This is a genomic window from Pseudomonas sp. SDO5522_S412, from assembly GCF_054071215.1.
Map to the genome: position 1 here is coordinate 1 of NZ_JBSVWQ010000003.1, position 108,297 is coordinate 108,297.

Here is a 108,297-nt window from a genome sequence, read left to right on the forward strand (position 1 = left end):
TCAGTCGACGCATCTATTGACTGATACATCGCCTTCGCGAGCAAGCCCGCTCCCACACTGTGTTGCGGCGATTGTGGCTTTACCCACAATCCCTGTTAACCCACCTGTGGATAACCTGTTCGCGGCTGTCCACACCCCATGCAAATCAAGCCCTCCAGCTCGCTGTACGAAAAATAACCAACCTAACTGACGGTTTTTCCTTGGGTTTTTCTGTGGATAAGGAAAATACCCGGGACAGACTTGCCCCCAAAGTCTGTTGGTGCTTCTGTGGATAAGATGTTCGCTATCCGCTGTAGGCCATATAACGCGTGGCTTACAGTGCGTTGATTAAAATGTAACCAATATCGCTATTCCGGCTGGTTTTTGCTTTCAAAGCCGCGATTTTCCTCGGTTTAAGCCGGTTTTCCACAGATGGCCCAAAGTTGCCCCCAAAGTCTGTTGGCGCTTCTGTGGATAAGGTGTTTGCGTTCCTCTGTAGCCCATGCAGGACGTGGCTTTCAGGCTTTAGGTCAAAAAATGATCAATGTGGGATAAAACCGGTACCTTTGAATAAGTCACGGATTTTATTGGTTTTATTTCGACGGGAAAGCGCAGTTGCCCACAATTGCTGTGGGTGGCTTTGTGGATAAGTTGTTGGGCAATGGCTGGAAGGCAGGAAAGCAGGGGTCTGTCAGAGACCTGGCTGTTTTTTGTACAGTTCAGGTCCCTGTCACTGTATGGCTTACTCGTGGACCGCGACGCCTTTCAGATACGGCGCTGGCGCCGCCCCCAGGTTGCTCAGCATCCGCTCGCTGTACCAGTCCACAAAGTTGACCACACCAAACTCATAAGTCTTGGAGTACGGCCCTGGCTGGTACGCGGTGGAGTTGATGCCACGCTGGTTCTCTTCGGCCAGGCGACGGTCCTGGTCATTGGTGGCGTCCCACACTTTGCGCATGCGCTCGACGTCGTAGTCCACACCCTCCACGGCGTCCTTGTGCACGATCCACTTGGTGGTGACCATGGTTTCCTGGGCACTGATCGGCCACACGGTGAACACAATGATGTGGTCGCCCATGCAGTGGTTCCACGAGTGAGGCAGGTGCAGGATGCGCATCGAGCCCAGGTCCGGGTTCTTGATGCGGCCCATCAGCTTGTTGCAGCCTTGCTTGCCGTCGAGGGTCATCGACACGGTGCCCTTGAGCAGCGGCATGCGCACGATGCGGTTACGCAGGCCGAAGCTGGCGTGGGCGTAAGGGATCTTTTCGGCATCCCAGGCGGCGGCGGAGGCGGCCACGTGGTCCTTGAAGGCCTGGTCGGCCCGCGGGTCGGTAACGTCGTCCCATTCCAGCAGGGTTTTCAACAGTTCCGGGTGCGACGCGTTGCAGTGGTAGCACTCGCGGTTGTTTTCCAGCACCAGCTTCCAGTTGGCTTTTTCAAACAAGGTGGTCTGGATCGCCACCTTGGTGTTCTCCATGTCGTAGGGTTCCATGTAGTGGCTCAAGGTCGACAGGAAGTCGTCGATGGCCGGCGGGTTCTCCGACAGGCTGATAAAGATGTAGCCACCGGCGGTCTTCACATTCACCGGCTTGAGGCCGTATTGCTTCATGTCGAAGTCGGCGCCCATTTCGGTACCGGCGAACAGCAGGCGGCCGTCCAGTTCATAGGTCCACTGGTGGTAATGGCACACCAGCTTGGCGACCTTGCCCTTGTCGCTGGTGCACAGGCGCGAACCGCGGTGGCGGCACACGTTATGGAATGCGTGCACCACACCATCGGCGCCACGGATCACGATGATCGGGTTCTTGCCCACTTGCAGGGTGATGTAGTTGCCCTTGGCGGGGATCTCGCAGGTCATGCCGGCGATCAACCACTCTTTCTGGAAAATTTCCTGCATGTCGATATCGAACAGCCGTTCATCAGAGTAAAACGGCTGCGGCAGCGAAAAGGTCCGCTCGCGTTCTTGCAGCATTTGCGCAGTGGCCTTGCGTGCGGGTTCCAGCGGATCGCCCAAGCTTAAGGTTGCGGTGACGTCCATCGTGTGTGTCCTCATGGCCATTCTGTGTGGCCGGCGAATAGTGGCTAGGTTTTGCAGCAAGGCGTAAAGAAAGCGTCTTTGTTGGGAGCGAGTGTGGGCCCCACAACGGCCAGAACCTTATCCATGAACGACATGGCCCACTCTGTTCCCGACGCGCAACCCCCGTGGTATGGGGGCTGGTCGCGATAAGTATGTGAATGTCGCAGATAGGTAAATGGGTGGTTCTCGTGTTACGCAGAATCGCCACCATAAGGCCGATCACACGGCTATGGAGAACAGCATGTCCAACAGCTTCCTGAACCCGGTAACAACCCAGACCTGGGCCAATGGTCGGCACATCGTCCGTTGCGTCAAAGTCATCCAGGAAACCTGGGACGTGCGCACCTTCTGCTTTATGGCCGACCAGCCGATCCTGTTCTTTTTCAAGCCCGGGCAGTTCGTCACCCTGGAGTTGGAAATCGACGGCCAGCCGATCATGCGTTCGTACACTATTTCCAGTTCGCCGTCGGTGCCTTACAGCTTTTCGGTGACCATCAAGCGCGTGCCGGGCGGCAAGGTATCCAACTGGTTGCATGACACGCTGCACGAAGGCCAGGAGCTGGCGGTGCACGGGCCGGTGGGGCTGTTCAATGCCATCGACTTCCCGAGCCCGAAAGTGCTGTACCTCAGTGGTGGTGTCGGTATTACCCCGGTGATGTCCATGGCGCGCTGGTTCTACGACACCAACGCCAACGTCGACATGACGTTTATCCACAGCGCCCGCTCGCCAAAGGACATCATTTACCACCGCGAGCTGGAGCATATGGCGTCGCGGATTGATAACTTCAGCCTGCACCTGATTTGCGAAAAACACGGCCTGGGTGAGCCCTGGGCCGGTTATCGCGGTTACCTCAACCACAAGATGCTCGAACTGATGGTGCCGGACTTCCTGGAGCGGGAAGTCTTCTGTTGCGGCCCGACGCCTTACATGAACGCGGTAAAGCGCCTGCTGGAAGCCGCCGGCTTCGACATGAGCCACTACCACGAGGAATCCTTTGGCGCGACGCCACCGGAAGCCCGGGCCGACGCGGTGGAGCAAGCCGAACAAGCGGCGGATGCGCCGGAAATCGACCTGGCGGACCTGCATCAGGTGGAATTCATTGCCTCTGGCAAGAGCATCCGCGTGGCACCGGGCGAGACCGTGCACGCAGCGGCGGCCAAGCTTGGCCTGCTGATTCCGAAAGCTTGCGGCATGGGGATCTGTGGGACGTGCAAGGTGCTGAAGCTGGGCGGGGAGGTCGAGATGGACCACAACGGCGGGATCACCGAGGAAGACGAAGCCGAGGGTTACATCCTGTCGTGCTGCAGCGTGCCGAAGGGTGATGTGCGCATCGAGTTCTAATGATCGTTCCCACGCTCCGCGTGGGAATGCCTCCTTGGACGCTCCGCGTCCCGTCCCGCTGTGTGACGCGGAGCGTCACGGGCTGCATTCCCACGCAGAGCGTGGGAACGATCAGTTAGAGGTTATTGGGCATAGATATGCACGACGAAGTGCTGGCCGGATGCTGTCAGTTCATAGACCTTGTCAGTGATCCGCAGTGTCCTCGTCGGTTCGCTGATGGTGTCACCGATTTTCGCGGATTTTCTGAATTCGTCCCAGTCGATGACGGTGGTGCTGATAGTGCCTTCGCCTAGCAAGTTGTTTCCGTAGCGTTGCGCTTCCATGGTGTTGCCCTCTGCTGGATTTCCGTTTCCGGCCGATTATTCGGCTGGCGGTTAGTCCCGAAAGGCGGCCTTTTCCTTCCGGGTTCCAAGAGGCTAGTCAATGAAAACGAAGTTGGTTGCTGTCAGAAATATCAAAAAACAGTCTCGGCCTTTCGCCATTATCTGAGGGGCTGATGCCTACTTCAGGCGCTCATCACTTCCCGAATATCGGCGGCTAATTCTCTTACGCGTTCTTCCTCGGTATCCCACGCGCACATGAACCGCGCGCCGCCTTTACCGATGAAGGTGTAGAAGCGCCAGCCCTTGGCCGTCAGCGCGGCAATTGCCGGTTCCGACAGTTGCAGGAATACGCCGTTGGCCTGGACCGGGAACATCAACTCCACACCCGGGATATCCGCCACCAGGCTGCTGAGCAATTGTGCACAGTGGTTGGCGTGGCGGGCGTGTTTGAGCCAGGCGTCGTTTTCCAGCAGGCCCACCCACGGGGCGGAGAGGAAGCGCATCTTTGAGGCAAGCTGCCCGGCCTGCTTGCAGCGGTAGTCGAAGTCTTCGGCCAGCTTGTGGTTGAAGAACAGGATCGCTTCACCCACGGCCATGCCGTTCTTGGTGCCACCAAAGCACAGCACGTCGACCCCGGCTTTCCAGGTCAGGTCGGCCGGCGAGCAGCCGAGGAATGCGCAGGCGTTGGAGAAGCGTGCGCCGTCCATGTGCAGGTTCAGCCCCAGTTCCTTGCAGGTGACGCTGATGGCGCGGATTTCTTCCGGGGTGTAGACGCTGCCGACTTCGGTGGCCTGGGTCAGGGTCACGACGCGGGGTTTCGGGTAGTGAATGTCCTGGCGCTTGAGGGCGATCTCGCGGATCGACTCCGGGGTCAGCTTGCCGTTTTCGGTGCGGGCAGTGAGCAGCTTGGAGCCGTTGGAGAAAAACTCCGGCGCGCCGCATTCGTCGGTTTCGACGTGGGCGGTTTCCGAGCAGATCACGCTATGGTAGCTCTGGCACAAGGAGGACAGCGCCAGGGAGTTGGCTGCGGTACCGTTGAAGGCGAAGAACACTTCGCAGTCGGTTTCGAACAGTTTGCGGAAACCGTCGGCGGCGCGGTGGGTCCATTCATCATCGCCATAGGCGCGTTGATGGCCCTGGTTGGCGAGTTCCATGGCGGCCCAGGCTTCCGGGCAGATGCCGGAATAGTTGTCGCTGGCGAATTGTTGGCTCTTGTCGGTCATGGCCCAGTCCTGTGGTCGATGTTGGTGCGCACTTTACCCAAGATTGTCGGGCGGGCGCACGCACTGTTAATGCAAAGTCATTGGGGAATTATGCACGGTTCTGAAAGCGTTCCTGTAAGCCGCGTCCGCGATGGCGCCCTGGACCTGCTCAAGTGGCTGGCGCTGCTGAGTATGGTGCTGGACCACCTGCGGTATGTCGGTTTGAGCCTGGACGGGCTGTATGTGCCGGGGCGCCTGGCGTTCCCGTGGTTTTGCCTGGCGATCGCGGCGAATTTGCATCGGGTCAAGGACGCGCCGGTGACGGGGCAGTGGCGCTATCTGGGCTGGTTGCTGCTGTTCAGTGTGATCAGTGAGGTGCCGTACCGGATGTTCATCGACGACGCCGACACGCTGAACGTACTGCCGACCCTGGCGCTGGGTTTGCTGGTTGCCCGGGGATGGCAGCAGAAGACGGTTATTGATCGAGGATTGGCGTTGATCGCGCTGGTTTTGGCGGGGTTGTTTTCGGCGCAGTTGATGTTCGGTTTTTTTGGTGTGCTGCTGCCGTTGGCGATGTTGCTGGTGTTTCGCCGGCCGTGGTATTTCAGCGTGCTGCCGGGTGTGGTGTGCCTGGCTGCCAACCAATGGCAGGTCCTGCTCGACAGCGGCACGCTGGTGGCGATGCTGGGATTGGCGACATGCCTGATTGCGCCGCTGGCCGGATTGGTCTTGTTGCGACATGCCGGGCAGGTATCGCCACCGGCCATGCGGCGCTGGGCGTATGCGCTTTATCCTGCGCATTTCCTGCTGCTGCTACTCCTTCGAAAGATCATCGCCTAACCCCTTGTAGGAGCGAGCTTGCTCGCGAAAAACGTCAACGATTACGAGGGCTGTCTGGATGCGCGCGGCGCCCTCAGGTTTTTCGCGAGCAAGCTCGCTCCTACAAATGCCGGGGGCCATGTCGTAAACGCACCTTTGCGTGGCGTCCATAGGCATTTGACCTCTCTGCGCCAGCCCTACCATCGCATCAAAGGGCCCCTCCGTCGTGCGGCGGCCCCAACAATACGATTGGCGCACCGCCGCCGCTGGGAGAGACGCGATGTTCAGCAAGCAAGACCAGATCCAGGGTTATGACGATGCACTGCTGGCGGCCATGAATGCCGAGGAGCAGCGCCAGGAAGATCATATCGAGCTGATCGCGTCAGAGAACTACACCAGCAAGCGTGTCATGGAAGCCCAGGGCAGCGGCCTCACCAACAAGTACGCCGAAGGTTACCCGGGCAAGCGCTACTACGGCGGCTGCGAACATGTGGACAAGGTTGAAGTGCTGGCCATCGAGCGCGCCAAGCAACTGTTCGGCGCCGACTATGCCAACGTGCAGCCGCACTCCGGTTCGTCCGCCAACAGTGCGGTGTACCTGGCGCTGTTGAACGCCGGCGACACCATCCTCGGCATGAGCCTGGCCCACGGCGGCCACCTGACCCACGGCGCCAAAGTGTCGTCCTCGGGCAAGCTGTACAACGCGGTGCAATACGGCATCGACACCAACACCGGGCTGATCGACTACGACGAAGTCGAGCGCCTGGCCGTGGAGCACAAGCCGAAGATGATCGTGGCGGGTTTTTCCGCCTACTCCAAGACCCTGGATTTCCCGCGCTTTCGCCAGATCGCCGACAAGGTCGGTGCGCTGCTGTTCGTCGACATGGCCCACGTCGCCGGCCTGGTAGCCGCTGGTCTGTACCCGAACCCGCTGCCCTACGCCGATGTGGTCACCACCACCACCCACAAGACCCTGCGCGGTCCACGTGGCGGGTTGATACTGGCCAAGTCCAACGAAGAAATTGAAAAGAAACTCAACTCTGCGGTATTCCCGGGCGCCCAGGGCGGCCCGCTGATGCACGTGATCGCCGGCAAGGCGGTGTGCTTCAAGGAAGCCCAGGAACCAGGTTTCAAGGCCTATCAACAGCAAGTGATCGACAACGCCCAGGCCATGGCCGGCGTGTTTATCAAACGCGGCTACGATGTAGTGTCCGGCGGCACCGATAACCACCTGTTCCTGGTCAGCCTGATCCGTCAGGGCCTCACCGGCAAAGATGCGGACGCCGCCCTCGGTCGCGCTCACATCACCGTCAACAAGAACGCCGTGCCCAACGACCCGCAGTCGCCGTTCGTGACCTCGGGCCTGCGTATCGGCACGCCGGCGGTGACCACACGCGGCTTCAAAGTGACCCAATGCCTGGAGTTGGCCGGCTGGATCTGCGACATCCTCGACAACCTCGGCGACGCCGATGTGGAGGCCAACGTCGCCAAGCATGTGGCCGCCCTGTGCGCTGATTTCCCGGTTTATCGCTGAGCGCGGTTTTGGAGTAATGACTATGCAACGCTACTCGGGCTTCGGCCTCTTCAAGCACTCACTCAGCCACCACGAAAACTGGCAGAAGATGTGGCGCACGCCCACCCCGAAAAAGGTCTACGACGTGGTCATCGTCGGCGGCGGCGGGCATGGTCTGGCGACGGCTTACTACCTGGCCAAGGAGCACGGCATCACCAACGTGGCAGTGGTCGAGAAAGGCTGGCTGGGCGGCGGTAACACCGCGCGCAACACCACCATCGTGCGGTCCAACTACCTGTGGGACGAGTCGGCGCACCTGTACGAACACGCGATGAAACTCTGGGAAGGTTTGTCCCAGGATTTGAACTACAACGTGATGTTCTCCCAGCGTGGCGTCTACAACCTGTGCCACACCCTGCAGGATATCCGTGACTCCGAGCGTCGCGTCAGCGCCAACCGCCTGAACGGTGTGGACGGCGAACTGCTCAACGCCAAACAAGTGGCCGATGAGATTCCGTACCTCGACTGCTCCAAGAACACTCGCTACCCGGTAATGGGCGCCACCGTGCAACGGCGCGGCGGCGTGGCCCGTCACGATGCCGTGGCCTGGGGCTTTGCCCGCGCCGCTGACGCACTGGGCGTGGACCTGATCCAGCAGACCGAAGTGATCGGTTTCCGCAAGGAAAACGGTGTGTGCATCGGCGTGGAAACCAACAAAGGCTTCATCGGCGCCAAGCGCGTCGGCGTGGTGACGGCGGGTAACTCCGGCCACATGGCTTCGCTCGCGGGCTTCCGCCTGCCGATCGAATCCCACCCGCTGCAAGCACTGGTGTCGGAGCCGATCAAACCGATTATCGACAGCGTGATCATGTCCAACGCCGTGCACGGTTACATCAGCCAGTCCGACAAGGGCGACCTGGTGATCGGCGCCGGTATCGACGGCTACAACGGCTATGGCCAGCGCGGCTCGTACCCGGTGATCGAGCACACCATCCAGGCCATCGTCGAGATGTTCCCGGTGCTGTCCCGCGTGCGCATGAACCGCCAGTGGGGCGGCATCGTCGACACCACGCCGGATGCCTGCCCGATCATCTCCAAGACCCCGGTCCCGAACATGTTCTTCAACTGCGGTTGGGGCACCGGTGGTTTTAAAGCGACTCCAGGCTCAGGCAACGTATTTGCCGCCAGCCTGGCCAAGGGTGAAATGCACCCATTGGCAGCTCCATTCTCCATCGACCGTTTCCACAACGGCGCGCTGATCGACGAACACGGCGCTGCGGCCGTCGCCCACTAACAGGAGAAATTCCCTATGTTGCATATCTTCTGTCCTCACTGTGGCGAACTGCGCTCCGAAGAGGAATTCCACGCCTCCGGCCAAGCGCACATCCCGCGCCCACTGGACCCGAACACCTGCACCGACGAGGAGTGGGGCGACTACATGTTCTTCCGCGACAACCCGCGCGGCCTGCACCACGAACTGTGGATTCACGCTGCCGGTTGCCGCCAGTATTTCAACGCGACCCGCGACACCGTGACCTACGAAATTCTTGAAACCTACAAGATAGGCACCAAGCCGCAATTCACCGCCAAGGCTTCTGGAGAGAAGGTATGAGCCAGATCAATCGCCTGTCCAACGGTGGCCGGATCGACCGCAACAAAGCCCTGAGCTTCACCTTCAACGGCCAGAGCTACAAAGGCTTTGAAGGCGACACATTGGCCGCTGCGCTGCTGGCAAACGGCGTCGACATCATCGGTCGCAGCTTCAAGTATTCCCGCCCGCGCGGCATCTTCGCCGCCGGTGCCGAAGAGCCGAACGCGGTGCTGCAGATCGGCGCCACCGAAGCCACGCAAATCCCCAACGTGCGCGCCACGCAACAGGCGCTGTACCAGGGTTTGGTCGCCACCAGCACCAACGGCTGGCCGAGCGTGAACAACGACATGATGGGCATTCTCGGCAAGGTCGGCGGCAAGCTGATGCCGCCGGGTTTCTACTACAAAACCTTCATGTACCCGCAATCGTTCTGGATGACTTACGAGAAGTACATTCGTAAGGCAGCCGGTCTTGGCCGCTCGCCGACCGAGAACGATCCGGACACCTACGACTACATGAACCGTCATTGCGACGTGCTGATTGTGGGCGCGGGCCCTGCCGGCCTGGCGGCTGCGTTGGCGGCTGCCCGCAGTGGCGCCCGGGTGATCATCGCGGACGAACAGGAAGAGTTCGGCGGCTCCTTGCTGGATTCCCGCGAAAGCCTCGATGGCAAGCCGGCGGCTGAATGGGTCGCCAGTGTTATTGCGGAACTGAAATCCCTGCCGGACGTGGTGCTGCTGCCTCGCGCCACCGTCAACGGTTACCACGACCATAACTTCCTGACCATTCACGAGCGCCTCACCGACCACCTCGGTGACCGTGCGCCGATCGGCCAGGTGCGTCAGCGTATCCACCGGGTTCGCGCCAAGCGCGTGGTGTTGGCCACTGGTGCGTGCGAGCGTCCGCTGGTGTACGGCAACAACGACGTACCGGGCAACATGCTGGCGGGAGCGGTCTCCACTTACGTGCGTCGCTACGGCGTGGCACCGGGCAAGAATCTGGTGCTGTCGACCAACAACGATCACGCCTACCGCGTGGCGCTGGACTGGTTCGACGCCGGCCTCAGCGTTGTCGCCGTAGCCGATGCCCGCCACAATCCACGGGGCGCGCTGGTTGAAGAGGCGCGTGCCAAAGGCATTCGCATCCTCACCGGCAGCGCCGTGATCGAGGCCCGTGGCAGCAAGCACGTCACTGGCGCCCGTGTTGCGGCCATCGATGTCAAAGCTCATAAAGTCACCAGCCCCGGCGAGTGGCTGGAGTGCGACCTGGTCGCCAGCTCCGGCGGCTACAGCCCGGTGGTCCACCTGGCCTCGCACCTGGGCGGCAAGCCGACCTGGCGTGAAGACATCCTCGGTTTTGTACCGGGCGAAGCACCGCAGAAACGCGTGTGCGTCGGTGGCATCAATGGCGTCTACGGCCTCGGCGATTCCCTGGCCGACGGTTTTGAAGGTGGCGTGCGCGCTGCCAGCGAAGCCGGGTTTGCGCCGGTGGAAGGTACGCTGCCCAAAGCCTTGAGCCGTCTGGAAGAACCGACCCTGGCGCTGTTCCAGGTACCTCACGAGAAAGCTACCGCACGGGCGCCGAAGCAATTTGTCGACCTGCAGAATGACGTCACCGCGGCCGCCATCGAACTCGCCACCCGCGAGGGTTTCGAGTCGGTGGAGCACGTCAAGCGCTACACCGCACTGGGCTTCGGCACTGACCAGGGCAAGCTCGGCAACGTCAACGGCCTGGCCATCGCGGCCCGTTCGCTGAACGTGACCATCCCGCAGATGGGCACCACCATGTTCCGTCCCAACTACACGCCGGTAACCTTCGGCGCGGTAGCAGGCCGGCACTGTGGGCACATCTTCGAGCCGGTGCGCTACACCGCACTGCAAGCCTGGCACGTGAAAAACGGCGCCGAGTTTGAGGACGTCGGCCAGTGGAAACGCCCATGGTATTTCCCGCGCAACGGTGAAGACCTGCACGCCGCAGTGAAGCGCGAATGCCTGGCCGTGCGTGACAGCGTCGGCCTGCTGGACGCGTCCACCCTCGGCAAGATCGACATCCAGGGCCCGGATGCCCGCGAGTTCCTCAACCGCATCTACAGCAACGCCTGGACCAAGCTCGACGTGGGCAAGGCCCGCTACGGCCTGATGTGCAAGGAAGACGGCATGGTCTTCGACGACGGCGTCACCGCTTGTCTGGCCGACAACCACTTCCTGATGACCACCACCACCGGCGGCGCAGCGCGCGTACTGCAGTGGCTGGAAATCTACCAGCAGACCGAATGGCCAGACCTCAAGGTGTACTTCACCTCCGTCACCGATCACTGGGCAACCATGACCTTGTCCGGCCCCAACAGCCGCAAGCTGTTGAGCGAAGTCACCGACATCGACCTGGACAAGGACGGTTTCCCGTTCATGACCTGGAAAGAAGGCCTGGTAGGCGGCGTGCCGGCACGGGTGTTCCGGATTTCGTTTACCGGTGAGCTGTCGTACGAAGTCAACGTGCAGGCCGACTACGCCATGGGCGTGCTCGAGAAAATCGTCGAGGCCGGCAAGCAGTACAACCTGACGCCTTACGGCACCGAGACCATGCACGTGCTGCGGGCCGAGAAGGGTTTCATCATCGTTGGCCAGGATACCGACGGCTCGATGACCCCGGACGACCTGAACATGGGCTGGTGTGTAGGCCGCACCAAACCGTTCTCGTGGCTCGGCTGGCGCGGGATGAATCGCGAGGATTGCGTGCGTGAAGACCGCAAGCAGCTTGTCGGACTCAAGCCGATCGACCCGAACGTGTGGCTGCCGGAAGGCGCGCAGTTGGTGTTCGACGCCAAGCAGACGATCCCGATGAAGATGGTCGGCCACGTCACCTCCAGTTATGCCCATAACTCCCTCGGTTATTCGTTTGCCATGGGCGTGGTGAAGGGCGGCTTGAAGCGCATCGGCGAGCGGGTGTTTGCACCGCTGGCGGATGGCAGCGTGATCGAGGCGGAGATTGTTTCTTCGGTGTTCTTTGATCCTAAAGGCGATCGTCAGAACATCTGACAGACCGAGTCGCCTGCATCGCAGGCAAGCCAGCTCCCACAGTTGGAATGCATTCCCCTGTGGGAGCCGGGCTTGCCCGCGATGAGGCCAGAACAGTCACCGCAAGACCTACAGAATTCAAACAGGTGCTTTATGACAGCAGCCAATGTTTACCAACAACGCCCCACCTCCGGAGCCAAGGCCGAGTCGTCGCTGCACCATGCCGACCTCGCCAGCCTGGTAGGCAAGGGCCGCAAGAATGCCGGCGTGACCGTGCGTGAAAAGAAACTGCTGGGCCACCTGACCATTCGTGGCGATGGCCATGACGCAGCCTTCGCCGCCGGTGTGCACAAAGCCTTGGGTATCGAATTGCCCGGTGCCCTGCAAGTCATCGTCAAGGGCGAGACCAGCCTGCAATGGCTCGGTCCGGATGAGTGGTTGCTGGTAGTGCCAGGCGGTGAGGAATTCGCCGCCGAGCAAAGTTTGCGTGAGGCGCTGGGTGATTTGCATATCCAGGTCGTCAACGTCAGCGGCGGCCAGCAGATTCTCGAACTCAGCGGCCCGAACGTGCGCGATGTACTGATGAAATCCACCAGCTACGACGTGCACCCCAACAGCTTCCCGGTGGGCAAGGCGGTGGGCACGGTGTTTGCCAAGTCGCAATTGGTGATTCGCCATACTGCTGAAGACACCTGGGAGCTGGTGATTCGTCGCAGCTTCTCGGATTACTGGTGGCTGTGGTTGCAGGATGCGGCGGCTGAGTATGGTTTAAGCGTCCAGGCCTGATCGTTCCCACGCTCCGCGTGGGAATGCATCCCGGGACGCTCCGCGTCCCAAGAGCGGACGCAGAGCGTCCATTGCGGCGTTCCCACGCAGAGCGTGGGAACGATCAAGGAGTCACGAATAATGAGCCGCGTACCCGATACATGGATTTTGACCGCCGACTGCCCCAGCGTGCTCGGCACGGTGGACGCGGTCACTCGCTACCTGTTCGAGCAGGGCTGCTACGTCACTGAGCACCACTCCTTCGATGACCGGCTCTCGGGCCGGTTCTTCATCCGCGTGGAGTTCCGCCAGCCCGATGGTTTCGACGAACAAGCCTTCCGCGATGGCCTGGCCACCCGTGGCGAAGCCTTCGGCATGATCTTCGAACTGACCGCGCCGAACTACCGGCCGAAAGTGGTGATCATGGTCTCCAAGGCCGATCACTGCCTCAACGATTTGCTCTACCGCCAGCGCATCGGCCAACTGTCCATGGACGTGGTCGCCGTGGTCTCCAACCACCCCGACCTCAAGCCCCTGGCCGACTGGCACCAGATTCCCTATTACCACTTTCCCCTGGACCCCAACGACAAGCCGTCGCAGGAGCGCCAGGTGTGGCAGGTGATCGAAGAGTCCGGCGCCGAGCTGGTGATCCTTGCGCGCTACATGCAAGTGCTGTCGCCGGAGCTGTGCCGCAAGCTTGACGGTAAAGCCATCAACATCCACCACTCCCTGCTGCCCGGTTTCAAGGGTGCCAAGCCGTATCACCAGGCTTACAACAAGGGGGTGAAACTGGTGGGCGCTACTGCGCATTACATCAATAACGATTTGGACGAAGGCCCGATCATCGCCCAGGGCGTGGAGGTGGTGGACCACAGTCACTATCCGGAAGATTTGATTGCCAAGGGACGGGATATCGAAGGCCTGACCCTGGCCCGGGCCGTGGGGTATCACATTGAGCGGCGGGTGTTCTTGAACGCCAATCGGACAGTGGTGCTCTGATGGACGCCTTCGCGAGCAAGCCCGCTCCCACATTCGACCGCATTTCAAAGGTAGGACTCGGTCAACTGTGGGAGCGGGCTTGCTCGCGAAGAGGCCCTTACTAACAACGCAAAAACAGCATCTGTACCCGAGCACTTAAACGCGCTGCCTGCCTGGGCAACGCGGTTCCATAAAAACAACAGCGAGGTGAAAGCATGTCTGGTAATCGTGGTGTCGTGTATCTCGGCAACGGCAAGGTCGAAGTACAGAAAATCGACTATCCCAAAATGCAGGACCCCCGTGGCAGGAAGATTGAGCACGGCGTCATCCTGCGCGTGGTCTCCACCAACATCTGCGGCTCCGACCAACACATGGTGCGCGGCCGCACCACTGCCCAGACCGGCCTGGTCTTGGGCCACGAAATCACCGGCGAAGTGATCGAGAAGGGCAGCGACGTCGAGAACCTGAAGATCGGCGACCTGGTGTCGGTGCCGTTCAACGTCGCATGCGGCCGTTGCCGTTCCTGCAAAGAGCAGCACACCGGCGTGTGCCTGACCGTCAACCCGGCCCGTGCCGGTGGCGCCTACGGCTATGTCGACATGGGCGACTGGACTGGCGGCCAGGCCGAATACGTGCTGGTGCCTTACGCCGACTTCAACCTGTTGAAACTGCCGGACCGCGACAAGGCCATGGAGAAAATCCGCGACCTGACTTGCCTCTCCGACATCCTGCCCACTGGCTACCACGGCGCAGTCACCGCAGGCGTTGGCCCGGGCAGCACGGTCTACATCGCCGGTGCCGGTCCGGTAGGCCTGGCGGCTGCCGCTTCCGCTCGCCTGCTGGGCGCTGCGGTGGTGATCATCGGTGACGTCAACCCGATCCGCCTGGCCCACGCCAAGGCCCAGGGTTTTGAAATTGCCGACCTGTCGAAAGACACCCCGCTGCACGAACAGATCGCTGCGTTGCTGGGCGAGCCGGAAGTGGATTGCGCCGTCGATGCCGTGGGTTTCGAAGCGCGTGGCCATGGTCATGAAGGGGCCAAGGCAGAGGCTCCGGCCACCGTGCTCAACTCGTTGATGGGCGTGGTGCGGGTGGCTGGCAAAATCGGTATTCCGGGCCTGTACGTCACCGAAGACCCGGGTGCCGTGGATGCCGCTGCAAAAATGGGCAGCCTGAGCATTCGTTTCGGCCTGGGCTGGGCCAAGTCCCACAGCTTCCACACCGGGCAAACCCCAGTGATGAAGTACAACCGCCAGTTGATGCAGGCGATCATGTGGGACCGTATCAACATTGCCGACATCGTCGGTGTGGAAGTCATCAGCCTGGATGACGCGCCACGCGGGTACGGCGAGTTCGATGCGGGCGTGCCGAAGAAGTTTGTGATTGATCCGCACAAGTTGTTCAGCGCGGCTTAAATCGCGGGCAAATAAAAAGGCGACCTCAGGGTCGCCTTTTTTGCATCTGCGGTTGGGTGGGAGAATCAGCGAATCGCCAAAGCCCCCTGATACACCGTTGGCCCCGTCGGCTGCTTGCTCACCGAGCCGCCCTTGGTTTCCGAGCTGACCATCAATGTCACCGGCTTGCTGATCGACTCCTGCTGGCGAGGGTTGATGCCGATAATGCCTTTGCCGTCTTCCGGCAACAGGCCCAGTGACACCGGCGTACCGTCAGCCGGGACAGCCCACAGTTCCAGGCTTTGGTCCGGGGCCGGTGCCGTGGCGGCAATCGGCTGCACTTCGAGGTAATCCTTGTGGGCCACGATCTGCGTGGCCGGTTGCTGGGTGGTGTTCACCAGCAGCGCGGCAGCCTTGACGCTGTCCTGGGTGTAGAGGGCGCCGCCGACGCCTGCCACTATCACCAAACAGGCGCCGACGAACAGGCGTGGGCGGTTCCAGAATGAAGGCTTGTGCTCAATCACTTGGGGGTTGATCGCAGTCATTAGGCTCTTCCTGACATGTTTTGTAGTCTTTAATGGACCCGGTTAACGGCGATCGGTTCCTCATCCGTCGTATTGAGCCTCGGATCAGAGTGATGCCAATTGGCCCTGATACAGCACCGGCCCGGTGGGTTGTCCGGTCGGCGAGCCCCCCTGAGGCTCAAGGCTCACTGCCAGGGTCAGCGGCGCCGTCAGCAGCGCCTGGTGTTCTTTGCTCAACTGGATTCGGCCGTTACCCGACACCGGCAACAACCCCAGGGAGATGGGTTTGCCGCCTGCCGGGATTGCCCACAGTTCCAACGCGCGGGCCGGCTCCACGGCCGCCAGGGTCAGCGGTTCCACTTGCAGGTGATCCGCGTAGGCCTGGATCTTCAGCGCCGGCTGCTGATCAGCCGCCACCAGCGTGGCGTTGTACTCCACCCCAAGATCGCGCTGGTACAACACACCCACCAATACCGCGATCACCACCCCGCACGCCGCTACCAGCAAGCGCAGGTTCATCCAGAACGGTTTCTTCGCCGGCATATGCAGCACTTCCGGCTCAATGCGCGCCTTGATCCCTTCCCATACGTGGTCCGGCACCGGCCGTTCAGGCAGCGGCCCGGTGAGGCTGGCGAGGGCATCCTGCCAGTGCCCGAGTTCGACGCGCAGCGCCGCGTCATCCCGCAGCAGCGCTTCAAAGCGCCGGCGGGCGGTGGCAGGCATCAGCCCGATGGCGTAGTCAGCCGCCAGGGCGCGGCGCAGGGCGGTGGTCTGGTAGTTCATGATTCAAGGCACCTGCGCAAGCGCTCCATGCCGCGGCGAATCCAGGATTTGACCGAGCCCAGGGGCGCGGCCAGATGTTCGGCCAATTCCGAGCACGACAAGCCCTGGAAGTAAGCCACGGTGATCGATTGACGCTGCATGCCTTCGAGGCTGTCGAGGCAGCGGTTCAGGGCGAGGGCTTCACGCTCGCTGTCGAGCTGTTCATGGGCGCTGGGGCTTTCGTCGGCCGTGGCGTCCTCCTGGCCTTCGTTCAAGGGTTGTTCGCGGTGTTTGCGCAACTGGTCGATCGCCAGGTTGCGGGTGATATTGACCATCCAGGTCATGGGCGCCGACAGATGGGCCTCATAGCGTGAGGCGTTGTACCAGATGCGCACGAAGCTTTCCTGCAACACCTCCTCGGCCAGATCCTTGCGACCCATGAAACGCAAGGCAACACCATGCAAACGCGGGGAAACGCTGCGATAGAGCGTTTCGAACGCCTGGCGATTACCCAGTGAACACTGGGCCAGCAATTGCCGTAGCTGATCTGCATCGTGGGTCGAAATAGGGCTTCTCCAGGCGCTTGCAACAGGGCGATGGGACGGCGCACGGTAAAGAGGGCAGGCTGAGGTTAGTCCAGCTTGGGCATTCATTCCATCTACCTCCGTGCGGCTCGTGGTGGATATACGCAGCGCAAGGCGCATCGGATGCAGTGGTTTTCTGAACTAATCTGCAGGGAGGGAACAATCCTTCGGCGTACCCAGTCAAACTCCTGCTTTTTGCGCTTACTTTCAGAGGTTGTCTTGATGAAGATTTCACGCGGTTTTGCCCTGTCCTGCCTGTTGACCGTGGCGGCCAGCCCGGTATTTGCGGCAGGTTTCAGCCTCGGCGACGTGGCCAATGCCGTGTCCGGTGCACAAGGTGGCGACAAGGCAGCAGCGGCTGCACCCACTTCACAGACCGCTGGTCTGCTGCAGGCACTGACCTCGCAATTGAACGTGACCCCTGAGCAGGCCGTTGGTGGTACCGGCGCAATGCTGGGCCTGGCCAAGAATAAATTGGGCGGCGGTGATTACTCGCAACTGACCAAAAGCGTACCGGGCCTGGACAAGCTCTCCGGCAGCAACTCCCTGGGCAGCCTCGGCGCCCTGAGCGGCATGCTCGGCCAGAGCGGCGGCAGCAAGACCTCGGGCCTGGACGGCGTGTTGGGTAACGTGAAGAACACCAACGACCTGAACACCGCGTTCAGCGCGCTGGGCATGGACAGTGGAATGGTTGGCCAGTTTGCGCCGGTTATCCTGAAATACCTGGGCGGCCAGGGCGCCAGCGAATCGGTGCTGGGCAAACTGGCTTCGGCCTGGGGCACTGGCGGCTAAGGCCGCTCCGCGCGCAGTTGGGCGATGCGCGCATCCTTCTCCATCCAGAGCTGGTTGACCCAGTTCTGGACGGTCTGGCGAAACGCCGGATCGTTCTCGTAATCCCCCTGCCACAACGCCGGATCCAGCTCTCGGGTACGGATATCCACGATCACCTTCGGCACTGCGCCACTGATCAAGTCCCAGAAGCCGGGAATGTTTTCCTGTGGATAAACCACGGTGACGTCGAGCACCGCATCCAGCTGTTCACCCAACGCAGCGAGCACGAACGCCACGCCACCCGCCTTGGGCTTGAGCAGGCGCTCGAAGGGTGAAGCCTGCTGTTTGCGCTTGGCCGGGGTGAACCGCGTGCCTTCCAGGTAATTCACCACGGTGACCGGCTGGCGCTTGAACAACTCGCAGGCCTCTTTGGTGATCTTCAGGTCCTGGCCTGCCAGTTCCGGGTGTTTGGCCAGGAATGCCTTGCTGTAGCGCTTCATGAACGGGTAATCCAGCGCCCACCAGGCCAGGCCCAGGAAGGGTACCCAGATCAGTTCCTTTTTCAGGAAGAACTTGAAGAACGGCGTGCGCCGGTTGAGGGCCTGGATCAGTGCGGGGATGTCGACCCAGGATTGATGGTTGCTGATCACCAGGTAAGAAGTGTCACCCCGCAGGTCGCCGCCGCCGCGAATGTCCCATTGGGTAGGGATGCACAGGGCGAAGATCAGCTTGTCGATCTCGGCCCAGGTTTCGGCGATCCACATGACGGCCCAGGAGGCATAGTCACGAAAGCGACCGGGGGCCACCAGCTTGAGCAGGGCAAACACCATCAGCGGCCCGAACAGCACCAGGGTGTTGAGCAACAGCAGCAATGTGACGAAACAGCCGGTGAGCAGGCGGCGCATAAGTAACTCTTGGAATCATTTTTGGCCCGCCATGATAAGCAGCTTGGGCCTGGAGACCAAATCGCAAATAAGCTTACGAATGTTTCACAGCGGGCTGGGTATGCTCTGTGATCTAACTAAGCAGCGAATTTGCAGTCTAGAATTGGCCCACTTATTTCAAGGAAACCTCCTACGTGAAATCCATCCTTGCCCTGCTAACGCTGGTGGCCTTGCCTGTCATGGCCGCCGAGCCGACCCTTTATGGTCGCTACGAATACATCCAACTGCCGGAAATCGGTGAGACCTTCAAGGCCAAGATGGACACCGGCGCGCTGACCGCCTCGCTGTCGGCCCGGGACATCGAGACCTTCACCCGTGATGGCGACGACTGGGTACGCTTCCGCCTCGGCGGCAAGGACGCCACCAACAAGGTGTACGAGCACAAGGTTTCGCGCATCAGCAAAATCAAGAGCCGCGCCGACGAAGATGACGACAAGGACGAAGCCACCGTGGCCAAGCGCCCGGTGATCGACCTGGAAATGTGCCTGGGCAACGTCAAGCGCACCGTCGAGGTCAACCTCACCGACCGCAGCAGCTTCAACTACCCGCTGCTGATCGGCGCCAAGGCCCTGCGTGAATTCGGCGCTGCGGTAAACCCGGCCCGCCGTTACACTGCGGACAAACCGGACTGCTGACGGAACACCATGGCGCATATCCTGATTGTCGAAGACGAAGCGGCTATCGCCGACACGCTGATTTTCGCCCTGCAAGGCGAGGGCTTCACCACCACCTGGTTGAGCCTCGGCCAGGCGGCGCTGGCCCATCAGCGGCAAACCCCGGCGGACCTGGTCATCCTCGACATCGGCCTGCCGGACATCACCGGCTTCGAAACCTGCAAGCAACTGCGGCGTTTCAGCGAAGTACCGGTGATGTTCCTCAGCGCCCGGGACGGTGAGATCGACCGCGTGGTGGGTCTTGAGATCGGCGCTGACGACTATGTAGTCAAGCCGTTCAGCCCGCGGGAAGTGGCAGCGCGGGTACGGGCCATTCTCAAGCGCGTGGGCCCCGGTGCTGCTCCGGCGGTGTTCCAGGTGGACCTGGAGCGCATGCAGATCAGTTATCGCGGCCAGCCCCTGAGCCTCACTCGCCATGAATTTCGTCTGCTGCACAGCCTTTTGGAGCAACCCGAGCGGGTGTTCAGCCGCGAGCAACTGCTGGATGCGGTGGGCGTGGCGGCGGACGCAGGCTACGAGCGCAATATCGACAGCCATATCAAAAGCGTGCGCAGCAAATTGCGCGCGGTGGCGCCCGAGGCTGAGCCCATCCAGACCCATCGCGGCCTTGGCTACAGCTACAGCCCGGGCAACAGCTGATGCGCCTGGGGATCCGGTTCTTCCTGGTGTACGCATTGTTTATCGGCCTGACAGGCTACTTCGTACTCAGCACCGTGATGAAGGAAATCCGCCCCGGCGTGCGCCAGTCCACCGAAGAAACCCTGGTGGACACCGCCAACCTGCTGGCGGAAATCCTGCGCGACGATGTGAAGAACGGCACCCTCGGCCAGAGCCACTGGCCCGAACTGCTCAAGGCCTACGGTGAGCGTCAGCCCGGCGCGAATATCTGGGGCCTGCCGAAAAACCAGGTCAATCACCGCATCTACGTCACCGACGCCAAGGGCATTGTGCTGCTGGACTCCAGCGGCGAGGCCGTAGGCGAGGATTACTCGAAGTGGAATGACGTGTACCTGACCCTGCGCGGCGAATACGGTGCGCGCTCGACCCGCAGCGAACTGAACGACCCTGCCTCATCGGTGATGCACGTCGGCGCGCCGATCCGCGATAGCGGGCAGATCATCGGCGTGGTCACTGTGGCCAAGCCCAACAGTTCACTGCAACCCTATGTGGACCGCACCGAAGACCGGCTGCTGTGGTACGGCGCCGGGCTGGTCGCCCTGGGCTTGCTGTTTGGTGCGCTGTTGTCGTGGTGGTTGAGTGTCGCACTGCGCCGGCTGACGGCGTACGCCCAGGCGGTGAGTGAAGGCCGGCGTGCCGAGTTGCCGCACTATCGCGGTGGTGAACTGGAGCAGTTGTCCACCGCCGTGGAACACATGCGCACCCAGCTGGAAGGCAAGGCGTACGTGGAACGTTATGTGCACACCCTGACCCACGAATTGAAAAGCCCGCTGGCGGCGATTCGTGGTGCGGCGGAACTGTTGCAGGGTGACATGTCCCGTGACCAGCAGCAGCGTTTCGTGAGTAATATCGACAGCGAAAGTGCGCGCTTGCAGCAGTTGATCGAGCGCCTGCTGAACCTGGCGCAGGTGGAGCAGCGCCAGGGCCTTGAGGACCAGGCCAGCCTGTCGTTGGCGGCGCTGGTGGACGAAGTGCTCAGGGCTCAATGTGCGCGCATTGAAGGCGCCGGGTTGCAGGTCGAGCAGGCGATTGACGCGGATCTGCAGGTGTACGGCGAGCCGTTCCTGCTGCGCCAGGCACTGGGTAACCTGCTGGAAAACGCGCTGGATTTCACACCGCCCGGTGGCACATTGCGGTTCAGCGCCAAGGCCTTGGATGACGGGATCGAATTCACCCTGTTCAACCAGGCCGACGCCATTCCCGAGTACGCGTTGCCGCGCCTGAGCGAGCGCTTCTATTCCCTGCCGCGCCCGGCCAGTGGGCGCAAGAGCACCGGCCTTGGGCTGAATTTTGTCGAAGAGGTGATGAAGCTGCACGGCGGCTCACTGCAGATCGGCAACGTGCCCGGCGGCGTGCAGGTAAAACTGCATCTCCACACAGTCTCCACATTCCCTTCATAAATCCCCCTTAAGCGCCCGCCAGACTCTCCCCCATCAAAACAGGGAGAGCTTCATGAACCGCAATCTGCTTTTCAAATTGGGCGCCATCGCGCTGCTGATCGTGCTGTTGTTGATTCCGTTGCTGATGATCCACGGGGTGATTACCGACCGTCAGCAACTGCGCGACGACGTCTTGCAGGATATCGCCCGCAGTTCCAGCTACAGCCAGCGCCTCAATGGCCCGGTGCTGGTGGTGCCTTATCGCAAGACCGTCCGGGAGTGGAAGCTCAATGAAAAGCTCAACGAACGCTACGAAGAAACCCGCGAGGTGCGTGGTCATCTGTATTTCCTGCCGGAGCAATTTGCCCTCGACGGGCAGGTGCAAACCGAAGTGCGCGCACGGGGCATCTACCAGGCGCGGTTGTTCCACGCCGACAGCCGTATCAGTGGGCGGTTTGTGTTGCCGGAGCAGTGGGGCATCACGGAAAACTTTGCCGATTACCGCTTTGAGCCGGCGTATCTGGCAGTGGGTATCAGCGACATTCGCGGCATCGAAAATGCGTTGAAGCTGGAGCTGGGCGGCCAGCAACTGGCGTTTTCCCCGGGCACTCAAGTGGCTTGGCTGGGGGAGGGTGTGCACGTGATGCTGCCCGAGCAGGACAGCCACAATCCGTCACCTTTTGACTTCGCCTTTGACCTGCGCCTGCAAGGCACCGAGCATTTGCAAGTGGTGCCGGCGGGCAAGACCAGCCAGGTCAAGCTCGCGTCCAACTGGCCGCACCCGAGCTTTATCGGCAACTTCCTGCCGACCCAGCGCGAGGTTACCGCCCAAGGCTTCAGCGCCAATTGGCAGACCACATTCTTTTCCACCAACCTGGAAGAAGCACTGCGCGGTTGCCTGGCCGAGCGCGGCTGTGACGACTTCAACAGCCGCAGCTTCGGCGTAAGCTTTATCGACCCGGTGGACCAGTACCTCAAGAGCGATCGGGCGATCAAATATGCGCTGCTGTTCATTGCCCTGACGTTTGCCGGTTTCTTCCTGTTCGAGGTGCTCAAGAGCCTGGCGGTGCACCCGATCCAGTACGCGTTGGTGGGGGTTGCCCTGGCGTTTTTCTATTTGCTGTTGTTGTCATTGTCCGAGCACATCGGGTTTGGCCCGGCGTACCTGATATCGGCGGCGGCCTGTGTGTTTCTGATCGGGTTTTACGTCTGCCATGTGCTGCGCAGTGTCGCCCATGGCCTGGGGTTTTCAGCAGGGTTGGCGGCGTTGTATGGCTTGCTGTACGGGTTGCTGAGTGCCGAGGATTACGCGTTGTTGATGGGCTCGTTGCTGCTGTTCGGGTTGCTGGGCACGGTGATGGTGCTGACCCGCAAGCTGGATTGGTATGGGGTGGGCAAACGCAAGGAGGTGGGTGATGAGTAGGTCGTTGGGGTTGCGGGAAGATCAGCAAGAGGGCGCGCAGTTAGTGGTGAGGATTAACGCGCTATTCCCTTTGGCCCGGGAGCTTTTTGTGGCGAGGGAGCTTGCTCCCGCTGGGCTGCGCAGCGGCCCCAAAAATCTTGGGAGCGCTTCGCACTCCAGCGGGAGCAAGCTCCCTCACCACAAAAGAACCCTTGCAGCAGGTTAGGCCGGTGGCTGGGTCTGGAGCATCGACGGCCGCTGACTCACCTCGGCATACCACGCCGCCAGCTTCGGATGGCTCGACCGCCACTGCATGTCCGGGTGGCGGAAGTCCAGGTAAGCCAGTGCACACGCCACGCTGATCGCGGCCACGTCAAACGGCCCGGCCAGTTCGGCGATGGCGTCCTGTTCGAGCATGTCGAGGGCGCGGCGGATCTTGTCGCGCTGGCCTTCCAGCCACAGGTCCCAATGTTTTTCCTCGGGGCGCATGGCGGTTTCATAACGCACCAGTACGGCGGCATCCATGATGCCGTCGGCGGTCGAGGCCAGGGTCAGGCGCCGCCAGCGGGCCGGGCCGTTCCGGGGGATCAGTGGAGTCCCGGTGTGTTGGTAGTCGAGGTAATCGAGGATCACCCGGCTGTCGTGCAGCGCATTGCCGTCGGCCAGGCGCAGGGCGGGGATCTTGCCCAGCGCGTTGTCCTGGATCACGTCGGCGTCAGGCTTGACAGGCGTCGGCACGCAGGCGTGCAAGGTCACGCGGTCCAGTTGACCGGTCTCGTGCAACAACACCCGTACTTTGCGCACAAACGGCGAGGCAGAGTTGTGGAACAACGTCATGTTGGGGGTGGACATGGGCATTCCTCGGAAAAGGGCAGCGCTAATCTATCTCAACGCTTGAGCAACGCCCAGCTACCTATGGCGGCAGGAATGCCCAGCCCCACCCAGCTCAGCGAATCCCACAAGCCGTCCCCCAGCAATGCCGCAAACAATCCGGCAGCACTCAACAACCCGATGGCCAGCGGAATGCCGAATACCTTCCAGAAACTCGATTGCCTCGGCTTCATGACTTGGCCGCCTTGCGCCGCACCAGCCACAGGTACACGCCACTGCCCAGGACGATGATGGTCAGCACATCCAGCACCGCCCACAGGATCTTCATCGGCATGCCGCCGTAGTCACCGAAGTGCAGCGGCTGGGACATGCCCATGGCGTCCATGTACCACGGCCGTTCGGCGATGGCGGTGACGTGCAGGTTGCTGGCGTCGATCAATACCGGCGTCAGCAGGTGTGAAGTCAGGTGGGTGCAGCCTTTCATGAACACCGCGTAGTGATGCTCGCTGGAGAAACGCGTGCCGGGGAACGCGATAAAGTCCGGCTCCATCCCGGGCGCGGCCTTGGCGGCAATCGTCAGCAGGTCGGTGGCGGGGGCGCGCAGGGTCAGCGGCGGGGCGTTTTTGTAAGGCTCGATCATTGCGCTGAGGCTGTCGGTGCGCCACGCGGCGATGATCAGGTCGGCGCAGGCGCTGATCACGCCGGTCACGCCCACTACCAGCGCCCAGGTCAGGGTGACCACGCCGATCAGGTTGTGCAGGTCGAGCCAGCGCAGGCGCGTGGATTTGTCCTGGCGCACGGTGGCGAATTTCAGCCGGCGCATGAACGGCAGGTACAACACCGTGCCGGAGATGATCGCCAGCACAAACAGAATGCCCATGAACGCCAGCAGCAACTTGCCCGGCAGCCCGGCGAACATATCGACGTGCAGGCGCAGCAGGAACATCGTCAGCCCGCCGTTGGCCGAAGGCGTTTCCACGGCCTCGCCGGTGCGGGCGTCGAGCATGAAGGTGTGGGAGGAATTGGGTTCGGTGCCGGCGGTGGCGGCCATGATCGCGATCACGCCGTTCTTGTCGTCTTCGTCCCAGGCCAGGTATTGCATGGCTTCGCCGGGGCGATGGGCCTGGGCTTTGGCAACAAGCTGTTCGAGGTTCAGCTGTGGGGTATCGGCGGGCATCTGTGCCAGCTCGGGTTCGTTGCCCAGCAGGTGGTCGATCTCGTGGTGAAAGATCAACGGCAGGCCGGTGAGGGCGAGCAGCAGCAGGAATACGGTGCAGACGAGGCTGGTCCAGGTGTGGATGAAGGACCAGCGGCGGATGGTTTTGCTTTTCATTTTCTAGCCTTCAGACACACCGAAGCCGCCCACGGGGGCGGCCCGGTTGTTAACTCAGCCGATTACCACTGGTAGGTGGCACTGGCGACGACGCTGCGTTGGTCGCCGTAGTAGCAGTAGGAAGCATCGCAGGTGGAAATGTAGTCCTTGTCGAACAGGTTGGTGGCATTCAGTTTCACCGAAGCCCCCTTGAGGCTGTTGTCCAGGCGGCCGAGGTCGTAATGCACGGAGGCATCGAACACGGTGTAGGCATTGGCCTTGCCCAGCCAGGTGTTGCCCTGGTCGCCATAGGTATTGCCGGTGTAGCGGGCACCCGCGCCAATGCCGAAACCGTCGAGCACACCGGCGTGCCAGGTGTAGTCGGTCCACAGTGAGGCTTGCTGGTTTGGCATCAGTTGCAGGCGGTTGCCTTTGTATTGGCCTTTTTGCACTTCGGATTTGGCCAGGGTGTATGCAGCGATGACCTTAAGGTTCTCGGTCACGTCAGAGACGGCTTCCAATTCCAGGCCCTTGACCTTCACTTCGCCGGTCTGGTTGGTGATCGACTGGCCACCGGCGCCGAAGCTGGTAACCAGCACGTTCTTTTGGGTCAGGTCGTACACCGCGGCGCTCAGCAGGGTATTTGAGCCGGGTGGCTGGTACTTGACCCCCAGCTCCCATTGCTTGCCCTCGGTGGGTTTGTACGACTCGGTTGGCGAGACGCTGGCGTTACTCGCTGGCTGGAACGATTCGGCGTAGGAGAGGTACGGAACGAAGCCCGAATCGAACACATAGCTCAGCGCGGCGTTGCCACTGAAGTTCTTGCTGCGGTCGGTATTGGTTGCATCGTTTTTGTTGAAGTAGGTGGTGCCTTGGTGCACCCAGTCTTCACGCCCGCCGAGGGTCAGGCGCCACTTGTCCAGGGCCATCTGGTCCTGGGCGTAAAGGCCAGTCTGGATGGTTTTCTGGTTGTAGTCGTAATAAGCGGTGGAGCGCGCCGGACGCACCACCGGCTTGGTGTTGACGGGGTTGTAGAGGTTGACTGTGCCGCCGTCACCGAAGATCGACAGGTACGAGGTGTCGGTGCGCTGGTGATCCAGGCCGAGCAACAGCGTGTGGGTGATATCACCGGTGGCGAAGTCAGCCTGGAAATTGTTGTCGACGGCGAACTGGCCGATGTTTTCGTCGACGTTGGTCGACCCGCGGCTGGTATTGCCCTCGGCATCAATGGTCGAGTAACCGTAGGAACCCACGGTCAGTTGCTGGAAAGCCAGCTCCGACTTGGTGTAACGCAGGTTCTGCTTGAACTGCCAGGTATCGTTGAAGCGATGCTCGAAGGCGTAGCCCAGCGCGTAGTAGGTGCGGTCGTAGTACTCGTAGTCCGGGTCGCCGAGGTTCTTGTGATGAGAGATGTCCCCCAGCGGCGATTTGATCTTGGTGCCGACAATGGGCAGGAACTGACTGGTGGCGCCGGTATCGTCGCGGGTGAACTGCGACAGGAACGTCAGCTTGGTGTCGGTATCAATATTCCAGGTCAGGCTGGGCGCGATGTTGTAGCGCTTGTTGTCGATGTGATCGACCTGGGTGCCGGCGTCGCGCACCACACCGCTGAGGCCGTAGAGAAACTGGCCTTCATCATCGATCTTGCCGGTGCTGGCGAAGTTGATCTGGCGGTAGTTGTCGCTGCCGTACTGCACCTGGATGGCATTGCTCGATTCAGCGCTGGGGCGGCGGCTGACCATATCCAGCAGGCCACCCGGTGGCGTCTGGCCGTAGACCGACGAGGCCGGCCCACGCAGCAGCGCAAGGCGGTCGAGGTTCCAGGTTTCGGCTTTCGGGTTGGCATACACGCCGCGTGGCAGCGGCAATCCGTCGAGGAACTGGGTGGGTTCGAAGCCGCGTACACGCATCCAGTCGTAGCGGGTGTCACTGCCGTAGCTGGCGGACACGATACCGGGCATGTATTTGACGGCGTCATCCAGGTTCTGGACGTTGCGGTCCTGCATTTGCTGGCGAGTGGCGACGGAGATCGAACGCGGGGCTTCGACCAGTGCGGTATCGGTCTTGGTGCCGGCAGCGGTGCGGGTCGCCAGGTAACCATCAACCGGCCCCCATGCGCTTTCCGCGTCGGCCTGGCCGGTAATGCTGGTCTCCGGCAATGCCACGACCCCATCCGGGATCGCTACCAGGCTGAACGTGCCTGCACTGCTTTGCTCCAGTTGCAGCCCGGTCCCGCGCAACGCTTCACGCAATGCGCCTTGTGCATCGAATTGCCCTTTTACCGGCGCGGAAGTCTTGCCCGCTGCCAACCCCGGGTTCAGCGTCAGCGCCAAACCGGCCTGGCTGGCGATCTGGTTCAGGGTGGTGGCCAGCGACGCTGCCGGCAGATTGTAGGCGCGCACACTGGACGCTTGTTCGGCGGCGAGCAACTGGGTGCTGGCCAGCGGGGCGCTGAGGGCAATGGCCACGGCCAACAGGCTGGGGCGCAACAAGGTGTCTAGCGTGCGGGACATAGGGCGGCTCCTGAATGGAAATATTTCTCAATTGCCTATGTGCCGAGCGAGATGCAAAAAGTGATAGGGCTCGATGAAAATAATTTCGATTAGTGGGTGAGTGCTGTTTTTGAGGGCCTCATCGCAGGCAAGTCAGCTCCCACAGGGGAACGCATTCCACCTGTGGGAGCTGGCTTGCCTGCGATGACAATGGCCTATGCACCACAGGAGCCTACGGCTTGGGCGCCACCGTCACCCACCACGGCGTGTGTTGTTGAATCTGCACCGGCAAGGTCGGCAGCAGCGCGTTCAGTGCCAGGTTGGTGTCGTGCAGCGGGAAGCTGCCGGTGATCCGCAAGTCTGCCACTTGTTTATCCACACCCAGGTAGCCGGTGCGGTAGCGGCTCAGTTCCTCAACCACGTCGCCAAGGCGCGCGTTGTCCACCACCAGCATGCCGCGCGTCCAGGCGTCGGTGCCGGGGCTGACGGCAAGCATCGGGCCGAGGCTGTCGCGGCGCATCAGCACTTGCTGGCCTTCCTTGAAGATCTGCTCTTGATGCAGCGCTTCAGGCTGTGCGCCGACGGCAGACTGCAACACGCTGAGGCGGGTGCCATCTTCCTCGCGCTTGACGATAAACCGCGTGCCCAGGGCGCGCAGGCTGCCTTCGCGGGTTTCAACAAAAAACGGACGGGCGTCGTTGTGGCCGGTTTCGACAAGGATCTCGCCTTCCTGCAATACGATCAGCCGACGTTTCTCGTCAAAGCGCACGTCAATGGCGCTGTGGGTGTTGAGGTTGATCACGGTGCCATCCGCCAGCTTCAGGGTGCGCTGTTCACCGGTGGCGGTGCGCTGGTCTGCCAGCCAATAGTTGAGCGGCACGTAGCGCTGGCCGACGAACAATGCCAGGCCGCACACCAGCACCACACTGGCCAGGCCGCTGCCGAGCTTGCGCACGCGGCGGCGAATGCCTTCGCGCGACTGCAGCAATGCCGCACGGGCCGGGCCCGAGGCCACACTGAAACGCTGATCGAGCATGCCCAACTGGCGCCAGGCGCGGGCGTGTTCTTCGTTGCTGGCCAGCCATTTGGCGAATTCTTCCTGCTCCACGGCACTGCCGTCGCCCGAACCGAGGGACAGTTGCCAGGCAATGGCCGCGTCGAGCACCCGCGCCGACACCGGCTTGGAACTGACCGGGCTCACAGCGGCTCGCCATACAGGGCGATGTAGCACTGGCGGATACCCTGGGCCAGGTATTGCCGCACCCGCGGCACGGAAACCCCCAGGCGCTGGGCGATTTCGGCGTGGCCCATGCCGTCGAGGCGGTTGTAGAGGAAGGCCGCGCGGGCCTTGCTCGAGAGTTTGCCCAGCAGGCGGTCGATGGCCTTGAGGTCTTCGAGGATCAGTTGCTGTTCTTCCGGGGACGGGTGCTCGCTTTCCGGGATCAGCATCAGTTCGGTGAGGTAAGCCTGTTCCAGCGCGGCGCGGCGGAAATAATCGAACAGCAGGCCCTTGGCGATGGCCACCAGAAACGCCCGCGGCTCGCGGGGTTCACGCAGTTCTTCACGGCCCAGCAGGCGCATGAAGGTGTCCTGGCTGAGGTCTTCGGCGCGGCTGGGGCAGGCCACGTTGCGTCGCAGCCACGCCAACAGCCAGCTGCGATGGTCGCGGTACAACGCGCCAACAAGCTCACTGTGGGGACTTTGGATTGACGACAAGGCGACACCGATCGGAAAGTTTAAACTAACGAGAATTATTCGCGATTGTGGCAGAGGTGTAAGGCGGGTGCAATTGGCGTTGGTCGGGCGGCGGCGTAATGCTATCTATCATGGTGATGCCGCTTACTGTGGCGAGGGACCTTGCTCCCGCTCGGCTGCGCAGCAGTCGTAATCCAGGCAGTGCATTTATTCAGTTGGAAATGGGTTGGCTGATTTGGGGGCGCTTCGCACCCCAGCGAGAGCGAGCTCCCTCGCCACCATTAGAATGAGGGCGCTTGCTTGCGGCGTTTCCATTGGCCCAGGCGCTGTTGTAACGCGTGCGGGCTGTCGATCTGCTGCTGCCGTGCGCGGCTGAACAAAATCAGCATCAGTTCCGCCGTTGCCAGCGCATCCGCACTGGCATGGTGACGCTCGCCCACTTGCAGCTTGAAATGCGTGATCCAGTCATCCAGCCCGGCTTCGCGGATGTTGGCGTCGGGGCACAGCAGCGGGGCGATGTCAGCCACGTCCAGGAACGGGTGGTTCAAGCGATAGCCCAGGCTGTCCTTGAGTGCCCGGCACAGCATGTGTTGATCGAAGGGCGCATGAAACGCCAGCAGCGGGCTGTCGCCGACAAACTCCATGAAGTCCATCAGCGCTTCTGCCGGGTCACTGCCCGCTGCAATGGCGCTGGGCCCCAGGCCATGGATCAGCACGCTGGGGTTGAGCTTGGTCTCGGCCCGGTGCAGGGTGCGTTCGAACAATTGCGAGAAGTCCACTGCGCCGTCCTCGATCACCACGGCGCCAATGGAAAGCACCTGGTCACGATTGAGGTTCAGGCCGCTGGTTTCCAGGTCCACCACCACCCAGCGCTGGGCCCGCAGCGATCCGTCCCCCAGCTCCCCAGGTGTGGGCAATTGTTCGACGCGCCGTTGTTGCGCCGCATCCAGGCCAGGTTTGGGTTTGCGCAACCAGCCAAACCAGCTCACAGCTGATACCGCAACGTCAGGCTGCCTTGCAGGCGTTGGGCCTGGCGCAGGGATTCGCGCAGGATGCGCCGGTCGAGGTGGTTGAGACTGTCGGGATCGACGCGGTTGGAGTAGGGCAGGTTCTCGCGGGTTTGCAGTTGGTGTTGTTGCATGCGGGTTTGCTGGATGAAGTGATAGGCCTCTTCATAGGCGGCGCCATCAAGGCGTTCGATGACTTCCCTGGCCACCAGTTGGCGCAAGCGCTCCAGGGTGTTGATGGCGCTGATGCCGTTGGCCAATGCCAGCAGACGGGCACCGTCGACAAATGGCGTGAGGCCTTGCACCTTGAGGTCGAGGGTTGCCTTGTCGGCGCCTTTGCGCGTCAACACAAAATCCCGGAAGCGCCCCACCGGCGGGCGCTGGCGCAACGCGTTCTCGGCCAGCATGCGCTGGAACAAACGGTTGTCTGCCACCTGGTCGAGAATGCCCTGGCGCAATTGCTCGCACCCTTGCTCATCGCCCCACACCACCCGCAAATCAAAATAGATGCTCGAACCCAGCAGACTCTCCGGCGTCGCCTCACGGATAAACCCGGCAAAGCGCCGCGCCCATTCCGCCCGGGACAGGCACAGCTCCGGGTTACCGGCCATGATATTGCCCTTGCACAGGCTGAAGCCGCACAGCGCCAGGCTCTGGTTGATCTGTTGTGCCAGCGGCAGCAGGCGCCCGCGAATCTCGGCGGCTTCGGCGGCGTCCCGGGCTTCGAACAGGATGCCGTTGTCCTGGTCGGTATACAGCGTCTGCTCGCGGCGGCCCTCGCTGCCGAAACACAGCCAGCTGAATGGCACGCCCGGGTCGCCCTTGTCGGCCAGGGTCAACTCGATGACACGGCACACCGTGTGATCGTTGAGCAAGGTGATGATGTGGGTGATCTGCGTAGACGACGCGCCGTGGGCGAGCATGCGCTCCACCAACTGGCCTATTTCGCCACGAATCGCCACCAGGTTTTCGACCCTGGGTGCATTGCGGATGGTGCGCGCCAGGTGCACCAGGTCAACCCGCTGCAGGGAAAACAGGTCACGCTCGGACACCACGCCACACAGGCGCTGATCCTTGACCAGGCACACGTGGGCGATATGCCGCTCGGTCATCGCAATCGCCGCGTCGAAGGCGCTGTGGTCCGGCGTGAGGAAAAACGGCGCCTGGGTCATATGGCGCTCGATGCCCTGGTTGAAATCACTGGTGCCGTCGGCCACCACCTGGCGCAGGTCCCGCAGGGTGAAAATCCCCAGGGGCGCCTTGTGTTCATCGACGATCACAATGCTGCCCACTTGCTGCTCGTGCATTTGCGTGACCGCTTCACGCAGCGGCGTCAGCGGGCTGCAGGTGACCGGGTGGCGCATGGCCAATTCACCCAGGCGGGTGTTCAGCGAATATTGGGTGCCGAGGGTTTCCACGGCCTTTTGCTGGACTTGCTGGTTGACCTGGTCCAGCAAGCTGCTCACGCCGCGCAAGGCAAAGTCGCGAAACGCGCTGGAAAGGGCGAACAGCTTGATAAAGGCCGGCTTGTTCAGTTGCAGGCAGAAGGTGTCTTCGGCGGCTTTGTGCTCGGTACGGGTGGCCCGCTCCCCCAGCAGCGCCGCCAGCGGAAAACATTCACCGGTGGTGATTTCAAAGGTGGTTTCTGTCGAGTCCGGCCGCTCGCCGACTACGCGCCCCTGCTTGACGATATAGAAGTGTTCCACCGGCCCGCCCGAGGGCTTGAGGATGCTCTCGCCGGGGCCGTAGAAGCGCAATTGACACTGCTCTACCAGAAATCCCAGGTGGGCGTTTTCCATTTGGTTGAACGGCGGGAAGCGTTGCAGGAATTGCAGGGTGCCGTGGATGTTCTGCAACACAGCGGTTTTCCCCGCTTGTGTGAAAGCATCAGCTTTACTCATACCTATGACCGCAGTTTTTTTGTCGTTATCGTGCCCCATGGTCGACTCCTGCGCTGCGGGTGCCCATTGGACGTAAGTCTAGGTAGCGTTATGCCTTCCACGACTAGGGAAAAACCTTACATGAATATCGTCCAAACCCCGTAGAACGCCCACTAGGCAAACTTTCCGACGAAGTGCACATTGTTCGCCCTTCCGGCGATGTCTGACTTCTGTGCTGGGAGATTGAATAGAACTGCCGAGAAACGTATGTCCGACCACGATATTTTGAGTGATGCCGAGCGCGAGGCCCTGAGTGCTGTTATGCAGGAGCCGGATTTGCCGCCACAACGGGTTTTGATCGTGGATGACGACAAGGACGCGCGCGAACTGTTGGCAGAAATTCTTGGCCTGGACGGCATTCGTTGCATGACTGCCGACAGCGGCGAGGCTGCATGGGACTTGTTGAGTTCCAGCAGCTCCATCGGCTTGCTGATCACCGACCTGCGCATGACGCCGAGCAACGGGCTGCAATTGATTCGCCAGGTGCGCGAATCCACCCGGGCGGCGCTGCCGATCATCATCATGTCGGGTGACGCCGAAGCGCCGGATGTGATTGATGCGATGCACTTGAGCGTGGTGGACTTTTTGCTCAAGCCGATTGATAGCGTGAAGCTGGCGAAGATGGTGAAGCGGGAGTTGGGGATGGCGTCCTAGACGGTGCCATTGGTCTGATTTCGCGAAGAACTGTCAATTCTGACAGTAGGAATAGCTTGAGAGCGTCTGTTTACTGGTTTGGGGTGTGCTGATCGTCGATTAGCGCCTCACAAAGCCATGAACAGGAGTTCGCTATGAGCACCAAACTTTTTCGAGTTGAAGATAAGGCCTTGCAGGACGCAAGGGTGAGGGCACAATCCGGGGATGCTTTTGTTCTTGTGCTTGCTCCCGGCAAGTTTCGGTTTTTCAGCACCAAGGAAGTCCTCGGGTTCCTGTCATGGACAGCGGTGCTTGGGGCAGGTAAAGAGCGTATTGACCTGGATTATGGGCACGATGTGCCGAACGGCCTTCATGAATTCGAGGCAAGGGGCAGGCGCGTGACTTACCGGGCGCCGGACGGTAAGGATTATTTCGGACCCACTGAAGGGACGATCTTTCTTGAAGTTGAACGCCCCCCGACCGGTACCGCTTTCACGCACAAGGGTAACTTTAGAAATGTGCGGTTCGAGTCGGATGGTAATACGGTCGTTCTCAATGGCGGTTATAAACTCAGTTCTTCTTAAACTGCTGCAAAAAAGCCCTGATCTCTCGACCAGGGCTTATTTATTTACAGGCCGTTTTTAGCCTTGAACTCCCGACGCCGACGGTGCAACACCGGCTCGGTGTAACCGTTCGGCTGCTTGGTCCCTTCAATCACCAACTCCACCGCTGCCTGGAACGCGATGTTGCTGTCGAAATCCGGAGCCAGCGGACGGTACAGCGCATCCCCGGCGTTCTGACGGTCCACCACCGGCGCCATGCGCTTGAGGCTTTCCATCACCTGGGCTTCATTGACGATGCCGTGGCGCAACCAGTTGGCAATGTGCTGGCTGGAGATACGCAGGGTGGCGCGGTCTTCCATCAGGCCGACGTCGTTGATGTCCGGGACTTTCGAGCAACCCACGCCCTGGTCGATCCAGCGCACCACGTAACCGAGGATGCCCTGGGCGTTGTTGTCCAGCTCGTTGCGGATTTCTTCCTCGGACCAATCGGTATTCTGGGCCAGGGGAATGGTCAGGATATCGTCTACCGAAGCACGTTCGCGCTTGGCCAGTTCGGCCTGGCGGGCGAACACGTCAACCTTGTGGTAGTGCAGCGCATGCAGCGCAGCCGCCGTCGGCGAAGGAACCCACGCCGTGTTGGCGCCGGCCAGCGGGTGAGCAATCTTCTGCTCCAGCATGGCGGCCATCAGGTCGGGCATCGCCCACATGCCTTTACCGATTTGTGCGCGGCCTTGCAGGCCGGTGCTCAAGCCGATGTCCACGTTCCAGTTTTCGTAGGCGCCGATCCACTTCTCGGCCTTCATGGCGGCCTTGCGCACCATCGCGCCGGCTTCCATGGAGGTGTGGATCTCGTCGCCGGTACGGTCGAGGAAGCCGGTGTTGATAAACACCACGCGCTCGCTGGCGGCCTTGATGCAGGCCTTGAGGTTGACCGTGGTACGGCGCTCCTCGTCCATGATCCCGACTTTGAGGGTGTTGCGCGGCAGCTTCAGCACGTCTTCGATGCGACCGAACAGCTCGTTGGTGAACGCAGCTTCTTCGGGGCCGTGCATTTTCGGTTTAACGATGTACACCGAACCGGTGCGGCTGTTCTTGCGGCGGGTGTTGCCGTTAAGGCTGTGGATCGCCGACAGGCTGGTGAGCAGGCCGTCGAGAATGCCTTCCGGCACTTCGTTGCCATCCTTGTCGAGGATCGCGTCGATGGTCATCAAGTGGCCAACGTTACGCACGAACAGCAGCGAACGACCGTGCAGGGTCACTTCCTTGCCGTCGGCACCGGTGTAGACGCGGTCGGCGTTCATGGTGCGGGTAAAGGTCTTGCCACCCTTGGCGACTTCTTCCGACAGGTCGCCCTTCATCAGGCCGAGCCAGTTGCGGTAGATCACCACCTTGTCATCGGCATCGACGGCGGCGACGGAGTCTTCGCAGTCCATGATGGTGGTCAGGGCGGCTTCCATCAGCACGTCTTTCACGCCGGCGGCGTCGGTCTGGCCGACCGGGGTGCTGGCGTCGACCTGGATTTCGAAGTGCAGGCCGTTGTGCTTCAGCAGGATGGCGGTCGGCTTGGCTGCGTCGCCCTGGTAGCCGATCAACTGGGCATCGCTGCGCAGGCCGCTGTTGCTGCCGCCCTTGAGGCTGACCACGAGCTTGCCGTCGACGATCTTGTAGCCGGTGGAATCCACGTGGCTGCCGGCAGCCAATGGCGCGGCTTCGTCAAGGAAGGCGCGGGCGAAGGCGATGACTTTGTCGCCACGCACCTTGTTGTAGCCTTTGCCCTTTTCGGCGCCGTCGGCTTCGCTGATGGCATCGGTGCCATAGAGCGCGTCATACAGTGAGCCCCAGCGCGCATTCGAAGCGTTGAGGGCGAAACGGGCGTTCATCACCGGCACCACCAGCTGCGGGCCGGCCATGTGGGCAATTTCTTCGTCGACGTTTTGGGTCGAGGCCTGGAAATCCGCGGCTTCTGGCAGCAGGTATCCGATATCTTGAAGGAAGGCTTTGTAGGCCACCGCGTCGTGGGCCTGGCCGGCGTGCGCCTGGTGCCAGGTGTCGATCCGCGCTTGAAAATCGTCGCGTTTGGCGAGTAGGGCTTTGTTCTTCGGCGCCAGGTCGTGGATGACCTTGTCGGCACCGGCCCAGAACTGGTCGGCGGTGATGCCGGTACCAGGAATGGCTTCGTTGTTCACGAAGTCGAACAGGACTTTGGCGACCTGCAGGCCACCGACTTGAACGTGTTCAGTCATTGCTTGCCTCACTCTGCGGAGCTTATGCGCTTTTCAGCTTTTCAATTTACCAATGAAGCCTCTGGCCATGTAAACCGTGAACACGCTGCGCCAGTACATGCCGTAGAAGGCGGCTGGGCGGGCTGCGTCGCGGTGCGTGGTTGCCTTGGCAGACATCGACCTAACGTTATGTAGTGCGCGATTGGGCATACTACATGATGAGTTGCGGTTGTGAAAATTAGACTAAATACGTCGTTTAGCGACCCACTTTGGTCGTACGGTCACAGTGGGGTACGGGATGTTCTCAAAAAACTATTGGATTGTTCCATATAAATATAAAAATGGTACACGATTTGTTTTCGTGGCTACCTGAGTCCACCTTGGTAGGTACGAGGGGAACGCCTGGTTCCTACCTGATTTTCATAAGAAGAGGACGACACCATGGACCATCTCGTACTGACTGTCATCGCCCCGGACAAACCCGGTGTGGTCGAACGCATCGCCCAATGCATCGCCGCCCATGGCGGCAACTGGCTGGAAAGCCGCATGGCGCACATGGCTGGGCAGTTTGCCGGGATTTTGCGGGTGAGCGTGCCGGCGGAAAATCGGCTGGACTTGATTGGCGCGCTGGAAGACTTGTCCACCCACGGCATTCGCGTGCTGCTGGGCGAAAGCAGTTCGCTCGCCCCCAGCGAGTCGCAACCCATCGCGATGGAACTGGTCGGTAACGACCGGCCGGGGATTGTTCGCGACATCACCGCGCTGCTCAGCAAGCAGGGTGTCAACCTGGAGCGCTTGATCACCGACGTGCGCCCGGCGCCCATGAGCAGCGACCTGCTGTTCCACGCCGAAGCCTTGCTGGCGGTGCCGTTGACGCTGCCGCTGGAAACCTTGCAGGCGGCGCTGGAAACCCTGGCCGACGACTTGATGGTGGAACTGGAACTACGCAGCGAGGAATAGTTGCCCACAAGGTTATGCATGGAAATCTTGCATGGGCCTGTGGATAACCTGTAGAGACCCGCGTCCGGCCCAGGCGGGCCGTGGCTCTTCGCCAGATGGCTAAAAAACGAACAGTTTCAAGGGCTTGTGCACAAACGCCGGGGACCAGGCTGTGGATAACCTTGGGGTGAATGCCTGCAAGCCACACCGGACGTGGCTTGCAGAGTTTTGTACGTTATTTGATCAGTTTTTCCGCACAGTCATCCAGGCGTCGATGCTGTAAACCACCAGGCCGGCCCAGATAAAGCAGAAGGCGATCAGCGTGGCGGGTGCCAGGTGTTCGTTGAACAACAGCACGGCTTCCAGCAGCACCAGGGTGGGCGCCACGTATTGCAGGAAGCCCAGGGCGGTGTAGGGCAAATGCCGTGCGGCGGCGTTGAAACACACCAGCGGGATCAGCGTCACCGGGCCTGCGGCCACCAGCCACCACGCTTCGGAGGTGCTCCAGAATTCCATCTGTGCGCTGTGGGCCGAGGGGTTGAACAGCAACCATGCGATGGCAATCGGCACCAGCATCCAGGTTTCCACCACCAGCCCGGGCAATGCCTTGACCGGCGCCTGCTTGCGGATCAACCCGTAGAAACCAAAGGTCGCCGCCAGGACCAGGGATACCCACGGCAGGCTGCCGACTTGCCAAACCTGTTGCGCCACACCTACCGCTGCCAGGCCCACGGCCACCCATTGCAAGCGGCGCAGGCGCTCGCCGAGGATCACCATGCCCAGCAGCACGTTCACCAGCGGGTTGATGTAGTAACCCAGGCTGGCCTCCAGCATGCGGCCACTGTTCACCGACCACACATAGGTCAGCCAGTTGGCCGCGATCAAGGTGCCGCTCAGGGCCAGGATCGCCAGGCGCCTGGGGTTGTCCCGCAGTTCTCGGAGCCAGCCCGGGTGTTTCCAGACTATCAGCAGCAGACTGCCGAACAGCGCCGACCACAGCACGCGGTTGACGATGATTTCTGCGGCGGGAACGCTGGCGATGGCCTTGAAGTAGATCGGGAACAGGCCCCAGATGACGTAGGCGCTCAGGCCCAATATGTACCCGCGACGGGGGTTGGCGGCTTGCATGCAGAATCCTTGCTTAGGCAGCTAACAAAGCCGCGATTGTAAGGATATTTGTCAGTCAGTGGGATGTGCTTTTCTGTAGGCGTTGGCTTGCCGGCGATGGCTTCACCTCGGTTCCACTGATACACCGAGGCGCTTGCATCGCCGGCAAGCCAGCTCCTACAGGGGATTGTGGTGTGCGTTAGAACAGTTTCAAGGGTTCTTCATTGAGCGCCGACAACTGCTCGCGCAACGCCAGCACCTGGTCGCCCCAGTAACGTTCGCTGCCGAACCACGGGAAGCTGTGGGGGAACGCCGGGTCGTCCCAGCGCCGTGCAAGCCAGGCGCTGTAGTGCATCAGGCGCAGGGCACGCAGGGGTTCGATCAGGGCCAGTTCGCGCGGGTCGAAGTCGTGGAATTCCTGGTAGCCGTCCATCAATTCCGACAGTTGCCCCAGGCATTCCTGACGATCACCGGCGAGCATCATCCACAGGTCCTGAACGGCGGGGCCCATGCGGCAGTCATCGAGGTCGACGATATGGAACATCTCGTCGCGGCACATCATGTTGCCGGGGTGGCAATCGCCGTGCATGCGGATGTTCTTGTGGGGCGTGGCCTTGTAGACCTCCTCCACACGCTTGAGCAGGTCGCGGGCCACGGACTCGTAGGCTGGCAGCAGGCTGCGAGGAATGAAGTTGCCTTCCAGCAGGGTGTTCAGGGAATCGTGACCGAAATTCTTCACGCCCAGGGCTTCGCGGTGTTCGAAGGGGCGGGTGGAACCGACCGCATGCAGGCGGCCGAGCAATTGGCCGAGGCGATACAACTGGTCGAGGTTGCCCGGCTCCGGTGCGCGTCCGCCACGGCGCGGGAACAGGGTGAAGCGGAAACCCGCGTGTTCGAACAGGCTTTCACCGTTGTGAATCATCGGCGCCACCACCGGCACTTCGCACTCGGCCAGTTCGAAGGTGAAACTGTGTTCTTCGAGGATCGCTTCGTTGGTCCAGCGTTGCGGCCGATAGAACTTGGCGATCAAGGGCTCGGAGTCTTCGATGCCGACCTGGTAGACACGGTTTTCGTAGCTGTTGAGCGCGAGGATGCGGGCGTCGCTGAGGAAACCGATGCTTTCGACTGCGTCGAGCACCAGGTCAGGGGTCAGTGTTTCAAACGGGTGTGCCATGCGAACTCCTGCGCGCAGCAGGGCGCCGCGTCCGGCCGGGTATGGTAACGCACCCAGGGGTGGATAGGTGGTGACTGTTCTGACGCCTTCGCGAGCAAGTCGAATCGTCGCACCGCCGCTCCCACATTAAACCGAGTCCTGGCTTTGGAATGCGGTCAAATGTGGGAGCGGGCTTGCTCGCGAAGAGGCCTTATCAGGCGCCGACGATCCCGCCATCATCCCGACGAATCGCCATCACCGAGGACCGTGGCTTGCCATTTGGCAGATGCTCCGGCCAGGTCGACCCACCGGTTTCCCCCGGATGCTGAATCCCCACAAACAGGGTTTTCTGGTCCGGCGAGAAGCTGATCCCGGTCACTTCACAGGCCACGGGCCCTACCATGAACCGGCGAATTTCACCGGTCGACGGGTCGGCACACAGCATCTGGTTATTGCCCATCCCGGCAAAGTCGCCGCCGTTGCTGTAGTCGCCATCGGTGAGGATCCACAACCGCCCGGCCTTGTCGAAGCCCAGCCCGTCCGGGCTGTTGAACATGTTCTGCGGGTTGATGTTGGACGAGCCGCCTTTTGGCGTGCCGGCATGCACGGTCGGGTTGCCGGCCACCACGAACAAATCCCAGCTGAAGTCCGGCGCGCCATGGTCGTTGGCATTGGCCTTCCAGCGCAGTATCTGCCCGTAGACGTTTTTCTCCCGCGGGTTCGGGCCACCCACCGGCTGGCCGTCTTCACCGCGCTTGGCGTTGTTGGTCAGGGTGCAATACACCTGGCCGTCGGTGGGGCTGACCACGATCCATTCCGGGCGGTCCATGCGGGTGGCTTTCACCACGCTGGCGGCCAGGCGCGCGTGGATCAGCACTTCGGCCTGGCTGGCAAAACCGCTGTTGGCGTCGATGCCGTTCTTGCCGTAGGTCAGCTCGACCCATTGGCCCTGGCCCTTGGGATGGTCGGCATTGCCGTCGCCCGCATCGAAAATCGCCACGTACAAGGTGCCGTGGTCCAGCAGGTCCTTGTTGGCCTTGGGGTTCTTGTGATTGATCTTGTCGCGGCTGATGAACTTGTAGATGAACTCGCCGCGCTCGTCGTCGCCCATGTACACCACGGCGCGGCCGTCGCGCGTTTCCGCCAGGGCAGCGTTTTCGTGCTTGAAGCGGCCCAGGGCGGTGCGTTTGACCGGTGTGGATTGCGGGTCGAACGGGTCGATTTCCACTACCCAGCCATGGCGGTTGAGTTCGTTGGGATTCTTGGCCATGTCGAAGCGCGGGTCGTGGGGGTGCCAGTTGATGTCTTTGCTCGCGGCGACCACGCCATAGCGTTTCTGCCCGGCGTCGAAGGTCTGTTGCGGGTTGCTGCTGCCGAAGCAGTCGGTGAAGTTCTCTTCGCAGGTGAGATACGTGCCCCACGGGGTCTTGCCGTTGGCGCAGTTCTGGAAGGTGCCGAGGACTTTTTTGCCGGTTTTGTCGGCGCTGGTTTTCAGCCAGGCATGGCCCGCCGCAGGGCCACCGAAGCGGATGGGCGAGTTGCCGTGGATGCGCCGGTTGTAGCGCGAGTCCTGGACGAAGTGCCAGGTGTCGCCTTTGCGCCGTACTTCGATCACCGACACCCCTTCGCTGGCCAACGCCTTGCGCACGTCTTCGGCCGATTGCGGCGCGCCGCCGTGGGCGTAGAGGTAGCGGTAGTTGGTGTATTCGTTGTTGATCGCCATCAGCGCGCGGTTGTCGTCACCGGGGAAGGCGAACAGGCTCATGCCGTCGTTGTTGTCGCCGAACTGCTGTTCCTGGGCCTTGGCGGTGCCGTTGCCGCTGGGGTCGAAGGCCGGCGCGTTCTTGTGCAGCGGCTGGCCCCAGCTGATCAGTACCGAAGCGCTGTAGCCGGGCGGCAGGGTGATGGTGTCGCTGGTGGCCGAGGCGATGCTGGTGAAACCCAGCAATGGGCTGTTCGACGCGGCGTTGACCGCCAGGGCGCTGCGGGTCAGCAGGTTGCCGCCGAGGAACATCGCGGCACCGCACAGGGCGCCGGCGCCGATAAAACGCCGGCGGGTGAGGCCGACCATCTGTTCCAGGTCGGTGGCTTGGTTTTCTTCTAATAGGCTCATTTCAGGCTCCCTGCGGGTTTTTGCAGCCACCTTAGGGAGCAGTCGTGACGAAATTGTTGCAGTTTGAAGCGCTACACCGGAGTGCCCAGCAGCACGTTGCTGGGGGAGAACTGCACCTTCACTTGCAGACCTTCGGCGGCATGGATCTGCGCAAGCGCGTCGGGCCGGGCCAGGGCGCAGAGAACCTGGCCGTTGGGCAAGGTGATCCGCACCTCGCTGGGGCCGTCTTCGGCATCGAGAATGGCCTCGATTTTTCCTTCCAGGCAATTGTGTCCAGGTGTTGCTGCCTGCGTGACGGCCAGTACTTCAAGCCAGCCGGCCTTGATCAGGGCGACGACTTCGGTGCCGATCTCCAGCTCCAGGCGCAAGGTACTGTCGTGGGTGATCTGCGCATCCAGGCGCAGCCCAGCGGCCAGCTCCAGGCGAATCAGGTCATTGCGGCCGTGGCTGTCGATGGCGATCACCCGGCCGTGCAACTGGTTACGTGCGCTGGTGCGCAGCATCAGGCGGCCCAGCAGGTTGAAGTCGCTGGCGTCTTCGGCACAATCCAGCACCTGGGCTTGCAGTACCTGCAGGCGTTGGTAAAGGCGTAATACCCGCTCACCCTCGGCCGTCAACCTGGCGCCGCCACCGCCCTTGCCGCCGACGCTGCGTTCCACCAGGGGCTTTTGCGCCAGGTTGTTCAGTTCGTCGATGGCGTCCCAGGCCGCCTTGTAGCTCAGCCCCGCACTCTTTGCGGCGCGGGTGATGGAGCCTTGTTCGGCAATATGTTGCAGCAGTGCAATGCGCTGCGGGCGACGGACGATGTGTTGGCTCAAGAGGGTTGGCAGGGACATGGTTACACGCTTCGATGGAATGGGCTGACGTTGCGGGCAGGACGCCCGCGAGTCAAGTCATGTGCCGGGCTTGGGCGTCCGTGCCAGGCAATACACATCCACCTGTCGGGCGCCGGCATCCATCAACAGGCGGGCGAGACTGCTGGCGGTGGCGCCGGTGGTCAGTACGTCGTCGATCAGCGCCAAGTGCCGGCCTTTGACTTGCGCGCCGTCGGCCAGGGCGAAGGCCTGGTGCAGGTTGCGCTTGCGGGTCCTGGCGTCGAGGTCTTGCTGCGCCACGGTTTCACGCGGCCGTGACAGCAGGTGCTCATCCCAGGGAATGTTCAAGTCCTCACTCAGCCAGCGGGCGAGCATCGCCGCCTGGTTGAAGCCCCGTTCCCGCAGGCGTTTGCGGGCCAAGGGCACGGGCAGCAGGCAGTCGGGGCGAGCCAGCGCGGCATCTTCATAGCGGTGTTGCAGGAATTGTCCCAACAGGTGCGCAAGCAGGTGCCCCAGCGGCCAGCGGGCCTGATGCTTGAAACGGCTGATCAGGCTGTCGATGGGGAAGCTGTAGGTCCACGGCGCGACGACCTGCTTGAACGCCTGAGGTTGCTTCAAGCACTGGCCGCACACCAGGCCCGTCGCCGGCAACGGCAGTGCGCACACCTCGCAATGTTCCATCAGCCAGGGCAGCTCGGTTTCGCAGGCGCTGCAGACAGGATCGGCCGTTCCGCTGCTTTCATCGCAGATTAAACAGGTTTGGTTGCTTTTTAACCAGATGTAAACCTCGTGTTTGTTCTCAAGTTGACAGTGCATGAATCTTCCTTAAATATGCCGAGCATCCGTGTCGTACCTGTGGGTATTACTCCCACAGGGCTTGCCAAAGCATAATCAAGGAATCGCCCATGAGCGCCAGCATCACTGCCAACCTGCGTCACGATTGGTCTTTAGCCGAAGTCAAAGCGCTGTTCGTACAGCCCTTCAACGACCTGTTGTTCCAGGCGCAGACCGTGCACCGCGCGCATTTCGACGCCAACCGCGTCCAGGTTTCCACGCTGCTGTCGATCAAGACCGGCGCCTGCCCGGAAGATTGCAAATATTGTCCGCAGTCGGGCCACTACAACACCGGCCTGGAAAAAGAGAAGCTGATGGAAGTGCAGAAGGTCCTCGAAGAGGCCGCTCGCGCCAAGGCCATCGGTTCGACCCGTTTCTGCATGGGCGCCGCCTGGAAGCATCCGTCAGCCAAAGACATGCCCTACGTGCTGGAGATGGTCAAAGGTGTGAAGGCCATGGGCCTGGAAACCTGCATGACCCTCGGCCGTCTCGATCAGGACCAGACCGAAGCCCTGGCCCAGGCCGGCCTCGATTACTACAACCACAACCTCGACACGTCGCCGGAGTTCTACGGTTCGATCATCACCACCCGCACCTACGGTGAGCGCTTGCAAACCCTGGCGTACGTGCGTGATTCGGGGATGAAGATCTGCTCCGGCGGCATCCTCGGCATGGGCGAGTCCCTGGACGACCGCTCCAACCTGCTGATCCAGCTGGCCAACCTGCCGGAGCATCCGGAATCGGTGCCGATCAACATGCTGGTGAAAGTTGCCGGCACGCCGCTGGAAAACGCCGACGACATCGACCCGTTCGACTTCATCCGCATGCTGGCGGTGGCGCGCATCCTGATGCCGCAGTCCCATGTGCGGCTGTCGGCCGGGCGTGAGGCGATGAACGAGCAGATGCAGGCCCTGGCGTTTTTTGCCGGCGCCAACTCGATTTTCTACGGCGACAAACTGCTGACCACCGCCAACCCGCAGGCGGACAAGGACATGCAACTGTTCTCGCGCCTGGGCATCTTGCCGGAAGCTCGTGAAGAGCACGCCGATGAAGTGCACCAGGCGGCGATCGAGCAGGCGCTGGTGGAGCAGAAGAGCAGCGAGCAGTTTTACAACGCGGCTGTTTGATAAGTCCACTTTGGAATGCCATCCAAATGTGGGAGCGGGCTTGTTCGCGAAGGCGGTGTGTCAGCCAATACATAAGCTGACTGATCCACTGCTTTCGCGAGCAAGCCCGCTCCCACATTTTTGACCGCGTTCACCCTGATCTACCGAGGTCTCATGTCTTTCGATCTCGCCGCGCGTCTTGCGGCTCGTCGTGCCGAACACCTGTATCGCCAACGTCCACTGCTGCAGAGCCCGCAAGGCCCTGACGTGGTGGTCGACGGCCAGCCGTTGCTGGCGTTCTGCAACAACGATTACCTGGGCCTGGCCAATCACCCGCAAGTGATTGAAGCCTGGCGCGCGGGCGCGGCTCGCTGGGGCGTGGGTGGCGGCGCTTCGCATCTGGTGATCGGCCATAGCACGCCGCACCATGAACTGGAAGAGGCCCTGGCCGACCTCACTGGTCGCCCGCGGGCGCTGCTGTTCACCACCGGTTACATGGCCAACCTTGGCGCCGTCACCGCGCTGGTGGGGCAGGGCGATACGGTGCTTGAAGACCGTCTCAACCATGCCTCGTTGCTGGATGCCGGTTTGCTCTCCGGCGCGCGCTTCAATCGTTACCTGCACAACGATGCTGAAAGCCTGGCCAAGCGCCTGGAGAAAGCCACCGGCATTACGCTGGTGGTGACCGACGGCGTGTTCAGCATGGACGGTGACCTGGCCGACTTGCCGGCGCTGGCCCGTGAAACCCGGGCCAGGGGCGCATGGTTGATGGTGGATGACGCCCATGGCTTCGGGCCTTTGGGCGCCAACGGTGGCGGGATCGTCGAGCATTTCGGTTTGAGCCAGGAAGACGTTCCGGTGTTGGTGGGCACTCTGGGCAAAGCCTTCGGTACTGCCGGCGCGTTTGTCGCGGGCAGCGAAGAGCTGATCGAAAGCCTGATCCAGTTCGCCCGCCCGTATATCTACACCACCAGCCAACCGCCGGCATTGGCCTGCGCCACGCTGAAAAGCCTGGAACTGCTGCGCACCGAGCATTGGCGGCGGGAGCATCTCAATGGGCTGATCCGCCAGTTCCGCCAGGGCGCCGAGCAGATTGGCCTGGAACTGATGGACAGTTTCACGCCGATCCAGCCGATCATGATTGGCGACAGTGCCCGCGCGGTGCGTTTGTCGCAGATGCTGCGCGAGCGCGGGCTGATGGTGACGGCGATTCGGCCACCGACCGTGCCCGCCGGCAGCGCCCGTCTGCGGGTGACTCTCACGGCAGCCCACAGTGAAGCCCAGGTGCAGCTATTGTTAAGCGCATTGGAAGAGTGTTTCCGCTTGTTAGGCCAGGAGCCCGACCATGCGTGATCGACTGATATTGCTGCCTGGCTGGGGCCTCGGCGTTTCGCCGCTGGAACCGCTGGCGGCGGCGTTGCAGGGGCTGGATGAACACTTGCAGGTGCAGATCGAACCGTTGCCGGACGTGGAGTCGGACGACCTTCAAGAGTGGCTCGATGAGCTGGATTCGACCTTGCCCCAAGACGTCTGGCTGGGTGGTTGGTCCCTCGGCGGCATGCTTGCTGCCGAGTTGGCCGCCCGGCGCGGTGATCATTGTTGCGGTTTGCTCACCTTTGCCAGCAACGCAAGCTTCGTGGCCTGGTCCCGCTGGGACCATGGCATGCACGAAGAGGATTTTATTGCGTTTCTTAACGGTTGCCGCCTTGATCCGGTTGCGACGTTAAAACGCTTCAGTCTGCTTTGCGCCCGGGGTTCCAGCGATCCCCGATCACTTGCTCGGCTATTGCTGGCGGGTGCCCCTAAAACCTCCGCGCAGACCTTGCTCAGTGGTCTGGAGCTGTTGGGCCGATTGGACACCCGTCAGGCGTTGGTCGACTTTCAAGGGCCGCAGTTGCATCTGTTTGCCGGGCTGGACGGGCTGGTTCCGGCTGAAGTGGCCAGTGAGTTGTTCGCCTTGTTGCCTGACGTTGAAATCGGCCTGATTGAACAGGCCGGTCACGCTTTTCTACTGGAGGACCCCCACGGTGTGGCGGGGGCCATCCAGGCTTTTTTGCATGAGTGCGGTGATGACTGATTTGTCCCATGTGCTGCCCGGCGGCTTGCCAGACAAGCGCCAGGTAGCGGCCTCCTTTTCCCGCGCAGCCGCCAGTTACGACAGCGTTGCCGAGTTGCAGCGTGCGGTGGGCAGCGAGCTGCTGCGGCGTTTGCCCGAAGGTCTTTCTCCACAACGCTGGCTGGACCTGGGCAGTGGCACGGGCTATTTCAGTCGTGTGCTGGGCCAGTCATTTGCGGGTAGCCAGGGTTTCGCCCTGGATATCGCCGAAGGCATGCTCAAACACGCCCGGCCGCTGGGCGGTGCACAACATTTCATCGCTGGCGATGCCGAGCGCTTGCCCTTGCAGGACGCCAGTTGCGGGCTGATCTACTCCAGTTTGGCGGTGCAGTGGTGCTCGGATTTCGCCGCAGTGCTCAGCGAAGCGCAGCGCGTATTGCAGCCCGGCGGCGTGCTGGCGTTTGCCAGCCTCTGCGTGGGTACGCTGGATGAGTTGCGCGAAAGCTGGCGCGCAGCGGATGGCATGGTTCATGTGAACCGCTTCCGGCCGTTCAGTGCTTATGAGCAACTGTGCGCAGCCAGTGGTTTGCGGGTGCGCAGCCTGGAGCAGTGTCCCCACGTGTTGCATTACCCCGACGTGCGCAGCCTGACCCATGAACTGAAAGCGTTGGGTGCGCACAATCTGAACCCGGGGCGCCCAGGAGGGTTGACGGGCCGGGCGCGGATTGTTGCACTGGTGCAAGCCTACGAGCAGTTCCGCCAGGCCCAGGGCCTGCCGGCAACTTATCAAGTGGTGTACGCCGTCCTGGAGAAACCTCTATGAATGCCGCTTACTTCATCACGGGGACCGACACCGACGTCGGCAAGACCACCGTCGCTGCTGGCCTGCTGCATGCCGCGCGGCAAGCCGGCAAAAGTACGGCGGCGGGCAAGCCGGTAGCCTCTGGGTGCCAGCTGACGCCCAAGGGCCTGCGCAATTCGGACGCCCTGGCGTTGCTGGCCGAGTGTTCGTTGCCGTTGAGTTATGCCGAGGTCAACCCGGTGGCCTTCGAGCCGGCCATCGCGCCGCATCTGGCGGCCCGTGAAGCCGGCGTGGCGCTGACGGTGCAGTCGTTGTTGAAACCCATGCAGCACGTTCTCGCCAAACAGGCGGACTTCACCTTGATCGAAGGTGCGGGCGGCTGGCGTGTGCCATTGGCGGACCAGGACAATTTGTCGGACCTGGCCCAGGCGCTGAAGCTGCCGGTGATCCTGGTGGTGGGTGTGCGGTTGGGGTGTATCAGCCACGCGTTGTTGACCGCAGAAGCCATCGCCCGGGACGGGTTGCCGCTGGCGGGCTGGGTGGCCAATATCATCGACCCCAAGACCTCTCGTCTGGAAGAAAACCTCGCGACCCTGGCTGAACGACTCCCCGCGCCATGCCTGGGAAGGGTGCCCAAGCTCAAGCATCCCAGCGCCGAAGCGGTCGCCGCGTACTTGCAACTGGACCTGCTTGACTAGTTTTGCCTATCGCGAAGGCATTATGCCATTAGTGTTTTTGACGGGCGTTTTGCCGGTAGGTCTGCTTCAATAACAGTTCACGATTCTCTTATAGGCAGGTTCACGCCATGGAAATCTCTGGTAGCAGTGCGTTTTACTCGGGACTGAGCGCGATTCAGACCGGGCAGAACCGTGTCGACCAGGCCGCCGGCAAGATTGCCAGCGCCGCCACTTCCCAGCCTTCGGACGCGCAAAATGATCGTTTGCGTTCGGTAGACGCCAATCAGGCGAGCAACTCGGCGAGCAACATGGTCGAGATGGCCCAAGGCAAGTTCCAGGTTGAACTGGGCGCCAAAGTCGCCAAGGCTTCCGACGAAATGCTCGGCACCTTGATCGATACTTACGCATAACCCCCCCTCTTATCGTGCGAGCTGGCTTCTCTGTGGGAGCTGGCTTGCCTGCGATAGCCTCACCTCGTTCCTCCTGATACACCGCGGCGCCCGCATCGCAGGCAAGCCAGCTCCCACATTGATCTTCACCGCTCAATAATCTTTTTTCCCCTGAATCGTCATGCGGCATTTCGCTGCAGGCCTTGCCGTGCCTGACGTTGACCTGCGTCATGACAAACGGCGTTTGCGCGACGCTTGACAAGGATTGGTCGTAAACGTATGTTTCAAACAACTGTTTGACCGCCACAACACATCCATGCGGTTGTTCATCCCAGATACATCAGCAGAGGTTTATCGCTATGCCTGACTACAAGGCCCCCTTGCGTGATATTCGCTTCGTTCGTGACGAACTGCTTGGCTATGAAGCGCACTATCAGAGCCTGCCGGCTTGCCAGGACGCTACCCCGGACATGGTTGACGCCATTCTCGAAGAAGGCGCCAAGTTCTGTGAGCAGGTACTGGCACCGCTGAACCGCGTGGGTGATATCGAAGGTTGCACCTGGAGCGAGTCAGGCGTTAAGACCCCTACCGGTTTCAAAGAAGCCTACAAACAGTTCGTTGAAGGCGGCTGGCCAAGCCTGGCCCACGACGTGGCGCACGGTGGCCAGGGCCTGCCGGAATCCCTGGGCCTGGCGGTCAGCGAAATGGTCGGCGAAGCCAACTGGTCGTGGGGCATGTACCCGGGCCTGTCCCATGGCGCGATGAACACCATTTCCGAGCACGGCACCCCCGAGCAGCAAGAGGCTTACCTGACCAAACTGGTGTCGGGCGAGTGGACCGGCACCATGTGCCTGACCGAACCGCACTGCGGCACCGACCTGGGCATGCTGCGCACCAAGGCCGAGCCTCAGGCTGATGGTTCCTACAAGGTTTCCGGTACCAAGATCTTCATCTCGGCCGGCGAACACGACATGGCCGACAACATCGTCCACATCGTGCTGGCTCGCCTGCCGGACGCACCGGCTGGCACCAAAGGCATTTCGCTGTTCATCGTTCCCAAGTTCGTACCGAACGCCGACGGTTCGATTGGCGAACGCAACGCGGTGTCCTGTGGTTCCCTGGAACACAAGATGGGTATCCACGGCAACGCCACCTGCGTGATGAACTTCGACGCGGCCACCGGTTTCCTGATCGGCCCGGCGAACAAAGGCCTGAACTGCATGTTCACCTTTATGAACACCGCTCGCCTGGGCACCGCGCTGCAAGGCCTGTCCCACGCTGAAATCGGCTTCCAGGGCGGCCTCAAATACGCTCGCGACCGCCTGCAAATGCGCTCCCTGACTGGCCCGAAAGCGCCGGACAAGGCCGCTGACCCGATCATCGTGCATGCTGACGTGCGCCGCATGCTGCTGACCATGAAAGCCTTCGCCGAGGGCAACCGCGCGATGGTGTACTTCACCGCCAAGCAGGTTGACGTGGTCAAGTACGGCACTGACGACGAAGCCAAGAAACAGGCTGACGCACTGCTGGCGTTCATGACCCCGATTGCCAAGGCGTTCATGACCGAAGTCGGTTTTGAAGCCGCCAACCACGGCGTGCAAATCTACGGCGGCCACGGCTTCATCGCCGAGTGGGGCATGGAGCAGAACGTTCGCGACAGCCGCATTTCGATGCTGTACGAAGGCACCACCGGCATCCAGGCCCTCGACCTGCTGGGCCGTAAAGTGCTGATGACCCAGGGCGAAGCGCTGAAGGGCTTCACCAAGATCGTCCACAAGTTCTGCCAGGCCAACGAAGGCAACGAAGCGGTACAAGAATTCGTTGCACCGCTGGCGGCACTGAACAAAGAGTGGGGAGAGTTGACCATGAAGGTCGGCATGGCGGCCATGAAAGACCGCGAAGAAGTCGGTGCCGCTTCGGTGGATTACCTGATGTACTCCGGTTATGCCTGCCTGGCTTACTTCTGGGCCGACATGGCCCGCCTGGCCGCCGAGAAACTGGCTGCCGGCACCACCGAAGAAGGCTTCTACACCGCCAAGCTGCAGACTGCGCGTTTCTACTTCCAGCGCATCCTGCCGCGTACCCGCACCCACGTTGCAACCATGCTGTCGGGCGCCAACAACCTGATGGACATGAAAGAAGAGAACTTCGACCTGGGCTACTAAGCCTCGGCCAGTTCGCTTCAAAAGCCGCCGCTCCTTCGGGAGCGGCGGTTTTTTTTGCGCGATAAAAAACCACAGTACCGCACTCAGGGATTGCTCCGAGCGGCCGTTACAGTGATGGCAATGTGATACGCATCACATCGAATGTGCTTAACTGTGATCAGTGAAGGCACTGTGCCATCTTTTTTGTGGGTCGGAGCTTTACCCTTGTCGCGCGCGTCTGCTGTACGTTTCAGTCATTTTTTACCTTCACTGCTTTTACTGCTGGCGGGGCTCTCGGCTGCGTATGTGAAGGATCTCAATGTGTTCTTCACTTCACTGTTCAATGTGCTGCCGACCCTCGTGCTGCTGCTGGGCGGCTCGTACTGCGCGGTCTACCGGCGCCAGCGAGAGCTGTTCCTGATGATCACGGTGTATGTGGTCTATTTCCTGCTGGATACCCAGACCGATTACTACCGCGATAACGGTCGCGTGCGGGACGACGCGGCCGTGGTCTTCCATCTGTGTTGCCTGTTGTTACCGTTGCTGTTCGGCATCTACGCGGTCTGGCAAGAAAAAACCCACCTGTTTCGCGACTTCGTCGCACGCTGCGCGGTGCTGTTTGCGGTAGGCAGCGTGGCGCTTGCCCTTGAACAAAGTTTTCCCCATGCCTTGTTGAGCTGGTTGGCCGAAATTCGCTGGCCCGCCTTGCATGGCCGCTGGATGAGCCTGATCCAGCTGTCCTATCCGATGTTCCTGATTGGTTTTGTGACCCTGGCCGCGCAGTACTGGTATCAACCAAGACCGCTGCACGCCGCGCAGCTGGTAGGGTTGCTGGGGTTGTTCTGGATGTTGCCGCAGACGTTCATCCTGCCGTTCACCCTGAACATCATGTGCAGCCAGGTGATGCTGATGATCGCTGCCGGGGTGGCCCACGAGGCTTATCAAATGGCCTTCCGTGACGAGCTGACCGGGTTGCCGGGCCGCCGCGCGCTCAATGAGCGCATGCAACGCCTGGGGCGCAATTATGTGCTGGCCATGGGCGACGTCGATCACTTCAAGCGTTTCAACGATACCCATGGCCACGACGTGGGCGACCAGGTACTGCGCCTGGTGGCCAGCAAGCTGTCCAAGGTCAACGGCGGCGGCCGGGCCTACCGCTATGGCGGTGAGGAATTTGCCGTGGTATTCGCCGGCAAGACCCTGGATGAATGCCTGCCGCACCTGGAAGAGATCCGCGAAATCATCGCCAACTACGACATCAAACTGCGTAACCCGGACCGTCCCCACGACGACCAGCAGGGGCGCCAGCGTCGTGTGGGCAATGGCGCTTCCAGCGTGTCGGTGACCGTCAGCATCGGCGTGGCCGAACGCCAGGCCGAGCAGCGCAGCCCTGAAGAAGTGCTCAAATCCGCCGACCAGGCGCTGTACAACGCCAAGGGTGCGGGGCGTAACTGCGTGGTCGCTGCGGGGCAGACCCGCCGCGGCGCGGTCCGCATGGACAGCGCTGCCGGTTGAGTGATGGTGGTGTATTCAGCGGCCCTACAGTGATTGTCCGGTGGGCCGTGGGGCAGTAGGTTGAAGGCATCTGCTGCCGGAGACATTGCCATGCCTGACTATAAAGCTCCCCTGCGCGACATGCGCTTTCTGATCGATCACGTCTTTGACTTCCACGGCCATTACGCCGCGCTGGGTGCAAGCGATGCCAGCCCGGACATGGTCGGCGCAATCCTCGAGGAAGGTGCGAAGTTCTGCGAAAACGTCCTGGCGCCGTTGAACCGCTCCGGCGATGAAGAAGGCTGCCATTTCGACAACGGTGTGGTGACCACGCCCAAGGGCTTCAAGGAAGCCTTCGCGCAGTACGTGGAAGGCGGCTGGCACGGTTTGGCGGCTGACCCGGCCTACGGCGGGCAGGGCTTGCCAATGTCCCTGGGCCTGGTGCTCGCGGAGATGATCTCCTCCAGCAATACGTCCTGGGGCATGTACCCCGGCCTGACCCACGGTGCGATGTCGGCGATCCGTGCCCACGGCACTGAAGAGCAGAAAAACACCTACCTGAGCAAACTCACCGCGGGCCAGTGGACCGGCACCATGTGCCTGACTGAAGCCCATTGCGGCACCGACCTTGGCCTGATCAAGACCCGCGCCGTACCGCAGGCCGACGGCAGTTATGCAGTCACCGGCAGCAAGATTTTCATCTCGGCCGGCGAGCATGACATGAGTGACAACATCATCCACCTGGTGCTGGCCAAGCTGCCGGATGCGCCGGCCGGCACCAAGGGAATCTCGCTGTTTATCGTGCCCAAGTTCCATGCCGACTCGGGCGAGCGCAACACGATGAGTTGCGGCTCCATCGAGCACAAGATGGGCATCAAGGCGTCGGCCACCTGTGTGCTGAACTTCGATGGCGCCCGGGGTTTCCTGATCGGTGAGGCGAACAAGGGCCTCAACTGCATGTTCACCATGATGAACCATGCGCGCCTGGGCACCGGCATGCAGGGCCTTTGCCTGGGGGAAGCGAGCTTCCAGGGTGCGATCAAGTACGCCAACGACCGCTTGCAGATGCGCTCGCTGACCGGCGCCAAGGCACCCGAAAAAGCCGCTGATCCGATCATCGTCCACCCGGATGTGCGGCGCATGTTGCTGACCATGAAAGCCTTCAATGAAGGCAACCGCGCATTGACCTACTTCTCGGCACAGTTGCTCGATACCGCACACCTGAGTGGCGACGAGGGGCAACGCCAGGAAGCCGAAGACCTGTTGGCCTTCCTTACGCCGATCTGCAAGGCGTTCATGACCGAAACCGGGCTGGAGGTGACCAACCACGGCATGCAGGTGTTCGGTGGCCATGGCTTCATTCGTGAATGGGGCATGGAGCAACTGGTTCGCGATTGCCGGATTGCGCCGATCTATGAAGGGACCAACGGCATCCAGGCCCTGGATTTGCTCGGGCGCAAGGTGCTCGGCAGCCAGGGCAAGCTGCTGCGCGGCTTTACCAAAATCGTCCACAAGTTTTGCGCGGCCAACGCCGAACATCCGCAACTCAAGGCCCATGTGGCTCAGCTCAACCAGTTGAATCAGCAGTGGGGTGAGCTGACGGTCAAGGTAGGCATGGCAGCCATGAAAAACCCGGATGAAGTCGGCGCTGCAGCCCTGGATTACCTGATGTACAGCGGCTACATCATCCTTGCCTACTTGTGGCTGCGCATGGCGCTGGTGGCACAAGAGCAGTTGGACAGCGGTAGCGGTGATGCCGATTACGCCCGAGGCAAGCTGGCGACCTGCGAGTTCTACTTCAAGCGCCTGCTACCGCGCACGGCCGCGCACCGGGCGGCGGTGGAGGCGGGCAGTGAGTGCCTGATGAGTCTGCCGGCGGAGCTGTTTGCGCTTTAGTGACCGTAAAATACTTGTTGGTCACAAGCAGACCCTATGTGTCACAAAAGTTGTTCGGTTACACTCGGGGTCTGTAAAACCGACCCCACCCGAATAACGTTAAAGTTCTCACGAGGTTTGCCATGGCTGACTACAAAGCGCCGCTGCGCGATATGCGCTTCGTCCTCAACGAAGTTTTCGAGGTCGCCAAACTCTGGGCCCAACTGCCCGCGCTGGCGGAGACCGTCGACGCCGAGACCGTTGAGGCAATCCTCGAAGAAGCCGGCAAAGTCACCTCCAAGACCGTCGCCCCGCTCAGCCGCGGCGGCGACGAAGAAGGCTGCCGCTGGGAGAATGGCGCGGTCTTCACCCCGGCTGGCTTCAAGGACGCCTACAAAACCTACGCTGAAGGCGGTTGGGTAGGTGTTGGCGGCGACCCGGCGTACGGCGGCATGGGCATGCCCAAGGCGGTGTCGGCCCAGGTAGAAGAGATGATCAACTCCTCGGGCCTGGCCTTCGGCCTGTACCCGATGCTGACCTCCGGCGCCTGCGTGTCGATCAACACCCACGCCAGTGAAGAGCTCAAGGCCACTTACCTGCCGAATATGTACTCCGGCGTGTGGGCCGGTTCCATGTGCCTGACCGAACCTCATGCCGGCACTGACCTGGGGATAATTCGGACCAAGGCCGAGCCTCAGGCAGACGGTTCCTACAAGGTCAGCGGCACCAAGATCTTCATCACCGGTGGCGAGCACGACCTCACCGAGAACATCATCCACCTGGTGCTGGCCAAGCTGCCGGACGCACCGGCGGGTCCCAAGGGTATTTCGCTGTTCCTGGTGCCCAAGTTCATGGTCAATGCCGACGGCAGCCTGGGGGCGCGTAATCCGGTGACCTGCGGCTCCATTGAACACAAGATGGGCATCCAGGCGTCTGCGACCTGCGTGATGAACTTCGACGAAGCCGTGGGCTACCTGGTGGGCGAGCCGAACCGTGGCCTGGCCGCGATGTTCACCATGATGAACTACGAGCGCCTGGGTGTTGGCATCCAGGGCCTGGCCTCCGGTGAGCGCTCTTATCAGAACGCTATCGAATATGCGCGCGACCGCCTGCAAAGCCGTTCGCCAACCGGTCCGAAAGCCAAGGACAAGGTCGCTGACCCAATCATCGTCCACCCGGACGTGCGGCGCATGCTGCTGACCATGAAAGCCGCGAACGAAGGTGGCCGTGCGTTCTCCACCTATGTGGCGATGCAGCTCGACACCGCCAAGTTCAGCGAAGACGCCACCGCCCGCCAACGCGCGGACGATCTGGTTGCTCTGCTGACTCCGGTTGCCAAGGCGTTCCTGACCGACCTGGGCCTGGAAACCACCGTGCACGGCCAGCAGATTTTCGGCGGCCACGGCTACATTCGCGAATGGGGCCAGGAGCAACTGGTGCGTGATGTGCGCATCACCCAGATCTACGAAGGCACCAACGGCATTCAGGCCCTGGACCTGGTGGGACGCAAGATCGTCGGCAGCGGTGGGGCGTTCTACAAGCTGTTCGCTGATGAGATCCGCCATTTCACCGCCACTGCCGGCGCCGAACTGGCCGAATTCACCAAGCCGCTGAACGCGGCCGTGGATGACCTGGACGAACTGACCGCCTGGCTGCTGGACCGCGCCAAATCCAACCCGAATGAAATCGGCGCGGCATCCGTGGAATACCTGCACGCGTTCGGCTACATGGCTTATGCCTACATGTGGGCCCTGATGGCCAAGGCGGCTCTGGGTAAAGAGGCTCAGGAAGACTTCTACGCGAGCAAGCTGGGCACCGCGCGTTTCTACTTTGCGCGCTTGCTGCCGCGGATCGCGTCCCTCAGCGCCTCGGTAAAAGCCGGTAGCGAATCGCTGTTTTTGCTGGATGAAGCACTGTTCTAAGGGCTTGGAGGGCGTGTAAGCATTCTCTTACATGACGTGCTGCTATTCGTCCTCTATCGCCAAATTGGATCCACGGATAATCTACTTCACATGGACGTCGCGCAGGAAGCGCAAAGCAACAACACGGACACGTAGGATTCTGCCAGGAAGGCGGAGTGAAATGGATGTCAGGGAAACAGTCTGCAAAGCCCCGCTTCGGCGGGGTTTTCTTTTGCCTGCGAAAAAGTCAGGCGGGCGCATTCATCACGTCTTCCAGCAGCGTGCGCAACAATTCCAGCGTCGCCTGCTGGCGCTGCACATCCCGGCACACCAACCCCACTTTCAACGGCACCCGTGGTTCGCTCAAGGGTTTCCACAGCAACGCCTTGCTGTTGTGTTCATCCTGGGAGCGTCCGGGAAGCACCGTCGCCAGCTTGGTGTGGGGCAGGCTGTCGAGAATCCCCGCCATCGTATTCAACTCGGCCTGCACTTGCGGGCGTCGGCCCAGGTTGGCCAATTGACCTTGCCATATCTGGCGCACCTGAAACTCTTCCCCCAGCAGCAACATGGGTAACTCGGCGGCTTGCTTCAGGGAGACTTTCTTGAATTCCCGCAGCGGGTGATCAGCCGGGATGACCACCTTCAGTTCATCTTCATACAGCAGCACGCCGTGCAGCCCCGGCTGGCGTGGCGGCAGGTAGCTGATGCCGATATCCAGCGAGCCGTTGAGCAGCCGGCGTTCGATTTCCATCCCGGTCAGCTCGTAGATCTGTACGACCAGGTGCGGCTGGGCCTTGCGCACCCGTTCGAGCATCTGCGGCACCAGGCTGGTGTGCACGGTTTGCAGCACGCCGATCGCCAAGGTGCGCAGTGCCTGGCCCTTGAAGTTGCGCAGTGCTTCCACCGCGTGCTGCATACCGTCGAGCAAGGGCAGGGCGTGGTTATACAAAGTGTGGGCGGCGAGGGTCGGCAGCAGGCGCTTGCTGCTGCGTTCGAACAGGCTCACATCAAGGTTTTGCTCGAGCTGGCGAATCTGCTGCGATAAAGCTGGCTGGGAGATCGACAGGCGCTCCGCTGCCCGCCCCACATGGCCTTCTTCGTACACCGCGACGAAATAACGCAGTTGCTTGAAATCCATAAGTAATGCTTATCGAAAATGCTGGAAAATCGAAATGGCCGAGTGCCCCCAAGGCGCCTAGTCTAGCGCCTATTCACAGGGCTTACAGGGCCGGAAAGCACGATGAGTAGTGTTTATGTTGACGGTGTTTGCATAGGCAAGGCAAAAAACCTCCGCCATGGGTTTATCGGTAATACCGACCAAGGTGCGATTGCCAAAGGGGTTCATCCATGAACCTGTTCAACCTGCGTCGCCCCGCCCCCAGCCTGGATGATCTGATCCTCGAGGCAAAGACCCCGGCTCTGCGAGACGATCTTTCCAGCGACTGCCTGATGCCCAGTGTGGCCCGCCCGCCCCAGGTGTTTGTACGCGGCCAGGGCTCCTGGCTGTGGGACAGCGAAGACCGCGCCTATCTCGACTTCAGCCAGGGTGGCGGCGCCAACAGCCTGGGCCATAGCCCACAGGCAGTGACCAAGGCGCTGGCCGATCAGGCCCAATCGCTGATCAATCCCGGTAACAGCCTGCACAACCGCGTTCAACTGAACCTCGCCGACCGCCTGTGCCATCGCACCGGCAGCGACCAGGCCTACCTGCTCAACAGCGGCGCCGAAGCCTGCGAAGCGGCTATCAAGCTGGCGCGCAAATGGGGCCAACTGCACCGTGGTGGCGCCTATCGCATCATCACCGCGAGCAACGGGTGCCATGGCCGCAGCTTTGCCGCGATGTCGGCCTCGGCAGCCGCCAGTGAAAACCGTTTTGAGCCCCAGTTGCCAGGCTTCAGCCACGTGCCGTTCAACGACCTGCCGGCGCTGCACGCGGCGGTGGATGCGCAAACCGTGGCAATCATGCTGGAACCGATCCAGAACGATGCCGGCGTCATTCCCGCGACCGAGCATTACCTCAAGGGTGTCGAACGCCTGTGCCGTGAACTGGGAATCCTGTTGATCCTCGATGAAGTGCAAACCGGCACCGGCCGTTGTGGCACGTTGCTCGCCGAACAGTACTATGGCGTTCGCGCCGACATCATCACCCTGGGCAAGGGCTTGGGGGGCGGTGTGCCGCTGGCGGCGTTGCTGGCACGGGGCAAAGCGTGTTGTTTTGAGCTGGGTGAGCTGGAAGGCACCCACCACGGCAACGCGCTGATGGCTTCCGCCGGTGTGGCGGTGCTTGATACGGTGCTGAACCACGGATTTCTTGAACACGTCTGCGAGGTCGGCACTTACCTGGGTGAAGGGCTTGCCCGCCTGGCGCATCGCTATGACCAGGGTGAACTGCGCGGCCAGGGCCTGATGTGGGGACTGACTCTGTCGGAGGATTCGGCAGATGCGGTGGTAAACGCCGCGCTCAGTGAAGGCCTGATCCTGAGCGCGCCGCAACCCGATTGCCTGCGCTTCACCCCGGCGCTCACATTGAGCAAAAGCAACGTCGACGAAATGCTCCTGCGTCTGGCCCGTGCCTTCTCCCGGGTGCGCACTGCACAGCTGCAATGCCGCAAGGGCATTGCCGTTTAAGCCCCATATTTCCTGAACCGTCTCGCGGTATACGCGGCGCCTCCAGCCTGATTCTTTTGGCTGGGGGCGTTTTTTTGTCCGCGAATTAGACGATGGCTGAGTGCCAGATCCCACTGAACCCTTACCAACGGCCAAGGTCGATTAGCTTGTACGGCTCACACGAGCCGATTTTCTGGAGCTGAACCCATGGATATCATTCGCATCATCATCGCCATTCTGCTGCCGCCACTGGGTGTGTTCCTGCAAGTGGGTTTCGCTGGCGCGTTCTGGCTGAACATCCTGCTGACCTTGTGCGGTTACATTCCCGGCATCGTGCACGCGGTGTACATCATCGCCAAACGCTAAAAGACCTCAGCCTTTCGCGATCAGCCGTGAGTTGCGCTCATTGCGAAAGGCCAGTTGCTCGATGGTCTGGGTGGCGTGCTCCGCTTCTTCGCGGGCCTGGAGGATCATGCCGTGGTGCTCCGATTTGCTGCACACCGGGTCAGCATTGCTGGCATCCCCGGTCAGCATGAACGCCTGGCAGCGGCACCCACCGAAGTCCTTTTCCTTCTCGTCACATGAACGGCACGGCTCGGGCATCCAGTCGTAGCCGCGAAAGCGGTTGAAGCCAAACGAGTCGTACCAGATGTGTTGCATGCTGTGGTCGCGCACATTGGGAAATTGCACCGGCATCTGTCGGGCGCCGTGGCACGGCAGGGCAGTACCGTCCGGCGTTACTGTCAGAAAGATGCTGCCCCAGCCATTCATGCAGGCTTTCGGGCGTTCCTCGTAGTAATCCGGCGTGACGAATATCAGCTTGCACGGGTGGCCTTCGGCTTCGAGCTTGGCGCGGTATTCGTTGGTGATGCGTTCGGCGCGCACCAGCTGTTCCTGGGTCGGCAACAGGCCGACCCGATTGAGCTGGGCCCAGCCGTAGAACTGGCAGGTGGCAAGCTCGACAAAGTCCGCTTCCAGGGCAATGCACAGCTCAATGATGCGGTCGATCTTGTCGATATTGTGCCGATGGGTGACGAAGTTCAGCACCATCGGGTAGCCATGGGCTTTCACTGCCCGGGCCATTTCGAGTTTTTGCGCGAAGGCTTTTTTCGAGCCGGCCAGCAAGTTGTTCACTTGCTCGTCACTGGCCTGGAAACTGATCTGGATATGGTCCAGGCCGGCCTTCTTGAAGTCGCTGATCTTCTGCTCGGTGAGGCCGATGCCGGATGTGATCAGGTTGGTATAGAAACCCAGCTTGCGCGCCTCGGCGATCAGTTCGGCGAGGTCCTGGCGCACCAGCGGCTCACCGCCGGAAAACCCCAGTTGCGCAGCGCCCATTTCCCGGGCTTCACGAAATACCTTGATCCACTGTTCCGTGCTCAGTTCCTTGCCCTGCTCGGCAAAATCCAGCGGATTGGAGCAGTACGGGCATTGCAGCGGGCAGCGGTAGGTCAGCTCGGCCAGCAACCAGAGCGGCAGGCCGATTTCCGGCTTGGGTGGCAGGTCAGGCAAGTTCGATCCAGTGCTGAGCACGGGCAACCTCCATGAATTGCTCGATGTCTTCACCGAGCTCGGGCACGCCAGGGAACTGCTTGTCCAACTCGGCGATGATTGCGCTGACATCGCGCTCGCCGTCGATCAAGCCACCGATCAAGGCGGCGCTGTCGTTGAGCTTGATCATGCCTTCCGGGTACAGCAGCACATGGCCTTTTTGCGCCGGTTCGTACTGGAAACGATAGCCCTGGCGCCAGGTCGGTTTTTTGCTGCGATCGAAGCTCATAGGGTGATCCCCTTATGCCATACACGCTGATCGGTCACGCTGTGATACGGCGGGCGTTTCAGTTCATAAGCCATGCTCATTGCATCGAGCATGCTCCAAAGAATGTCCAGTTTGAACTGGAGAATTTCCAGCATGCGCTCCTGGCCTTCGCGGGTGGTGTAGTGCTGCAGGGTGATGGCCAGACCGTGCTCCACATCCCGGCGAGCCTGGCCCAGGCGGGTGCGGAAATACTCGTAGCCGGCGGGGTCGATCCATGGGTAATGCTGGGGCCAGCTGTCGAGGCGCGACTGGTGGATCTGCGGGGCGAACAACTCGGTCAGGGAACTGCTGGCGGCTTCCTGCCAGCTGGCCCGGCGGGCGAAGTTGACGTAGGCGTCTACCGCAAATCGTACGCCCGGCAGTACCAACTCCTGGGAGCGCAGTTGATCCGGGTCGAGGCCGACGGCCTGTCCCAGGCGCAACCAGGCTTCAATGCCGCCGTCTTCGCCGGGAGCGCCGTCGTGATCCAGCAGGCGCTGGATCCACTCACGACGAATCTCCCGGTCCGGGCAGTTGGCCAGGATCGCGGCGTCCTTGAGGGGAATGTTCACCTGGTAATAAAAACGGTTGGCGACCCAGCCCTGGATCTGCTCGCGGGTGGCGCGGCCTTCGTACATCGCCACGTGATACGGGTGATGGATATGGTAGAAGGCGCCCTTGGCGCGCAGGGCCTGTTCGAACTCGGCGGTGGTCAGCGGTGTGTCAGTCATTTGGCTCGCTCCTACAATTCAATGCTCATGCCGTCGTACGCCACTTCCACATTGCGTCGCAGCAGCTCGGCTCGCTCGGGCGAGTCTTCATCCAGGATCGGGTTGGTGTTGTTGATGTGGATAAGCACCTTGCGCTGCTTGGGCAACTGCTCCAGCACTTCCAGCATGCCGCCGGGGCCGTTTTGTGCCAGGTGGCCCATCTCGCGACCGGTGCGGGTGCCGACGCCACGGCGCTGCATTTCGTCGTCGTCCCACATCGTGCCGTCCACCAGCAGGCAATCGCTGCCGGCCATTATTTCCAGCAACGGTGCGTCAACCTTGCCCAGGCCCGGCGCATAGAACAGCTTGCCGCCGGTGCGCAGGTCTTCGACGATCAGGCCGATGTTGTCGCCCGGGTGTGGGTCGAATCGGTGAGGCGAGTAGGGCGGTGCCGCGCTGCGCAGCGGCAATGGTGTGAAGCGCAGGTTGGGGCAGGCGGGGATCGTGAAGCTGGCGTCCAGCTCGATGCGGTTCCAGGCCAGGCCGCCGTTCCAGTGGGTCAGCATGGTGAACAGCGGGAAGCCGGTGCTCAGGTCTTCATGGACCATGTCGGTGCACCACACCTGGTGCGGGCAGCCTTCGCGCAGGCTGAGCAGGCCGGTGGTGTGGTCGATCTGGCTGTCCATCAGGATGATCGCGCTGATGCCGGTATCCCGCAGCGCGCGGCCCGGTTGCATCGGGGCGAAGCCTTGAAGCTGGGCGCGGATATCTGGCGAGGCGTTGCACAGCACCCAGTTCACGCCGTCATCGGAAATCGCGATGGACGACTGGGTACGCGCCTCGGCCCGCAGGCTGCCGTCGCGAAAACCTGCACAGTTCACGCAGTTGCAGTTCCATTGCGGGAAACCACCGCCGGCGGCGGAACCTAGAATCTGGACAAACATGGCCGCTCCATTACACACAACTCAAAAATAAAAACGCCCCGGGCTAGCCGAGGCGTTGCATTGCGATACAAAGCCAATCAGCGGCTGGCAAAGTACATGGTGACTTCAAAGCCGATACGCAGATCAGTGTAAGCAGGTTTGGACCAGGTCATGTTCTTACTCCTACGAAGGGAAGGGACGTTTACTACCAAGTAATACATATAGTCCACCTCCAAGCGGAGATGTTCAGATGTGTGCATGTGAATGTTACGTACTTCTTTTGAAGATAGCGCTGTCCTGCGGGAAAAAGCCTTTTACCGAAGCGGCAATGATCAGCCAGATCGTTGCCAGGAGCCGGCGGCACAAGCGCCATTGGCCACACAGCACCATCCGCCTGCAGCAGCATTGAGTTGCTGTGCAGCTACCATTAAATCCTCACGGGTGCGGGTCTGGATGAAATCTTGCAGCTGCTGGATGTAATCCGACGGGTGGCCTGCCAAGTGCGCGTGCCAGAGCAGTTCAGCGGCTTGGGAAGTGGGTAGGGCGTCGAGGGAAAATTGCCGGGCCAGATCGTTCGGCAGTTCGCTGGCGTTGATCAGCGCGGGCAGTTGCTTCAGGAACGCCTGCAGGTGATCAAGTATTTGCGCAAGAGACGCGCTTGGGGATTGCACCCCAAACAGCAGGCCGGTTTGCCCGCTGTACTGTCGGATGTCGCTGAACACCGCGTAGCCCAATTGAAGCTCAACACGCAGTTGCTGGTAGAACGGCGCTTGCACCAGATGTGCGAGTAGACGCCAGCAAGCCTCGTCCGCCAGGGAGCGTGTGGCTGTCGGGCAGAACAGCAGCAACGCGGCGTCGCTGGAATCGGTCCTGACTTCGTGCCAACGATGCTGGCTGCTGATTGACGGCAGTTCGCTGATAGCCGCTTGCGGTTGGCCGGGCAGTTTCCCGGCTGCACTTTTTATCGCCGTCTCGCAGGCGGCGGGCAGCCCCACGGCGAGCCCTTGCCAGCGAGCGGTTGACCATCGGTCTCGCCCAGCAACCTGCTGTGCAGCTGGGATGTCGGCGCAATACCCGGGCAATGCCTTGAGTAACTGCCGGATCGCCATTGCCGGCGCCGGGGAGGATGACGCTCCGGCATTTTCGTCGAGCCGGGTCAGCTCGCGTGCCACTTCCTCCAATATCGCGGGCATGGGTTCGTGCAGCCCTAGCATCTTCAGCTGCCAGTGACCGCCGATTGTCTCGAAAGACAACTGGACGCCAGCCTGGCTGGCGTTCTCACGCAGCCGTGGGAAAAGCTCTGCATCCAGCGGCGAATCCAGATGCCAGCGCAGGTAGAGCGCGCCTTCATCTGTGTCGCCTGGCAAGGCCTGGCTGAAGGTCAGCGCCGAAAAGTCCTTTCGCCCACGGGAGCGATCCTGGGCGAACGTGCGCAGGCCGCGATGGGCGCTGGTTTGCCCGCGAATCAGCCCCGGGCGCTCTTCCCTGGCTGCCGGCTGCAGGAACGGATTGGTGGGCGGCAGTTGCCAGGCGTGCCGGGACGGCGGCAATTGCAGCGAGTCCAGCAGGGTCTTGAGGGAGCTGGCGCTTTGCTCGGACAGGACCAGTTCGTTGTCCTGCCGGGCCAATGCCAGGGCACCACTGACCTGTTGTTTGCGAGCAAGCAGCAAGGCGTACTCTTCCCGCAAGGGCGCCCAGTCACTGTGTGCGAAAAAGCTCAGCCAGTCGTGCAGCAGTTCTTCGATCAGTGTCGTCTGCTGCGCACCCTGAGTGTCCAGGGTGAACTTGATATCCAACAACGCCTGTCCGGCAAATTGATACAGCGCCGTTGCGTTAATGGCGCTGACTAACTGCCGCGACTGCAACTCGGCGAGCAACCCGCCGGGCGCCGAAGTGTTCAGCCACAGGCAGAGGAAATCCAGCGCCTCAGGGGAAGCCTCGCTCACAACCACCTGATGCCAGTGGTGTTCATCGGTGTGTTGATAAGTACGTTGATTGCCGGCCAGCAACGCTGGCGCCGGCGTCTGTCGCCGCAGAGGTGCAGTCTTCAGCGCAGCGCCAAACTGATGCGCCAATGCCTCCAGCTCCACCAGCGACTGAGGGCCCGCAAGGCTCAAGGTCATCTGCCCGGAATGATAGAAACCTTCATAAAAATCCCGCAACGCCTGCTGAAAATCCTCACGCTCTACCGGCAAGCTATCCCGGTTGCCCGCATGAAACGCGCGCAACGGATGACCCGCCGCAACACCTCCCAGCAACGCTTGTTGCTGTTGCGCCGTGGCATCTTGCGACCAGGCAATAAACTCCGCCTGCAATACTTCGCGCTCACGCAACTGGTCTTCCAGGGCCAGGCGCGGATGGGCGAGCATGTCCCCCAGGCGCTCCAGTGCGGCTTCAAATGCCGTAACAGGCACCTCAAAGAAAAAGTCGGTAGTGCGCTCGCGGGTGCTGGCATTCACCTGTCCACCCTGGCGCTGGACGTAGGCCATCAGCCCTTCGCTTGCAGGAAAACGCTCGGTGCCCAGGAACAATAAATGCTCAAGAAAATGCGCCAGTCCCGGCCACGCCAGGGGTACATCGTGGCTGCCCGCTGCAACGCGCAAGGCAGCCGCGGCGCGCTTCAAGCGCGGCGCATGATGCAAGGAAACCCGCAGGCCGCTGGCCAAGGTCAATTGAAGGTGATGAGGGTGGGCCGGCGCAGGCATGAGCACTTCCGAAACGTAGGAAGTGCCTATGCTAGCGCAAACCTGCCGGATCAGTGCTTGTGCAACGCACCATAAAGCTCGGGACGCCGGTCCAGCAGGTAGCGATTGGCCGCGCGTGAGTCGACCATCAACTGCCGATCAAGTGTGCCCACGATCAGCGCTTCATCCAGACCGGCCTGGGCAATCCGCTGGCCATCCGGCGCGGCGATGCTGCTTTGCCCGCAATACTGGATCTCGCCTTCCTGCCCGCAGTAATTGGCGTAAGCCACATAACACTGGTTTTCAAACGCCCGCGCCCGCACGGTCACATCGGCGACGAAATCGAAAGGCACCATATTGGCCGTCGGCACCAGGATCAACTCCGCCCCGGCCAGCGCCAGGCGCCGGGTGTTCTCCGGGAATTCCAGGTCATAGCAAATCAGGAAACCCAGCTTCCAGCCGTTCAATTCCACCAGCGGAAAATCATCGTCCCCGGCGCTGAACATCGAGTTGTCGAGGTCGCCAAACAGGTGGGTCTTGCGGTAGTTGCACAGGCGTTGGCCGTTGGCGTCTATCAACTGCACGGCGTTGTAGATCTGCCCGTCTGCACCGCGCTCCGGATAGCCATACAGAATCGCCACGCCCGAGTTTTTCGCCAGCGCGGCGATGGACTGGGCAGCGGGGCCGTCCTGGGTTTCAGCCAGGGCGCCGACCGCTTCCACGCCGATGTTATAGCCGGTGAGAAACATCTCCGGCAGCACCAGCAGGTCGGCGTCGGTGGCCTCTTGCGCCAACTGATGCAGGCGCTTGAGATTGCCGGCCACATCCAGCGGCAGAGGCGGGCATTGATACAGGGCAACACGCATGGGCAACTCCTTACTCGGGCAGTGCGATCGGCCCGATTTCATCGAACACATCCCCCGGCCCCGGGTTCTGCGGGTGAGTGCTGCCACCGAAGTGAGTCATGATGCCCCACACCGCGTTCAGCGAGGTTTGCACGGCGCCTTCAACCCACGCCGGGGTCCAGGACACGTCGTCACCGGCAATGAAAATACCGCGTTGCTCCGCCGGCATGTCCTTTTGCATGAAGTGCGCGTACATCCGTTGGTTGTAGCGATAGTGACCGGGGAGTGCGCCTTTGAAAGCTCCGAGGAAATGTGGGTCGGCTTCCCATGACACGGTGATCGGGTCGCCGATGATCCGCGCGGTGATGTCGACTTTCGGGTAGATCTTCTTCAGCGCATCCAGAGCCAGTTTCACGCGTTTCTCGATGGGTTGCGGAAGCATTTTCAGCGCATCGCTCATCCAGGAGTAGGACAGGCAAATCACCCCCGGCTTGTCGTCACCGTTGTCGAAGAGATAGGTGCCGCGGGTCAGGCGATCCGTCAGCGTCATGCTCATCAGGTCGCGGCCGGTTTCCGGATCCTTGTCCTTCCAGAATGGCCGGTCGACCATCACGAAGGTCTTCGACGACTGCATGTAGCGGGTGCGGTCCAGGGCCATCCACATCTTTTGCGAGAACAGGGTTTCGTCGCACTCGATCTGGGTGGTCAGCAGCCAGCTCTGGCAGGTGGTCAGCACGGCGGCGTATTCGCGGGTGTCACCGTAGTTGTCGGTGACGGCGAAACGGCCGTCCGGCGCGTGGGCAATGCGCTTGACCCCGGCCCGTGGCGCACCGTTGTGCAGGGAACTGAGGCTGGTGCCTTCGGGCCAGTGGGCGCAACGCTCCGGCACATGGCGCCAGATGCCCATGGGCACTTGGGCGACGCCGCCGACCACCAGATGCTGGTGATCGTCGCAGTTGGTCATCACCACGCGGAAGATTTCCAGCATCGAGTTGGGGAAGTCCGAGTCCCAGCCGCCGGTGCCGAAACCGACCTGGCCGAACACTTCGCGGTGATGAAAGGACAACTTGGCGAACGCTTTGGAGGTCGCTACGAAGTCGTAGAAGGTGCGGTCGTCCCACAACGGAACCAGCGTATTCCACAGCTCTTTCAGGCGCGGTACGTCACGGTCGCGGATGGCTTGCTGGATATTGGCGAACTGCGAGCCGGCTTCCAGGGCGTCGGCCCAGGCGTCAGCCACTTCCTGGAACAGTGCAGGAAGGTCAGCGAGTTTCTGTGCGTAGTGCGTCTGGCCTTCGAGGTCGATGACCGTGCTGCCGGAAGCCGGCGTCAGCGGGTTGGGGAAGGGTTTGGTCTCCAGCCCGAGCTTGTCTACATAGTGGTAGAACGCGGTGGAGGACACCGGGAAACGCATGCCACCCAGTTCCGCAATGATGCCTTCGGCGCCTTCAAACGCCTGGGAGCGCAGGCGGCCACCCATTTTCGAGGCTTCATACACCACGGGTTTAAGGCCCAGCTTCATCAACTCATAGGCGGCCACCAACCCGGCAATCCCGGCGCCGACGATCGCCACTTCGGCGCCGTGGTTGGCCGCCGGAATGCTGCCCAGGCCCGCCGGATGCTCGATCCAGTCATCAAAGGCAAACGGGAAGTCCGGGCCAAAGATGGTGATCGGCTTTTTACCGGTGGCGGGGTGGCGATTGGTCTTGCTGATGGTGCTGGAAGGAATGCTCATGGCTGACCTTGCTGGCGGCTCGGCGGGGCGCGACCCGCTGAGTATAGGAAAAGATGGCAGCCATTCTAGGGAGCGTAGCGTTCGTTAATAAGACGCAATGTGTCGTCGGATTGAATTGTTTTTAGTCAGAGTGACGAGCTTGCTGGTCAGATTGGTTGGCCGCGGTCCAGTTTGTTACTGAGGATGATCGAGGTGGTGGTCTTCTCCACGCCATCGACGCTGCCGATCTGGTCCAGCAGTTGATCCAGCTGTTCCGGCGAATCGGTGCGTAGCCAGGCCACGTAATCGAACTCGCCGCTTACCGCACATAACTGCTGAACCTGCGCCATGGCACTGATCCGGCGCAGCACTTCCTTGCCGGAGCGCGGTTGCACGGTGATCCCCACGTAGGCCTGCAAACCACCATCCACCACCCGCTGGCTGAGGCGCACGCCATAGCCGGTAATCACCTGGGTTTTTTCCAGGCGCGCCAGGCGTGAGGTGACGGTGGTGCGCGCGATGCCCAGTTGCCGGGCAAGCATGGCCACACTTTCACGCGCGTTGATCTGCAAGGCGGCGATCAACTGGCGATCGATTTCATCGAGGACGGGAGGGTGAGAGGCGGACAAGGTTTTCTCCGGCGCGGGCATCAGTGGGCGAGCATGTTACAGGCTCGGTCCTGGCGATACTGCCCGCCCGGCCGGGAATTTATTTTCGCCGCTGATCGAACACATTATTTTGTGCCAGATTGTGAAAAGTAACTGTTTGGTACATTATTTTGCGTTAGGTATGCAGGAAGGACGTTTGCGCGATGAATAACTTTGGGGCTGCCACCGGCAGCAGATGGTTGCTGGTTGGGCTGGGCCTGCTGATCGCCTTGATCGGCCTGGGTTTGGCAGGCGGTGGCGGTTACCTCGTAGTGCTGGGCGGCAGTTGGTATTTCCTGCTGATGGGCCTGGCGATGCTGGTCTCTGGTGTGCTGATCGCCAAGCGCCGGCCTCAGGGAGCATGGCTGTACGCCGTGGCATTGGTGGTGACTGCGATCTGGGCGGTGTGGGATACCGGTCTGGAATACTGGCCGTTGGTTTCGCGAGTCCTGACCTTCGCCGTCATCGGCCTGGTAGTCGCGCTGATTTATCCACAGCTCGCCCGCGCTTCGGGATCGACACCCGGGCGCGGCGCCTATGGCGTTGCCGGGCTGCTGGGCCTGGGCGTGGTCGCCACCCTGGCGTACATGTTTGTACCGACCCACGTGGTCAAGGCCAGCAGTGAGCCTGCGGTGACTGCGGTAACGCCGGGCACCGAGCAAAAAGACTGGGCCCACTGGGGCAACACCACCGCCGGCAATCGGTTTGCCGCGCTGGACCAGATCAACAAAGGCAACATCGACAAGTTGCAGGTGGCCTGGACCTTCCACACCGGCGACATCCCCGAGAGCAATGGCGCCGGTGCCGAAGACCAGAACACCCCGCTGCAGATCGGTGACAGCGTTTACGTGTGCACCGCCTACGGCAAAGTGTTTTCCCTGGACGCCGATACCGGTGCCCAACGCTGGAAATTCGATCCCCAGGGCAGCGGCCCCAACTGGCAGCGTTGCCGTGGCCTGGGGTATTTCGACAGCAGTGCCAGCGAGCAACCCGCCGGCGCCAAAGCCTGTGTGAAACGTCTGTTTCTGCCGACCGGCGATGCCCGGTTGATTGCGATCAATGCTGAAACCGGCGCGCCTTGCGAAGACTTCGGCGACCACGGCACCGTCGACCTGAAGACCGACATGGGCGAAGTGAAGCCCGGTTATTACCAGCAAACCTCGACGCCACTGGTGGCGGGAAATGTTGTGATCGTGGGTGGACGCGTGGCGGACAACTTCTCCACCGGTGAACCGCCAGGCGTGGTGCGCGCCTTTGACGTGCACAGCGGCGAACTGGTGTGGGCCTGGGATCCGGGCAACCCGAACACCACCAAACGCCCACCTGCAGGAGAGACCTACACCCGTGGCACGCCGAACGTATGGTCGGCCATGTCCTACGACGCCAAGCTCGGCCTGGTCTACCTGCCTACCGGTAACGCCACCCCGGATTTCTTCGCCGGTGAACGTACCGCCTATGACGACAAGTGGAGCTCCTCCATCGTCGCCATCGACGTGAAGACCGGCCAGGTGCGCTGGCACTTCCAGACCACTCACCACGACCTGTGGGACTTTGACCTGCCGGCACAGCCGCTGCTCTACGACATTCCGGATGGCAACGGCGGCGTGCAACCGGCACTGGCCCAAGTCACCAAGCAAGGTGAAATCTTCCTGCTCAACCGCGCAACCGGCGTGCCCATCGCCCGGGTAGAAGAGCGCCCGGTGCCCCAGGGCAATGTGCCCGGCGAACGTTATTCGCCGACCCAGCCGTTCTCGGTGGACATGCCTTCGATCGGCAATCAGCAACTGACCGAATCCGACATGTGGGGCGCCACGCCGTTTGACCAGTTGATGTGCCGCATCCAGTTCAAGGGTATGCGCCACCAGGGCGTCTATACGCCGCCAGGCCTGGACCGCGCGCTGCAATTCCCGGGCTCCCTGGGCGGAATGAACTGGGGCAGCGTGTCAGTGGACCCGAACACCCACTACATGTTCGTCAACGACATGCGCCTGGGTTTGGCCAACTACATGATCCCGCGCGACAAGATCGCCGCCGGTGCCAGTGGCATCGAAATGGGCGTGGTGCCGCAAGAAGGTACGCCATTCGGTGCAATGCGCGAGCGCTTCCTCTCGGCGGCGGGCATTCCGTGTCAGAAGCCGCCGTTCGGCACCCTGTCGGCCATCGACCTGAAAACCCACAAGCTGATGTGGCAAGTGCCGGTGGGCACGGTTGAAGACACCGGGCCGCTGGGCATCCGCATGCACATGCCGATTCCAATCGGCATGCCGACCCTCGGCGCGTCCCTGGCCACCCAGTCCGGCTTGCTGTTTTTCGCCGGCACCCAGGACTTCTACCTGCGCGCTTTCGACACCGGCAACGGCAACGAGATCTGGAAATCACGGCTGCCGGTGGGTAGCCAGTCGGGGCCGATGACCTACGTGTCGCCCAAGACCGGCACGCAGTACATCGTGCTCACCGCTGGCGGCGCGCGACAGTCGCCGGACCGTGGGGATTATGTGATTGCCTACGCGTTGCCCAAGAAATAGGGCGTGAAAAAGCCGCACGGATGTGCGGCTTTTTTTTGCGTCTTAGATCGTGTCTGCCAGCAGGCATCGGGCAAAGAGTTGTGGCACCGGAAGGTTGCGCTGGCTGTAGCGGCTCAGCAAGATGATTTCCCGGTTAAAGGTCAGCTCGCCCAGCGGGATGACACGCACCTGCGGGGATCGGTCCAGCCATAGTCCGGCGTGGGGAACCAGTGAAACGCCCAGGCCGCATTCGACCATTTTGACCAGCGCCTCAATCTCGTCCAGTTCCAGCGCCACTTGCACGTCCAGCCGCTGATCCCGCAGAAAGCGACTGACCAGCCGCCCGCCAAACGAAGCCCGGTCGTAGCGCACGTGAGGATGAGCGGCGAGCAGTTGCAGCGGGTCATCCCCCTCGACCGTCAGCGGCGCGATCAACACAAACGGCTCCCTGCGCAGCAGTTGCACGTGCAGTTCCTTGGGCAAGTCAAAGGGTGGGCGAATGATGATCGCCGAGTCGAGTTCGCCTGCATCCACCTGGCTGAGCAGCTCCAGGGAAACTCCCGGCACCAACTTGCACTCCACCGTCGGCGCCGCCTGGCGCAAACGCACCAGGGCCTGGGGCAGCAGGCCGGTCTGGGCGGTGGTGATGGCGCCGACCTTCAACTCGCCCCTGTACTCATTGGCATCCACCGGCACAGCCATGCGGTTGAACGTCTCGAGAATTTCCCTGGCCAGCGGCAGCGCGCGGATCCCCGCCGCGTTCAGCGTGGCCTGGCGTCCGGTTCGGTCGAACAACTGCACGCCGAGCACCTGCTCCAACTGACGGATCTGCGCACTCACCGCCGATTGTGTCAGCCCGATATGCATGCCCGCTGCGGCGAACGTGCCATGGCGGGTAACGGCGATAAAGGTTTTCAGTTCCCGCAGCATGGGCGTCTCGATTGATCGAAATAATTTGAGCTCGATGCGAAAACTATCGTCTTTCCATCGGTTACGGCAAGGCTAGACTCGCAAGGACTTAATACCCATAGAGGTTAGACCTGATGGCACTGGCTCCTTTTCACCTGGCAATTCCGGTATTCGACCTGGCGGCAGCGCGGCAGTTTTATGGTGAGGTGTTTGGGTTGGAGGAGGGACGAGCCAGTGATCACTGGGTCGACTTCGACTTCTTCGGGCATCAATTGGTGATTCATGAACATCCGAAAACCGCTTCTCAAGAGGCGGCGCACACCAATGCAGTGGACGGCCACGACGTGCCGGTGCCGCATTTTGGCGTGGTGTTGAGTTGGGATGATTGGCATGCGTTGGCGGAGCGTTTGCAGGCGCGCAATACCCAGTTTGTGTTGGAACCGCATATTCGTTTCAAAGGCCAGGTGGGCGAGCAGGCGACGTTGTTCCTGTTTGACCCGTGCGGCAACGCGTTGGAGTTCAAGGCGTTCAAGGACATTGGGCAGTTGTTTGCCAAATGAGGGCGCTTTGATGAATGGCCTGGATGCGACGGGCATCGCCGAGGCGGTGGTTTCGGGGGCGATTACGCCGGCTTTGGTTGCTGAACACTTTCTTGCGCGCATAGGTGTCGACGAACCAGATATCCAGGCGTTTGTATCCTTCGACGCTGAGGCGGTGCGCGAGCAGGCGTTGCAGCTTGAAGGCTGTTCCGGTCCGCTGGCGGGCTTGCCCGTGGGGGTCAAGGACATCTTTGATACCGCCGACCACCCAACGGAATTCTATTCGCCGATTTACCTGGGTAATCGTCCATCGCGGGATGCCCATGTGGTGACGCTGCTACGACAGGCGGGCGCGATCATCATGGGCAAGACCCACACCACCGAATTTGCCTACATGCACACAGGGCCGACGCGTAATCCGCTCGATCTGTCCCGCACGCCGGGTAGCTCCAGCGCGGGTTCCGCGGCGGGGATGACGGCCGGGTTTTTCCCGTTGGCGTTGGGTACCCAGACGGCTGGGTCGCTGCTCAAGCCAGCCGCTTATTGCGGGTTGTATGCCTTCAAGCCATCGTTTGGACTGGTCTCGCTGGAAGGCGTGAAACCCCTGGCGCCGAGCTTCGATACCGTGGGTTGGTATGGCCGTTCGGTGCGTGATCTTGAGCGGGTGGCGCGGGTGTTGATCCCGGGGTTTCCGGCTGTTGAGGCGGGGCGTCGGCCCTTGCGGCTTGGTTTCTGCCGTACCTCTCGCTGGTCGGATGTGCAGCCGTTGGTGGCCGAGGCAATTGAACGAGCGGTTGCCCGGTTGGGGCCTCTTGTCAGTGAAGTCGTGTTGCCTGAGGCGTTCGACGGAGTATTCGACGATCACCAGTTGATCAACGATTGCGAAGGTGCCCGTTCATTGGCCAAGGAATTTCAGTCTCATCCTGAGTTACTCAGTGATTCGACGTTGGCCATGATTGAGCGTGCGAAGGCTACAAGCTGGGAACAGGAGTCGGCTGCGAAGGCACGCCTCGCACAACTCGCCCCGCAGCTCGCGCAAATCTGCCAGCCGTTTGATGCGATGTTGAGTGTTTCCTGCGGGATGCTGGCGCCGGTGGGGTTGGCGACCACGGGCCCGTCGGACTTCATCAAGTTCTGGGGCGCGTTTGGATTGCCGCAGGTGAATGTGCCGGTGATGCGTGGGGAAGGGGAGTTGCCGGTGGGGTTGCAGGTAATTGGGGCGTTTAGAGGGGATGCGCCGTTGCTAGGTACGGCGCAAGTCATTGTTAATGCGTTGGTAAGCTGAGAGTCAGTCAAGGCACAAAAACTGACATTAGTTCGCTGGCGAAGCGGCGATAGGCGTAGTCATCATATTCTTCGCATGAGCCCGTTCAGAAATGAGCGGGCTTTTTTCATTGGTGTGTCCTGTGTGTATAAAAGATGCTGCAGGATACCTTCGGTGTGTAAGATACACACTGTGGAGCGGGCGCGATGAGAAGCAGAGAGGTAATTGACTTGCTGATGGCGGATGGATGGTTTGAGGTGGCGGCGAAAGGCAGTCACCATCAATTCAAGCACTCAACCAAGCCCGGCCGGGTGACGGTTCCTCATCCTAAATCAGAGATAGCCAAGGGGACCTTGCACAGCATTTTGAAATCAGCAGGCCTGAAGTGATGACCGTAGGTTATGTGGTGAATGATCCCGCTGCGGCTCATTCAAAGGAGGAAAAATGAAATTTCCAGTGGTGATACACAAAGACGCTGATTCAGATTACAGCGTGACCGTCCCGGACGTGCCAGGTTGCTTTTCTGCGGGCACAACCTTTTCCGAAGCTCTGGATAATGTCCGCGAAGCTTTAGCGCTGCACCTCGAGGGATTGGTTGCTGATGAGGAGCGGCTTCCTCAGGCTAGAGAGGTCGACGTCCATTTGGAGAATCCGGACTTTGCGGGTGGCGTGTGGGCGGTGATCGACTTTGATCTCACTCCTTACCTGGGCAAGTCAGTCAGGTTCAACGCCTCACTGCCTGAGCAACTTTTGAATCGTATCGATGAGCGAGTGCAAAAAGACCATCGCTATGCCTCGCGCTCTGGGTTCCTGGCGACGGCGGCTTTGCGCGAACTTTCCGTTTGATAACGGGCCGGTAGAGCACGCAGTACAAAAAAGGCTTACACCGCAAAGCGTAAGTCTTTCTTTTATTCGAGGAGGTGTGATCAGCGAGACTACGACCCCTTGCACACCTTCGCAGCGGCAGCATCGTTCGGGATAAATGAATCCGGCGCGCCCGGCTTCAGCACCACGTACCCTCGCCGCCACGGTTGATCGTCCACCAGATTCCAGCGATGCCCTGTGCCGGTGTTGTCTTCGGCGATCAGTACTTCACCCGGATGCAACGTGAACTTCTCACCGCCGCGTGTCACGAACGCCAGGGTGCCGGACAGCGTCATGACGTACTGTGGCTCCGGGTCGTTATGCCAGCTATACGAGGAATGCGCCGCCGTTTGCTTGAAGTGAACGGCGGTCACGTCATTGCGCATGCTCTGGTCGATGGTGCCTTCCAGTACGTGCGAATTGTTGTCGGCGCCGGTGCAGAGCTTGAATGCCTTGATGGAGTCAGTGGCGGCGGGGGCGGCTTGTGCGCCGCTCAAGGTTGCGAGGGTGATTGCGACGGCGGCTGTGGCACGTATGCCCAGGCCGTGGATTGCGTTGCGCGGCGAGCGTTTTTGCTGATGCATGGAACAAGTTTCCCTCGTGCTGAATTGGCGTTGACTGGGAATCATGGTCAGTGCCGTAGCCGTTCGGGACAACTAACTAATGTTTCATTGCTGCACGACTCACGCGCGCCAGAAACGACAAAGCCGCGCAATGCGCGGCTTTCAAGATGGTGGGCCCAGTAGGACTCGAACCTACGACCAAGGGATTATGAGTCCCCTGCTCTAACCAACTGAGCTATAGGCCCTCAGTAGGCCGCGGATTATAGCGATGGTTTCTTCGCTGTGCCATCCGAAAAGTCCGAAACGCTCATACGAAGGAACGTAGCGGCGAAAAGGTCCGGCGGCAGCGGCAGGCTGACGATATAGCCTTGCATCTGCTCACAACCTTCAGCCGCCAGAAACGCTTGCTGGGCCGGCGTTTCCACACCTTCGGCAATGATGGTGAATTGCATGCTGTGCCCCAGGGCAATAATGGCGCGCACGATCGCCGCATCGTGTGGGTCGTCGGGCAGGCCACGGACGAAGGATTGGTCGATCTTCAGGAAGTCCAGCGGCAGGCGTTTCAGGTAGCTGAGGGACGAATAGCCGGTGCCGAAGTCATCAATGGCCAGTTGCACGCCCAGATGCTTGAGCTGGTGCAGCACCTCCAGCGCCTCTTCGGCCTGGCTCATGATGAAGTTTTCGGTGATCTCCAGTTGCAGGCAGCCAGGCTCCAGGCGGTTGTCCCGCAGCAGTTGCTCGATGCGCGCCAGCAGGTTGGGGTGGCGCAGTTGCGCGCCCGCCAGGTTGACGGACAGCGGGCCGAAGTCATCAAAAATTTCTCGCCAGTCGTGCATCTGTCGGCAGGCCTGCTCCAGTACCCAGTCGCCAATCTGCAGGATCATGCCGTTCTCTTCGGCCAGGGCAATGAAGTGCTCGGGCGGCACTTCGCCGAAGGTGGGGTGGCGCCAGCGAATCAGGGCTTCGGCGCCGATCAGTTGTTGGGTGTCGAGGCTGAGTTTCGGCTGGTAATAGAGAGACAATTCGTCGCGCTCGATCGCTCGGCGCAGTTCGTGTTCCAGGGCCACGCGTTCGTTGGCTTGCGCGGTGAGGTCCTGGGTGTAGCTTTCGACGCGGTTGCGGCCCTTGGCCTTGGAGCGGTACATGGCGGCGTCGGCGTTTTTGACCAGGGTGGCGACGTCGTTGCCGTCCCGTGGGTACAGGCTGGTGCCGATGCTGGCGCTGATGAAGAACTCATGCTCGCCCGCCTGGAATGGTGGAGTGAAGCAGGCCAGCAGCTTATTGGCCAGGTGTTCGGCGTCGCTGGCTTGTTGCAGGCCGGGCAGCAGGATGATGAATTCGTCACCGCCCAGGCGGGCGACGGTGTCGACGTCTCGCAGTTGGTCCTTGAGGCGAACGGCGATGTCCTTGAGCAGCAGGTCGCCAATCGGGTGGCCGAGGCTGTCGTTGATGTGTTTGAAGCGGTCGAGGTCGAGGAACAGTACGGCGCCCTGGCTGCCGGTTTCCTGTTGGTTGTTGAGGGCGGCTTGCAGGCGGCTTTCAAACAGGGTGCGGTTGGGCAGGCCGGTCAGCGGGTCGTGGTGGGCCTGGTAATCGAGGCGCGCCTGGGCGTGCTTGAGGCTGGAGATGTCGGCAAACACGGCGACGAAGTGGGTGATCGACTCCTCGCGGTTGCGCACGGCGCTGATGGTCAGCCAGCTGGGGTACAGCTCGCCGCTCTTGCGCCGGTTGGAGATCTCGCCTTGCCAGTGGCCGTTGGCCGTCAGTTGGTGCCACATGGCCGCGTAGAAGGCGCTGTCGTGCAGGCCCGAGGCAAGCAGGCGCGGGGTTTGGCCGAGGGCCTCGGCTTCGCTGTAGCCGGTGATCTCGCTGAAGGCGCGGTTCACGGCGCTGATATTTTGCCGGGTGTCGGTGATCAGTACGCCTTCGGCCGTGCTCTCGAACACGGTGGCGGCCTGTTGCAGTTTTTCCTGCATCAGTTGGCGTTCGGTGATGTCCCGGGCGATGGTCAGCATGCAGTCGTCGTCGCCGATGGGCAGCGGGCGGCTGGAGACTTCACACAGGCGAATTTCGCCGTCGCTGCGGCGGATGTGGCAGACAAAGTCGCGGACAAATCCATCCCGTTGCAGCCGCTCCAACATATCTTTGCGTTCGTTCAGGTCGACCCAGATCCCGAGGTCCAGGGTTGACTGGTCCAGTGACATCACGCTGTTAAAGCCGGTAATTCGACTGAATCCTTCGTTGACCTCAATCAGCAAACCGTCGCTTTGGCGGGACAACAGCAGGCCGTCGGGAGAGGCATGAAAGGCCTTGGCGAATTTCTCTTCGGAGGTCTGCAGTCGCTGCTGGGTTTCTTTCAGCTGGGTGATGTCACGCACCACCACGACCAGAGCTTCGGTGGTATCCAGTTGAAAGGGTTCGGCGGAGATCAGTCCGGTGAAGGCCTGGCCGTTGCTGCGCAGGAAGGGCATTTCCAGGTTGCGGATGCTGGTGGTCTGTACCCGTTGCAGCAGGCCGGGGCCTACGCCCTGGATGCCCCAGATATTCAGTTCAGTGGCGGTTTTTCCTACGACTGCTTCGGCGCTCAGGCCGATCTGGTCTTCGAATGCCTTATTGACCTCCATCAGGCAGCCGTCCGACAGCCGGGCGATGACCAGGATGTCCGGGCATTGCTGGAACACAGAGGCGAATTTCTGTTCCGAAAGCTGCAACGCTTCCTCGGTGCGCTTGGCTTCGCTGATGTCGATCATCAGGCCGCGCAGCACGGGCTCGTGGCCGTGTTCGATCAGGCTGACGATGTCCCGCACCCACAGGCAGCGTCCATCGGCGGTGATCACCCGGTAGTCGACACTGTGGTCGCGGTTGGCCCGGGTTTCGGCGTAGCAATAGGATTCGGTGCGGGTCAGGTCCGCGGGGTGGATGATGTTGCGCCAGAAGCCCGGGATCAGCCAGTGGGCACGGGGGTAACCCAGCAGTTCCTCGGCGTGGGGCGACACGTAGCTGTAGGTGAAATCGCTGATACTGGCTTCCCAGGCGATCGCGGAAAGGCTCTCCACCAGGCCGCGATAGTGGTATTCGCTGCTGCGCAGTTCCTGTTCGAGGGCGACCCGGCGGGAAATTTCCGAGCTGAGCCGACGATTGATCCGAATAACCACGGCCAGCACGATGCTCAGCAACAGCACGGCAGGCAACCCGTAGAGCAGCACATCCGTCCAGAGCGTGCGGTGGTCGATGACGTTGCCGACCCAGCGCTGCTGGATGGCCTCGGTCTCAGACGGGCTGATGTCGGCCAGGACTTTATCGAGGATGCCCACCAGCATCTTGTCGTCCTTGGGTACGCCCATGGCCAACTGATAGCGGTAAGGCGTTTCGCCGCTGATGTACAGGCCTTCCAGCTTGAGTTGGCGCAGGCTCCACACGCTGGACGCCAGATCGCCCACTACGGCGTCGACCTTGTCGGTGGCCAGGGCCTGCAGCGTAGCGCTGACATTGGGCATGGCCACCAGGTTGAGGTCCGGGTGGTGAGTGCGCAGCAGTTCATGGGGCGCGTAGTTTTCCACCACGGCCACCTTCAACCCGTACAGGTCTTTGAGGCTGCGTGGTTGCGGGCCGCCTTCGTGGGCGAGGATGACGATGGGGAAGTCGAGATAAGGCCGGGTAAACGACAGGAAACCCTGGCGTTCCGGTGTGGACATGATGCCCGGCAGCAGGTCGAGCTGGTTGTTGCGGGCCTGTTCCAGCACGGCGCTCCAGTTCACCGGCTCGATCAGTTTGATCCTGACGCCAAGGCGATCCTGCATCAGCCGCACATAATCAGCGGCCAGGCCCTGGTAGCGACCGTCTTCATCGCGGTATTCAAAGGGTGGCCAAGAGGCGTCGACGCCCAGGCGCAACTCTTGGTGGTCCGCCAGCCAGCCACGCTCTTCATCGGTGAGAGTCAACGCGCCAGCCGTTGCGGTCCAGGTCAGCAGCGACAGCAGTAACACGGTCGGCAATCTGGGCATAACGGTCTCGTTATGGCACGGGGAATGTTTCGAGTGTAGACGGGCATTGCGGAGGAGGGGAGGCAGCGAGGATTTAATCTGCAGAAGCAAAAACCCCGGCCTGGGCCGGGGTTTTTGTGATCACTCGTCGAGGAAGGAGCGCAAATGCTCGCTTCTCGTCGGGTGGCGCAGCTTGCGCAGCGCCTTGGCTTCGATCTGACGAATCCGCTCACGGGTAACGTCGAACTGCTTACCAACCTCCTCAAGGGTGTGGTCGGTATTCATGTCGATGCCGAAGCGCATGCGCAGTACCTTGGCTTCACGGGCAGTGAGGCCGGACAGTACGTCGCGAGTCGCTTCTTTCAGGCTCTCAACGGTAGCAACATCGATTGGCGACTGCATGGTCGAGTCTTCGATGAAGTCACCCAGATGGGAGTCTTCGTCATCACCGATCGGGGTTTCCATGGAGATCGGCTCTTTAGCGATCTTCAATACCTTGCGGATTTTATCCTCAGGCATTTCCATGCGTTCGCCCAACTCTTCCGGGGTCGGTTCGCGACCCATTTCCTGCAACATCTGCCGGGAAATACGGTTGAGCTTGTTGATCGTCTCGATCATGTGCACCGGAATACGGATGGTGCGGGCCTGGTCGGCGATCGAGCGAGTGATCGCCTGACGGATCCACCAGGTGGCATAAGTCGAGAACTTGTAGCCGCGACGGTATTCGAACTTGTCCACCGCTTTCATCAAGCCGATGTTGCCTTCCTGGATCAGATCGAGGAATTGCAGGCCACGGTTGGTGTACTTCTTGGCGATGGAGATCACCAGACGCAAGTTCGCTTCAACCATCTCTTTCTTCGCGCGGCGGGCCTTGGCCTCACCGATCGACATGCGACGGTTGATGTCCTTGATCTCGGCAATCGTCAGACCGGTTTCAGTCTGCAATGCAGTCAGCTTCTGCTGGCAACGAACGATGTCGGCCTGGAGGCGACCAATGGCTTCAGCGTATTTGCTTTTGCCTTTGGCCAGTGCGTCGGTCCAGCTTTCGTCGACTTCGTTGCCCGGGAACTGGCGCAGGAAGTCGGCACGCGGCATGCGCGCATCACGGACACAGAGCTGCATGATCGCACGCTCTTGTGCACGCAGACGCTCAAGGGCGCTACGAACCCGCTCAACCAGGCCTTCGAATTGCTTCGGTACCAGTTTGATCGGCATGAAGAGTTCAGCCAGGGCCAGCAATTCAGCAGTTGCCTGCTTGCTGCCGCGACCGTGCTTCTTCAGGGCCTTACGAGCCAGTTCCATCTGATCGGAGACCGCGCCAAAGCGCTGGGCTGCGATGATCGGATCCGGACCGCTTTCGACTTCTTCTTCGTCATCGGTGCTGGCTTCAGCTTCGTCGTCGTCGGTGTCGTCGTCTGCTTTCGCAGCCTTGGCATCGATCGGTGGCGGAATTTCAGCCGCAGGTGGCGCAATGCCGTCGTCCGGGTCGATATAACCGCTCAGGACGTCGGACAGGCGGCCACCTTCGGTGGTGACGCGAGTGTACTCGGAGAGAATGTGGTCAACCGTGCCTGGGAAGTGCGCGATTGCGCCCATCACTTCACGGATGCCCTCTTCGATACGCTTGGCGATTTCGATTTCGCCTTCACGTGTCAGCAGCTCTACCGTACCCATTTCGCGCATATACATGCGCACAGGGTCAGTCGTGCGACCGATGTCGGTCTCGACCGCTGCCAACGCGGCGGCTGCTTCTTCAGCGGCTGCCTCGTCGGTATCGGCGTCGGCCAACATAAGGGCGTCCGCATCCGGAGCACTCTCGTGTACGGGGATCCCCATGTCATTAATCATGCGGATGATGTCTTCCACCTGCTCTGGATCTGAAATATCCTCAGGCAGGTGGTCGTTGACCTCTGCGTAAGTCAGATACTTCTGCTCACGACCAAGGGTGATCAACTCTTTGATACGAGACTGCTGTTGCGCTTTTCCGGACATAACACCCTATCCACTGAAGGTCTTGGCGGGCAAAAAACAAGCCGAGGATTATACCCGAGCTATGACCTCACACGCCAGCTGAGGTCGGGTTTGATGCGGAAACATTGCGACTTAAAAGGTCGCGCAGTTGATTTTTCTCTTCGGCGGTCAATTCACTCTGACGCGCTTTTCGAAGAAGTTGTTCCAGGTTTCGCTCGCGTTGACGAGCTACCAAGCTAGTAATGGTGTCGAAAAACTGTTGTTCAAGGTTATCGCCATCAATCAGCCATTCCTTTTCTGCCAATGCCTTCAGCAAACGGCCCTGTTCGGTGCCGTGCCAGCGTGCAATCAGCTGGAATGAGTTTAGCTTAGGATTCTTCTGTACGGCTTCGAGCAGGGCCACCAACAGTTGCGTATTGGTGTGGTCTTCGGCCGCAAAGTGCCCCGCATCCTCGACTTTTTGTGCCAGTTGCGGGTGGTGCAAAAGTGTACGCAGGGCTGCCATGGTGGGCGGCTCTACTGCTGCTGGGACGCGTGGGCCGCGCGGTTCGTCACGGTCACCGCCACGTTTGCCGTTTTTGTCCCAGGGTTTCTTGTCCCATTTCTTGCCGCCGGCGCCGGGTTTCTTCGGTGTCCACTCCTGCTGGGGCGTGTAGGCCTCCTGCGGTTGGTGGAAGTCGGAGTAGTCCGGCATGGCGTCGTAATCCATGCCCGGGTCGTAGGCCGGCGGCGCCTCTTGCGGCGCGCTGCGGGCCAGCTGGCTGACGGCCTCGCCACTCAAGCCGGTGATTTCCAGCAGGCGCTGGCGCATCAGGGTGCGCAGGTTGGCGCCCGGAACCTTGTCGATCAGCGGTGCCGCGAGGGTGACCATGTGGGCCTTGCCCTCGAGGGAGCGCGGGTCGGACTCTTCGGTCAGTTGCTGGAAAAAGTAATCGGCCAGCGGTTGTGCGTGTTGGTTGATGCGCGCGCGGAACGCGTCGGTGCCTTCGGAGCGGACCAGGGTGTCCGGGTCTTCGCCTTCGGGCAGGAACAGGAAGCGTGCGCGCCGCCCGTCCTGCAGGCTCGACAGGGTCGACTCAAGGGCACGCCACGCTGCGTTGCGGCCGGCCTGGTCGCCGTCGAAGCAGAACAGTACGTTGGGCACTACGCGAAACAGGCGCTTCAAGTGCTCTTCGCTGGTCGCGGTGCCCAAGGTCGCCACGGCGTTGCGCAAACCTTGCTGGGCCAGGGCAATCACGTCCATATAGCCTTCAACCACGATGATTTCGTCGAGGTTGCGATTGTTCTTGCGCGCTTCAAACAGGCCGTAGAGTTCCTGGCCTTTATGAAACACCGGGGTTTCCGGTGAGTTCAGGTATTTGGGCTTGTCGTCCCCCAGCACCCGGCCGCCGAACGCGATTATGCGGCCGCGGCTGTCGCGGATCGGGAACATCACGCGGTCGCGGAAACGGTCATAACGCTTGCCGGTCTCGGCGTTTTCCACCAACAGGCCGGCGTCGATCATGGCTTTTTGCTGCAGGGTGTCGCTGCTCAGGTGCTTGTACAGGTTGTCCCAGCCCGGCGGGGCGAAGCCGAGGCCGAAGTCGCGGGCGATTTCACCGGTCAGGCCGCGGCCCTTGAGGTAATCGACGGCGGCTTTGCGCTGCGGGTGGCTTTTCAGTGCCTGGCGGTAAAAGTCGGCAGCAGCGGTAAGCAGCGGGTACAGCGGCGAATCGGTGGGTTGCCGCGGTTTGTGCGGGCGGCCACTTTCTTCGCGGGGGATTTCCATGCCGGCGGCTTTCGCCAGTTCCTCGACGGCCTGGGGGAAGTCCAGGTTGTCGTGGTCCATGATGAAGCCGAGGGCGTTGCCGCCAGCGCCGCAGCCGAAGCAGTAGTAGAACTGCTTGTCAGGGCTGACGCTGAACGACGGAGTCTTTTCCTTGTGGAACGGGCAGCAGGCGGTGTAGTTCTTGCCGGCCTTTTTCATCTGCAGGCGCGAGCTGACAACATCGACGATGTCGGTGCGGTTCAGAAGGTCGTCAATAAAGCTCTGGGGAATTAGCCCGGCCATGGCGTTCTCGTCATCACTGCGTGTAAAAGAGGGCCCGCAAAGTGCTCAAGGCGCGCGTGTTGTGCGGCTCGATCTACTGTCGTCTGCTTGGTCTGTCAGGAAGTGTATCTGCCGAACATTCACTGACGTTAGTTCCGATCAGTGCCCGGCGTAGAAATGTTGCCCGGGAGTCCGGTCTTGGCCATGTGGGGGCCTCGGAAGCTCATCGGTGGGCGCAGCCGACCTGTTGATCGCCTGTTAAAAAATAAGTGTGCTCGTCAGTAGCCTTGTTAGGCTCGTCAGAAGAGACGTGCACCGCTGGCAAAAGAGCCAGTCCTGACGTGTGAAGCAGTTCGTTTCAGTCGCGTGTGCGGCGTCAACGGTGAAGCATCAAGCGATATCCGCAAATGCCAACAGCCCGGCTGAGGGCCGGGCTTGGCAGAAGCTTGCTACGAACGTCTGTGTATTAGTACAGGCGAACGGCGCGGCGCTGCTCGCGCTGAACTTTCTTGGCGTGACGCTTAACAGCGGCTGCTGCTTTACGCTTACGCTCAGAAGTTGGCTTCTCGTAAAATTCGCGGCTACGAACTTCAGCCAGAACACCGGCTTTTTCGCAGGAGCGCTTGAAACGACGCAGAGCTACGTCGAAGGGTTCGTTCTCTTTTACTTTGACGGCTGGCATCCAGAGCTACCTTCTTTCATTACCGGGAATCAACGTTCTCGTCGCAAAAAATTCGCGGCTGAGGTCGTCGGTTTTTAAGGGTTGCGGATGTTAACCCCTCATTGCCCGGAATGCAAAGCCTCTGATCGAAAACCGCTAGTCGGGAGGGGGAGTGGCGACTATTATGCGCGCCTTCGAATTCAGCCTCTACAAGGCGCAAACCCATGCTAGTTCTGGGATTAGAAACCTCGTGCGACGAAACCGGTGTCGCACTTTACGACAGTGAACGCGGGCTTTTGGCCGACGCACTGTTCAGTCAGATCGACCTGCATCGCGCCTATGGCGGCGTGGTGCCGGAGCTGGCCAGCCGTGATCATGTGAAACGCATGCTGCCATTGATTCGCCAGGTGCTGGACGAGGCCGGCTGCGTGCCGACCGAGATCGACGCCATTGCCTATACCGCAGGCCCCGGATTGGTCGGAGCCCTGCTGGTTGGGGCCTCTTGCGCCCAGGCGCTGGCATTTGCCTGGGGCATTCCGGCCCTTGGTGTGCACCACATGGAAGGCCATTTACTGGCACCGATGCTGGAAGAAAACCCGCCAGCGTTCCCGTTCGTCGCTTTGTTGGTTTCAGGCGGCCATACGCAGCTGGTTCAGGTCGACGGAATCGGTCAATACACGCTGCTGGGCGAAAGCCTGGACGACGCTGCCGGTGAAGCTTTCGACAAGACTGCGAAGATGATGGGCCTTAATTATCCGGGCGGCCCGGAAATCGCCCGCTTGGCAGAAAAAGGCGTTCCGGGGCGCTATACCTTCCCGCGCCCGATGTGCGATCGCCCTGGCCTGATGTTCAGTTTCAGCGGCCTGAAAACCTCTGCCCTGAACACCTGGCAGCAGAGCGTCAGCGCCGGAGACGACAGTGAGCAAGCCCGTTGCGACATCTCGCTGGCGTTCCAGCAGGCCGTGGTGGAGACTTTGACCATCAAGTGCAAGCGGGCCCTGAAGCAGGCGGGCATGAAGCGCCTGGTGATCGCGGGCGGCGTCAGCGCGAACAAGGCGCTGCGCAGCTCCCTGGAGAAAATGCTCGGCGACATGAAGGGCGACGTGTTTTATGCGCGTCCCGAATTCTGCACCGATAACGGTGCGATGATCGCCTATGCCGGTTGCCAGCGTTTGCAGGCCGGGCAGCATGAAAGCCTGGCAATCAGCGTGCAGGCGCGCTGGCCGATGGAGCAGTTGCCGCCGCTGTAACGGGCGAACGTGAGCCGGGTTCACCGGGCGTATTTAAAAATGCCGTTCGCGCCCGGCAAACAGGTCGCGTAAATTGCCCCGGTGGCGCCAGACGATCAGCAGCGTGAGCACGCTCATCGGCACCAGCGCCTCCGGTTCCTGCCACGCCAGCAACGGCAGGGTCAGGGGCGTGGCGATGAGGGCGGCCAGCGAGCTGGTGCGTGTCAGGTAGAACGTCAGCAGCCAGGCCAGGATGGCCAGCAGCGCCGCCGGTGGGTAGATCCCCAGCAGCATGCCGGCCGCCGTCGCAACGCCTTTACCGCCGCGAAAGCGAAAGTACAGCGGGAACAGGTGGCCGAGCACCGCGCAGACGCCGATCCAGGCTTGCTGTTGCAGCGACAGCCCGGCGAGATCGGCGATCAGCACCGGCAGCAGGCCCTTGCAGACGTCGCCGAACAGCGTGAGTACGGCGAGTTTCTTGCCGGCCAGGCGCAACATATTGGTGGCGCCGGCATTGCCTGAGCCACTCATTCGCGGGTCGGGATTTCCCGTCAGGCGGCTGAGCAAAATGGCGAAGGACAGCGAGCCGAGCAGGTAGGCGAGAGTCGCCAGTAACCAAAACATGCTAACTATTCCGGGCGAGGACGCCCTGATTCTAACGGGGCATCGCGCCCTTGTCGTGCAGCGGAGAAGAGTGCTTGGACAGAGTGTTTATCGAAGGCCTGGAAGTCGACACCGTGATCGGGGCCTACGACTGGGAGCGCGGTATCCGGCAATGCCTGCGTCTGGACCTGAGCTTCGCCTGGGATAACCGCCCGGCCGCTGCCGGTGATGACCTGACCCTGGCGCTGGATTACGCCAGCGTGTCCGCACGGATCCAGGCCTTTGCCGAGCAGGCGCAATTCCAGCTGGTGGAAACCTTCGCCGAGCGCCTGGCTGAAGTGTTGATGAGTGAGTTCCAGATTCCCTGGCTGCACCTCAAACTGACCAAGCCCGGCGCCGTACCGGCCGCCAAGGGTGTGGGCGTGGAGATCGAGCGCGGATGTCGCTAACTCAGGTTTACCTTGGTCTTGGCAGTAACATCGAGCGTGAGGCCCATTTGCACGCTGGCCTTGATGCGCTGGCGGGTTTCCTGACGCAGATGCGCTGTTCGCCGGTGTTTGAAAGCCAGCCTGTGGGCATAAAGAGCGGGCCATTCTTCAATCTGGTGGTGTCGGCGTATACCGACCTGCCGTTGATGGAGCTGGACCGCCGGCTGAAATTCATCGAGGCCGACAATGGCCGCTACGCCCCGGATCGCAAGGGCTTGCCGCTGGACATCGACGTGCTGCTGTATGGCGAGCTGGTGGGTAACTTCGATGGCCTGATCCTGCCCCGGGCCGAAATCCTGAAGAACGCGTTTGTGCTGTGGCCGCTGTCGTTGATGGCGCCGCAGCGTGTGCATCCTGAGGTGGGCAAGTCATTTGCCGCGCTGTGGCAGGATGCACACATTGACCAGGTACTGGCGCCGGTCGCGTTCGAATGGCGGGATCAGCCGTTGACGCCTGACTCGCTCTTGTAGGCTTTTAGCGCCTTGAGCCGTTCGCGTTTCAGCGCTTCGCCCAGTTCGGGACCTTTGTAGCCTTGTTCCAGTAGCGGCGCGACGGCCACACCTCTGGCCGCCAGCGCCGCACCGCGCAAATAATCGGCTTGTGGATAACTTCTCTGCTCAAGGCCCTTGCGCCCGCGGGCGTCCATCTCGCATGCCACCACAAACTCTTCAAAGCGTTGCGGGCGACGGTAAACGTCGAAGCTTTGCAGAAAATCCAGCAATGTCGAGGGCCTCAGCTCCAGTGCGCGGTGGCCGTGGGTGTGATATTCGCCCACCAGCAACGCCAACTCCTGGCAATCCCTTGGCACCTTGAAGCGTTCGTTCATCGCCTTGATCAGCTTCACGCCGCGTTGCTCATGAGCGATATGCTGCGGCAACTTATCCACAGGCGTGAGCCCCTTGCCCAGATCGTGCAGCAGGCAGGCCCAGCGGACGGTCAACGGTTGGGCATGGATGGCCGCCTGTTCCAGCACGCTCAATGTGTGCACGCCGGTATCGATTTCGGGGTGATGGGCCTCGGGTTGCGGCACGCCAAACAGTGCGTCGATTTCCGGCATCAGGGTTTTCAGGGCGCCGCAATCGCGCAGCACCTGGATAAACACCTGTGGCTGGTTTTCCATCAATGCGCGGGAAATCTCCTTCCAGCTGCGTTCGGGCGTCAAGGCTTCCAGTTCGCCCGACGCGCTGAGTTCGCGCATCAGTTCCAGGGTTTCGGGCGCTACCGTAAAGCCGAGGCCGGCATAGCGCGCGGCAAAGCGGGCAACGCGCAGGACACGCAGTGGATCTTCGGCAAACGCCGGGGAAACGTGACGCAGAATGCGTGCGTCCAGATCCTGCTGGCCGTGATAAGGGTCGGTCAGGTTGCCCGCGTCATCCTCGGCCATGGCGTTGATGGTCAGGTCGCGGCGGATCAGGTCTTCTTCCAGGGTAACTTCGGGGCTGGCGTGAAACACAAAGCCGCCATAACCCCGGCCGCTCTTGCGCTCCGTGCGGGCGAGGGCGTACTCGTCACCATTTTTCGGGTCAAGAAATACCGGGAAGTCCGAACCCACAGGCTTGTAGCCCAGGGCGAGCATTTCTTCAGTGGTAGCGCCGACTACGACACGGTCGATATCGGTAACGGGGATGCCCAGCAGGCGATCGCGTACCGCACCACCGACTTTGTAGATTTGCATGAAAAAGCCTCCATTAGCGGCACAGGATAACGCCTGCGGCCCGCCAATGGAGGCTTTGCCGTTTCACAGATGCACGACTGCCAGGTCCAGGCGGCCGTAATCGTTATCGCCGTGTTCGTTGCGGGGCGGAACGTGGTGGGTTTTCATGACCTGGTCGCCTTGCAGCGTCTCCAGGTGGATATCGAACCCCCACAGCCGGTGCAGGTGCTTGAGAACCTCCTCAGTGGACTCTCCCAGCGGTTTGCGGTCGTGCTGCTGGTGGCGCAGGGTCAGCGAGCGGTCGCCGCGTACGTCGATGCTGTAGATCTGCACATTGGGTTCGCGGTTGCCCAGGTTGTACTGCGCCGCGAGGGTTTCGCGGATGGTGCGATAGCCCGGCTCGTCATGAATGGCGGGCACCAGCAGATCGTCCTTGAGGTCGTCGTCCATGATGCTGAACAGCTTGAGGTCTCGAATCACCTGGGGGGACAGGTACTGCAGGATGAAGCTCTCATCCTTGAAGCTGCTCATGGCGAACTTGATGGTCGACAGCCAATCGCTGCCGGCAATCTCCGGGAACCAGCGGCGGTCTTCTTCGGTGGGGTGCTCGCACATGCGCCGGATATCGCGGTACATCGCAAAGCCCAATGCATACGGGTTGATACCGCTGTAGTAGGGGCTGTCGAAGCCCGGCTGGAAGACCACGCTGGTGTGGGACGTCAGAAACTCCATCATGAAACCGTCGGTGACCAGGCCTTCGTCATACAGGTCGTTCATCAGGGTGTAGTGCCAGAACGTGGCCCAGCCTTCGTTCATCACCTGGGTCTGGCGTTGTGGGTAGAAATACTGGGCGATCTTGCGCACGATCCGCACGATTTCCCGCTGCCAGGGCTCCAGCAATGGCGCGTGCTTTTCGATGAAATACAGGATGTTTTCCTGAGGTTCGGCGGGGAAGCGCGCATTGTCCTTGTCGTTGTTCTTGCCGGCGCGTTTGGGAATGGTGCGCCACAGGTCGTTGATCTGCTTTTGCAGATGCTCTTCACGGTCCTTCTGGCGCAGCCGTTCTTCTTCGGCGGAAATCGGATACGGGCGTTTGTAGCGGTCGACGCCGTAGTTCATCAGGGCATGGCAGGAGTCCAGCAGGTCTTCCACCGCGTCGATGCCGTGGCGCTCCTCGCACTGCATGATGTACTGCTTGGCGAATACCAGGTAATCGATGATCGAGCTGGCATCGGTCCAGGTGCGGAACAGGTAGTTACCCTTGAAGAAGCTGTTATGCCCGTAGCACGCGTGGGCCACCACCAGCGCCTGCATGCAGATGGTGTTTTCTTCCATCAGGTAGGCGATGCACGGGTCGGAGTTGATGACGATTTCGTAGGCCAGGCCCATCTGGCCGCGGGTGTAGGACTTTTCAGTGCTGAGGAAGTGTTTGCCGTAGGACCAGTGGTGATAGCCCAGGGGCATGCCCACGGACGCATAGGCATCCATCATCTGTTCGGCGGTGATCACTTCGATCTGGTTGGGGTAGGTATCCAGGGCATAACCCGCCGCGATGCGGCTGATTTCCCGGTCATAGGCCTGGATGAGTTCGAAGGTCCATTCGGACCCCGTGGATATGGGTTGGCGCTTATGCTCTTTGGCGGTCATGTCACTAACCTGCGCTGGAAGAGTTCACGGAAGACCGGATAGATATCGCCGGCCGAGACCAATTGTTGCTGGGCGAAGGTGTCAGCGAAGGCTTCGCTGATGCGCTCGTATTCGAACCACAGGGCCTGATGCTCGCGCGGGGTGATTTCGACGTAGGTGTAGTACTGCACGAACGGCATGATCTGGTTGATCAGGATGTCGCGGCAGATCGGCGAGTCGTCGTTCCAGTTGTCGCCGTCGGAAGCCTGGGCGGCGTAGATGTTCCACTCGTTGGCCGGATAGCGTTCGGCCATGATTTCCTGCATCAGCTTCAAGGCGCTGGAGACGATGGTGCCGCCGGTTTCCCGCGAGTAGAAGAATTCCTCCTCGTCGACTTCCCTGGCGCTGGTGTGATGGCGGATGAACACCACATCGATCTTGTCGTAGTTACGCTTGAGAAACAGGTACAGCAGGATGAAGAAGCGCTTGGCGATGTCCTTGGTCGCCTGGGTCATGGAGCCGGACACGTCCATCAGGCAGAACATCACCGCCTTGGAACTGGGATTGGGTTGCTTGACCAGCAGGTTGTACTTCAGGTCGAAGGTATCGAGAAACGGCACGCGATGGATTCGCGCGCTGAGTTTGGCGATTTCGGCTTCAATTTCCTGGATATCGCCGAAGTTGTCCGGCTCTTCGCGTTTCAGGCGTTCCAGTTCCGCCTTGGCGTCCCGCAGTTTTGCCCGGCTGCTGCCAGACAAGGCGATACGTCGCGCATGGGCCGAGCGCAGGGTGCGGATGATGTTGATCCGTGACGGGTTGCCTTCGTTGCTGATCCCGGCACGCACGGTCTTGAAGGTGTCGGTACCGGTCAGGTTGCGTTTGACCAGGTTGGGCAGTTCCAGGTCTTCGAACATGAACTCCAGGAACTCTTCCTGGGTGATCTGGAACACGAACTCATCCATGCCTTCGCCGGAGTTACCGGCCTTGCCCGGGCCTTTGCCGCCCGCGCCGCCCTGGGGCCGCTGGATATGTTCGCCGCTGGTGAATTCCTTGTTGCCGGGATGCACGACGGTCTGTTTGCCGCCCCGGCCGTGGTGCAGCACCGGTTCATCGATGTCGCGTCCGGGGATGCTGATCTGTTCGCCATGCTCCATATCGGTGATGGAACGGCGGCTGACGGCCTCTTCGACGGCCTTTTTGATGTGGTCACGGTAACGCCGCAGGAACCGCTGGCGGTTTACCGTGCTCTTGTTCTTGCCATTGAGACGTCGGTCGATCACATAGCTCATGTAGGAGCCCTCCGGGCAGCTTCAAGTTACAAGCTTCAAGCGGCAAGCTGGAAGCTTAAAGACAAGCGGTCGATTGCCAGGCTGTCCGGCGTACCGGGAGCCTGGCATTACACGCTTGTCGCTGCCTTACTGCGATTTGCGGACCCGCAAGTACCACTCGGAGAGCAGTCGTACCTGTTTGTCGGTGTAGCCACGCTCGACCATGCGAGTGACGAAGTCGTTGTGTTTTTGCTGATCCTCCTTGCTGGCCTTGGCGTTGAAGCTGATGACCGGCAGCAGATCCTCGGTGTTGGAGAACATTTTCTTCTCGATGACCACCCGCAGCTTCTCGTAGCTGAGCCAGGTAGGGTTCTTGCCGTTGTTGTTGGCCCGGGCGCGCAGCACGAAGTTGACGATTTCGTTGCGGAAATCCTTCGGATTGCTGATGCCGGCGGGTTTTTCGATCTTTTCCAGTTCCTCGTTGAGGGCTACGCGGTTGAGAATCTCGCCGGTTTCCGGGTCGCGGTATTCCTGGTCCTGGATCCAGAAGTCTGCGTACAGCACATAGCGGTCGAAGATGTTCTGGCCGTATTCGCTGTAGGACTCCAGATACGCGGTCTGGATTTCCTTGCCGATGAACTCGATGTAGCGCGGTGCCAGGTATTCCTTGAGGAAGCGCAGATAGCGCTCGCGGGTTTCAGCCTGGAATTGTTCCTGTTCGATCTGCTGTTCCAGCACGTAGAGCAGGTGCACCGGGTTGGCGGCGATTTCGTGCGGGTCGAAGTTGAAGACCTTGGACAGGATCTTGAACGCAAAACGTGTCGACAGGCCGTTCATGCCCTCATCCACGCCGGCGGTGTCGCGGTATTCCTGGATCGACTTGGCCTTCGGATCGGTGTCCTTGAGGTTTTCGCCGTCATACACCCGCATCTTCGAGTAGATGTTGGAGTTTTCCGGCTCCTTGAGGCGCGACAACACGGTGAACTGGGCCAGCATCTTCAGGGTGTCAGGCGCGCAATGGGCCTTGGCCAGGGAGCTGTTGAACAGCAGCTTGTCGTAGATCTTGATTTCATCGCTGACCCGCAGGCAGTACGGCACCTTGACGATGTAGATCCGGTCGATGAAGGCTTCGTTGTTCTTGTTGTTGCGGAAGGTGTGCCATTCCGATTCGTTGGAGTGGGCCAGCAGGATCCCGGTGAATGGAATCGCCCCCAGGCCTTCGGTGCTGTTGTAGTTACCTTCCTGGGTGGCGGTAAGCAGTGGGTGCAGCACCTTGATCGGTGCCTTGAACATCTCCACGAACTCCATCAGGCCCTGGTTGGCCCGGCACAGTGCACCCGAGTAGCTGTAGGCATCGGCGTCGTTCTGCGGGAATTCTTCGAGTTTGCGGATATCGACCTTGCCCACCAGTGCCGAGATGTCCTGGTTGTTCTCGTCACCCGGTTCGGTCTTGGCCACGGCAATCTGGTTGAGGATCGAGGGATAGAGCTTCACCACCCGGAACTGGCTGATGTCGCCGCCGAACTCGGCCAGGCGCTTGGTCGCCCAGGGCGACATGATGGTATTGAGATAGCGCCGTGGAATGCCGAAGTCTTCTTCGAGAATCGCGCCATCTTCCGTGGCATTGAACAGCCCCAGGGGCGACTCGAACACCGGTGAGCCCTTGATGGCGTAGAACGGCACCTTCTCGATCAGTTGTTTGAGTTTTTCGGCCAGGGACGACTTGCCGCCGCCGACGGGGCCGAGCAGGTAGAGGATCTGTTTCTTCTCTTCCAGGCCTTGGGCGGCATGGCGGAAATACGAGACGATCTGGTCAATGCATTCTTCCATACCGTGGAAGTCTTCAAAGGCCGGGTAGCGACGGATCACCTTGTTCGAGAAAATCCGCGACAAGCGCGAATTGGCTGCGGTGTCCACCAACTCCGGCTCGCCGATCGCCAACAGCAGGCGTTCAGCGGCAGACGCGTAGGCGCTGCGGTCCTTTTTGCACAGTTCGAGATACTCCTGAAGCGAGAGCTCTTCCTGGCGGGTGGACTCGAAGCGTTGTTGGAAGTGGCTAAAAATACTCATGACGTCGTCACCTCGCTCGATACGTGGAGCCGACGCCGGATCAATCAGTCGATGCTGGCAGTCATTGGTGGACACCAATGGCCGTTTTCCCCCCAGAACACCCTGAAACGCTACCGATGACCCGCACGCCGGTGTACCGGCTCTCCCCTGTTTTGGATGGCCTGCGCTTAAGGATAGTTCGGAATCAGGGAGGTCAAGGCGCGATACGAAATTAGTTTGGCCGCGCCGTTCGTCAGAAACGGCGCGAGGCCAAGCGTCACGCGGGGTAGCGGGGTTTGAAAAAAATTATTGCGCGTCGCCTGCGGCAATTTCTGCAGGATAGGTCGCACGCCATAGCTCAAAGCCACCGTCGAGGCTATAGACGTCGGAGAAGCCCTGGCTCACCAGGTAGGCGGCGGCGCTTTGGCTGGAGTTGCCGTGGTAGCACGCCACGATGACCGGTGCGTCGAGGTCGGCGGCGCGGATGAAGTCGGCGATGTTGTGGTTGTCCAGGTGCTGGGCGCCACTGATATGGCCGGCGATGTAGGTCGGCTGGTCGCGGATGTCTACAACCACCGCGCCTTGCTCGCGCAGGGCCTGGGCTTGCTCGGGAGGGATACGTTTGAATTCAGTCATGGCGGGCTCCTTTGGCCTGTGTGAAAGCACGGCTCAGCGCTTTGCCGCGGCCTGCAGTTGTTCGGGAACGGGGGAGTCGCACTGGCAGCTTGAGCGCTCGCCGGTGTCGATGTTCATCAGGGTCATGGCGCCGCCCCATACGCAGCCGGTGTCGAGGGCGAACACGCCAGGTTCATCACACTTGCCTTCCAGGGCTGCCCAGTGGCCGAAGATGATCTTCGTTTCACGGGTCTTGCGCTCCTTGTGGGCGAACCAGGGCTTGTAGCCGGGGAGGGCGGTGTCGGCGCCTTCCTTGCTCTTGAGGTCCAGCTTGCCTTCGGCGGTGCAGAAACGCATGCGGGTGAAGTAGTTGGTGATCACCCGCAGGCGCGCGACGCCGGTCAGTTCGTTGTCCCACTTAACGGGTTCGTTGCCGTACATGCCATCCAGGTAAGCGGTGTACAGGTTGTCATCGGCCAGGGCTGCTTCGACTTCACTCGCGCACTTGAGGGCTTTCTTCAGCGTCCACTGGGGTGGAATGCCGGCATGCACCAAGGCGGTGTCGCGGCTCTCGTCGTAGTGCATGAGTTTTTGCCGGCGCAGCCAGTCAAGCAGCTCGGTGCGATCCGGCGCTTCGAGGATTTCCCGCAGGGTATCGCCCTTTTTCAGGCGCTCGATGTTATTGCCGGCGGCCAGCAAGTGCAGGTCATGGTTGCCCAGTACGCACACCAGGGAGTCGCGCATGCCATAAAGGAAGCGCAGGGTTTCCAGGGATTGCGGGCCACGGTTGACCAGGTCGCCCACCAGCCACAGGCGATCCTTGGCCGGGTCGAAGGCCACACGCTCGAGCAGGCACTTGAGCGGTTCCAGGCAGCCTTGCAGGTCGCCGACGGCATACGTCGCCATCAGTGCAGGGCTCCAGGCACCGCGAGGCGGAACGGGGCGATGATGGCGTCGAAGTGTTTGCCGTCGTCGGCGAGCATCTGGTAGCTGCCTTGCATGTTGCCGACACGGGAGGTCATCACAGTGCCGCTGCTGTAGGTGTGGCTCTTGCCTGGGGCGATCAGCGGTTGTTGGCCGACCACGCCGGCGCCGCGTACTTCCTCGACCTGGCCGTCACCGTCGGTGATGACCCAGTGGCGCGACAGCAGCTTGGCAGGCAGCTCGCCGTTGTTTTGCACGGTAATGGTGTAGGCGAACGCAAAGCGGTTCTGCTCGGGTTGCGATTGTTCCGCCAGAAAGCGGGTGACGACGCTGACGTCGATCTGATAACGAGGATCGGACATGCAAGAGGCCTTAAAAGCAAAAGCGGGGGAACAGCGGATGCCGGTCAGTCTAGGCCCGTAGGCGCTGGCTTGCCAGCGATGGCGATCGTGAGTGCGCCATCGCCGGCAAGCCGGCGCCTACTATTTATTCAGCCACTGGCGCAGGCTGAATGGCGAGCTGGTCAGCCAGGCGCACGAAGGCGGCCAGGTCCAGCTGCTCGGGGCGCAGGCTGCCGTCGACTCCGGCGGCCTCGATTTCAGCGTTGCTGAGCAAGGCCTTCAGCGTATTGCGCAAGGTCTTGCGGCGCTGGTTGAAGGCTTCGCGCACCACGCGCTCCAGCAACTTGTGATCTTTGGCCGGGTGTGGCAACACCGCGTGAGGCACCAGGCGCACGATGGCGGAGTCGACTTTCGGCGGCGGGTTGAACGCGCCAGGTCCGACGTTGAACAGGTGCTCTACGCGGCAATGGTACTGAACCATGATCGACAGGCGACCCCAGTCACCGCCTCCAGGACCCGCTGCCAGGCGCTCGACCACTTCCTTTTGCAGCATGAAGTGCATGTCGCGGATGATGCCGGCGTTGTTCAGCAGGTGAAAAATCAGCGGGGTGGAGATGTTGTATGGCAGGTTGCCGACCACCCGCAGGCTGTTGGGCGCTGCATTGAGGCTGGTGAAGTCGAACTTCAGCGCATCACCCTGGTGCAGGTTGAAATTGGGCATGCCGGCGAACTGCTGGTTGAGGATCGGGATCAGGTCCTTGTCCAACTCAACCACGTCCAACTGGCCGCCGCTTTTCAGCAGGCCTTGGGTCAGGGCGCCCTGGCCCGGGCCGATTTCCAGCAGGCGGTCTTCGGGCTTGGCATGGATGGAACGCAGGATGCGATCGATCACGCCAGCGTCGTGCAGGAAGTTTTGCCCGAAACGCTTGCGCGCCCGGTGTTGGTAATGCTCGGTCATATACGGGTCTCGGCCATCTGATAGGCGGTTTCCAGGGCCACGTGCAGGCTGCCGGTATCGATCTTGCCGCTGCCTGCGAGGTCCAGGGCGGTGCCATGGTCGACGGAGGTGCGGATGATCGGCAGGCCCAGTGTCACGTTGACCGCGGCGCCGAAGCCTTTGTACTTCAGCACGGGCAGGCCCTGGTCATGGTACATCGCCAGCACTGCGTCGCAGTGCTCCAGATATTTGGGGGTAAACAGAGTGTCGGCAGGCAATGGGCCGCGCAGGTCCATGCCTTCAAGGCGCAGACGCTCCAGGGTTGGTTCGATGATGTCGATTTCTTCATGGCCCAGGTGGCCACCTTCACCGGCGTGGGGGTTGAGCCCACAGACCAGGATGCGTGGTTGGGCGATGCCGAACTTCTGTTGCAGGTCGGCGTGCAGGATGCGTGTCACACGCTCCAGTCGCTCGGGGGTAATGGCGTCGGCAATCTCGCGCAGGGGCAGGTGAGTGGTCACCAGCGCCACCCGCAGGTCGCCCGTTGCCAGCATCATCACCACTTGTTCGGTATGGGTCAGCTCAGCGAGGAATTCGGTATGACCGGAAAAGGCGATGCCTGATTCGTTGATCACGCCCTTGTGTACCGGGGCGGTGATCATCCCGGCAAAATCCCCGTCGATGCAGCCCTGGCCGGCACGGGTCAGGGTTTCCAGGACGAAGGCAGCGTTGGCCTTGTCCAGTTGCCCGGCCACGACCTTGGTCGCCAGCGGGGTATCCCATACGTACAGGCTGTTGGCCGGTGCCGGCAGATCAGGCCAGTTGCCCGGGCCCACCGGCAGCAGATCGACAACCACACCCAGCTGCGCGGCCCGCTCAATGAGCAGGTCGCGGCTGGTAATGGCAATCAGGGGGTGTGGCTGGGGGTGCGAGGCGAGCAGCAGGCACAGGTCAGGACCAATGCCGGCCGGCTCGCCGGGTGTCAGTGCGAAACGCTTGGGTGTCACTGGGCTGCCTGGTCGGTGCCTGTTTGGTCGGCACCAGGAAGCTTGTTCTCTACGTAGGCTTCGTCACGGATCTGACGCAACCAGGTTTGCAGCTCTTCGTCGTATTTGCGGTTACGCAGTACGGTCAGGGCTTGCTGCTCGCGGGCCTGGGTGGTGTTGTCAGTGGCGCGACGGCCAAGGACTTCCAGCACATGCCAGCCGTATTGGGTCTTGAACGGCTTGGACAGCACGCCTTGCGGGGTCTTGGCCATGACGTCCTGGAACTCTGGAACCAGTGCCTTCGGATCGATCCAGTTCAGATCACCGCCGTTAAGCGCCGAACCCGGGTCTTCGGAATAGCTCTTCGCCAATTCGCCGAAGTCTTCGCCCGCTTCGATGCGGTCATAGAGCTTCTGGGCCAGTTCCTTGGTTTGGGCTTCGGTACGGATCTCGCTTGGCTTGACCAGGATGTGACGAACGTGAACTTCGTCCTTCATCTGCGCTTCTTCGCCACCGCGCTTGCCGAGCAACTTGAGGATGATGAAACCGCCTGGCGTACGGGCAGGCTGGGTGATGCCACCGACTTCCATGGCACTCAGCTCGCGGTCGAACGGTGGTGGCAGTTGCGCGGCTTTACGCCAGCCCATGTCACCGCCTTCGAGGGCGTTGTCGCTGCCGGACTGGGCAATGGCCATCTGGGCAAAGTCGGCACCTTGCTTGAGACGGTCATAGATAGCCTGGGTTTTCGCTGCGGCAGCATTGAGCTGTTCAGCGTTGGCGCTGTCTGGCGTAGGCACCAGGATGTTCGCCAGGTGCAGTTCTTCGGAAAGCTGCATCTTGCCAAGGTCGGAGGCCAGGAAGTTCTTCACTTCCTGCTCGGACACCTGAATCCGTTCGGCCACGCGACGCTGACGTACACGGCTGATGATCATTTCCCGGCGAATCTGGTCACGGGCGTCCTCATAGGACAGGCCGTCGTGAGCCAGGGCTGCGCGGAACTGATCAACACTCATGTTGTTGCGCTGGGCGATGGTGCCGACAGCCTGGTTCAATTCTTCGTCGCTGATACGGATACCGGAGCGATCGCCGATCTGCAGTTGCAGGTTTTCAACGATCAGGCGTTCGAGCACCTGCTGGTCCAGCACGCTGGTCGGTGGTACGCCGCCGCCACGCTTGGCGATGGTTTGCTGAACTTCCTTGACCCGTTGGTCCAGTTGGCTCTGCATGATCACGTCGTTATCGACGATGGCCACTACCTTGTCCAGCGGTTGAACCGCAGCGTGAGCTGCGGCGGTACCCAGGAACAGCGCGCCCAGCATCAGCGGGCGCAGACAATCAGAAAGCTTGGTCTTCACGTTCACGATAACCTTCAATGCCTTTGTCGAGGAAGCTCTCTACCTTGGCGCCGGTCAGGCCGCCGAGTCCTTTAAGGACGATCTGGAAGAAGAGCCCGTGGTCACCCTTTTCGTTCAGCGGGGCGATCTGGCTGTATTCGTCGTTGGAAACCCAGTAACGGTTGATGACGCGCAGTTTCCAGCAGCAGTTGTCGTACTCGAAACCACCGAAGGCCTCCAGGGTACGGTTGCGGGCATAGTCATACTGCCAGCGGGTGATCAGGTTCCACTGCGGAACGATCGGCCACATCATCGAGAAGTCGTGTTGCTGGATTTTGTAGTAATCCTTCACGAAGTTCGGGTCGCCTGGCTGCCCGTAGTCGCCACCAAACTGCCATTTGCCGGTCAGCTGGTTGTACACCACCTGGTCGTTGCGATAGCGGTAGCCGACGTTGATAACCTTGTTCGGGTTGTCTTCCGGCTGATAGTGGAACATCGCGCTGCCGGAACGTGGGCTGTGGCTTTCCGGGTCCCAGTTGTAATCGGCAGTGGCGCGCCAGTCACGGTTGAAGCGGAACTCGTAGTCCAGGGCGATTGGCGAAACATCAGACTGTGCGTCCGCACGGTCCGCGGCCAGGATGCCCGGCAGTTGAACTTCGCGGTTCTTGAAGTACACGGCCTCGCCGATGCTGACGCGTTGGCGTTCGAAGCCGTTTTCTTCGATCCAGCGGCTGGTCACGCCCAGGGACAGTTTGTTCTCGTCGCCGATGCGGTCAGTACCGCTGAAGCGGTTGTCACGGAACAGCGACGCGTAGCTGAACGAGTACTCACCGCTGTCGAATACCGGGATATCGCCCTGGTCCTTGTTCGGTACATACAGGTAGTACGCACGAGGCTCCAGAGTTTGACGGTAGTCTTTGCCGAACAAGTTGGTGTTGCGGTCGAAGTACAGGCCGCTGTCGATGCTGGCAATCGGAATTGCACGGTCTTGCGAGCTTTTGAAGGTGCCACCGGCATAAGGGTTGGCTGCAGTTGACGCGGCTTGCGCTGCGATAATCTGGTTCTTGCCGATGCTGTCCAAATCAAGATCGTACTTGGTATAGACGTACTTCAACTTTGGCGTAATAAAACCGTAGGTCCAGTTCATCGGGTAGTCGACTGCCGGCGCAACGTTCAGGCGAGTACCGTTTGCGCGGGTCAGGCCGGTTACGTAGGTGTCGAGCCGCGGCGATACGAGCCCGTTTTCATCCGTGAAGCTTCCGTTCTCCAAGTCCCGATCAAAGCGTACGGCTTCGGTCTCGTAGGTGAAGTTCACCCCGCCTGGATGGTACGGCAGCGTGCCGTTGAAGGTGATCTGTGGCAAGCGGTCATACGGCGTGATCTGGGAGATCGTTGCCAGCTGGTACGCCTGCAGGTTCAGTTTCGCCTGGAAGGTATCACCGCGATAGGTCACCGAACCTTGCTGGTTCACGTAGTCCTGGCTCTTGATCCCTTCCTGATAGGACTTCAGATCCTGGAAGTAATAAGGGTCGCTGATGTTGGTGTAGTCGACCTGGGTCAGTACACGCGAGTCCAGCCCGCCCTTGTGCTGCCAGTTGATCATGTAGCGATCTTTTTCGTAGTCGGTCTGGCCTTTACGCTCGCTGCTGTCGTCGTTCAGGTACGCGCCGCCGAACTGGCCTTCGCTGGACTTGGTGAGGTAGCGGAATTCGCCTTCCATCAACAGGCCGCGCTTGGTCATGTATTGCGGGTACAACGTGGCGTCGTAGTTTGGCGCCAGGTTGAAGTAGTACGGCGTAACCAACGTGAAGCCAGTCTCGCCACCGGTGCTGAAGCTCGGCGGCAGGAAGCCGGATTGACGACGGTTGTCGATCGGGAAATAGATGTACGGGGTGTAAAGGATCGGAATGTCCTTGACCCGCAACGTCACGTTGGTCGCGGTACCGAAACCGGTGGCCGGGTTGAGCGTGATGTTGTTGCCCTTGAGCTGCCAGGCGTTGCTGTTCGGCTCGCAGGTGGTGTACGTACCGTCCTTGAGACGGATGATCGCGTTCTCGGCACGCTTGGCGTACAGGGCGTTACCGCGGATGCGCGATTTGTGCATCACGTATTCGGCGTTGTCGACCTTGGCGGCGCCGGTGTCCAGCTGGACTTCAGCGTGGTCGCCCACCAGCAGGGCACCGTTGTCGCGCAGACGGACGTTGCCGTTCAGCTCGCCACGGTTCTCGGCCTGGTACAGGTTGGCCTCGTCGGCCTCGACCTGCATGCTGCCCTGGCGCATGACGACGTCACCGGCCAGGGAAGCAACTTGTTGTTCCTGCTCGTAACGAGAGACCTTGGCGCCGATGAAGGTCGGCGCGTCGCTCTTGTTCGTCTTGTCGTTCATGCCAGGACGGATCGGCTCGATGTACGCGCCGGAGCAGTACGGGCCGGTTTCGGCCAGTTGTGCGGCGGTGAGCTTCTCGCGAGGGACCCAGTCCAGGTGGCTGTAGTCGGCGCTGCGCGAACGCAGGCCGCGGCCCTTGGCTTCGGTGACCAGAGCGGTCTGCGGCACGGCCTCGGCGGTGCCGCCGGACTCGCCTTGCGGCGTGCCACTGGCAGAGCTGACGGCACTGCCGTCATGCACCGGGCGCGGTGGCAGCGGGGCTGCGGCCGTTTTCGGCGCGCAATCCCAGGCACCCGAAGCAGAGACTGAGCAGTCATACTGTTCCGCGGCGACCACGAATGAGGTGGCGAAAGGTTGCATGGCCAGCAGACTGCCGGTTACCAGCAACGGAAATTTTCTACGAAACGCGGGGGATTTCAATGCCATCTTATTAGTCCGGGCTTCCTGCGTGCCATCTGCCCGCGGTGTGGGCCGCACGCCTCTCGATGGTCTGAAAAAGATGCGTGATAATAAAGCATGACCCGCTTGACGGCTAGCGCCGTCGGAGACCCTTGTAATGCCCGACCAAGATCTACGTTTGCAACAGCTGAAAGTCTGGCTTGATGAGCAATTGCCAGGCCTCTTTACCACCCAGGGCTGGGGTGTCGTACCCCCGGCCACGTTGACTGCGGCCAGCAGTGACGCGAGTTTCAGGCGTTACTTCCGGTGGGAGGGAGGAGGTCGCAGTTTTGTCGTGATGGACGCTCCACCCCCCCAGGAAAACTGCAAACCTTTCGTCGATATCGCTCATTTACTCGGTCAATCGGGAATAAATGTTCCGAAAATTTATGCGCAAGATCTGCTTCGCGGCTTTCTTTTGCTGAACGACCTGGGGAAAAAAACCTATCTGGACGTGATTACGGCTGAAAATGCCGATCAATTGTTCGCCGATGCCATCGACGCATTGCTGGCTTTCCAGCAATTGCCGATGGAAGCCCCGTTGCCCAGTTATGACGTCGCGCTGTTGCGTCGGGAGCTGGAATTGTTTCCTGAATGGTACGTTCGCCGGGAGCTGGGCATCGAGTTTGACGCCCGGCAGCTTGGCCTGTGGCAACGCGTCAGCGAACACCTGATTGACAGCGCCCTGGCCCAGCCCAAGGTCCTGGTGCATCGCGACTATATGCCGCGCAATCTGATGATCAGCGAGCCGAATCCCGGCGTGCTGGACTTCCAGGATGCGGTCTACGGCCCGGTGACCTACGACATCACGTGCCTGTTCAAGGACGCCTTCCTCAGTTGGCCGCAGGCCCGCGTGCGGGAATGGCAGCGCGGTTACTGGCAGCGCGCCGGCGCGCTGGGTATCCCGGTGCAGGCGGACTTCGAGGAGTTCCTGCGGGCCAGCGACCTGATGGGCGTGCAGCGTCACCTCAAGGTGATCGGCATCTTTGCGCGCATCTGCCACCGCGATGGCAAGCCGCGCTACCTGGCGGACGTGCCGCGCTTCTTCGCTTATATAGAGGCGGTGCTCGCGGACCGGCCAGAGTTGAGCGAACTGGGTGAATTGCTGGCGAGCCTGCGCGTCGAGGCGGTGGTATGAAGGCCATGATCCTGGCCGCCGGCAAAGGTGAGCGGATGCGCCCACTGACCTTGCACACGCCCAAGCCGCTGATCCAGGCCGGCGGCAAGCGCCTGATCGAGTACCACCTCGAGGCGCTGGCGAAAGCGGGCTTTACCGAGATCGTCATCAACCATGCGTGGCTTGGCCAGCAGATCGAAGGCTATCTGGGCGATGGCTCGCAGTACGGCGTACGCATCCAGTACTCGGCCGAAGGCGAGCCGCTGGAGACCGGCGGCGGGATCTTCAAGGCCTTGCCGCTGCTGGGGGACGAACCGTTCCTGGTGGTCAATGGCGACATCTGGACCGACTACGACTTCGCCAGCCTCCACCAGCCACTGGATGGGCTGGCCCACCTGGTGATGGTCGACAACCCGCCGCACCATCCGTCCGGCGGTGATTTCTACCTGAAGGACGGCGCGCTTCATGATGCCGCCGCCGGTGCCGATAACCTGACCTTCAGTGGCATTTCCGTACTCCACCCCGAGCTGTTCGCGGGTTGCAGTGCGGGTGCCTTCAAGCTGGCGCCGCTGTTGCGTGACGCCATGGCGAAAGGGTTGGTGACGGGGGAACACATGAACGGACGCTGGATCGATGTCGGGACGCTGGAGCGTCTGGCGCAAGTCGAAACCCTGCTGACAGCGGGGCACTAGGATGTTGTGGCCAGGGACTCTGATCGGAGCCGGGGCGGGCTTTGCCATTGCCAGCATTCCGGGGGCCATGTTGGGCGCACTGCTGGGCCAGGCGCTGGACCGGCGCCTGGAACTGCAAAGCTGGGCCCAGTTACGCGAGCGCCTTGGCGGCCGGCCGGCGTTGCGCAATGACGAACTGCTGTTCGTGTTGCTCGGCCGCCTGGCCAAGAGCAACGGCCGGGTAGTGGACGGGCATATCCAGCAGGCCCGCCAGGAAATGCGCTCGCTGGACATGGCCGAGCCGGCCCAGCGCCGTGCGATTGCCGCGTTCAATCGCGGCAAGTCCGGCTCGGACCGGGTACGCAGTTATCTGGGCGTGCTCAAGGCCCAGCCCCATGCGGCGGAAGGTGTGCTGCGTGCCTGTTGGCGCATGGCCTGGGCGGACGGCAAGGCCAGTACGGCCGAGCGCGAGTTGATTGAACAATGGGGCAAATGGCTGGGTTGGACGGTCCAGCAGATCCAGGCGCTGGCGGCTGACTATGAGCCGGAGCGCAAGCCGTTGGCCAATCGTGGCGGGGCTTATCAGGAGGCGTTGCGTATTCTGGGGGTGACGTCGACGACGGAGCCCGCGGTGATCAAGCGTGCCTACCGGCGCCTGCTCAGCCGGCACCACCCGGACAAGATTGCCGGCAGTGGCGCCAGCCCAGCCCAGGTGCGGGAGGCGACCGAACGTACCCGCGAGCTGCACAACGCCTATGCGCTGATTCGCGAAAGGCGAGACTTTCGCTAACAGAATTATCAGGCGCTGCTTTTTTATGGCGTAAACCGGATCAACTGTGGGAGTGGCGGTGCGACGATTCGACTTGCTCGCGAATGCGGTGGATCAGTAACAGATGCAGTGACTGACTCACCGCATTCGCGAGCAAGCCCGCTCCCACATTTTGTTCTCCAGTGTTTTTGAGATTTACGATCAGTCTCCGGGATTTTGCGGGCTCAACCACCCGCGAATCCGCCGGTACAGCTGCTCTTGTCCGGCCTGGCTGTTATCGGGGAAGGCCTTCAACGACACCTGCTTGTAGCTGTCATTCTTCAAACGCTTGCTGGCCTGGGAACGTTCCTGGGCCGCTTTGCGTGCCTGGACGTTGTCCTGATAGAAAAAATCTGCCGTGGCCAGCTTCAGTTTCGGTGCCAGTTGTTGCAGGTCCGGGGCACGGCCCGCCGGGGTCTGCGCGGCCACCATGACAAATTTCTGCACCTGCGCCGGTTGTTTTTCACTCAGGTAACGCGCGGCCCACCAGGCGCCGGTGCCGTGGCCGAGCAATACGACGCTGCGGGCATTCTGGGTCTGGGCGAAGGCGAGGGCGGCGTCAATGCGCGCGAAGATTCGCGTGGCGTCGGTCTTGTCTTGTTCATCGGTGCCGGGAACCACGGCCGGGTCAGTGCCTTCCGCTTCGGCGCTGGCGGCTTGCTCCACGGGTTTGGCGACGGTGCTGGCGTCTTTGCTGCTGGTCTCCACGGTCGCCTTGGGCGATTCGATGACGCGGGGTGGCAAGGTGTCCAGGGTCAGGTCCGGCAGCGACAAGCTCAGGGTGCCCCAGGAAGCGTCCGGCAATTTCTTGCGCAACGGCGCGATTGCTTGAGGCCAGTCAGCACTTTCGCCGTTGCCCGGGACGATAATCACCACGCCTTCAGGCTCACCGCTGTTGGCCGGCTTCCACAAAGCCAGGAAAGAATCGCTGCCAGCCTGCAACTGTTGTTGTTCCTGCTGCGGGATTTGTCGTTCCAGGGCGTTGGCTTCTTCCTGGCTGCGCTCCGGCAAGGGCTGGCGCACCACCGGCTTTTCCGGGGCGGGAGCGGGAGTGTCGGCGGCCTCGACACAAAAGGCGCTGGTAAACAGCAGCGACAGGCACAATGCTGGCAGTGCCGAGCGGTGGGAAAGTGGCATCGTTGATTTCCGGCCAGAAGTGATTCCGGCAGCCTAATGGGTTGGTCAGTATTTGTCAGTGATATGAGACGTGGATCATGGGTTTTCGCTACCTGCTGGTTATCGGCTGTATATGCTTTCCCTTGATCGCGGGCGCCGTGCCTGCGCCTGCCACTCACCAGGCGCAGCTCGATGCCGGCCAGCGCGAATGGCTCGAACAGCATCCCGACCTGCGGGTCGGGCTGGTGTTACAGGCGCCTTATGCCCAATACGATCGGCGCTTGCAGCGGCTGTCCGGGGCCAACGTCGAATTGATGCAGTGGCTGGCCAAGGCGCTGAATATCGAACTGACCTGGCGCAACTTTCCCAATCAGGAGCAACTGGAGGCGGCGGTGCGTGACGGCGAGGTCGACCTCGCCCCCGGCCTGCTGCAAACCCCGGCCGGCCTGCGCCTGTGGTTGTTCTCCGATCCGTATATGCGGGTGCCCCAGCACATTGTCGGGGTTCGTGATGGCAGCACCGCCGTCGACCTGGAGAAACTCGACGACCAATCCCGCGTCGCCGTGCGCATGCCCAGCGCAGTGGCGGATTACCTGCGCAGCACCTACCCGAGTCTCAACCTGCAAGGCGTGCCCATGGAGCGCCAGGCCCTGCAATTGCTGGTGAGCCAGCAGGCGCGGTATGCGGTGGTGGATGAGGCGCAATTGAGCCGGTTGTCGGGCGAAACCGAGTTCGCCGGCCTTGCCGTGGTCGGCGATATCGGCCTGCCGCAATTGCTGCGGGTGGCCACGCGGCGCGACTGGCCCGAGCTGGCCGATATCATGCAAAGCGCATTGCGCGCGATTCCCGCTCGTGATCTGGACCAGTTGCACAGCCGCTGGCTGCAGCCCAAATACCCACGGGTGACCGAGTCCCCCGGCTTCTGGCAAAACCTCACGTTGCTGCTGGGCCTGCTATTGCTCGCCAGCCTGGCCGTGGTGTTCTGGCAGCGCCGCCAGCAACGCGGCCTGGAGCATAATCTGCTGGCCGCCCGCGAAGAAAGCGCCGCCCGCGCCGCCGGTGCCGAAGCCTTGCGCCTGACCCAGTTCTCCATCGACCAAAGCACCGTCGGTATCCTCTGGGTCAATTGGGACAGCCATGTGCGCTACGCCAATCAGGCGGCGGAAACCATGCTCGGCTACGCCCCCGGCGCCCTGATCGAACGCCCGCTGATCGAATTCGACCCGACGCTGACCATGGACCGCTGGCTCAACCTGTGGAAGCGCGCCCGGGCCAGCGAAGACGGGCCACAGAGTTTTGCCACCAATTGCCTGCGCGCCGATGGCAGCGTATTGCCAGCCGATGTGTCCCTGAGTTTCCTGCGCTTTGCCGACGGCGAATACCTGGTGGTCTACCTCAACGATGTCACCGAGCGTCGCCGGGCCCTCGCGGCCTTGCAGGAAAGTGAGGCGCGGCTGCAAGGGATCGCCGCCAATGTGCCGGGGCTGGTGTTTCGCCTGGAGCGCTTGCCGCGCAGCGAGGCGATCGAGTTCGCCTACATCAGCCAGGGCAGCGAGGGCCTGGTGGGTTACGCGCCGGAAGTGCTCAGCCATCCGGCCATGGGCATTCGCAGCCTGGTGCATCCCGACGACCGCGCCAGTTATCACCGCACCCAGGACCAGGCCATCGAGACCGAGAGCAACTGGGCCTGGCAGGGCCGCATCCTGACTCGCCTGGGCGAGCAGCGCTGGGCCGATATCAAGGCCGTGACCCGACGCCTGGAAGACGGCGCCGTGGTCTGGGACGGAATTGTCTGGGACATCAGCGAGAGCAAACGCATCGAGCTGGAGCTGGACGCCTCCCGCGCGCAATTGCGGGAATTGTCGGCCCACCTGGAAACCGTGCGCGAGGAAGAGAAGGCCCGCATCGCCCGGGAAGTGCACGACGAGTTGGGACAGATGCTCACCGTGCTCAAGCTGGAAACCTCGATGTGCGAGCTGACCTACGCCCAACTGGATCCTGGCCTGCACGAGCGGCTGAACAGCATGAAGCGCCTGATCGCCCAACTGTTCCAACTGGTACGCGATGTGGCCACCGCCTTGCGTCCGCCGATTCTCGATGCCGGGATTGCCTCGGCGATCGAATGGCAGGCCCGGCGTTTCGAGGCCCGCACGCAGATTCCGTGCCTGGTGCAGGTGCCGGATAATCTGCCGGCGCTGAGCGACGCCAAGGCCATCGGCCTGTTCCGCATCCTGCAGGAGGCACTGACCAATGTGATGCGCCATGCCCAGGCGCATACTGTCGAGCTGACGCTGGTAGTGGAGGGCGCGCACCTGCGCCTGACCATCAGCGACGACGGCGCAGGTTTCGTCCAGGCCCCCGGGCGCCCGGTATCGTTTGGCCTGGTGGGCATGCGCGAGCGGGTGCTGATCATGGGCGGGCAGTTGAGCCTGGACAGCGCATTGGGCGAAGGCACCACCCTGAGTGTGACGGTGCCGCTGGATTGATAACCAAAAGAAGAGGACATCCACAGTGATCCGTGTACTGGTAGCTGAAGACCACACCATCGTTCGCGAAGGCATCAAGCAACTGATCGGACTGGCCAAGGACCTGCTGGTGGTGGGCGAGGCGAGCAATGGCGAGCAGTTGCTGGAGACCCTGCGCCACGTCCCCTGCGAGGTGGTGTTGCTGGACATCTCGATGCCTGGCGTCAACGGCCTGGAAGCCATCCCGCGGATCCGTGCGCTGAACAATCCCCCGGCGATCCTGGTGCTGTCGATGCACGACGAAGCGCAAATGGCCGCCCGTGCGCTGAAGGTCGGTGCCGCCGGCTACGCCACCAAGGACAGCGACCCGGCGCTGCTGCTGACGGCGATTCGCAAGGTCGCGGCGGGCGGACGGTACATCGACCCGGACCTGGCAGACCGCATGGTCTTCGAAGTCGGCCTCACCGATTCGCGCCCATTGCACTCGTTGTTGTCGGAGCGCGAGTTCTCGGTATTCGAGCGCCTGGCCCAGGGCGCCAACGTCAACGACATCGCCCAGCAGTTGGCGTTGAGCAGCAAAACCATCAGTACCCACAAGGCGCGCCTGATGCAAAAGCTCAATATCACCTCCCTGGCGGAACTGGTGAAGTACGCCATGGAGCACAAACTCCTATAGCGGCATACCTGTTTGCGACTGCCTGCCGAGCGCCGCGCTGCCCGGTCTTGCTGCTTGTAGCGTGGGGTTTGTAACTGCTCTGTTCTATCCCCGCCATCCGTGTAGGGCAATCCCTACCCCAAACCTTCCATCCTGCTGATGCCAATCTCTCCGGGCCCCCGATTTGCGCGGCCTTGCCCTGGGACTACGCTTGTTCCACGGCAGTCCAAAACAAAAAGGTGCGGGTATGAGCGAGGTGGATTCAAATGATGTGCTGGTCAGCTTTCGTGGCGTGCAGAAGAGCTACGACGGCGAGAACCTGATCGTCAAAGACCTCAACCTGGAGATTCGCAAGGGCGAGTTCCTGACCCTGCTCGGGCCGTCCGGGTCTGGCAAGACCACCAGCCTGATGATGCTCGCCGGTTTCGAAACCCCCACCGCCGGCGAGATCCAGCTGGCCGGCCGCTCCATCAACAACGTGCCGCCCCACAAGCGCGACATCGGCATGGTGTTCCAGAACTACGCGCTGTTCCCGCACATGACCGTCTCCGAGAACCTGGCGTTTCCGCTCTCTGTACGCGGCCTGAGCAAGACCGACATCAGCGAGCGGGTCAAGCGTGTACTGAGCATGGTCCAGCTCGATGCCTTCGCCCAGCGCTACCCGGCGCAACTCTCCGGTGGCCAGCAGCAGCGGGTGGCCCTGGCCCGGGCGCTGGTGTTCGAGCCACAGCTGGTGCTGATGGACGAACCCCTCGGCGCCCTCGACAAGCAACTGCGCGAACACATGCAGATGGAGATCAAGCACCTGCACCAGCGCCTCGGCGTGACCGTGGTGTACGTGACCCACGACCAGGGCGAAGCGCTGACCATGTCCGACCGGGTGGCGGTGTTCCACCAGGGCGAGATCCAGCAGATCGCTGCCCCGCGTACCTTGTACGAAGAACCGAAAAACACCTTCGTCGCCAACTTCATTGGCGAGAACAACCGCCTCAATGGCCGCCTGCACAGCCACACCGGCGACCGCTGCGTGGTCGAACTGGCGCGCGGCGAAAAGGTCGAGGCGCTGGCGGTGAACGTCGGCCAGGTCGGCGGCCCGGTGACCCTGTCGGTGCGCCCCGAGCGCGTCAGCCTGAATGGCTCCAGTGAAAGCTGCGTCAACCGATTCTCCGGGCGCGTGGCCGAGTTCATCTACCTGGGCGACCACGTACGGGTGCGCCTGGAAGTCTGCGGCAAGACCGATTTTTTTGTGAAACAACCGATCGCCGAGCTGGACACAGCCCTGGCGGTCGGCGACGTGGTACCGATTGGCTGGCAAGTCGAGCACGTTCGCGCACTCGACCCACTTCTAGAGGCGAATTGATCGCCCCCTTGCTTCACCAACCTCGCACGTGGAGAGAACAACAATGTTGAGATCCCTGAAATATTCCGCCCTGGCCCTGAGCTTGATGGGCGCGACACAGGCCATGGCAGGCCCTGATTTGACGGTGGTGTCCTTTGGTGGCGCGAACAAGGCGGCGCAGGTCAAGGCCTTCTATGCACCGTGGGAAAGCGCGGGCAACGGCAAGATCGTCGCCGGCGAATACAACGGTGAAATGGCCAAGGTCAAGGCCATGGTCGACACCAAGAGCGTGTCCTGGGACCTGGTGGAAGTGGAGTCGCCGGAACTGTCCCGTGGCTGTGACGAAGACATGTTCGAGCCCCTGGACCCGAAACTGTTCGGCAACCCGGGCGACTACGTGAAGGGCGCGATCCAGCCGTGCGGCGTGGGTTTCTTCGTGTGGTCCACGGTGCTGGCCTACAACGCCGACAAACTGAAAGCACCGCCAGGCGGCTGGGCCGATTTCTGGGACACCAAGAAATTCCCGGGCAAACGCGGCCTGCGCAAGGGCGCCAAGTACACCCTGGAATTCGCCTTGATGGCTGACGGTGTGGCGCCGAAGGATGTGTACAAGGTGCTGGCCGGCAAAGATGGCCAGGACCGTGCGTTCAAGAAGCTCGATGAGCTCAAGCCGTATATCCAGTGGTGGGAAGCGGGCGCCCAACCGCCGCAGTACCTCGCTTCTGGCGACGTGGTGATGAGTTCTGCCTACAACGGCCGGATCGCTGCCGTGCAGAAAGAAAGCAATTTGAAAGTGGTGTGGAACGGCGGGATCTACGATTTCGACGCCTGGGCCATTCCAAAAGGCCTGGCCAAGGACCGTGCTGACGCGGCGAAGAAGTTCATCGCCTTCTCGGTGCAGCCGCAGCAGCAGAAGACCTATTCGGAAAACATCGCCTACGGCCCGGCCAATACCCAGGCGGTACCGTTGCTGGCGAAGGACATCCTGAAAGACATGCCGACTACCCCGGAAAACATCGCCAATCAGGTGCAGATCGACGTGAGCTTCTGGGCGGATAACGGTGAGCAACTGGAGCAGCGCTTTAACGCGTGGGCGGCCAAGTAACTCGGTCGCTGATGTGACACCCACCTTGTGGCGAGGGAGCTTGCTCCCGCTGGACTGCGCAGCAGTCCCATCTTTGGGGGCCTCTTCGAGCCCCAGCGGGAGCAAGCTCCCTC

Annotated in this window: 94 protein-coding genes, 1 tRNA gene and 1 pseudogene; 45 read left to right on the forward strand and 51 right to left on the reverse strand. The window is 61.2% G+C overall.

All coding sequences use genetic code 11. The annotated features are described in order from the left end of the window. Positions 1-721: 721 nt before the first annotated feature. The gene (gene gbcA, locus ACW9I6_RS01425) at positions 722-2,017 is read right to left on the reverse strand and encodes a glycine-betaine demethylase subunit GbcA (protein ID WP_003216945.1); all 1,296 of its coding nucleotides are present in this window, start codon (positions 2,015-2,017) and stop codon (positions 722-724) included. A 280-nt stretch (positions 2,018-2,297) separates the two neighbouring features. Here gbcA and gbcB point away from each other — a divergent pair, with 280 nt between their 5' ends. Next, complete coding sequence (gbcB, locus tag ACW9I6_RS01430) at positions 2,298-3,398, forward strand: glycine-betaine demethylase subunit GbcB (RefSeq protein ID WP_457338765.1); 1,101 nt, start codon at positions 2,298-2,300, stop codon at positions 3,396-3,398. A gap of 122 nt (positions 3,399-3,520) precedes the next feature. On the opposite strand, the gene ACW9I6_RS01435 is transcribed toward gbcB, so the two are convergent. Together ACW9I6_RS01435 and ACW9I6_RS01440 are read right to left on the reverse strand one after the other, a co-directional pair. After that, entirely contained in the window at positions 3,521-3,721 is a 201-nt protein-coding gene (locus ACW9I6_RS01435; RefSeq protein ID WP_003209176.1) for a hypothetical protein, read from the reverse strand. 182 nt (positions 3,722-3,903) lie between these two features. Next, positions 3,904-4,944 (reverse strand): threonine aldolase family protein, encoded by a 1,041-nt coding sequence (locus ACW9I6_RS01440; protein ID WP_010167499.1) that lies wholly within the window; start codon positions 4,942-4,944, stop codon positions 3,904-3,906. 90 nt (positions 4,945-5,034) lie between these two features. Between ACW9I6_RS01440 and ACW9I6_RS01445 the strand changes: the two genes are divergently transcribed. From ACW9I6_RS01445 to fdhA, 9 genes and pseudogenes are all read left to right on the forward strand, one after another. Further along, a complete protein-coding gene (locus ACW9I6_RS01445; protein ID WP_301050745.1) occupies positions 5,035-5,763 on the forward strand; it encodes a TraX family protein in 729 nt (242 codons plus the stop codon). 18 nt (positions 5,764-5,781) lie between these two features. Continuing rightward, a pseudogene (locus ACW9I6_RS01450) lies at positions 5,782-5,868 on the forward strand (outer membrane lipoprotein carrier protein LolA); the annotation flags it as partial. A gap of 154 nt (positions 5,869-6,022) precedes the next feature. Beyond that, on the forward strand, positions 6,023-7,276 hold the full coding sequence (gene glyA / locus ACW9I6_RS01455) for a serine hydroxymethyltransferase (RefSeq protein ID WP_008434333.1): 1,254 nt from the start codon (positions 6,023-6,025) through the stop codon (positions 7,274-7,276). 22 nt (positions 7,277-7,298) lie between these two features. Then, entirely contained in the window at positions 7,299-8,549 is a 1,251-nt protein-coding gene (locus ACW9I6_RS01460; protein ID WP_003209185.1) for a sarcosine oxidase subunit beta, read from the forward strand. A gap of 15 nt (positions 8,550-8,564) precedes the next feature. Further along, positions 8,565-8,867: a sarcosine oxidase subunit delta gene (locus ACW9I6_RS01465; RefSeq protein ID WP_003209187.1), complete on the forward strand. Its 303-nt coding sequence runs from the start codon at positions 8,565-8,567 to the stop codon at positions 8,865-8,867. Next, positions 8,864-11,881: a sarcosine oxidase subunit alpha gene (locus tag ACW9I6_RS01470; protein ID WP_457338766.1), complete on the forward strand. Its 3,018-nt coding sequence runs from the start codon at positions 8,864-8,866 to the stop codon at positions 11,879-11,881. The genes ACW9I6_RS01465 and ACW9I6_RS01470 overlap by 4 nt, the downstream gene beginning before the upstream one ends. A gap of 132 nt (positions 11,882-12,013) precedes the next feature. Beyond that, positions 12,014-12,646 (forward strand): sarcosine oxidase subunit gamma, encoded by a 633-nt coding sequence (locus ACW9I6_RS01475; RefSeq protein WP_008434339.1) that lies wholly within the window; start codon positions 12,014-12,016, stop codon positions 12,644-12,646. 120 nt (positions 12,647-12,766) lie between these two features. After that, the gene (gene purU, locus ACW9I6_RS01480; protein ID WP_003209192.1) at positions 12,767-13,624 is read left to right on the forward strand and encodes a formyltetrahydrofolate deformylase; all 858 of its coding nucleotides are present in this window, start codon (positions 12,767-12,769) and stop codon (positions 13,622-13,624) included. Between the two features lie 194 nt (positions 13,625-13,818). Then, positions 13,819-15,018 carry a formaldehyde dehydrogenase, glutathione-independent gene (gene fdhA, locus ACW9I6_RS01485; protein ID WP_003209194.1) on the forward strand — a complete coding sequence of 400 codons (1,200 nt, stop codon included), beginning with the start codon at positions 13,819-13,821 and terminating at the stop codon, positions 15,016-15,018. A 65-nt stretch (positions 15,019-15,083) separates the two neighbouring features. Here fdhA and ACW9I6_RS01490 read toward each other — a convergent pair whose 3' ends face one another. The 3 genes from ACW9I6_RS01490 to ACW9I6_RS01500 form a co-directional block, all read right to left on the reverse strand. Next, positions 15,084-15,542 carry an anti-sigma factor domain-containing protein gene (locus ACW9I6_RS01490; RefSeq protein WP_003209196.1) on the reverse strand — a complete coding sequence of 153 codons (459 nt, stop codon included), beginning with the start codon at positions 15,540-15,542 and terminating at the stop codon, positions 15,084-15,086. A gap of 84 nt (positions 15,543-15,626) precedes the next feature. Next, complete coding sequence (locus ACW9I6_RS01495; protein ID WP_102604382.1) at positions 15,627-16,304, reverse strand: anti-sigma factor; 678 nt, start codon at positions 16,302-16,304, stop codon at positions 15,627-15,629. Beyond that, positions 16,301-16,936 carry a sigma-70 family RNA polymerase sigma factor gene (locus ACW9I6_RS01500; RefSeq protein ID WP_173882993.1) on the reverse strand — a complete coding sequence of 212 codons (636 nt, stop codon included), beginning with the start codon at positions 16,934-16,936 and terminating at the stop codon, positions 16,301-16,303. Before ACW9I6_RS01500 ends, ACW9I6_RS01495 begins: the two co-directional genes overlap by 4 nt. A gap of 153 nt (positions 16,937-17,089) precedes the next feature. Here ACW9I6_RS01500 and ACW9I6_RS01505 point away from each other — a divergent pair, with 153 nt between their 5' ends. Next, positions 17,090-17,659 (forward strand): DUF2780 domain-containing protein, encoded by a 570-nt coding sequence (locus tag ACW9I6_RS01505; RefSeq protein ID WP_003209203.1) that lies wholly within the window; start codon positions 17,090-17,092, stop codon positions 17,657-17,659. Here the strand turns inward: ACW9I6_RS01505 and ACW9I6_RS01510 are convergent. Next, entirely contained in the window at positions 17,656-18,543 is an 888-nt protein-coding gene (locus tag ACW9I6_RS01510; RefSeq protein ID WP_003209204.1) for an acyltransferase, read from the reverse strand. The two genes, ACW9I6_RS01505 and ACW9I6_RS01510, sit on opposite strands and share 4 nt — an antisense overlap. Positions 18,544-18,716: 173 nt before the next feature. On the opposite strand from ACW9I6_RS01510, the gene rloA2 reads away from it, so the two are divergent. Genes rloA2 through creD form a run of 4 tightly spaced genes read left to right on the forward strand, consistent with a single transcriptional unit; the run spans position 18,717 to position 22,736 of the window. Continuing rightward, a complete protein-coding gene (gene rloA2, locus ACW9I6_RS01515; RefSeq protein WP_003209205.1) occupies positions 18,717-19,217 on the forward strand; it encodes a retropepsin-like aspartic peptidase RloA2 in 501 nt (166 codons plus the stop codon). Between the two features lie 9 nt (positions 19,218-19,226). Then, complete coding sequence (gene creB / locus ACW9I6_RS01520) at positions 19,227-19,895, forward strand: two-component system response regulator CreB (protein WP_003209207.1); 669 nt, start codon at positions 19,227-19,229, stop codon at positions 19,893-19,895. Then, on the forward strand, positions 19,895-21,334 hold the full coding sequence (gene creC / locus ACW9I6_RS01525) for a two-component system sensor histidine kinase CreC (protein WP_457338767.1): 1,440 nt from the start codon (positions 19,895-19,897) through the stop codon (positions 21,332-21,334). The genes creB and creC overlap by 1 nt, the downstream gene beginning before the upstream one ends. A 52-nt stretch (positions 21,335-21,386) precedes the next feature. Further along, a complete protein-coding gene (gene creD / locus ACW9I6_RS01530) occupies positions 21,387-22,736 on the forward strand; it encodes a cell envelope integrity protein CreD (RefSeq protein ID WP_457338768.1) in 1,350 nt (449 codons plus the stop codon). Between the two features lie 201 nt (positions 22,737-22,937). Here the strand turns inward: creD and ACW9I6_RS01535 are convergent, their stop codons facing one another. The 8 genes from ACW9I6_RS01535 to ACW9I6_RS01570 form a co-directional block, all read right to left on the reverse strand. Further along, positions 22,938-23,567, reverse strand: a complete 630-nt coding sequence (locus ACW9I6_RS01535; protein WP_457338769.1) for a glutathione S-transferase — start codon at positions 23,565-23,567, stop codon at positions 22,938-22,940. Between the two features lie 35 nt (positions 23,568-23,602). Further along, positions 23,603-23,779: a hypothetical protein gene (locus ACW9I6_RS01540; protein ID WP_003209216.1), complete on the reverse strand. Its 177-nt coding sequence runs from the start codon at positions 23,777-23,779 to the stop codon at positions 23,603-23,605. Continuing rightward, positions 23,776-24,879 (reverse strand): PepSY-associated TM helix domain-containing protein, encoded by a 1,104-nt coding sequence (locus ACW9I6_RS01545; RefSeq protein WP_457338770.1) that lies wholly within the window; start codon positions 24,877-24,879, stop codon positions 23,776-23,778. The genes ACW9I6_RS01540 and ACW9I6_RS01545 overlap by 4 nt, the downstream gene beginning before the upstream one ends. A 62-nt stretch (positions 24,880-24,941) precedes the next feature. Then, the gene (locus ACW9I6_RS01550) at positions 24,942-27,371 is read right to left on the reverse strand and encodes a TonB-dependent siderophore receptor (RefSeq protein WP_134327433.1); all 2,430 of its coding nucleotides are present in this window, start codon (positions 27,369-27,371) and stop codon (positions 24,942-24,944) included. 211 nt (positions 27,372-27,582) lie between these two features. Beyond that, a complete protein-coding gene (locus ACW9I6_RS01555; RefSeq protein ID WP_457338771.1) occupies positions 27,583-28,551 on the reverse strand; it encodes a FecR domain-containing protein in 969 nt (322 codons plus the stop codon). Further along, positions 28,548-29,066 carry an RNA polymerase sigma factor gene (locus ACW9I6_RS01560; RefSeq protein WP_010167452.1) on the reverse strand — a complete coding sequence of 173 codons (519 nt, stop codon included), beginning with the start codon at positions 29,064-29,066 and terminating at the stop codon, positions 28,548-28,550. Before ACW9I6_RS01560 ends, ACW9I6_RS01555 begins: the two co-directional genes overlap by 4 nt. Positions 29,067-29,326: 260 nt before the next feature. Further along, positions 29,327-30,034, reverse strand: a complete 708-nt coding sequence (locus ACW9I6_RS01565; RefSeq protein ID WP_003211091.1) for a 3'-5' exonuclease — start codon at positions 30,032-30,034, stop codon at positions 29,327-29,329. Then, positions 30,031-31,953 (reverse strand): putative nucleotidyltransferase substrate binding domain-containing protein, encoded by a 1,923-nt coding sequence (locus tag ACW9I6_RS01570; RefSeq protein ID WP_457338772.1) that lies wholly within the window; start codon positions 31,951-31,953, stop codon positions 30,031-30,033. Before ACW9I6_RS01570 ends, ACW9I6_RS01565 begins: the two co-directional genes overlap by 4 nt. A gap of 246 nt (positions 31,954-32,199) precedes the next feature. Between ACW9I6_RS01570 and ACW9I6_RS01575 the strand changes: the two genes are divergently transcribed. Further along, positions 32,200-32,646: a response regulator gene (locus tag ACW9I6_RS01575; RefSeq protein ID WP_003211086.1), complete on the forward strand. Its 447-nt coding sequence runs from the start codon at positions 32,200-32,202 to the stop codon at positions 32,644-32,646. A gap of 134 nt (positions 32,647-32,780) precedes the next feature. Then, positions 32,781-33,209 (forward strand): hypothetical protein, encoded by a 429-nt coding sequence (locus ACW9I6_RS01580; RefSeq protein WP_457338773.1) that lies wholly within the window; start codon positions 32,781-32,783, stop codon positions 33,207-33,209. 44 nt (positions 33,210-33,253) lie between these two features. Here the strand turns inward: ACW9I6_RS01580 and ACW9I6_RS01585 are convergent, their stop codons facing one another. Continuing rightward, positions 33,254-35,431, reverse strand: coding sequence for a malate synthase G (locus ACW9I6_RS01585; protein WP_301050754.1), 2,178 nt, complete (start codon positions 35,429-35,431; stop codon positions 33,254-33,256). Between the two features lie 420 nt (positions 35,432-35,851). Here ACW9I6_RS01585 and ACW9I6_RS01590 point away from each other — a divergent pair, with 420 nt between their 5' ends. Further along, positions 35,852-36,370, forward strand: coding sequence for a glycine cleavage system protein R (locus ACW9I6_RS01590; RefSeq protein WP_003211081.1), 519 nt, complete (start codon positions 35,852-35,854; stop codon positions 36,368-36,370). A gap of 222 nt (positions 36,371-36,592) precedes the next feature. Here ACW9I6_RS01590 and rarD read toward each other — a convergent pair whose 3' ends face one another. From rarD to ACW9I6_RS01615, 5 genes are all read right to left on the reverse strand, one after another. Further along, on the reverse strand, positions 36,593-37,477 hold the full coding sequence (gene rarD / locus ACW9I6_RS01595; protein WP_003211079.1) for an EamA family transporter RarD: 885 nt from the start codon (positions 37,475-37,477) through the stop codon (positions 36,593-36,595). Between the two features lie 178 nt (positions 37,478-37,655). Further along, positions 37,656-38,630, reverse strand: coding sequence for a serine/threonine protein kinase (locus tag ACW9I6_RS01600; RefSeq protein WP_003211077.1), 975 nt, complete (start codon positions 38,628-38,630; stop codon positions 37,656-37,658). A 193-nt stretch (positions 38,631-38,823) separates the two neighbouring features. Next, positions 38,824-40,722 carry a PhoX family protein gene (locus tag ACW9I6_RS01605; protein WP_457338774.1) on the reverse strand — a complete coding sequence of 633 codons (1,899 nt, stop codon included), beginning with the start codon at positions 40,720-40,722 and terminating at the stop codon, positions 38,824-38,826. 71 nt (positions 40,723-40,793) lie between these two features. Beyond that, complete coding sequence (locus ACW9I6_RS01610; RefSeq protein ID WP_008434365.1) at positions 40,794-41,558, reverse strand: TOBE domain-containing protein; 765 nt, start codon at positions 41,556-41,558, stop codon at positions 40,794-40,796. Positions 41,559-41,615: 57 nt separating this feature from the next. After that, entirely contained in the window at positions 41,616-42,353 is a 738-nt protein-coding gene (locus tag ACW9I6_RS01615) for a ComF family protein (RefSeq protein ID WP_008434366.1), read from the reverse strand. 89 nt (positions 42,354-42,442) lie between these two features. On the opposite strand from ACW9I6_RS01615, the gene bioB reads away from it, so the two are divergent. The 10 genes from bioB (at position 42,443) to ACW9I6_RS01665 (ending at position 54,836) form a co-directional block, all read left to right on the forward strand. Then, a complete protein-coding gene (gene bioB / locus ACW9I6_RS01620) occupies positions 42,443-43,498 on the forward strand; it encodes a biotin synthase BioB (RefSeq protein WP_457338775.1) in 1,056 nt (351 codons plus the stop codon). A gap of 153 nt (positions 43,499-43,651) precedes the next feature. Continuing rightward, the gene (gene bioF, locus ACW9I6_RS01625; RefSeq protein ID WP_457338776.1) at positions 43,652-44,830 is read left to right on the forward strand and encodes an 8-amino-7-oxononanoate synthase; all 1,179 of its coding nucleotides are present in this window, start codon (positions 43,652-43,654) and stop codon (positions 44,828-44,830) included. Beyond that, positions 44,823-45,554, forward strand: coding sequence for an alpha/beta fold hydrolase (locus ACW9I6_RS01630; RefSeq protein ID WP_003211068.1), 732 nt, complete (start codon positions 44,823-44,825; stop codon positions 45,552-45,554). The genes bioF and ACW9I6_RS01630 overlap by 8 nt, the downstream gene beginning before the upstream one ends. After that, positions 45,547-46,356: a malonyl-ACP O-methyltransferase BioC gene (gene bioC / locus ACW9I6_RS01635; protein ID WP_457338777.1), complete on the forward strand. Its 810-nt coding sequence runs from the start codon at positions 45,547-45,549 to the stop codon at positions 46,354-46,356. Before ACW9I6_RS01630 ends, bioC begins: the two co-directional genes overlap by 8 nt. Then, positions 46,353-47,033 carry a dethiobiotin synthase gene (gene bioD / locus ACW9I6_RS01640; protein WP_008434374.1) on the forward strand — a complete coding sequence of 227 codons (681 nt, stop codon included), beginning with the start codon at positions 46,353-46,355 and terminating at the stop codon, positions 47,031-47,033. The genes bioC and bioD overlap by 4 nt, the downstream gene beginning before the upstream one ends. A 107-nt stretch (positions 47,034-47,140) precedes the next feature. Beyond that, positions 47,141-47,422 carry a hypothetical protein gene (locus tag ACW9I6_RS01645; RefSeq protein ID WP_008434375.1) on the forward strand — a complete coding sequence of 94 codons (282 nt, stop codon included), beginning with the start codon at positions 47,141-47,143 and terminating at the stop codon, positions 47,420-47,422. Positions 47,423-47,760: 338 nt separating this feature from the next. Next, entirely contained in the window at positions 47,761-49,566 is a 1,806-nt protein-coding gene (locus tag ACW9I6_RS01650; protein WP_457338778.1) for a phenylacyl-CoA dehydrogenase, read from the forward strand. A 204-nt stretch (positions 49,567-49,770) separates the two neighbouring features. After that, the gene (locus ACW9I6_RS01655; protein ID WP_023659318.1) at positions 49,771-51,060 is read left to right on the forward strand and encodes a GGDEF domain-containing protein; all 1,290 of its coding nucleotides are present in this window, start codon (positions 49,771-49,773) and stop codon (positions 51,058-51,060) included. A gap of 90 nt (positions 51,061-51,150) precedes the next feature. Next, on the forward strand, positions 51,151-52,935 hold the full coding sequence (locus ACW9I6_RS01660; protein WP_087694737.1) for an acyl-CoA dehydrogenase C-terminal domain-containing protein: 1,785 nt from the start codon (positions 51,151-51,153) through the stop codon (positions 52,933-52,935). Between the two features lie 122 nt (positions 52,936-53,057). Next, entirely contained in the window at positions 53,058-54,836 is a 1,779-nt protein-coding gene (locus tag ACW9I6_RS01665; RefSeq protein ID WP_457338779.1) for an acyl-CoA dehydrogenase C-terminal domain-containing protein, read from the forward strand. A gap of 226 nt (positions 54,837-55,062) precedes the next feature. Here ACW9I6_RS01665 and ACW9I6_RS01670 read toward each other — a convergent pair whose 3' ends face one another. After that, on the reverse strand, positions 55,063-55,953 hold the full coding sequence (locus ACW9I6_RS01670) for a LysR family transcriptional regulator (RefSeq protein ID WP_003211052.1): 891 nt from the start codon (positions 55,951-55,953) through the stop codon (positions 55,063-55,065). 209 nt (positions 55,954-56,162) lie between these two features. Between ACW9I6_RS01670 and ACW9I6_RS01675 the strand changes: the two genes are divergently transcribed. Both ACW9I6_RS01675 and ACW9I6_RS01680 read left to right on the forward strand, forming a co-directional pair. Further along, entirely contained in the window at positions 56,163-57,443 is a 1,281-nt protein-coding gene (locus ACW9I6_RS01675) for an aspartate aminotransferase family protein (RefSeq protein WP_102604399.1), read from the forward strand. A 186-nt stretch (positions 57,444-57,629) separates the two neighbouring features. Continuing rightward, entirely contained in the window at positions 57,630-57,788 is a 159-nt protein-coding gene (locus tag ACW9I6_RS01680; protein WP_003211049.1) for a YqaE/Pmp3 family membrane protein, read from the forward strand. A 6-nt stretch (positions 57,789-57,794) separates the two neighbouring features. Here the strand turns inward: ACW9I6_RS01680 and pqqE are convergent, their stop codons facing one another. From pqqE to ACW9I6_RS01725, 9 genes are all read right to left on the reverse strand, one after another. Further along, a complete protein-coding gene (pqqE, locus tag ACW9I6_RS01685) occupies positions 57,795-58,934 on the reverse strand; it encodes a pyrroloquinoline quinone biosynthesis protein PqqE (protein WP_008434380.1) in 1,140 nt (379 codons plus the stop codon). Then, entirely contained in the window at positions 58,927-59,202 is a 276-nt protein-coding gene (gene pqqD / locus ACW9I6_RS01690) for a pyrroloquinoline quinone biosynthesis peptide chaperone PqqD (protein WP_003211043.1), read from the reverse strand. Before pqqD ends, pqqE begins: the two co-directional genes overlap by 8 nt. Beyond that, positions 59,199-59,951, reverse strand: a complete 753-nt coding sequence (gene pqqC, locus ACW9I6_RS01695; protein ID WP_003211042.1) for a pyrroloquinoline-quinone synthase PqqC — start codon at positions 59,949-59,951, stop codon at positions 59,199-59,201. Before pqqC ends, pqqD begins: the two co-directional genes overlap by 4 nt. Before the next feature lie 11 nt (positions 59,952-59,962). Next, positions 59,963-60,874 (reverse strand): pyrroloquinoline quinone biosynthesis protein PqqB, encoded by a 912-nt coding sequence (pqqB, locus tag ACW9I6_RS01700; RefSeq protein WP_003211040.1) that lies wholly within the window; start codon positions 60,872-60,874, stop codon positions 59,963-59,965. Positions 60,875-60,951: 77 nt separating this feature from the next. Further along, positions 60,952-61,026 (reverse strand): pyrroloquinoline quinone precursor peptide PqqA, encoded by a 75-nt coding sequence (gene pqqA, locus ACW9I6_RS01705; RefSeq protein WP_003194766.1) that lies wholly within the window; start codon positions 61,024-61,026, stop codon positions 60,952-60,954. 159 nt (positions 61,027-61,185) lie between these two features. Then, positions 61,186-63,558 (reverse strand): pyrroloquinoline quinone biosynthesis protein PqqF, encoded by a 2,373-nt coding sequence (gene pqqF, locus ACW9I6_RS01710; RefSeq protein ID WP_457338780.1) that lies wholly within the window; start codon positions 63,556-63,558, stop codon positions 61,186-61,188. Between the two features lie 50 nt (positions 63,559-63,608). Then, complete coding sequence (locus ACW9I6_RS01715) at positions 63,609-64,403, reverse strand: carbon-nitrogen hydrolase family protein (protein WP_087694733.1); 795 nt, start codon at positions 64,401-64,403, stop codon at positions 63,609-63,611. 10 nt (positions 64,404-64,413) lie between these two features. Beyond that, a complete protein-coding gene (locus ACW9I6_RS01720) occupies positions 64,414-66,096 on the reverse strand; it encodes a flavin monoamine oxidase family protein (protein ID WP_457338787.1) in 1,683 nt (560 codons plus the stop codon). Positions 66,097-66,263: 167 nt separating this feature from the next. After that, positions 66,264-66,746: an Lrp/AsnC family transcriptional regulator gene (locus ACW9I6_RS01725; RefSeq protein ID WP_457338781.1), complete on the reverse strand. Its 483-nt coding sequence runs from the start codon at positions 66,744-66,746 to the stop codon at positions 66,264-66,266. 161 nt (positions 66,747-66,907) lie between these two features. On the opposite strand from ACW9I6_RS01725, the gene ACW9I6_RS01730 reads away from it, so the two are divergent. Then, the gene (locus tag ACW9I6_RS01730; RefSeq protein WP_457338782.1) at positions 66,908-69,268 is read left to right on the forward strand and encodes a glucose/quinate/shikimate family membrane-bound PQQ-dependent dehydrogenase; all 2,361 of its coding nucleotides are present in this window, start codon (positions 66,908-66,910) and stop codon (positions 69,266-69,268) included. Positions 69,269-69,310: 42 nt separating this feature from the next. Here the strand turns inward: ACW9I6_RS01730 and ACW9I6_RS01735 are convergent, their stop codons facing one another. Then, entirely contained in the window at positions 69,311-70,177 is an 867-nt protein-coding gene (locus tag ACW9I6_RS01735; protein ID WP_003211026.1) for a LysR family transcriptional regulator, read from the reverse strand. Positions 70,178-70,290: 113 nt separating this feature from the next. Between ACW9I6_RS01735 and ACW9I6_RS01740 the strand changes: the two genes are divergently transcribed. The 4 genes from ACW9I6_RS01740 to ACW9I6_RS01755 all read left to right on the forward strand — a co-directional run bounded on the left by ACW9I6_RS01740 (position 70,291) and on the right by ACW9I6_RS01755 (position 72,805). After that, positions 70,291-70,716 (forward strand): VOC family protein, encoded by a 426-nt coding sequence (locus ACW9I6_RS01740; protein ID WP_003211024.1) that lies wholly within the window; start codon positions 70,291-70,293, stop codon positions 70,714-70,716. A gap of 10 nt (positions 70,717-70,726) precedes the next feature. Further along, positions 70,727-71,980, forward strand: coding sequence for an amidase (locus ACW9I6_RS01745; RefSeq protein ID WP_457338783.1), 1,254 nt, complete (start codon positions 70,727-70,729; stop codon positions 71,978-71,980). 185 nt (positions 71,981-72,165) lie between these two features. Continuing rightward, positions 72,166-72,348, forward strand: a complete 183-nt coding sequence (locus ACW9I6_RS01750) for a type II toxin-antitoxin system HicA family toxin (protein WP_003211022.1) — start codon at positions 72,166-72,168, stop codon at positions 72,346-72,348. Between the two features lie 55 nt (positions 72,349-72,403). After that, positions 72,404-72,805 carry a type II toxin-antitoxin system HicB family antitoxin gene (locus tag ACW9I6_RS01755; RefSeq protein ID WP_003211020.1) on the forward strand — a complete coding sequence of 134 codons (402 nt, stop codon included), beginning with the start codon at positions 72,404-72,406 and terminating at the stop codon, positions 72,803-72,805. Between the two features lie 89 nt (positions 72,806-72,894). On the opposite strand, the gene ACW9I6_RS01760 is transcribed toward ACW9I6_RS01755, so the two are convergent. The 6 genes from ACW9I6_RS01760 to rpsU all read right to left on the reverse strand — a co-directional run bounded on the left by ACW9I6_RS01760 (position 72,895) and on the right by rpsU (position 82,051). Continuing rightward, positions 72,895-73,407 carry a cupin domain-containing protein gene (locus ACW9I6_RS01760; protein WP_008434401.1) on the reverse strand — a complete coding sequence of 171 codons (513 nt, stop codon included), beginning with the start codon at positions 73,405-73,407 and terminating at the stop codon, positions 72,895-72,897. Positions 73,408-73,554: 147 nt separating this feature from the next. Continuing rightward, positions 73,555-73,631, reverse strand: a tRNA-Ile gene (locus ACW9I6_RS01765). Positions 73,632-73,646: 15 nt separating this feature from the next. Further along, positions 73,647-77,390, reverse strand: a complete 3,744-nt coding sequence (locus tag ACW9I6_RS01770) for a bifunctional diguanylate cyclase/phosphodiesterase (RefSeq protein ID WP_102370019.1) — start codon at positions 77,388-77,390, stop codon at positions 73,647-73,649. Between the two features lie 120 nt (positions 77,391-77,510). Further along, positions 77,511-79,361 carry an RNA polymerase sigma factor RpoD gene (gene rpoD / locus ACW9I6_RS01775; RefSeq protein ID WP_457338784.1) on the reverse strand — a complete coding sequence of 617 codons (1,851 nt, stop codon included), beginning with the start codon at positions 79,359-79,361 and terminating at the stop codon, positions 77,511-77,513. Between the two features lie 67 nt (positions 79,362-79,428). Continuing rightward, positions 79,429-81,390 (reverse strand): DNA primase, encoded by a 1,962-nt coding sequence (dnaG, locus tag ACW9I6_RS01780; protein WP_003211012.1) that lies wholly within the window; start codon positions 81,388-81,390, stop codon positions 79,429-79,431. Positions 81,391-81,835: 445 nt separating this feature from the next. Next, on the reverse strand, positions 81,836-82,051 hold the full coding sequence (rpsU, locus tag ACW9I6_RS01785) for a 30S ribosomal protein S21 (RefSeq protein WP_002551877.1): 216 nt from the start codon (positions 82,049-82,051) through the stop codon (positions 81,836-81,838). Positions 82,052-82,254: 203 nt separating this feature from the next. Here rpsU and tsaD point away from each other — a divergent pair, with 203 nt between their 5' ends. After that, complete coding sequence (tsaD, locus tag ACW9I6_RS01790; RefSeq protein ID WP_087694726.1) at positions 82,255-83,280, forward strand: tRNA (adenosine(37)-N6)-threonylcarbamoyltransferase complex transferase subunit TsaD; 1,026 nt, start codon at positions 82,255-82,257, stop codon at positions 83,278-83,280. 33 nt (positions 83,281-83,313) lie between these two features. On the opposite strand, the gene plsY is transcribed toward tsaD, so the two are convergent. Then, entirely contained in the window at positions 83,314-83,883 is a 570-nt protein-coding gene (gene plsY, locus ACW9I6_RS01795) for a glycerol-3-phosphate 1-O-acyltransferase PlsY (RefSeq protein WP_003211009.1), read from the reverse strand. A gap of 74 nt (positions 83,884-83,957) precedes the next feature. Between plsY and folB the strand changes: the two genes are divergently transcribed. Further along, positions 83,958-84,311: a dihydroneopterin aldolase gene (folB, locus tag ACW9I6_RS01800; RefSeq protein WP_003211007.1), complete on the forward strand. Its 354-nt coding sequence runs from the start codon at positions 83,958-83,960 to the stop codon at positions 84,309-84,311. Then, positions 84,302-84,820 (forward strand): 2-amino-4-hydroxy-6-hydroxymethyldihydropteridine diphosphokinase, encoded by a 519-nt coding sequence (folK, locus tag ACW9I6_RS01805; RefSeq protein WP_003211005.1) that lies wholly within the window; start codon positions 84,302-84,304, stop codon positions 84,818-84,820. The genes folB and folK overlap by 10 nt, the downstream gene beginning before the upstream one ends. Here folK and ACW9I6_RS01810 read toward each other — a convergent pair. The 11 genes from ACW9I6_RS01810 to ACW9I6_RS01860 all read right to left on the reverse strand — a co-directional run bounded on the left by ACW9I6_RS01810 (position 84,790) and on the right by ACW9I6_RS01860 (position 98,896). Further along, positions 84,790-86,025, reverse strand: coding sequence for a multifunctional CCA addition/repair protein (locus ACW9I6_RS01810; protein WP_457338785.1), 1,236 nt, complete (start codon positions 86,023-86,025; stop codon positions 84,790-84,792). The two genes, folK and ACW9I6_RS01810, sit on opposite strands and share 31 nt — an antisense overlap. A 63-nt stretch (positions 86,026-86,088) precedes the next feature. Beyond that, positions 86,089-87,651: a SpoVR family protein gene (locus ACW9I6_RS01815; protein WP_003211001.1), complete on the reverse strand. Its 1,563-nt coding sequence runs from the start codon at positions 87,649-87,651 to the stop codon at positions 86,089-86,091. After that, positions 87,648-88,919, reverse strand: a complete 1,272-nt coding sequence (locus tag ACW9I6_RS01820; protein ID WP_003211000.1) for a YeaH/YhbH family protein — start codon at positions 88,917-88,919, stop codon at positions 87,648-87,650. Before ACW9I6_RS01820 ends, ACW9I6_RS01815 begins: the two co-directional genes overlap by 4 nt. A gap of 126 nt (positions 88,920-89,045) precedes the next feature. Continuing rightward, positions 89,046-90,968, reverse strand: coding sequence for a PrkA family serine protein kinase (locus ACW9I6_RS01825; RefSeq protein ID WP_003210999.1), 1,923 nt, complete (start codon positions 90,966-90,968; stop codon positions 89,046-89,048). A 285-nt stretch (positions 90,969-91,253) separates the two neighbouring features. Continuing rightward, entirely contained in the window at positions 91,254-91,583 is a 330-nt protein-coding gene (glpE, locus tag ACW9I6_RS01830; RefSeq protein WP_003210998.1) for a thiosulfate sulfurtransferase GlpE, read from the reverse strand. 33 nt (positions 91,584-91,616) lie between these two features. Continuing rightward, positions 91,617-92,468, reverse strand: coding sequence for a symmetrical bis(5'-nucleosyl)-tetraphosphatase (locus ACW9I6_RS01835; protein WP_003210997.1), 852 nt, complete (start codon positions 92,466-92,468; stop codon positions 91,617-91,619). Further along, the gene (gene apaG, locus ACW9I6_RS01840; protein ID WP_003210996.1) at positions 92,468-92,848 is read right to left on the reverse strand and encodes a Co2+/Mg2+ efflux protein ApaG; all 381 of its coding nucleotides are present in this window, start codon (positions 92,846-92,848) and stop codon (positions 92,468-92,470) included. The genes ACW9I6_RS01835 and apaG overlap by 1 nt, the downstream gene beginning before the upstream one ends. Positions 92,849-92,972: 124 nt before the next feature. Continuing rightward, complete coding sequence (gene rsmA / locus ACW9I6_RS01845; RefSeq protein WP_003210994.1) at positions 92,973-93,785, reverse strand: 16S rRNA (adenine(1518)-N(6)/adenine(1519)-N(6))-dimethyltransferase RsmA; 813 nt, start codon at positions 93,783-93,785, stop codon at positions 92,973-92,975. Next, positions 93,782-94,771, reverse strand: a complete 990-nt coding sequence (gene pdxA, locus ACW9I6_RS01850; RefSeq protein ID WP_003210992.1) for a 4-hydroxythreonine-4-phosphate dehydrogenase PdxA — start codon at positions 94,769-94,771, stop codon at positions 93,782-93,784. The genes rsmA and pdxA overlap by 4 nt, the downstream gene beginning before the upstream one ends. Then, complete coding sequence (locus ACW9I6_RS01855; RefSeq protein ID WP_003210991.1) at positions 94,768-96,105, reverse strand: peptidylprolyl isomerase; 1,338 nt, start codon at positions 96,103-96,105, stop codon at positions 94,768-94,770. The genes pdxA and ACW9I6_RS01855 overlap by 4 nt, the downstream gene beginning before the upstream one ends. After that, positions 96,086-98,896 (reverse strand): LPS-assembly protein LptD, encoded by a 2,811-nt coding sequence (locus ACW9I6_RS01860; protein WP_177027969.1) that lies wholly within the window; start codon positions 98,894-98,896, stop codon positions 96,086-96,088. The genes ACW9I6_RS01855 and ACW9I6_RS01860 overlap by 20 nt, the downstream gene beginning before the upstream one ends. Positions 98,897-99,026: 130 nt before the next feature. Between ACW9I6_RS01860 and ACW9I6_RS01865 the strand changes: the two genes are divergently transcribed. The 3 genes from ACW9I6_RS01865 to ACW9I6_RS01875 are packed head-to-tail and all read left to right on the forward strand — an operon-like array spanning position 99,027 to position 101,486. Beyond that, positions 99,027-100,046, forward strand: coding sequence for an aminoglycoside phosphotransferase family protein (locus ACW9I6_RS01865; RefSeq protein WP_008434428.1), 1,020 nt, complete (start codon positions 99,027-99,029; stop codon positions 100,044-100,046). Next, positions 100,043-100,717 (forward strand): N-acetylmuramate alpha-1-phosphate uridylyltransferase MurU, encoded by a 675-nt coding sequence (gene murU, locus ACW9I6_RS01870; RefSeq protein WP_457338786.1) that lies wholly within the window; start codon positions 100,043-100,045, stop codon positions 100,715-100,717. The genes ACW9I6_RS01865 and murU overlap by 4 nt, the downstream gene beginning before the upstream one ends. 1 nt (position 100,718) lies before the next feature. Beyond that, entirely contained in the window at positions 100,719-101,486 is a 768-nt protein-coding gene (locus ACW9I6_RS01875; protein WP_003210983.1) for a TerB family tellurite resistance protein, read from the forward strand. Positions 101,487-101,666: 180 nt separating this feature from the next. Here ACW9I6_RS01875 and ACW9I6_RS01880 read toward each other — a convergent pair whose 3' ends face one another. Next, positions 101,667-102,641 (reverse strand): alpha/beta hydrolase family protein, encoded by a 975-nt coding sequence (locus ACW9I6_RS01880; protein ID WP_102604413.1) that lies wholly within the window; start codon positions 102,639-102,641, stop codon positions 101,667-101,669. A 77-nt stretch (positions 102,642-102,718) separates the two neighbouring features. On the opposite strand from ACW9I6_RS01880, the gene ACW9I6_RS01885 reads away from it, so the two are divergent. The 4 genes from ACW9I6_RS01885 to ACW9I6_RS01900 all read left to right on the forward strand — a co-directional run bounded on the left by ACW9I6_RS01885 (position 102,719) and on the right by ACW9I6_RS01900 (position 108,184). Then, positions 102,719-105,106, forward strand: coding sequence for a PAS domain-containing sensor histidine kinase (locus tag ACW9I6_RS01885; protein ID WP_003210979.1), 2,388 nt, complete (start codon positions 102,719-102,721; stop codon positions 105,104-105,106). A 25-nt stretch (positions 105,107-105,131) separates the two neighbouring features. After that, a complete protein-coding gene (locus ACW9I6_RS01890) occupies positions 105,132-105,761 on the forward strand; it encodes a response regulator (RefSeq protein WP_003210977.1) in 630 nt (209 codons plus the stop codon). A gap of 226 nt (positions 105,762-105,987) precedes the next feature. Beyond that, positions 105,988-107,100, forward strand: coding sequence for an ABC transporter ATP-binding protein (locus ACW9I6_RS01895; RefSeq protein WP_003210974.1), 1,113 nt, complete (start codon positions 105,988-105,990; stop codon positions 107,098-107,100). 43 nt (positions 107,101-107,143) lie between these two features. Continuing rightward, entirely contained in the window at positions 107,144-108,184 is a 1,041-nt protein-coding gene (locus ACW9I6_RS01900) for an ABC transporter substrate-binding protein (protein WP_010167251.1), read from the forward strand. The last annotated feature ends 113 nt before the right edge of the window (positions 108,185-108,297 follow it).

Bases quoted from the DNA above. Each gene is read 5' to 3' on its own strand.
- ACW9I6_RS01645 (WP_008434375.1), top strand. From the start codon at position 47,141: ATGGAAATCTCTGGTAGCAGTGCGTTTTACTCGGGACTGAGCGCGATT.
- pqqC (WP_003211042.1), bottom strand. From the start codon at position 59,951: ATGACTGACACACCGCTGACCACCGCCGAGTTCGAACAGGCCCTGCGC.
- ACW9I6_RS01585 (WP_301050754.1), bottom strand. From the start codon at position 35,431: ATGACTGAACACGTTCAAGTCGGTGGCCTGCAGGTCGCCAAAGTCCTG.
- creD (WP_457338768.1), top strand. From the start codon at position 21,387: ATGAACCGCAATCTGCTTTTCAAATTGGGCGCCATCGCGCTGCTGATC.
- ACW9I6_RS01895 (WP_003210974.1), top strand. From the start codon at position 105,988: ATGAGCGAGGTGGATTCAAATGATGTGCTGGTCAGCTTTCGTGGCGTG.
- ACW9I6_RS01835 (WP_003210997.1), bottom strand. From the start codon at position 92,468: ATGGCGACGTATGCCGTCGGCGACCTGCAAGGCTGCCTGGAACCGCTC.
- dnaG (WP_003211012.1), bottom strand. From the start codon at position 81,390: ATGGCCGGGCTAATTCCCCAGAGCTTTATTGACGACCTTCTGAACCGC.
- ACW9I6_RS01505 (WP_003209203.1), top strand. From the start codon at position 17,090: ATGAAGATTTCACGCGGTTTTGCCCTGTCCTGCCTGTTGACCGTGGCG.
- pqqD (WP_003211043.1), bottom strand. From the start codon at position 59,202: ATGAGCTTCGATCGCAGCAAAAAACCGACCTGGCGCCAGGGCTATCGT.
- ACW9I6_RS01610 (WP_008434365.1), bottom strand. From the start codon at position 41,558: ATGTCCCTGCCAACCCTCTTGAGCCAACACATCGTCCGTCGCCCGCAG.
- ACW9I6_RS01590 (WP_003211081.1), top strand. From the start codon at position 35,852: ATGGACCATCTCGTACTGACTGTCATCGCCCCGGACAAACCCGGTGTG.
- fdhA (WP_003209194.1), top strand. From the start codon at position 13,819: ATGTCTGGTAATCGTGGTGTCGTGTATCTCGGCAACGGCAAGGTCGAA.
- ACW9I6_RS01875 (WP_003210983.1), top strand. From the start codon at position 100,719: ATGTTGTGGCCAGGGACTCTGATCGGAGCCGGGGCGGGCTTTGCCATT.
- ACW9I6_RS01535 (WP_457338769.1), bottom strand. From the start codon at position 23,567: ATGTCCACCCCCAACATGACGTTGTTCCACAACTCTGCCTCGCCGTTT.
- ACW9I6_RS01440 (WP_010167499.1), bottom strand. From the start codon at position 4,944: ATGACCGACAAGAGCCAACAATTCGCCAGCGACAACTATTCCGGCATC.
- ACW9I6_RS01745 (WP_457338783.1), top strand. From the start codon at position 70,727: ATGAATGGCCTGGATGCGACGGGCATCGCCGAGGCGGTGGTTTCGGGG.
- ACW9I6_RS01465 (WP_003209187.1), top strand. From the start codon at position 8,565: ATGTTGCATATCTTCTGTCCTCACTGTGGCGAACTGCGCTCCGAAGAG.
- ACW9I6_RS01615 (WP_008434366.1), bottom strand. From the start codon at position 42,353: ATGCACTGTCAACTTGAGAACAAACACGAGGTTTACATCTGGTTAAAA.
- bioB (WP_457338775.1), top strand. From the start codon at position 42,443: ATGAGCGCCAGCATCACTGCCAACCTGCGTCACGATTGGTCTTTAGCC.
- ACW9I6_RS01770 (WP_102370019.1), bottom strand. From the start codon at position 77,390: ATGCCCAGATTGCCGACCGTGTTACTGCTGTCGCTGCTGACCTGGACC.
- creB (WP_003209207.1), top strand. From the start codon at position 19,227: ATGGCGCATATCCTGATTGTCGAAGACGAAGCGGCTATCGCCGACACG.
- ACW9I6_RS01630 (WP_003211068.1), top strand. From the start codon at position 44,823: ATGCGTGATCGACTGATATTGCTGCCTGGCTGGGGCCTCGGCGTTTCG.
- ACW9I6_RS01670 (WP_003211052.1), bottom strand. From the start codon at position 55,953: ATGGATTTCAAGCAACTGCGTTATTTCGTCGCGGTGTACGAAGAAGGC.
- rpoD (WP_457338784.1), bottom strand. From the start codon at position 79,361: ATGTCCGGAAAAGCGCAACAGCAGTCTCGTATCAAAGAGTTGATCACC.
- gbcA (WP_003216945.1), bottom strand. From the start codon at position 2,017: ATGGACGTCACCGCAACCTTAAGCTTGGGCGATCCGCTGGAACCCGCA.
- ACW9I6_RS01460 (WP_003209185.1), top strand. From the start codon at position 7,299: ATGCAACGCTACTCGGGCTTCGGCCTCTTCAAGCACTCACTCAGCCAC.
- ACW9I6_RS01435 (WP_003209176.1), bottom strand. From the start codon at position 3,721: ATGGAAGCGCAACGCTACGGAAACAACTTGCTAGGCGAAGGCACTATC.
- ACW9I6_RS01500 (WP_173882993.1), bottom strand. From the start codon at position 16,936: ATGAATGCCCAAGCTGGACTAACCTCAGCCTGCCCTCTTTACCGTGCG.
- bioD (WP_008434374.1), top strand. From the start codon at position 46,353: ATGAATGCCGCTTACTTCATCACGGGGACCGACACCGACGTCGGCAAG.
- ACW9I6_RS01600 (WP_003211077.1), bottom strand. From the start codon at position 38,630: ATGGCACACCCGTTTGAAACACTGACCCCTGACCTGGTGCTCGACGCA.
- ACW9I6_RS01860 (WP_177027969.1), bottom strand. From the start codon at position 98,896: ATGGCATTGAAATCCCCCGCGTTTCGTAGAAAATTTCCGTTGCTGGTA.
- glyA (WP_008434333.1), top strand. From the start codon at position 6,023: ATGTTCAGCAAGCAAGACCAGATCCAGGGTTATGACGATGCACTGCTG.
- ACW9I6_RS01880 (WP_102604413.1), bottom strand. From the start codon at position 102,641: ATGCCACTTTCCCACCGCTCGGCACTGCCAGCATTGTGCCTGTCGCTG.
- ACW9I6_RS01680 (WP_003211049.1), top strand. From the start codon at position 57,630: ATGGATATCATTCGCATCATCATCGCCATTCTGCTGCCGCCACTGGGT.
- pqqF (WP_457338780.1), bottom strand. From the start codon at position 63,558: ATGCCTGCGCCGGCCCACCCTCATCACCTTCAATTGACCTTGGCCAGC.
- tsaD (WP_087694726.1), top strand. From the start codon at position 82,255: ATGCTAGTTCTGGGATTAGAAACCTCGTGCGACGAAACCGGTGTCGCA.
- ACW9I6_RS01735 (WP_003211026.1), bottom strand. From the start codon at position 70,177: ATGCTGCGGGAACTGAAAACCTTTATCGCCGTTACCCGCCATGGCACG.
- glpE (WP_003210998.1), bottom strand. From the start codon at position 91,583: ATGACTGAATTCAAACGTATCCCTCCCGAGCAAGCCCAGGCCCTGCGC.
- rsmA (WP_003210994.1), bottom strand. From the start codon at position 93,785: ATGACCGAGCATTACCAACACCGGGCGCGCAAGCGTTTCGGGCAAAAC.
- purU (WP_003209192.1), top strand. From the start codon at position 12,767: ATGAGCCGCGTACCCGATACATGGATTTTGACCGCCGACTGCCCCAGC.
- ACW9I6_RS01650 (WP_457338778.1), top strand. From the start codon at position 47,761: ATGCCTGACTACAAGGCCCCCTTGCGTGATATTCGCTTCGTTCGTGAC.
- ACW9I6_RS01570 (WP_457338772.1), bottom strand. From the start codon at position 31,953: ATGAGTAAAGCTGATGCTTTCACACAAGCGGGGAAAACCGCTGTGTTG.
- bioC (WP_457338777.1), top strand. From the start codon at position 45,547: ATGACTGATTTGTCCCATGTGCTGCCCGGCGGCTTGCCAGACAAGCGC.
- ACW9I6_RS01605 (WP_457338774.1), bottom strand. From the start codon at position 40,722: ATGAGCCTATTAGAAGAAAACCAAGCCACCGACCTGGAACAGATGGTC.
- plsY (WP_003211009.1), bottom strand. From the start codon at position 83,883: ATGTTTTGGTTACTGGCGACTCTCGCCTACCTGCTCGGCTCGCTGTCC.
- rarD (WP_003211079.1), bottom strand. From the start codon at position 37,477: ATGCAAGCCGCCAACCCCCGTCGCGGGTACATATTGGGCCTGAGCGCC.
- ACW9I6_RS01475 (WP_008434339.1), top strand. From the start codon at position 12,014: ATGACAGCAGCCAATGTTTACCAACAACGCCCCACCTCCGGAGCCAAG.
- ACW9I6_RS01675 (WP_102604399.1), top strand. From the start codon at position 56,163: ATGAACCTGTTCAACCTGCGTCGCCCCGCCCCCAGCCTGGATGATCTG.
- ACW9I6_RS01495 (WP_102604382.1), bottom strand. From the start codon at position 16,304: ATGAACTACCAGACCACCGCCCTGCGCCGCGCCCTGGCGGCTGACTAC.
- ACW9I6_RS01665 (WP_457338779.1), top strand. From the start codon at position 53,058: ATGGCTGACTACAAAGCGCCGCTGCGCGATATGCGCTTCGTCCTCAAC.
- ACW9I6_RS01470 (WP_457338766.1), top strand. From the start codon at position 8,864: ATGAGCCAGATCAATCGCCTGTCCAACGGTGGCCGGATCGACCGCAAC.
- ACW9I6_RS01760 (WP_008434401.1), bottom strand. From the start codon at position 73,407: ATGCATCAGCAAAAACGCTCGCCGCGCAACGCAATCCACGGCCTGGGC.
- ACW9I6_RS01885 (WP_003210979.1), top strand. From the start codon at position 102,719: ATGGGTTTTCGCTACCTGCTGGTTATCGGCTGTATATGCTTTCCCTTG.
- ACW9I6_RS01730 (WP_457338782.1), top strand. From the start codon at position 66,908: ATGAATAACTTTGGGGCTGCCACCGGCAGCAGATGGTTGCTGGTTGGG.
- bioF (WP_457338776.1), top strand. From the start codon at position 43,652: ATGTCTTTCGATCTCGCCGCGCGTCTTGCGGCTCGTCGTGCCGAACAC.
- ACW9I6_RS01540 (WP_003209216.1), bottom strand. From the start codon at position 23,779: ATGAAGCCGAGGCAATCGAGTTTCTGGAAGGTATTCGGCATTCCGCTG.
- ACW9I6_RS01575 (WP_003211086.1), top strand. From the start codon at position 32,200: ATGTCCGACCACGATATTTTGAGTGATGCCGAGCGCGAGGCCCTGAGT.
- ACW9I6_RS01660 (WP_087694737.1), top strand. From the start codon at position 51,151: ATGCCTGACTATAAAGCTCCCCTGCGCGACATGCGCTTTCTGATCGAT.
- murU (WP_457338786.1), top strand. From the start codon at position 100,043: ATGAAGGCCATGATCCTGGCCGCCGGCAAAGGTGAGCGGATGCGCCCA.
- ACW9I6_RS01715 (WP_087694733.1), bottom strand. From the start codon at position 64,403: ATGCGTGTTGCCCTGTATCAATGCCCGCCTCTGCCGCTGGATGTGGCC.
- ACW9I6_RS01820 (WP_003211000.1), bottom strand. From the start codon at position 88,919: ATGAGCTATGTGATCGACCGACGTCTCAATGGCAAGAACAAGAGCACG.
- ACW9I6_RS01550 (WP_134327433.1), bottom strand. From the start codon at position 27,371: ATGTCCCGCACGCTAGACACCTTGTTGCGCCCCAGCCTGTTGGCCGTG.
- ACW9I6_RS01580 (WP_457338773.1), top strand. From the start codon at position 32,781: ATGAGCACCAAACTTTTTCGAGTTGAAGATAAGGCCTTGCAGGACGCA.
- ACW9I6_RS01810 (WP_457338785.1), bottom strand. From the start codon at position 86,025: ATGCAAATCTACAAAGTCGGTGGTGCGGTACGCGATCGCCTGCTGGGC.
- rpsU (WP_002551877.1), bottom strand. From the start codon at position 82,051: ATGCCAGCCGTCAAAGTAAAAGAGAACGAACCCTTCGACGTAGCTCTG.
- ACW9I6_RS01490 (WP_003209196.1), bottom strand. From the start codon at position 15,542: ATGACTGCGATCAACCCCCAAGTGATTGAGCACAAGCCTTCATTCTGG.
- ACW9I6_RS01545 (WP_457338770.1), bottom strand. From the start codon at position 24,879: ATGAAAAGCAAAACCATCCGCCGCTGGTCCTTCATCCACACCTGGACC.
- ACW9I6_RS01510 (WP_003209204.1), bottom strand. From the start codon at position 18,543: ATGCGCCGCCTGCTCACCGGCTGTTTCGTCACATTGCTGCTGTTGCTC.
- ACW9I6_RS01750 (WP_003211022.1), top strand. From the start codon at position 72,166: ATGAGAAGCAGAGAGGTAATTGACTTGCTGATGGCGGATGGATGGTTT.
- ACW9I6_RS01900 (WP_010167251.1), top strand. From the start codon at position 107,144: ATGTTGAGATCCCTGAAATATTCCGCCCTGGCCCTGAGCTTGATGGGC.
- ACW9I6_RS01755 (WP_003211020.1), top strand. From the start codon at position 72,404: ATGAAATTTCCAGTGGTGATACACAAAGACGCTGATTCAGATTACAGC.
- ACW9I6_RS01740 (WP_003211024.1), top strand. From the start codon at position 70,291: ATGGCACTGGCTCCTTTTCACCTGGCAATTCCGGTATTCGACCTGGCG.
- ACW9I6_RS01865 (WP_008434428.1), top strand. From the start codon at position 99,027: ATGCCCGACCAAGATCTACGTTTGCAACAGCTGAAAGTCTGGCTTGAT.
- ACW9I6_RS01815 (WP_003211001.1), bottom strand. From the start codon at position 87,651: ATGACCGCCAAAGAGCATAAGCGCCAACCCATATCCACGGGGTCCGAA.
- ACW9I6_RS01445 (WP_301050745.1), top strand. From the start codon at position 5,035: ATGCACGGTTCTGAAAGCGTTCCTGTAAGCCGCGTCCGCGATGGCGCC.
- folK (WP_003211005.1), top strand. From the start codon at position 84,302: ATGTCGCTAACTCAGGTTTACCTTGGTCTTGGCAGTAACATCGAGCGT.
- pqqB (WP_003211040.1), bottom strand. From the start codon at position 60,874: ATGTTTGTCCAGATTCTAGGTTCCGCCGCCGGCGGTGGTTTCCCGCAA.
- ACW9I6_RS01825 (WP_003210999.1), bottom strand. From the start codon at position 90,968: ATGAGTATTTTTAGCCACTTCCAACAACGCTTCGAGTCCACCCGCCAG.
- gbcB (WP_457338765.1), top strand. From the start codon at position 2,298: ATGTCCAACAGCTTCCTGAACCCGGTAACAACCCAGACCTGGGCCAAT.
- ACW9I6_RS01725 (WP_457338781.1), bottom strand. From the start codon at position 66,746: ATGCCCGCGCCGGAGAAAACCTTGTCCGCCTCTCACCCTCCCGTCCTC.
- apaG (WP_003210996.1), bottom strand. From the start codon at position 92,848: ATGTCCGATCCTCGTTATCAGATCGACGTCAGCGTCGTCACCCGCTTT.
- creC (WP_457338767.1), top strand. From the start codon at position 19,895: ATGCGCCTGGGGATCCGGTTCTTCCTGGTGTACGCATTGTTTATCGGC.